Origin of the sequence: Streptomyces sp. CC208A, assembly GCF_030010625.1 — a bacterium.
Classification (GTDB): Bacteria; Actinomycetota; Actinomycetes; order Streptomycetales; family Streptomycetaceae; genus Streptomyces.
Window position 1 is genome coordinate 1 of sequence record NZ_JASCXN010000018.1, and the last position, 114,234, is coordinate 114,234.

The 114,234-nt window shown below is 72.6% G+C and carries 105 protein-coding genes (1 of these 105 only partly in view); 55 read left to right on the plus strand and 50 right to left on the minus strand.

Going from position 1 to position 114,234, the window contains the following annotated elements:
* Nucleotides 1-227: 227 nt before the first annotated feature.
* Nucleotides 228-449: an acyl-CoA carboxylase subunit epsilon gene (locus tag QK442_RS19930; RefSeq protein WP_282695337.1), complete on the minus strand. Its 222-nt coding sequence runs from the start codon at nt 447-449 to the stop codon at nt 228-230.
* A gap of 224 nt (nt 450-673) precedes the next feature.
* Here QK442_RS19930 and QK442_RS19935 point away from each other — a divergent pair, with 224 nt between their 5' ends.
* Together QK442_RS19935 and QK442_RS19940 are read left to right on the plus strand one after the other, a co-directional pair.
* Nucleotides 674-1,318, plus strand: coding sequence for a glyoxalase (locus QK442_RS19935; protein ID WP_282695338.1), 645 nt, complete (start codon nt 674-676; stop codon nt 1,316-1,318).
* Nucleotides 1,319-1,546: 228 nt separating this feature from the next.
* Entirely contained in the window at nt 1,547-2,413 is an 867-nt protein-coding gene (locus QK442_RS19940) for an AraC family transcriptional regulator (protein ID WP_282695339.1), read from the plus strand.
* 43 nt (nt 2,414-2,456) lie between these two features.
* On the opposite strand, the gene QK442_RS19945 is transcribed toward QK442_RS19940, so the two are convergent.
* From QK442_RS19945 to QK442_RS19955, 3 genes are all read right to left on the minus strand, one after another.
* Nucleotides 2,457-3,731, minus strand: a complete 1,275-nt coding sequence (locus QK442_RS19945) for a ParB N-terminal domain-containing protein (RefSeq protein WP_282695340.1) — start codon at nt 3,729-3,731, stop codon at nt 2,457-2,459.
* A gap of 173 nt (nt 3,732-3,904) precedes the next feature.
* Entirely contained in the window at nt 3,905-4,741 is an 837-nt protein-coding gene (locus QK442_RS19950) for an ABC transporter permease (protein WP_282695341.1), read from the minus strand.
* Complete coding sequence (locus tag QK442_RS19955) at nt 4,738-5,661, minus strand: ATP-binding cassette domain-containing protein (RefSeq protein WP_282695342.1); 924 nt, start codon at nt 5,659-5,661, stop codon at nt 4,738-4,740. Before QK442_RS19955 ends, QK442_RS19950 begins: the two co-directional genes overlap by 4 nt.
* A 228-nt stretch (nt 5,662-5,889) precedes the next feature.
* Here QK442_RS19955 and QK442_RS19960 point away from each other — a divergent pair, with 228 nt between their 5' ends.
* Both QK442_RS19960 and QK442_RS19965 read left to right on the plus strand, forming a co-directional pair.
* A complete protein-coding gene (locus tag QK442_RS19960; RefSeq protein ID WP_282695343.1) occupies nt 5,890-6,663 on the plus strand; it encodes a gamma-glutamyl-gamma-aminobutyrate hydrolase family protein in 774 nt (257 codons plus the stop codon).
* 58 nt (nt 6,664-6,721) lie between these two features.
* Nucleotides 6,722-7,228 carry a carboxymuconolactone decarboxylase family protein gene (locus QK442_RS19965; RefSeq protein WP_282695344.1) on the plus strand — a complete coding sequence of 169 codons (507 nt, stop codon included), beginning with the start codon at nt 6,722-6,724 and terminating at the stop codon, nt 7,226-7,228.
* A 132-nt stretch (nt 7,229-7,360) separates the two neighbouring features.
* Here QK442_RS19965 and QK442_RS19970 read toward each other — a convergent pair whose 3' ends face one another.
* The 4 genes from QK442_RS19970 to QK442_RS19985 all read right to left on the minus strand — a co-directional run bounded on the left by QK442_RS19970 (nt 7,361) and on the right by QK442_RS19985 (nt 12,805).
* The gene (locus tag QK442_RS19970; protein WP_282695345.1) at nt 7,361-8,743 is read right to left on the minus strand and encodes an NDP-hexose 2,3-dehydratase family protein; all 1,383 of its coding nucleotides are present in this window, start codon (nt 8,741-8,743) and stop codon (nt 7,361-7,363) included.
* Entirely contained in the window at nt 8,740-9,720 is a 981-nt protein-coding gene (gene rfbB, locus QK442_RS19975) for a dTDP-glucose 4,6-dehydratase (RefSeq protein WP_282695346.1), read from the minus strand. The genes QK442_RS19970 and rfbB overlap by 4 nt, the downstream gene beginning before the upstream one ends.
* Before the next feature lie 115 nt (nt 9,721-9,835).
* Nucleotides 9,836-12,223: an excinuclease ABC subunit UvrA gene (locus QK442_RS19980; RefSeq protein WP_282695347.1), complete on the minus strand. Its 2,388-nt coding sequence runs from the start codon at nt 12,221-12,223 to the stop codon at nt 9,836-9,838.
* Nucleotides 12,224-12,448: 225 nt separating this feature from the next.
* On the minus strand, nt 12,449-12,805 hold the full coding sequence (locus QK442_RS19985) for a VOC family protein (RefSeq protein ID WP_282695348.1): 357 nt from the start codon (nt 12,803-12,805) through the stop codon (nt 12,449-12,451).
* A 171-nt stretch (nt 12,806-12,976) separates the two neighbouring features.
* Between QK442_RS19985 and QK442_RS19990 the strand changes: the two genes are divergently transcribed.
* Nucleotides 12,977-14,521 (plus strand): alpha/beta fold hydrolase, encoded by a 1,545-nt coding sequence (locus QK442_RS19990; RefSeq protein WP_282695349.1) that lies wholly within the window; start codon nt 12,977-12,979, stop codon nt 14,519-14,521.
* A 78-nt stretch (nt 14,522-14,599) separates the two neighbouring features.
* Here QK442_RS19990 and QK442_RS19995 read toward each other — a convergent pair whose 3' ends face one another.
* Together QK442_RS19995 and QK442_RS20000 are read right to left on the minus strand one after the other, a co-directional pair.
* Nucleotides 14,600-15,946 carry a nucleotide disphospho-sugar-binding domain-containing protein gene (locus QK442_RS19995; protein WP_282695350.1) on the minus strand — a complete coding sequence of 449 codons (1,347 nt, stop codon included), beginning with the start codon at nt 15,944-15,946 and terminating at the stop codon, nt 14,600-14,602.
* A 68-nt stretch (nt 15,947-16,014) separates the two neighbouring features.
* A complete protein-coding gene (locus tag QK442_RS20000) occupies nt 16,015-17,214 on the minus strand; it encodes an MFS transporter (protein WP_282695351.1) in 1,200 nt (399 codons plus the stop codon).
* 78 nt (nt 17,215-17,292) lie between these two features.
* On the opposite strand from QK442_RS20000, the gene QK442_RS20005 reads away from it, so the two are divergent.
* Entirely contained in the window at nt 17,293-18,582 is a 1,290-nt protein-coding gene (locus QK442_RS20005) for an ATP-grasp domain-containing protein (protein WP_282695352.1), read from the plus strand.
* Nucleotides 18,583-18,617: 35 nt separating this feature from the next.
* On the opposite strand, the gene QK442_RS20010 is transcribed toward QK442_RS20005, so the two are convergent.
* On the minus strand, nt 18,618-19,415 hold the full coding sequence (locus tag QK442_RS20010) for a phytanoyl-CoA dioxygenase family protein (protein ID WP_282695353.1): 798 nt from the start codon (nt 19,413-19,415) through the stop codon (nt 18,618-18,620).
* A gap of 377 nt (nt 19,416-19,792) precedes the next feature.
* Between QK442_RS20010 and QK442_RS20015 the strand changes: the two genes are divergently transcribed.
* The 9 genes from QK442_RS20015 to QK442_RS20055 all read left to right on the plus strand — a co-directional run bounded on the left by QK442_RS20015 (nt 19,793) and on the right by QK442_RS20055 (nt 31,361).
* Complete coding sequence (locus QK442_RS20015) at nt 19,793-21,115, plus strand: SUMF1/EgtB/PvdO family nonheme iron enzyme (RefSeq protein ID WP_282695354.1); 1,323 nt, start codon at nt 19,793-19,795, stop codon at nt 21,113-21,115.
* Nucleotides 21,115-22,521, plus strand: coding sequence for an MBL fold metallo-hydrolase (locus QK442_RS20020; RefSeq protein ID WP_282695355.1), 1,407 nt, complete (start codon nt 21,115-21,117; stop codon nt 22,519-22,521). Before QK442_RS20015 ends, QK442_RS20020 begins: the two co-directional genes overlap by 1 nt.
* The gene (locus tag QK442_RS20025; protein ID WP_282695356.1) at nt 22,518-23,531 is read left to right on the plus strand and encodes an alpha/beta hydrolase-fold protein; all 1,014 of its coding nucleotides are present in this window, start codon (nt 22,518-22,520) and stop codon (nt 23,529-23,531) included. The genes QK442_RS20020 and QK442_RS20025 overlap by 4 nt, the downstream gene beginning before the upstream one ends.
* A complete protein-coding gene (locus QK442_RS20030) occupies nt 23,519-25,360 on the plus strand; it encodes an asparagine synthetase B (RefSeq protein ID WP_282695357.1) in 1,842 nt (613 codons plus the stop codon). Before QK442_RS20025 ends, QK442_RS20030 begins: the two co-directional genes overlap by 13 nt.
* Nucleotides 25,299-26,402: a hypothetical protein gene (locus QK442_RS20035; RefSeq protein WP_282695358.1), complete on the plus strand. Its 1,104-nt coding sequence runs from the start codon at nt 25,299-25,301 to the stop codon at nt 26,400-26,402. Before QK442_RS20030 ends, QK442_RS20035 begins: the two co-directional genes overlap by 62 nt.
* Nucleotides 26,399-27,826: an aldehyde dehydrogenase family protein gene (locus tag QK442_RS20040; protein ID WP_282695359.1), complete on the plus strand. Its 1,428-nt coding sequence runs from the start codon at nt 26,399-26,401 to the stop codon at nt 27,824-27,826. Before QK442_RS20035 ends, QK442_RS20040 begins: the two co-directional genes overlap by 4 nt.
* A gap of 5 nt (nt 27,827-27,831) precedes the next feature.
* Complete coding sequence (locus QK442_RS20045; protein WP_282695360.1) at nt 27,832-28,980, plus strand: GntG family PLP-dependent aldolase; 1,149 nt, start codon at nt 27,832-27,834, stop codon at nt 28,978-28,980.
* Nucleotides 28,977-29,438: a pyridoxamine 5'-phosphate oxidase family protein gene (locus QK442_RS20050; RefSeq protein ID WP_282695361.1), complete on the plus strand. Its 462-nt coding sequence runs from the start codon at nt 28,977-28,979 to the stop codon at nt 29,436-29,438. Before QK442_RS20045 ends, QK442_RS20050 begins: the two co-directional genes overlap by 4 nt.
* A gap of 171 nt (nt 29,439-29,609) precedes the next feature.
* Nucleotides 29,610-31,361, plus strand: a complete 1,752-nt coding sequence (locus QK442_RS20055) for an FAD-dependent monooxygenase (RefSeq protein ID WP_282695362.1) — start codon at nt 29,610-29,612, stop codon at nt 31,359-31,361.
* Nucleotides 31,362-31,496: 135 nt separating this feature from the next.
* Here QK442_RS20055 and hemG read toward each other — a convergent pair whose 3' ends face one another.
* The 3 genes from hemG to QK442_RS20070 all read right to left on the minus strand — a co-directional run bounded on the left by hemG (nt 31,497) and on the right by QK442_RS20070 (nt 36,080).
* On the minus strand, nt 31,497-32,981 hold the full coding sequence (gene hemG, locus QK442_RS20060) for a protoporphyrinogen oxidase (RefSeq protein ID WP_282695363.1): 1,485 nt from the start codon (nt 32,979-32,981) through the stop codon (nt 31,497-31,499).
* A 128-nt stretch (nt 32,982-33,109) separates the two neighbouring features.
* Complete coding sequence (locus QK442_RS20065; RefSeq protein WP_282695364.1) at nt 33,110-34,570, minus strand: FAD-dependent monooxygenase; 1,461 nt, start codon at nt 34,568-34,570, stop codon at nt 33,110-33,112.
* A 43-nt stretch (nt 34,571-34,613) separates the two neighbouring features.
* A complete protein-coding gene (locus QK442_RS20070; RefSeq protein ID WP_282695365.1) occupies nt 34,614-36,080 on the minus strand; it encodes an FAD-dependent monooxygenase in 1,467 nt (488 codons plus the stop codon).
* 178 nt (nt 36,081-36,258) lie between these two features.
* Between QK442_RS20070 and QK442_RS20075 the strand changes: the two genes are divergently transcribed.
* From QK442_RS20075 to QK442_RS20085, 3 genes are all read left to right on the plus strand, one after another.
* Entirely contained in the window at nt 36,259-37,029 is a 771-nt protein-coding gene (locus QK442_RS20075) for an SDR family oxidoreductase (protein ID WP_282695366.1), read from the plus strand.
* A 37-nt stretch (nt 37,030-37,066) separates the two neighbouring features.
* On the plus strand, nt 37,067-37,342 hold the full coding sequence (locus QK442_RS20080; RefSeq protein ID WP_282695367.1) for a phosphopantetheine-binding protein: 276 nt from the start codon (nt 37,067-37,069) through the stop codon (nt 37,340-37,342).
* A gap of 90 nt (nt 37,343-37,432) precedes the next feature.
* Nucleotides 37,433-38,311 (plus strand): NmrA/HSCARG family protein, encoded by an 879-nt coding sequence (locus QK442_RS20085; RefSeq protein WP_282695368.1) that lies wholly within the window; start codon nt 37,433-37,435, stop codon nt 38,309-38,311.
* An 8-nt stretch (nt 38,312-38,319) separates the two neighbouring features.
* On the opposite strand, the gene QK442_RS20090 is transcribed toward QK442_RS20085, so the two are convergent.
* Nucleotides 38,320-38,937, minus strand: coding sequence for a DsbA family protein (locus QK442_RS20090; protein WP_282695369.1), 618 nt, complete (start codon nt 38,935-38,937; stop codon nt 38,320-38,322).
* 38 nt (nt 38,938-38,975) lie between these two features.
* On the minus strand, nt 38,976-39,761 hold the full coding sequence (gene fabG / locus QK442_RS20095) for a 3-oxoacyl-ACP reductase FabG (RefSeq protein WP_282695370.1): 786 nt from the start codon (nt 39,759-39,761) through the stop codon (nt 38,976-38,978).
* 218 nt (nt 39,762-39,979) lie between these two features.
* Between fabG and QK442_RS20100 the strand changes: the two genes are divergently transcribed.
* The 6 genes from QK442_RS20100 (at nt 39,980) to QK442_RS20125 (ending at nt 47,070) form a co-directional block, all read left to right on the plus strand.
* Nucleotides 39,980-41,011 carry a methyltransferase gene (locus tag QK442_RS20100; protein WP_282695371.1) on the plus strand — a complete coding sequence of 344 codons (1,032 nt, stop codon included), beginning with the start codon at nt 39,980-39,982 and terminating at the stop codon, nt 41,009-41,011.
* 92 nt (nt 41,012-41,103) lie between these two features.
* Nucleotides 41,104-42,585 carry an FAD-dependent monooxygenase gene (locus QK442_RS20105; RefSeq protein WP_282695372.1) on the plus strand — a complete coding sequence of 494 codons (1,482 nt, stop codon included), beginning with the start codon at nt 41,104-41,106 and terminating at the stop codon, nt 42,583-42,585.
* Nucleotides 42,586-42,628: 43 nt separating this feature from the next.
* Nucleotides 42,629-43,585 carry an aromatase/cyclase gene (locus QK442_RS20110; RefSeq protein ID WP_282695373.1) on the plus strand — a complete coding sequence of 319 codons (957 nt, stop codon included), beginning with the start codon at nt 42,629-42,631 and terminating at the stop codon, nt 43,583-43,585.
* Nucleotides 43,582-44,772: an FAD-dependent monooxygenase gene (locus QK442_RS20115; RefSeq protein ID WP_282695374.1), complete on the plus strand. Its 1,191-nt coding sequence runs from the start codon at nt 43,582-43,584 to the stop codon at nt 44,770-44,772. The genes QK442_RS20110 and QK442_RS20115 overlap by 4 nt, the downstream gene beginning before the upstream one ends.
* The gene (locus QK442_RS20120; RefSeq protein ID WP_282695375.1) at nt 44,759-46,237 is read left to right on the plus strand and encodes an FAD-dependent monooxygenase; all 1,479 of its coding nucleotides are present in this window, start codon (nt 44,759-44,761) and stop codon (nt 46,235-46,237) included. Before QK442_RS20115 ends, QK442_RS20120 begins: the two co-directional genes overlap by 14 nt.
* A gap of 74 nt (nt 46,238-46,311) precedes the next feature.
* Nucleotides 46,312-47,070 (plus strand): antibiotic biosynthesis monooxygenase, encoded by a 759-nt coding sequence (locus QK442_RS20125; protein WP_282695376.1) that lies wholly within the window; start codon nt 46,312-46,314, stop codon nt 47,068-47,070.
* A gap of 73 nt (nt 47,071-47,143) precedes the next feature.
* Here QK442_RS20125 and QK442_RS20130 read toward each other — a convergent pair whose 3' ends face one another.
* The 5 genes from QK442_RS20130 to QK442_RS20150 form a co-directional block, all read right to left on the minus strand.
* Nucleotides 47,144-49,030, minus strand: a complete 1,887-nt coding sequence (locus QK442_RS20130) for a hypothetical protein (RefSeq protein WP_282695377.1) — start codon at nt 49,028-49,030, stop codon at nt 47,144-47,146.
* Entirely contained in the window at nt 49,027-49,353 is a 327-nt protein-coding gene (locus tag QK442_RS20135) for a 4Fe-4S dicluster-binding protein (RefSeq protein ID WP_282695378.1), read from the minus strand. The genes QK442_RS20130 and QK442_RS20135 overlap by 4 nt, the downstream gene beginning before the upstream one ends.
* A gap of 68 nt (nt 49,354-49,421) precedes the next feature.
* Nucleotides 49,422-50,927, minus strand: coding sequence for a glutamine synthetase family protein (locus QK442_RS20140; RefSeq protein WP_282695379.1), 1,506 nt, complete (start codon nt 50,925-50,927; stop codon nt 49,422-49,424).
* Nucleotides 50,928-50,929: 2 nt separating this feature from the next.
* Nucleotides 50,930-51,115 carry a hypothetical protein gene (locus tag QK442_RS20145; RefSeq protein ID WP_282695380.1) on the minus strand — a complete coding sequence of 62 codons (186 nt, stop codon included), beginning with the start codon at nt 51,113-51,115 and terminating at the stop codon, nt 50,930-50,932.
* Nucleotides 51,112-52,416, minus strand: a complete 1,305-nt coding sequence (locus tag QK442_RS20150; RefSeq protein WP_282695381.1) for an amidase family protein — start codon at nt 52,414-52,416, stop codon at nt 51,112-51,114. Before QK442_RS20150 ends, QK442_RS20145 begins: the two co-directional genes overlap by 4 nt.
* Before the next feature lie 293 nt (nt 52,417-52,709).
* Between QK442_RS20150 and QK442_RS20155 the strand changes: the two genes are divergently transcribed.
* Genes QK442_RS20155 through rfbC form a run of 3 tightly spaced genes read left to right on the plus strand, consistent with a single transcriptional unit; the run spans nt 52,710 to nt 54,444 of the window.
* Nucleotides 52,710-53,144, plus strand: coding sequence for a carboxymuconolactone decarboxylase family protein (locus QK442_RS20155; protein ID WP_282695382.1), 435 nt, complete (start codon nt 52,710-52,712; stop codon nt 53,142-53,144).
* 17 nt (nt 53,145-53,161) lie between these two features.
* A complete protein-coding gene (locus QK442_RS20160) occupies nt 53,162-53,818 on the plus strand; it encodes a sulfotransferase family protein (RefSeq protein WP_282695383.1) in 657 nt (218 codons plus the stop codon).
* Nucleotides 53,819-53,838: 20 nt separating this feature from the next.
* A complete protein-coding gene (rfbC, locus tag QK442_RS20165; protein WP_282695384.1) occupies nt 53,839-54,444 on the plus strand; it encodes a dTDP-4-dehydrorhamnose 3,5-epimerase in 606 nt (201 codons plus the stop codon).
* 86 nt (nt 54,445-54,530) lie between these two features.
* Here the strand turns inward: rfbC and QK442_RS20170 are convergent, their stop codons facing one another.
* Nucleotides 54,531-55,529: a Gfo/Idh/MocA family oxidoreductase gene (locus tag QK442_RS20170; RefSeq protein WP_282695385.1), complete on the minus strand. Its 999-nt coding sequence runs from the start codon at nt 55,527-55,529 to the stop codon at nt 54,531-54,533.
* A 200-nt stretch (nt 55,530-55,729) separates the two neighbouring features.
* Between QK442_RS20170 and rfbA the strand changes: the two genes are divergently transcribed.
* Nucleotides 55,730-56,599, plus strand: a complete 870-nt coding sequence (gene rfbA, locus QK442_RS20175; RefSeq protein ID WP_282695386.1) for a glucose-1-phosphate thymidylyltransferase RfbA — start codon at nt 55,730-55,732, stop codon at nt 56,597-56,599.
* A 68-nt stretch (nt 56,600-56,667) separates the two neighbouring features.
* Nucleotides 56,668-57,744: a nucleotide disphospho-sugar-binding domain-containing protein gene (locus QK442_RS20180; protein ID WP_282695387.1), complete on the plus strand. Its 1,077-nt coding sequence runs from the start codon at nt 56,668-56,670 to the stop codon at nt 57,742-57,744.
* Between the two features lie 181 nt (nt 57,745-57,925).
* Here the strand turns inward: QK442_RS20180 and QK442_RS20185 are convergent, their stop codons facing one another.
* Nucleotides 57,926-59,107 (minus strand): nucleotide disphospho-sugar-binding domain-containing protein, encoded by a 1,182-nt coding sequence (locus tag QK442_RS20185; RefSeq protein ID WP_282695388.1) that lies wholly within the window; start codon nt 59,105-59,107, stop codon nt 57,926-57,928.
* A 241-nt stretch (nt 59,108-59,348) separates the two neighbouring features.
* Here QK442_RS20185 and QK442_RS20190 point away from each other — a divergent pair, with 241 nt between their 5' ends.
* From QK442_RS20190 to QK442_RS20200, 3 genes are all read left to right on the plus strand, one after another.
* Nucleotides 59,349-59,612, plus strand: a complete 264-nt coding sequence (locus tag QK442_RS20190) for a hypothetical protein (protein WP_282695389.1) — start codon at nt 59,349-59,351, stop codon at nt 59,610-59,612.
* A gap of 67 nt (nt 59,613-59,679) precedes the next feature.
* Entirely contained in the window at nt 59,680-60,951 is a 1,272-nt protein-coding gene (gene purB, locus QK442_RS20195; RefSeq protein WP_282695390.1) for an adenylosuccinate lyase, read from the plus strand.
* Nucleotides 60,935-61,336, plus strand: a complete 402-nt coding sequence (locus QK442_RS20200) for a GNAT family N-acetyltransferase (protein WP_282695391.1) — start codon at nt 60,935-60,937, stop codon at nt 61,334-61,336. Before purB ends, QK442_RS20200 begins: the two co-directional genes overlap by 17 nt.
* A gap of 69 nt (nt 61,337-61,405) precedes the next feature.
* Here the strand turns inward: QK442_RS20200 and QK442_RS20205 are convergent, their stop codons facing one another.
* From QK442_RS20205 to QK442_RS20280, 16 genes are all read right to left on the minus strand, one after another.
* Nucleotides 61,406-63,343, minus strand: coding sequence for a multicopper oxidase domain-containing protein (locus tag QK442_RS20205; protein ID WP_282695392.1), 1,938 nt, complete (start codon nt 63,341-63,343; stop codon nt 61,406-61,408).
* Nucleotides 63,344-63,464: 121 nt separating this feature from the next.
* Nucleotides 63,465-65,246, minus strand: a complete 1,782-nt coding sequence (locus QK442_RS20210) for an ABC transporter ATP-binding protein (RefSeq protein ID WP_282695393.1) — start codon at nt 65,244-65,246, stop codon at nt 63,465-63,467.
* Nucleotides 65,247-65,266: 20 nt separating this feature from the next.
* A complete protein-coding gene (locus QK442_RS20215) occupies nt 65,267-66,490 on the minus strand; it encodes a ketosynthase chain-length factor (protein WP_282695394.1) in 1,224 nt (407 codons plus the stop codon).
* Nucleotides 66,487-67,758 carry a beta-ketoacyl-[acyl-carrier-protein] synthase family protein gene (locus tag QK442_RS20220; protein WP_282695395.1) on the minus strand — a complete coding sequence of 424 codons (1,272 nt, stop codon included), beginning with the start codon at nt 67,756-67,758 and terminating at the stop codon, nt 66,487-66,489. Before QK442_RS20220 ends, QK442_RS20215 begins: the two co-directional genes overlap by 4 nt.
* The gene (locus QK442_RS20225) at nt 67,755-68,081 is read right to left on the minus strand and encodes a TcmI family type II polyketide cyclase (RefSeq protein WP_282695396.1); all 327 of its coding nucleotides are present in this window, start codon (nt 68,079-68,081) and stop codon (nt 67,755-67,757) included. The genes QK442_RS20220 and QK442_RS20225 overlap by 4 nt, the downstream gene beginning before the upstream one ends.
* Nucleotides 68,082-68,503: 422 nt before the next feature.
* Nucleotides 68,504-69,394: an ABC transporter permease gene (locus QK442_RS20230; protein WP_282695397.1), complete on the minus strand. Its 891-nt coding sequence runs from the start codon at nt 69,392-69,394 to the stop codon at nt 68,504-68,506.
* Entirely contained in the window at nt 69,378-70,178 is an 801-nt protein-coding gene (locus tag QK442_RS20235; RefSeq protein ID WP_282695459.1) for an ABC transporter ATP-binding protein, read from the minus strand. The genes QK442_RS20230 and QK442_RS20235 overlap by 17 nt, the downstream gene beginning before the upstream one ends.
* A gap of 103 nt (nt 70,179-70,281) precedes the next feature.
* A complete protein-coding gene (locus tag QK442_RS20240; RefSeq protein ID WP_282695460.1) occupies nt 70,282-71,370 on the minus strand; it encodes an ABC transporter substrate-binding protein in 1,089 nt (362 codons plus the stop codon).
* Between the two features lie 62 nt (nt 71,371-71,432).
* On the minus strand, nt 71,433-72,854 hold the full coding sequence (locus QK442_RS20245) for a GTP-binding protein (protein ID WP_282695398.1): 1,422 nt from the start codon (nt 72,852-72,854) through the stop codon (nt 71,433-71,435).
* 2 nt (nt 72,855-72,856) lie between these two features.
* Nucleotides 72,857-73,801, minus strand: a complete 945-nt coding sequence (gene cysD / locus QK442_RS20250; protein ID WP_282695399.1) for a sulfate adenylyltransferase subunit CysD — start codon at nt 73,799-73,801, stop codon at nt 72,857-72,859.
* Complete coding sequence (gene cysC, locus QK442_RS20255) at nt 73,798-74,406, minus strand: adenylyl-sulfate kinase (protein ID WP_282695400.1); 609 nt, start codon at nt 74,404-74,406, stop codon at nt 73,798-73,800. The genes cysD and cysC overlap by 4 nt, the downstream gene beginning before the upstream one ends.
* Nucleotides 74,407-74,453: 47 nt before the next feature.
* Nucleotides 74,454-75,230 carry an alpha/beta fold hydrolase gene (locus tag QK442_RS20260; protein WP_282695401.1) on the minus strand — a complete coding sequence of 259 codons (777 nt, stop codon included), beginning with the start codon at nt 75,228-75,230 and terminating at the stop codon, nt 74,454-74,456.
* 111 nt (nt 75,231-75,341) lie between these two features.
* The gene (locus tag QK442_RS20265) at nt 75,342-75,962 is read right to left on the minus strand and encodes a response regulator transcription factor (RefSeq protein ID WP_282695402.1); all 621 of its coding nucleotides are present in this window, start codon (nt 75,960-75,962) and stop codon (nt 75,342-75,344) included.
* A 72-nt stretch (nt 75,963-76,034) separates the two neighbouring features.
* On the minus strand, nt 76,035-78,107 hold the full coding sequence (locus tag QK442_RS20270; protein ID WP_282695403.1) for a histidine kinase: 2,073 nt from the start codon (nt 78,105-78,107) through the stop codon (nt 76,035-76,037).
* Between the two features lie 180 nt (nt 78,108-78,287).
* The gene (locus tag QK442_RS20275) at nt 78,288-80,507 is read right to left on the minus strand and encodes a TOMM precursor leader peptide-binding protein (RefSeq protein ID WP_282695404.1); all 2,220 of its coding nucleotides are present in this window, start codon (nt 80,505-80,507) and stop codon (nt 78,288-78,290) included.
* A gap of 16 nt (nt 80,508-80,523) precedes the next feature.
* Complete coding sequence (locus QK442_RS20280) at nt 80,524-80,646, minus strand: hypothetical protein (RefSeq protein WP_282695405.1); 123 nt, start codon at nt 80,644-80,646, stop codon at nt 80,524-80,526.
* A 212-nt stretch (nt 80,647-80,858) separates the two neighbouring features.
* On the opposite strand from QK442_RS20280, the gene QK442_RS20285 reads away from it, so the two are divergent.
* The 6 genes from QK442_RS20285 to pcaB all read left to right on the plus strand — a co-directional run bounded on the left by QK442_RS20285 (nt 80,859) and on the right by pcaB (nt 89,424).
* Complete coding sequence (locus QK442_RS20285) at nt 80,859-81,743, plus strand: AfsR/SARP family transcriptional regulator (protein WP_282695406.1); 885 nt, start codon at nt 80,859-80,861, stop codon at nt 81,741-81,743.
* 124 nt (nt 81,744-81,867) lie between these two features.
* Nucleotides 81,868-82,665, plus strand: coding sequence for a thioesterase domain-containing protein (locus tag QK442_RS20290; protein ID WP_282695407.1), 798 nt, complete (start codon nt 81,868-81,870; stop codon nt 82,663-82,665).
* Nucleotides 82,666-83,003: 338 nt separating this feature from the next.
* The gene (locus QK442_RS20295; protein ID WP_282695408.1) at nt 83,004-84,761 is read left to right on the plus strand and encodes an acyl-CoA dehydrogenase; all 1,758 of its coding nucleotides are present in this window, start codon (nt 83,004-83,006) and stop codon (nt 84,759-84,761) included.
* A gap of 59 nt (nt 84,762-84,820) precedes the next feature.
* Nucleotides 84,821-85,630 (plus strand): 4'-phosphopantetheinyl transferase superfamily protein, encoded by an 810-nt coding sequence (locus tag QK442_RS20300; RefSeq protein ID WP_282695409.1) that lies wholly within the window; start codon nt 84,821-84,823, stop codon nt 85,628-85,630.
* A gap of 408 nt (nt 85,631-86,038) precedes the next feature.
* Nucleotides 86,039-88,012: an FAD/NAD(P)-binding protein gene (locus QK442_RS20305; RefSeq protein ID WP_282695461.1), complete on the plus strand. Its 1,974-nt coding sequence runs from the start codon at nt 86,039-86,041 to the stop codon at nt 88,010-88,012.
* Nucleotides 88,009-89,424 (plus strand): 3-carboxy-cis,cis-muconate cycloisomerase, encoded by a 1,416-nt coding sequence (gene pcaB / locus QK442_RS20310; protein WP_282695410.1) that lies wholly within the window; start codon nt 88,009-88,011, stop codon nt 89,422-89,424. The genes QK442_RS20305 and pcaB overlap by 4 nt, the downstream gene beginning before the upstream one ends.
* Before the next feature lie 42 nt (nt 89,425-89,466).
* On the opposite strand, the gene QK442_RS20315 is transcribed toward pcaB, so the two are convergent.
* Nucleotides 89,467-90,438, minus strand: a complete 972-nt coding sequence (locus tag QK442_RS20315) for a hypothetical protein (protein WP_282695411.1) — start codon at nt 90,436-90,438, stop codon at nt 89,467-89,469.
* Between the two features lie 341 nt (nt 90,439-90,779).
* On the opposite strand from QK442_RS20315, the gene QK442_RS20320 reads away from it, so the two are divergent.
* Entirely contained in the window at nt 90,780-91,643 is an 864-nt protein-coding gene (locus QK442_RS20320) for a helix-turn-helix transcriptional regulator (protein ID WP_282695412.1), read from the plus strand.
* Nucleotides 91,640-91,885 (plus strand): DUF397 domain-containing protein, encoded by a 246-nt coding sequence (locus tag QK442_RS20325; protein WP_282695413.1) that lies wholly within the window; start codon nt 91,640-91,642, stop codon nt 91,883-91,885. The genes QK442_RS20320 and QK442_RS20325 overlap by 4 nt, the downstream gene beginning before the upstream one ends.
* A gap of 71 nt (nt 91,886-91,956) precedes the next feature.
* On the opposite strand, the gene QK442_RS20330 is transcribed toward QK442_RS20325, so the two are convergent.
* Nucleotides 91,957-92,577 (minus strand): helix-turn-helix domain-containing protein, encoded by a 621-nt coding sequence (locus QK442_RS20330; protein WP_282695414.1) that lies wholly within the window; start codon nt 92,575-92,577, stop codon nt 91,957-91,959.
* A 36-nt stretch (nt 92,578-92,613) separates the two neighbouring features.
* On the opposite strand from QK442_RS20330, the gene QK442_RS20335 reads away from it, so the two are divergent.
* A complete protein-coding gene (locus QK442_RS20335; protein WP_282695415.1) occupies nt 92,614-92,949 on the plus strand; it encodes a rhodanese-like domain-containing protein in 336 nt (111 codons plus the stop codon).
* A gap of 138 nt (nt 92,950-93,087) precedes the next feature.
* Complete coding sequence (locus tag QK442_RS20340; RefSeq protein WP_282695416.1) at nt 93,088-94,458, plus strand: FAD-binding oxidoreductase; 1,371 nt, start codon at nt 93,088-93,090, stop codon at nt 94,456-94,458.
* Nucleotides 94,459-94,626: 168 nt separating this feature from the next.
* Here the strand turns inward: QK442_RS20340 and QK442_RS20345 are convergent, their stop codons facing one another.
* Nucleotides 94,627-95,634 (minus strand): helix-turn-helix transcriptional regulator, encoded by a 1,008-nt coding sequence (locus tag QK442_RS20345; protein WP_282695417.1) that lies wholly within the window; start codon nt 95,632-95,634, stop codon nt 94,627-94,629.
* Nucleotides 95,635-95,845: 211 nt separating this feature from the next.
* Between QK442_RS20345 and QK442_RS20350 the strand changes: the two genes are divergently transcribed.
* From QK442_RS20350 to QK442_RS20370, 5 genes are all read left to right on the plus strand, one after another.
* Complete coding sequence (locus QK442_RS20350; RefSeq protein ID WP_282695418.1) at nt 95,846-96,136, plus strand: hypothetical protein; 291 nt, start codon at nt 95,846-95,848, stop codon at nt 96,134-96,136.
* A gap of 164 nt (nt 96,137-96,300) precedes the next feature.
* Complete coding sequence (locus tag QK442_RS20355; RefSeq protein WP_282695419.1) at nt 96,301-96,474, plus strand: hypothetical protein; 174 nt, start codon at nt 96,301-96,303, stop codon at nt 96,472-96,474.
* An 80-nt stretch (nt 96,475-96,554) separates the two neighbouring features.
* Complete coding sequence (locus QK442_RS20360) at nt 96,555-96,992, plus strand: transposase (RefSeq protein ID WP_282695420.1); 438 nt, start codon at nt 96,555-96,557, stop codon at nt 96,990-96,992.
* Nucleotides 96,993-97,138: 146 nt separating this feature from the next.
* Nucleotides 97,139-98,758 (plus strand): phospholipase A2, encoded by a 1,620-nt coding sequence (locus tag QK442_RS20365; RefSeq protein WP_282695421.1) that lies wholly within the window; start codon nt 97,139-97,141, stop codon nt 98,756-98,758.
* Between the two features lie 167 nt (nt 98,759-98,925).
* Nucleotides 98,926-101,703 carry a S8 family serine peptidase gene (locus QK442_RS20370; protein WP_349239665.1) on the plus strand — a complete coding sequence of 926 codons (2,778 nt, stop codon included), beginning with the start codon at nt 98,926-98,928 and terminating at the stop codon, nt 101,701-101,703.
* 95 nt (nt 101,704-101,798) lie between these two features.
* Here the strand turns inward: QK442_RS20370 and QK442_RS20375 are convergent, their stop codons facing one another.
* The gene (locus QK442_RS20375; RefSeq protein ID WP_282695422.1) at nt 101,799-102,071 is read right to left on the minus strand and encodes a hypothetical protein; all 273 of its coding nucleotides are present in this window, start codon (nt 102,069-102,071) and stop codon (nt 101,799-101,801) included.
* Between QK442_RS20375 and QK442_RS20380 the strand changes: the two genes are divergently transcribed.
* The 4 genes from QK442_RS20380 to QK442_RS20395 all read left to right on the plus strand — a co-directional run bounded on the left by QK442_RS20380 (nt 102,039) and on the right by QK442_RS20395 (nt 105,629).
* Nucleotides 102,039-102,482 carry a BBE domain-containing protein gene (locus QK442_RS20380; protein WP_282695423.1) on the plus strand — a complete coding sequence of 148 codons (444 nt, stop codon included), beginning with the start codon at nt 102,039-102,041 and terminating at the stop codon, nt 102,480-102,482. The genes QK442_RS20375 and QK442_RS20380 overlap by 33 nt on opposite strands.
* Nucleotides 102,483-102,625: 143 nt before the next feature.
* Nucleotides 102,626-104,269: a LuxR family transcriptional regulator gene (locus QK442_RS20385; protein ID WP_282695424.1), complete on the plus strand. Its 1,644-nt coding sequence runs from the start codon at nt 102,626-102,628 to the stop codon at nt 104,267-104,269.
* 154 nt (nt 104,270-104,423) lie between these two features.
* Nucleotides 104,424-105,311, plus strand: a complete 888-nt coding sequence (locus QK442_RS20390) for an alpha/beta fold hydrolase (protein ID WP_282695425.1) — start codon at nt 104,424-104,426, stop codon at nt 105,309-105,311.
* 39 nt (nt 105,312-105,350) lie between these two features.
* Nucleotides 105,351-105,629: a hypothetical protein gene (locus tag QK442_RS20395; RefSeq protein ID WP_282695426.1), complete on the plus strand. Its 279-nt coding sequence runs from the start codon at nt 105,351-105,353 to the stop codon at nt 105,627-105,629.
* An 82-nt stretch (nt 105,630-105,711) separates the two neighbouring features.
* Here the strand turns inward: QK442_RS20395 and QK442_RS20400 are convergent, their stop codons facing one another.
* A complete protein-coding gene (locus QK442_RS20400; protein ID WP_282695427.1) occupies nt 105,712-106,923 on the minus strand; it encodes a serine hydrolase domain-containing protein in 1,212 nt (403 codons plus the stop codon).
* Between the two features lie 256 nt (nt 106,924-107,179).
* Between QK442_RS20400 and QK442_RS20405 the strand changes: the two genes are divergently transcribed.
* Both QK442_RS20405 and QK442_RS20410 read left to right on the plus strand, forming a co-directional pair.
* Nucleotides 107,180-107,659, plus strand: a complete 480-nt coding sequence (locus tag QK442_RS20405) for a cation:proton antiporter regulatory subunit (RefSeq protein ID WP_282695428.1) — start codon at nt 107,180-107,182, stop codon at nt 107,657-107,659.
* A gap of 5 nt (nt 107,660-107,664) precedes the next feature.
* A complete protein-coding gene (locus QK442_RS20410) occupies nt 107,665-108,849 on the plus strand; it encodes a cation:proton antiporter (protein ID WP_282695429.1) in 1,185 nt (394 codons plus the stop codon).
* Between the two features lie 42 nt (nt 108,850-108,891).
* Here QK442_RS20410 and QK442_RS20415 read toward each other — a convergent pair whose 3' ends face one another.
* Together QK442_RS20415 and QK442_RS20420 are read right to left on the minus strand one after the other, a co-directional pair.
* Nucleotides 108,892-110,127: a cation:proton antiporter gene (locus tag QK442_RS20415; RefSeq protein ID WP_282695430.1), complete on the minus strand. Its 1,236-nt coding sequence runs from the start codon at nt 110,125-110,127 to the stop codon at nt 108,892-108,894.
* 4 nt (nt 110,128-110,131) lie between these two features.
* On the minus strand, nt 110,132-110,602 hold the full coding sequence (locus QK442_RS20420; protein WP_282695431.1) for a TrkA C-terminal domain-containing protein: 471 nt from the start codon (nt 110,600-110,602) through the stop codon (nt 110,132-110,134).
* 162 nt (nt 110,603-110,764) lie between these two features.
* Between QK442_RS20420 and QK442_RS20425 the strand changes: the two genes are divergently transcribed.
* Both QK442_RS20425 and QK442_RS20430 read left to right on the plus strand, forming a co-directional pair.
* A complete protein-coding gene (locus QK442_RS20425) occupies nt 110,765-111,049 on the plus strand; it encodes a hypothetical protein (protein ID WP_282695432.1) in 285 nt (94 codons plus the stop codon).
* A 2-nt stretch (nt 111,050-111,051) separates the two neighbouring features.
* A complete protein-coding gene (locus tag QK442_RS20430) occupies nt 111,052-111,579 on the plus strand; it encodes an ArsR family transcriptional regulator (protein ID WP_282695433.1) in 528 nt (175 codons plus the stop codon).
* A 245-nt stretch (nt 111,580-111,824) separates the two neighbouring features.
* Here the strand turns inward: QK442_RS20430 and QK442_RS20435 are convergent, their stop codons facing one another.
* The 4 genes from QK442_RS20435 to QK442_RS20450 form a co-directional block, all read right to left on the minus strand.
* Nucleotides 111,825-112,163, minus strand: coding sequence for a MerR family transcriptional regulator (locus QK442_RS20435; protein WP_282695434.1), 339 nt, complete (start codon nt 112,161-112,163; stop codon nt 111,825-111,827).
* A gap of 241 nt (nt 112,164-112,404) precedes the next feature.
* Nucleotides 112,405-112,716, minus strand: coding sequence for an SCO5918 family protein (locus QK442_RS20440; protein ID WP_282695435.1), 312 nt, complete (start codon nt 112,714-112,716; stop codon nt 112,405-112,407).
* Nucleotides 112,704-113,009 (minus strand): CBS domain-containing protein, encoded by a 306-nt coding sequence (locus QK442_RS20445; protein WP_349239666.1) that lies wholly within the window; start codon nt 113,007-113,009, stop codon nt 112,704-112,706. The genes QK442_RS20440 and QK442_RS20445 overlap by 13 nt, the downstream gene beginning before the upstream one ends.
* Before the next feature lie 59 nt (nt 113,010-113,068).
* Nucleotides 113,069-114,234, minus strand: the 3' portion of a protein-coding gene (locus tag QK442_RS20450; RefSeq protein ID WP_282695436.1) for a DEAD/DEAH box helicase. The gene runs 259 nt beyond the window's last position; the window shows 1,166 of its 1,425 coding nt (coding positions 260-1,425); its start codon lies beyond the right edge, outside the window; the stop codon is at nt 113,069-113,071.

Genomic DNA, 114,234 nt, shown 5'->3' on the forward strand with positions numbered 1-114,234 from the left:
ACTCGGACCGGCCAGCGCCTGCGCACGGACCGCGTGCAGCTCGGCCACAGGCCCGTGAGCACCCGTCGCCTCCACAGAGACCCGGGGAATGTTGTCCACCACTGTCACGACGCGTCCCTCTCTTTCAAGGTGCGGCCCGATCAGGCGCCCCGCGCGCGGACCGCTTGTGCGGTCTGTCGCGGGGGCACGGCGCGCACACGAATCAGCCGGGGTGAAACAGCCGGCTCCTAGCGCCAGCTGTACGGAGAGCGGTAGACCGCGTCGGTCCGCCCCGCTTCCCACAGGGGGATCTCGGGTGACTGCGCGTCGCCGTTCTCGCCGTTCTCGCCGTTCTCGCCGTTTCGCCCCGCCAGCAGTGAGCACAGCACGACGGCGACCGCGGCCAGCTCCTCGTCGCTGGCCCGCCCGTGCTCCACCCGGAACGTGGGCGCGGTGTCGGAATCGCCCATCCGCCCTCCTTCATGCCTTGCTCCACCGTCGGTCACCTGTCTGGAGGAACGGTCCGGTCCTGCTGGAGAACCGCCCGGGGCCGCCATGAGGGGCTCAGGAGGCGCCGGCCGGAGGACGCCGTCCGCGACGCGGGTGCGGCGGTCACGGTGGAGGAGACGCCCGCGCGAGAGCCGGTCAGGAATCGAGAAGCCCCGGCCATCGCCCGGCCCCTAGCGTGAGGGACATGGCAACCACCACTTCCACCGCAGCCCACACGACCCTCACCTCCGTCACCCTCGAGGTGGCCGACCTTGAGGCCGCCCACCGCTTCTACAGCGCCTTCGGCGTGGACGCGTACCTGCGTCTGCGGGCGTCCGAGGCGCACTCGACCGGGTTCCGCGGCTTCACCCTGGCGCTCACGGTGTCCGGGCCCGCCACCGTCGACGGCTTCGTCACCGCCGCCGTGGACGCCGGCGCCACGGTCCTGAAGCCCGCCGTGAAGTCCCTGTGGGGCTACGGCGGCGTCGTCCAGGCCCCGGACGGGACGATCTGGAAGATCGCGACCTCGGCGAAGAAGGACACCGGCCCCGCCACCCGCGAAATCGACGAGGTCGTCCTGCTGCTCGGCGTCGAGGACGTGAAGGCCACCAAGCAGTTCTACGTCGAGCGGGGCCTGACCGTGGCCAAGAGCTTCGGCGGCAAGTACGCCGAGTTCGCCCTCGGCCAGTCCAGCCCCGTCAAGCTGGCGCTGTACAAGCGCCGCGGGCTGGCCAAGGACCTCGGCGTCCCCGCCGACGGCACCGGCTCGCACCGCATCGTCCTCGGCGGCGCCACCGCCGCCTTCACCGACCCGGACGGCTTCGCCTGGGAAGCCCCCACGCCGTCCTGACCTCCGGCCCGTACCTCCGCACCGTCCTGGCTCACCTCGTGCGCGAGCGGAAACCCGCGACGGGAATGCGGACCTGTTACGGGAATCGCTCCTCCCGCCGTCTCTCCTTTCCCGGCCCGAGCATGTTCGGAATGAAAGCGCAAGTGAACATCTCACGAGTGTTCTTCGAGTTTTGCACGATGCCGCCACGCGACCCTGCTGCCTGGATCGAGACGTAGTGAGGTGCGTATGGAAAACGCAGCAGGAAGGGCGATCGAGTACATTCGGAAGCGTTATCGTGAGCCGCTCACCCTCGCGGATATCGCCGAAAGTGCTCTGCTCAGCCGCTTCTATTTCACGCGGCTGTTCAAGGAGGAGACCGGGATCACCCCCGGCAGATTTCTGGCAGCGGTCCGCATTCACGAGGCCAAGCGGCTCATCGAGCACACCTCGATGAGTATCACCGACATCTCCTACGCGGTCGGCTACAACAGCCTGGGGTCGTTCACCAACTCCTTCACGTCCGGCGTCGGGATCTCCCCCAGCGGGTACCGGCGGATGACGCGGGACGGCGGGGACGGACCGCCGGGCCCGGTGCCCGACCCCCGGGCCGGGTACGGCACGGTCGCGGGCACCATCAGCCTCCCGGCCGGCCACGGCAACGCGCGTGTGTTCCTCGGGGCCTTCGCCACACCCGTGGTCCAGCACCCGGCCGTCGCCTCGGTCGTCGTCGACGTGCCGGCCGGCCGGCCGTCCTGCTACTCGCTCCAGAACGTCCCCGACGGGGATTGGCACCTGCTCGCGGTGGCGGTCGCCGACGGCATCGGGCCCGAGGCCCGTACCCGGCGGACCACCCTCGTCGCGGGGCGCGGCCCGACGACCGTGCCCGTCACCGCCGACGGCATCGTGAGCGCCGCCGTCCGGCTGCGGCCCGTACGGGCCACCGATCCGCCGGTCCTGCTGGCGCTGCCCGAACTCGTCCCGCCGGCCGAGGTCGTGTCCCATCCCGGCTGCGCCTCCGTCCATCCGGAAGGCGAGCCGGTGGCCGGGGGGCGCCGGGCCGCGGGCGGCCTCACGGTGGTGCCCGCGGCGCCGGAGCCGGCCCCCGTGGCCTGAGGCCGCCCGGGCCCCGCCCGGCGGCCGGCTCCGACCGAGCGGGTCACGGCGCCATGTCCTGCTTGGTCTTGAGCTGCTCGGCGAGCAGGTGCCACTCGCGGCCGATGCGCTCGGCGATCGGGGCGATGACGCCGACCCAGTGCGCCGGAACGGCGTCGACCAGGTCGCGCCACTCCTCGCTCGGGTCGGTGGCGTGCGCCTGCATCCAGCGGAGGAACTCCCGGCCGCCCGCCGTGTAGCGGATGGCCGGGTCGCTGGCCATCTTCGCCGCCACCGTCGCCCACGCGGGCGGCGTCTCGGTGTGGTTCCTGCGCTGCGGTGCGGCGTCCGCGCCGGTCGCCATCCGCAGCGGGGCCCGGGACGCGGCGCCCGCCGCCGGAGCCGTACGCGCCGGCCCCTCGGGGTGGCCCACGGGCGGTACGGACCACACGGACGGCACGGCCCGGGGCGACCGGAGCGGCCGGACGGACGACGACGGCAGCACCGGGTGCGTGGGCCTGCCGGGCTCCGCCGGGTGGCCGGGGCGGCCGAACGGGCCCTGCTGATCGGCGAGTTCCTGAGGTACGGTCGTGGCGTTCCGCTCCCGTGCGGCGGCCGACTGGCGGCCGTCCCGCTCCGGTCCCTCGCCGCGCCGCAGCCGCGCGCTCACGTCGTGGACGGTGCCGAGCGACACGTCGGTCTCACGGGCGACCTGCCGCAGCGGCGCGTTCGGGTGCGCGGCGATGTACTCGGCGGCCCGCCGCCGGCCCTCGCCCGCGTCCACCGGACGCCTGCGGCCGTCCCGGCCGATGCGTTTGCCGTCGAGTGGCGTCGCCTCCCCCGTGCGGCCGCGCAGTGAGGCGATCGTCTTCGCGCTCAGACCGGTGATGCCCGCGATGGCGCGGTCGGACCAGTCGGGATGTGAGCTCAGGACGCGCTGGGCGCCGGCCACGCGGTCCGCTTTCGACAGCGGCAGACCGTGCGAGCCGTTCACCTTCATGGCGATGACGAGCGCCTCGGAGTTCGAGCAGTCGAGGAGGCGCGCCTTGATGGTGGTGTCGCCCCGGAGCCGCGCGGCCTCAAGCCGGTGCAGACCGTCGATGACGAGGTAGCCGTCCATCTTGACGAGAATGGGGGGGAGTTCCGCCGTACCCGCCGCGTCGACGAGCGACTGGATATGGGCGGCGTCCGTACCGCTCTGACGCAGGGACACCCCCGCCGACAGGGCGCTGAGGGGAACGTCGTGCGCGGGCAGTTTTTCGAAGTTCTTCAGATCGAGTTCACCGCGCCCCGACGAGTCGACGATCTCCGCTCTGGCGGAATTGAACGCGCTTGTCATCAAGACGGCTTGGGCACTGCTGTGAGCCATACTGTTCCCTCCCTCTCTGCTGCCGCTGTTCAGAGATTCGCAGAGCGGTCTTCAGCCGTAGTCGAGGAGAGGTGGACGCTTCCTGGAAACACGACACCGCGGGTGCCCGCCGGATCGGCGGGCACCCGCGGTGGGCGGGGAGATCAGGCGTCCCTGCGGCGCAGCAGCACCGCGGCGACGGCCAGCAGTGCGGCGGTCCACAGGGCGAGGACCCCGATTCCCTGCCAGGGCCCCAGCACGTCGCCGACGCGCGCCTGCTGCTGGGTCATCATGAAGCCGGCCTGAGTGGGCAGGTAGGCGTGGACGTACGTGCCGACCTTGCCGGGCAGCAGCGCCGCCATCGGCGTGAGCACCAGGACGAAACCGATGACACCGGTGATGCTCGCGGCCGTGTGCCGGATGATCGCCCCGACGGCGAGTGCGAACAGACCGAGCAGGGCCAGGTAGAGGCCGGTGCCCGCGACGGCCCGCAGGACGCCCGGGTCGCCGAGCGCGACCGGCGCCTTCTCCTCCAGGAGCGGCGCGCCGACGAGGAACGAGCCGAACGCGGTCACCTCGCCGACGACGAGGACCAGGAGACCGAAGACGGCGCCCTTGGCCGCGAGGACCGGGACGCGCTTCGGGACGGCGAGCAGGCTCGCGCGGATCATGCCCGTGGAGTACTCCGAGGCGATGACCATCACGCCGAGCACGCAGACCGCGAGCTGGCTGAGCAGGATGCCGCTGCCCAGGATGGTGCCGGTCGGGTCGAGCCGCATCTCGGCCTGCTGGGCCGGATCGGTCTTGTCCCAGTTCGCGACGCCCATCTGCATGAAAAGCGCGGTGAAGATCAGGGACACCACGACCAGGATGGCCAGCGACCAGACCGTGGAGCGCACCGAGCGGATCTTCGTCCACTCCGAGAGCATCAGCCGTCCGAAGCTCGGCCTGTGCTGCGTGCCGGCGGCGGAGGCCGAGACGGGGGCGGTCAGGGTGGTCACTTCGCACCTCCGGTGGCGGGCACGGCGGCGTCGTACTCGACGGCGTCCTTGGTCAGTTCCATGAAGGCGTCCTCCAGCGAGCCACGGCTGGTCGAGAGTTCGTGCAGGACCAGGCCGTCGGCGGCGGCGAGTTCGGCGATGCGGGGGGCCTCGAGACCGACGACGTTCAGGTCGCCCTCGACCTCGGTGACGGTGGCGCCCTCCGCCGTGAGCAGCGCGGAGAGCTTCTCCCGCTCGGGGGTCTTCACCAGGACCGACTGCTCGGTGCTGCGCTCGATGAACTCCTCGGTGGAGCAGTCGGCGACCAGCTGACCGCGGCCGATGACGATGAGGTGGTCGGCGGTGACGGCCATCTCGTTCATGAGGTGGCTGGAGACGAAGACGGCACGGCCCTCGGCCGCCAGCGACTTCATCAGGTTGCGGATCCAGAGGATGCCCTCCGGGTCCAGGCCGTTGACCGGCTCGTCCAGGATCAGCGCCGACGGGTTGCCGAGCAGCGCGGCGGCGATGCCGAGCCGCTGGCCCATGCCGAGGGAGAAGCCGCCCGCGCGCTTGCGCGCCACCGACCCCAGGCCGACCTGCTCGATGACCTCCTCGACCCGGCGCTTGCCGAAGCCCTGGGTCTGGGCGAGGCAGAGCAGGTGGTCGTAGGCGCTGCGGCCGGTGTGCACGGCCCGCGCCTCCAGGAGGGCGCCGACCACGCGCATCGGCTGCGCGAGGTCGCGGTAGGGCACACCGTTGATGGTGGCCTCACCCGAGTCGGGCCGGTCCAGGCCGAGGAGCAGCCGCATCGTGGTGGACTTGCCCGCGCCGTTGGGGCCCAGGAAGCCGGTGACCCGCCCGGGCTCGACCGTGAACGACAGGTCGTTCACGGCGGTCCTGTCGCCGTAGCGTTTCGTGATGTTCTTCGCCTCGATCATGGTCACCTCAGGTGAAGGGGCTGCGAGAGAAATCGGGAGACAAAAGGATCCCGACCCTGTGGTACCAGGACCAGCATTCCGTTCAGTAGTGCTCAGCCCCGGTCCGGGGTTGAACGCGGGCCATGGGTTCGCCCGCATGGATATTTTTTGGCGACAGGCCCGTCCCCGGGGACGTCTGTTTCGTCTGCTTCCTTTCCTCAGTTGAACCCGGAAACCCCAAGGGTGGTCATGAATTCAACCCCGAATGGCCCGGCGGAGGCGCCCCGGCGGCCCGTCATCGGGATCGTCGCGCGGACCGCGCCGGTCACGCTCCAGGGCTCCGATCTGGTCGTCAGCCTCGCACTTCAGGCTCATGTCGCCTACCTCGCCGAAGCAGGCTGCACCCCGCTGCTCCTGCCGCTGCTGCCCGGCGTCGAGGAGCTCGTCGGCCGGGTCGACGGCCTCCTCGTCCCGGGCGGGCCGGACATCGACCCGGCGCTGTACGGTGAGGCCGCGCACCCGGTCACCCGGGCCATGACCCCGGATGCCGACCGTGTCGAACTGGCCCTGGTCAGGGCGGCACTCGACGCCGAGCTGCCCGTCCTGGCCATCTGCCGCGGCATGCAACTGCTCAACGTGCTGCACGGAGGCTCGCTCCAGCAGCACCTTCCGGACGTCACCGGCCACGACGGACACCGTCCGGGCACGCCGTCCTTCACCCTCGGCCGCCACCCGCTCACGCTCCTGGCCGGCAGCCGTATCGCCGGCGTCCTCGACGAGGACGCGCCGGAGTCGGCCTGCCACCACCACCAGGCGGTGGGGCGGCTCGGCGACGGTCTCACCGTCACCGCGTGGGCGGCGGACGGGACCGTCGAGGCGGTCGAGGTGACGGGCCACCCCTTCGCCGTCGGGGTGCAATGGGAAGCCGGATACACGGCCGACCGGCGACTGCACCGCGCATTCGCCGAAGCCGCCGGTGCCACGCAGAAAATCGGCGTGCCGTCGGGAATTTCACACACTTGAGAAGTGGAAGCCCCTGGGGGCAAGCTTTTTTCCATCCCCATCAGAAGGAGAATCACAGATGTCGCCGCGGATGCCTAACCCGTCGCTGGTGGTCCCCGATGTCCTGCCCCCCATGCGGGCCCTGGTCAAGGCCATCAACAGTGTCGGTGTGCCGTTGCAGACGCTCGTTCTCATCCACCTGCGGGTGAGCCAGATCAACGGCCGTACGGTCCAGCTTCCCGTGAAGAAGCGCGAGTTCGAGGATGCCGGCGAGGAGGACTTCCGCCTGCCGCTGGTGGAGACCTGGAGGGAGCAGACCTGCTTCACCGACGCCGAGCGTTCGGTGCTCGCGCTGGCCGAGGCCGCCACACGGATCAACGACGTGAAGGACCCGGTCTCGGACGAGGTCTGGAACGAGGCCGCCAAGCACTGGGACGAGAAGCAGCTCGGTGCCGTGGTGCTCCACATCGGCCTGGTGAACCTCTGGAACCGCGTCAACGTCGCCACGAAGCAGGAGCCGGTCGACTGGCGTGTGAACCCCAAGACGTGGACCCCGATGACCACGCGGCTCGCCGCGAGCAAGTAATGGCCCGATCGGCCCGCAGCAGCACGAAGGCCCTGCCCGGTGGAGAACACCGTCGGACAGGGCCTTCGTGCTGTCGCGGGCCGTGGCGCGGCCGCCGGGGCCCCGGAGCGGAGCTCCGGGGCCCTTCTCGGGTCAGAACGCCCCCGTGCCCGCGGTGGTGAGGACCGCGAGCAGCGTACGCGCCTGCACGTTGACGTAACGGCTGTGTCCGGCGAGCCAGTTGAGCTGGCCCAGGGTCACCCAGTGGAAGCCGGGCGGCGCCTCGGCCGGCGTCGTCGCCTCGTCGGTCTCGACGATCAGATAGCGGCTCTCGGCGTTGAGGAACCGGCCGCCCTCCTCCGAATGGACCGTCGAGTAACGGATCCGTTCGGGAGCGACGTCCAGCATCAGGTCGAGGAACGGCGGCCGCTGCCCGGCCGGCAGATGCGCGTAGTTCGACGGAACGTACTGCACGGTCGGCGCGAGCTCCACGGCGTCGAGGAATCCGCCCTCCACGCGGGCGTGCACGAGGACGTGCGGGACGCCGTCGAACACGCGGTACGCGAAGGCGACCAGGCCGGGACCGACCGGCTCGATGATCGGCTGGGTCCAGCCGCGGACCTCACGGCCGGCGCCCTCCACGGAGACCGCCACGACCCGGAAGAACCGTTCGTCCTCGCGGCGGATGGAGTGGGTGTCCCGCCGCCAGCCGGAGATCTCCCGCAGCGGCATACGGCGGGCGCGGACGTCCTGGCGGGCCCGCTCGCCGGTGAACCAGGTGAGCAGCTCGCCGTCGGAGGACAGCGCGCCGTCCTCCTCGGGGGCCATGGGGGCACTCGCGAGGACGGTGCGCGCGTCCATGTTCACCACGTTGTCCAGGGCGAGGAGCTCCACGATCTGGCCGAGGGTCAGCCAGGCGAAGTCGTCGTGGACGGGGACGGAAGTACCGGCGTCGACCTCGACGATCATGTTCCGGTTGCGCTTCCGGTAGAACCAGGCGCCGTGCTCGGACTGGAGGACGTCGGTGAGCACCCGGTCCCGGTCGGGCTCCAGGAAGTGCTCCAGGTACTTCACGGCCGCGCCGCCGTGGGCCTTGGTGTAGTTGCTGCGGGTGGCCTGCACGGTGGGGGAGAGCTGCACCAGGTTGGGGTTGCCGGGCTCCATCTTGGCCTGCATGAGGAAGTGGAGGACCCCGTCGAACTCCTTGGCCAGGATGCCGAGGATGCCGATCTCCGGCTGGACGATGATCGGCTGCTGCCATGAGCCGTCCGGTCGGGTGACGTCCAGGCCCTCGACGGTGAAGAACGCCCCGCTGCTGTGCCGCAGGTTGCCGGTGTCCGGTGCGAAGGACCAGTTGTCGAGCCCGGCGAAGGGGATCCGCCGGATCTCGGTGCCGCAGGTGACCCGGTGGAAGTCGAGCCACTCCAGGACCTCGGCGGTCGTGCGGTGGGCGCCCCGCGTCGTCGCGGCCGAGCGGGCGAGCCGTTCGGTGGTTCCGGCGCGCGAGCGCGGGACGAGCCGGGTCCGGGTGCTCATGCCCGGCCCCCGCTCGCCTTGACCGGCTTCCACCACTGCGGGTTGTCCCGGTACCAGGCGACGGTCTCCGCGAGGCCGCGGTCGAAGGAGGTGAGGGGCCGGTGGCCGAGCTCTTCCTCGATCTTGGACTGGTCGAGGGCGTAGCGGCGGTCGTGCCCCTTGCGGTCGGTGACGTGGTCGATCATGTCGGGGCTCACGCCGCAGAGTTCGACGAGCCGGTGGGCGAGCGTCAGGTTCGGCACGGCCGATCCGGAGCCTATGTTGTACGCCTCGCCGGCCCGGCCGTCGGTCAGGACGCGCTGCACGGCACGGCAGTGGTCGTCGACGTGCAGCCACTCGCGGATCTGCTGCCCGTCCCCGTACACGGGGATGCGGCGGCCTTCGAGAAGGTTGGTGACCGCGAGCGGAATGAACTTCTCGGGGTGCTGGTACGGCCCGTAGTTGTTGGAGCAGCGGGTGACCGAGACGTTCAGCCGGTGGGTGCGGAAATAGGCGAGCGCGATGAGGTCGGAGGACGCCTTGGAGGCCGCGTACGGGGAGTTGGGGAGGAGCGGGGACTCCTCGGTCCAGAAACCCTCGTCGATGGAGCCGTACACCTCGTCCGTGGATATGTGCACGACCCGCCCGACACCGACCGCGAGGGCGGCCTCCATGACGGCCTGGGTGCCCTCCACGTTCGTGCGGACGAAGGCGGCACCGCTCTCGATGGAGCGGTCGACATGGCTCTCGGCCGCGAAGTGGACCACCGCGTCCTGGCCTTCGAGCACGCTGTGGAGCAGGTCGCGGTCGAGGATGTCGCCCCGGACGAAGGTGAGCCGCGGATGGGTGGCGGGGAGGTTCTCCCGGTTGCCGGCGTAGGTGAGCGCGTCGAGGACGGTGACGTGCGCGTCCTCGTATCCCGGGTATCCCCCGTCGAGCATGGTCCGTACGTAGTGGGAGCCGATGAAGCCGGCGCCGCCGGTGACGAGGATTCTCATGAGATCACGTCGCAGTCGGAGTTCCACGGTCGAAACATGTTCCTGTGCCCTTTGCGGTGAGGGGATGGGGTGCCGTGCGATGCACGCTAGGAAACTGCCCGAACAGGGGCATCTTTCAGATTGCCGGTTCAACCGCTGAACACCCGACATAGGCCGCCAGGTGTTCACCGGTCAGCGTGGGGCGGCCGGCGACGAGCTCGGCCGGGGTGCCCTCGAAGACGATCCGGCCGCCGTCCTGGCCGGCGCCGGGGCCGACGTCGACGATCCAGTCGGCGTGTGCCATCACGGCCTGGTGGTGCTCGACGACGATGACGGACTTGCCGGCGTCCACGAGCCGGTCGAGGAGCTGGAGCAGTCGTTCCACGTCGGCGAGGTGGAGTCCGGAGGTCGGCTCGTCCAGGACGATCACCCCGCCCTTCTCGCCCAGGTGCGTGGCGAGCTTCAGCCGCTGCCGCTCACCGCCGGAGAGGGTGGTGAGCGGCCGGCCGATGGAGAGATGGCCGAGGCCGACGTCGGAGAGGCGCTGGAGGACGCGGTGGGCGGCGGGGACGCGGGTGTCGCCCGCGCCGAAGAACTCCAGGGCCTCGTGGACCGGCATCGCGAGGACCTCGCTGATGTCGAGGCCGCCGAAGAGGTGCTCCAGGACGGAGCCGTCGAAGCGCCGCCCCTCGCAGTCCTCACAGGTGATGGCGGTGCCGGCCGTCATCGCGAGATCGGTGTGCAGGACGCCGATGCCGTTGCAGGTGGGGCAGGCCCCCTCGGAGTTGGCGCTGAAAAGCCCCGGCCGTACGCCGTTGGCCTTCGCGAAGGCCGTACGGATCGGGTCGAGGAGACCGGTGTACGTGGCGGGGTTGCTGCGCCGGGAGCCCTTGATCGGCGACTGGTCGACGGCCACCACGCCGTCCCGGCGCGCCACCGAGCCGTGGACGAGAGAGCTCTTGCCGGAGCCGGCGACGCCGGTGACGACGCAGAGCACGCCGAGCGGCAGGTCGACGTCGACGTCCCGGAGGTTGTGGGTGGCGGCGCCGCGGATCTCCAGGTACCCCTTCGGCTTCCGTACGGTCTCCTTCGGGCGGACCCGGTCGTCGAGTCGGCGGCTGGTCGGGGTGCCGCTCGCGCGGAGCCCGTCGAGGGTGCCCGTGTACAGCACCTGGCCGCCGTCGGCGCCGGCGCCGGGGCCGAGGTCGACGACGTGGTCGGCGATGGCGATGACCTCCGGCTTGTGCTCGACGACGAGGACGGTGTTGCCCTTGTCGCGCAGCCGGAGCAGCAGTTCGTTCATGCCGGCGATGTCGTGCGGGTGCAGGCCGGTGGTCGGCTCGTCGAAGACGTACGTGGTGTCGGTGAGCGCGGAGCCGAGGTGGCGGATCATTTTCACGCGCTGGCCCTCGCCGCCCGACAGGGTGCCGACGGGCCGCTCCAGGGAGAGGTAGCCGAGTCCGATCTCCACGAACGACTCCAGGGTGTGGAGCAGGGAGGCGAGCAGTGGCGCGACCGAGGGCTCGTCGAGGCCGCGCACCCAGGCGGCGAGGTCCCTGATCTCCATCGCACAGGCGTCGGCCATCGAGATCCCGTGGATCTTCGAGGACCTGGCCTCGGCGGAGAGCCGGGTGCCCGCGCAGTCGGGACAGGTGGTGAAGGCGACGGCCCGGTCGACGAAGGCCCGGATGTGCGGCTGGAGCGATTCCCGGTCCTTGGACAGCATCGACTTCCGGATCTTCGGCAGGAGGCCCTCGTAGGTGAGGTTGACCCCGTCGACCTTCACCTTGCGGGGCTCGCCGTGGAGGAACTCGCGCATCTCCCGCTCGGAGAAGTCACGGATGGGCTTGCGCGGGTCGAGGACGCCGGACTCGGCGTAGACGCGGGTGGTCCAGAAGCTGTCCTGCTTCCAGCCGGGGATCGTGAACGCGCCGTCGCCGATCGCGCGCGTGTCGTCGTACAGCTGGGCGAGGTCGATGTCGGAGACGGTGCCGCGGCCTTCGCAGCGGGGGCACATCCCGCCGTGGTAGACGGCCTTGCGGACGACGATCCGTCTGCCGCCGGCCTTGTCGACGTTCATGGCACCGCTCGCCGTGCGGCGCGGGACGTTGAAGGCGAAGGCGCTGGGCGGGCCGACGTGAGGGGTGCCGAGCCGGCTGAAGAGCACGCGCAGCATGGCGTTGGCGTCGGTGACGGTGCCGACGGTGGAGCGGGGGTCGGAGCCCAGGCGCCGCTGGTCGACGACGATCGCGGTGGTCAGCCCTTCGAGGACGTCGACCTCGGGGCGGGGAGGCGTCGGCATGAAGCCCTGGACGAAGGCGCTGTACGTCTCGTCGACCAGCCGCCGCGACTCGGCGGCGATCGTGCCGAACACCAGGGAGCTCTTGCCGGAGCCGGAGACGCCGGTGAAGACCGTCAGCTGGTGCTTGGGGATCTCGACGTCGACGTCCTTGAGGTTGTTGACGCGCGCGCCGTGCACCCGGATCCGGTCGTGGCGGCGGACGGAGGCGGAATCCTGGCTCATGGGTCTCCCTCGCTGAGGACGGGCCGCGGTCGCCCGGCCCGTCCGGCGAGGGTGCCGTGGCGCGCTCGACGCCCGCTCGCATACGGCTCGAGCCCCGCTCGGGGAAAAAGCCGAGTGGGGCCCGAGTGGGATTCAAGCCGGATGCGAGAGGGACTGGAGGAGGGCGAGAGCCGGATTCGAGCGAGAATGGAGAAGGAATCGAAAAGGAATTGAGAAGGTCTCGCCTCAGCTGTCCTGGAGCAGCCCGAGAACGTTGCCGTCGGCGTCCGTGACGGTCGCGACGAGGCGGCCGCCGCCGACGTCGGCGACCGGGTTCTGGACGGTGGCACCCGCCGCGGTCACCTCCGCGAGCTTCGCCTCGATGTCCGGCACGTGCCAGTACGCGACCGGTGCGGACATGCCCTGCGTACCGGCGCCCGGCACCAGGCCGATGTGCTGACCTGCGATGTCGTAGCCGATGTAGAAGTCGGAGACGGTCTGCGGCTCGGTGCCGAGCAGGGCGGTGTACACGCCCTTGGCCGCCGTGAGGTCCTTGACGGGGTGCAGGACGGTCTTGATTCCCTGTACGGAAGAGTCGGCCATGATTACTCATTACTCCTGGGGTCGGGTTCTCCTGTTCGCATGCTAAGGAGATCCACTGTTGCGGCGCTTCTCCGATCGTGCTCGGTTCCAGTGGGATTCCAGCCAGCGTTGACCTGAAATAGAGGTCCCGTTGTCAGGCTGCGAGCGCGTTGTATTCAGAAGGGGAATCACGTGAAGAAGCTCGCATTGGTCACCACAGTGATCGTGACCGGTCTGGTGAGCCCGGCCCTCACCCCGGTCGCGGCGGCGGAGACCGCCGTCACGCCGACCGCCGGCACCATCGCATGGGCTCCGTGTCCGGAGACCGACCCGGTCCTCGGTCCCATGCTCAAGGGCCTGGACTGCGGCACGGTCGAGGTGCCGCTCGACTACGGCGACCCCGCCGGACAGAAGATCAAGCTCGCGCTGACCCGTGCCAAGCACACCGTCGCCGAGGCCGATTACAAGGGCGTCGTCATTCTCAACCGCGGCCAGTGGCCCGGAGGCATCGGCCGTGACCTGCCCACGCGTTACGCGAAGGGCACCACCGGCCTCGCCGCCGACGTCGGCGCCGCCTACGACTGGATCGGCTTCGACCCGCGTGGTGTGGGCGCCAGCGAGCCGGCCATCGTCTGCGACCCCTCCTACATCAACCCGGGCCAGGCCCAGCCGGACCCGGTCCCTGCCTCGTCGGCCGCCGAGCAGGCCTGGGCGGACCGCGCCAAGGCGTACGCCGAGAGCTGCGGCCAGCAGTACGGTGACGTGCTCAAGCACATGACCACCAAGGACGCCGCGCGCGACCTGGACCAGATGCGCATCGCCCTCGGCCAGGAGAAGATCACCTTCTTCGGCACCGACTGGGGCACCTACCTCGGCTCGGTCTACGCCACCCTGTACCCGAACCGGATCCAGCGGCTGCTCCTGGACAGCGTCGCCAGCCCGAGCGGCGTCGGCTTCCTGAACCAGTTCGGCAAGAACTTCACGTCGGAGCAGAACGCCGACCTGTTCTTCGCCTGGGTCGCCAAGTACGACAGCGTCTACCACCTGGGCACGACCGCCGCCCAGGTCGAAGCCAAGTACTACGAGGGCCAGGACAAGCTCCGTGCCGCGCCCGTCGACGGCAAGATAGGCCCGGCCGAGTGGGCCGACGTCTTCGAGCCGGTCGTCTACCGGCACTGGATCTGGCTGAACCGCGCGAAGATCCTCTCCGACTTCGTCGTCAACGACGACCCGACGTCGCTGAAGGCGAACTACTCGGACCCCGGCTTCCCGCACCAGAACCGCCACACCATGACCAACGCGGTCAACTGCACCGACGGACCCTGGCCGAAGGGCTGGGAGGCCCACAGCGCGGCCTACTCGTCCCAGTACGCCATCGGCCTCAAGTTCCTGACCTGGTCCAACGCCTGGTACACCGCGCCCTGCGCCTTCTGGCCCGTGCCGTCCCAGACGCCCGTCCAGGTCGGTAACAGCACGGTGGAAGTCCTCATCGTCCAGCCGCAGTTCGACGCCGCGCACGGCCTCATCGGCGCCTACCAGACGCGCTCGCTCTTCCCGAACTCCCGCCTCATCCTGGAGGTGGGCGGCCACAGTGTCGGCGCGGCCCTCTCCGCGAACAACAACACCTGTCTGAACAACCACGTCAGCAACTTCCTGAGGGACGGCACCCGGCCGCCCGCCAAGTGGGGCACCGACGCGACCTGCGCGGCGGCTCCGGACCCGGTGCCCACCGCCTGACCGGAACCCGGCCCAGGCGTCCGGCGGCCGACGGGGGCGGTGCCCCCGTCGGCCGCCGGGGTCGCCGTGCGGTGGCTCTCAGCGGCCGGCGGACGCGCCGGCCCGGTGGGCCGCCGCCCGATGAGCCAGGACCAGGTCCTCCAGCGTGCGCACCAGCTCGCTCGGCGTCGGCGTCGCGAGGACCTCCCGCTGCAGCCGCTGTGCGTTGGCCCGGAACGTCTCGTCCTCCAGAAGCCGCAGCAGCGCCTCGCGTACCGCGGGACCGTCGGCGTCCGAGGGCTTCATGGAGAGCCCCGCGCCCGTCCGCTCCAGGCACCGGAGCTTCAGCGGCGCGTCGAACGCCCGGCTGACGAGCAGTTGCGGCACCCCGGACCGCAGCGTGCAGCCGAACGACCAGGTCCCGCCGTGGTGCACCATCGCCGAGCAGCTCGGCAGCACCTCCGAGAGCGGTACGGACTCCACGAGACGGGTGTTGGCCGGGACACGGCTCAACTCCTCCTGGGACTTCCGGGGCAGCGTGAGCACCAGCTCGATGTCCAGGTCACCCACGGAGTCGAGGATCTCCTGGATCCGTTCGACCGGCAGCAGCTGGCGCACCGGACCGTCGTTGACGCTGTCGCCGAAGGTCATCAGGACACGGGGCGCGCGAGGCGGTTCCGTGACCCAGCGGGGCACGACGGTGGGTCCGTTGTAGGGGACGAACTGCATGGGGATCGTCGTCGGCCGCGGATCGGGCCGGAACGCGGAGGGGAGCGGGTCGATCGTGAACTGGCCGTTCACCAGGTCCTCGGAGAACTCGCCGCCGTACTTCTCCACCCACTCCGTCAGCCACTCCTGAAGACGGTCGGTCCGGTCGTGCTCCGGCTGCCGCGCCTTGGCGTGCAGGAAGTCCTCCCGCATCCGGGTGTAGACGTCGACCGAGTACAGCACCCGGGCGTGGACCGCGCCCACGGCGGCGGCGGCGATCGCGCCGGCGAAGGCCTTCGCACCCCACAGCACCAGGTCGGGCTTCCACTCCAGGGCCAGCTCGACCACGTCCTCCATCATGGAGTCGTTCGACCTGCGGGCCTGCGGCAGCACCAGGTCGTCGAAGACCCGTGTGACCTGCTCCCAGCCCAACCGCTCGCGGTCGGGCCGTACGTCGAAGAGCGGGTCGAGGCCCCCCGCCCCGGCGGGTCCGCGACCCGGCACCGGCGGGGCGGCCCTGCGTTCCCGCTGCTGGCGCCGGTCGCCGGCCTCCTGCTCCTGCGCGGTCTCGCCGGGCCCCGCGCCCACCCCGGTGAGACCTGCGCCGGTCACCGCGTCGAGGAGGTTGGGCCACCCGGCCACCCGTACCTCGTGCCCGGCGGTCTGCAGGGACCAGGCGAGCGGCACCAGGTTGAAGAGATGGGTCTTCCACGGGAACGGGACGACGAGAACGCGCACGACGGATTCCTTCGGTCAGGGGAAGCGGGGCGAGCGGACGTCCCGCGTGTCGGTCCCTGCCATCCTGATCACGCGTCGGGTACGGCACTTCTCCGAGTTTGCCGGCCGGCGCCGGTTGCGGCGGTGACCGCGAGCGTGGTGACGACGACCGCGAGGACGGCCGGCACGGGACCCGCCAGATCGCTCAGCGCGCCCATGACCAGGATCGACACGGCCACGCCCGAGGGCAGCAGCGTCGCCCGCAGCGTCACCACCGAGGACAGTTCCTCGTCCGATGCGGCCGCGAGGAGCCGGTTGTTGTAGTGCACGAAGGCAAGCTCGAAGAGCACGAGGAAGACCGCGTACAGCGCCAGCGTCGGGACGGTGCTCGCCGCCAGCACCGCCGCGAGCAGGGGCGCCATCGGCAGCACCAGCCATACGGTCGAGGGCGCGTGGCCCAGATACCGCTGGGCCGGCAGGGCGGCGAGCGAACCGCCGAAGACCGCGACGGCCGAGACCGCGACGAACACACCGACGAGCCGGGTGTCGCCGTCGAGGAGACGCAACGGGATCACGGTGACGGCCACGGTGTGGAAGCCCTGCCAGAACGCCACCAGAAGGAAGCGGACGAACAGGCGGCGGACCACCGGGTCCTCCACCCGCAGCCGCGCCCCGGCCTCGGACTTCGCCGGTGACGCGGCGCTCTCCCCGGCCGCCCTTGCCACGGACGGCAGCGCCCAGGCGAGGAGCGCGGAGAGCGCGAGCGTCGCCGCGTTCAGCGCGATCAGTTCGCGTGGCGAGAGCACCGAGGAGGCCGGTCCGGCGAGCGCGGCGCCCACGCTGACCCCGGTCAACTTGCCGATCTCGGCGTAGGTGTTGGCCCGGTCGAGCCGCTCCTTCGGTACCGTGCCGCGCAGCACCACCGAGGTGGCCGAGCGGGTCACCGTCTCGAAGAAGCCGCGGGCGACGACCAGGCAGGTGGCGACCGCGAGCAGCGCGCCGCCGGGCACGGCCAGGGCCGCCGCCGTGAGCAGCAGGCTCGCCGCCTCGGCGACGCGGACGAGCCGCTCCGGGGCGTGGCCGGCGAGCAGCCGGTTGAGCGGCGCGGCGAGCAGCAGCGCCGGTAGCCAGGGGGCGCTCAGGACGACGCCGGCGAGCAGTCCCGAGCCGGTGACGGAGCCGATGTGGGTGGACAGGCTCACAAGGAGCAGAAAACTCCCTGATGTGTTGACGAACAGCAGGGAGGGAATGCACAGAGGTGAGCGTGCATATGTGCGCAAAAATGTCATCAGAAGTCCTCCAGAGGCTGGAGGATGCCAGAGGCGAAAGGATTTCTACGAGCGGGTCGGATGTCTATCGTTGAACATATGACAACAGCCGTCCAGGATCTTCCTGGTAACCCCTGCATCGTGATGGTCGACGCCTATGCGGGCGTCCGTTCGCTCGTTCTCGAATTCCTTCGGCAAGGATGTTCCGTCGTCCGTGTCCAGAGCACGCGCGAGACCCCGTACGTCTACCGGTCGGCTCCTTATGTCCCCGAGGATTTCGTCGCCGACATCACCCACGAAGGCGATGTCGCCGCCACCGCGAAGGCGGTCGCGGAGTTCGCCCCGGTCGCCGTCGTCTCCGGAGGCGAGATCGGCGTCGAACTCGCCGACCTGCTCGCCGACCACCTCGGACTGCCCGGCAACGGCACCGCCCTCAGCGCGGCCCGCCGCGACAAGCACCTCATGGTCGAGACGATCCGCGCCGCCGGACTGCGGGCCGCCCGCCAGCTGTTCGCCACCGATGCCGAGGAGCTCGCCGCCTGGCACCGCGAGCTCGGCGGCCGGGTCGTCGTGAAGCCGCCGCGCGGCGCCGGCAGCCAGGGCGTCACCTTCTGCGACACCCCCGAGGAGTCGGTCGCCGCCTTCCGCCTCCTCGCCGACGCCGACGACGTCTTCTCCCAGCCCAACAACGGGGCCGTCGCCCAGGAATACCTCGCCGGCACCGAGTACATGGTCAACACCGTCAGCCGCGACGGCCGCCACCACGTGTGCGACGTCTGGCGCACCGACCGCGCCAGTCGCAACGGCGTCGTCGACCTCTGCGACGCGCTCTCCCTCATCGACTCCGGCAGCCGGGTCGTCGCCCCCCTCGCCGACTACGCCTTCCGCGTCCTCGACGCCCTCGGCATCCGGCACGGCCCCGCCCACCTGGAGATCCGGATGACTCCGACCGGGCCCTGCCTGGTGGAGGTCGGCGCCCGGATCGCGGGCGGCGGCATCCCCGCCGCCGCGGGCCTCGGCATCGGCGAGTCCCAGCTGGAGTGGACCGTCGACGCCTTCCTGCGGCCCGAGCGCTTCCACGAGCGGGCCGGCACCCCGTACGGGATCCGCCGGTACGCCGCCATCTACGGCATGGTCTCGCCCGTCGAGGGTGTGCTCCGCGCGTACCGGGGGATCGAGGAGATCGAGCGTCTGGAGAGCCTCCACACCCTGACGCCCCTGGTCCGGCCGGGCCAGGGGATCCGGCGGACCGTCGACGATCTCACGTACCCGGTCATCGTGACGCTGCTGCACGAGCTCGACGAGGTCGTGCGGCGCGACCTCAACACCATCCGGCACCTCGACGGCACCGGGTTCTACGCCCTCGACGGGGCCGCGACCGGCTCCTGAGGAGCGTTCGACCGCCGCCCCGCCGCAGTCGAACGTCACACCGGGGCGGCGGCCGGCTCCATCCGTGTCCAGGCCGGGCGCGGCACCCGGTACACGAAGCTGACGGCCGTACGCGGCTCCGAGGCCGTCGTGTTGGGCGCCGAGCGGTGCAGCACCATGCCGTCGAACATCACGGCCGAGCCCGGCTCCAGCGGCATCGCGACCGGATCGGCCGTACGCGGCAGGTGCTCGTCCGCCACGTGCGGCTCCACCGCGCGCCGCAGCGGCGCCTCGCCCGGCAGCCGCTCCCGGTCCCCGGTGTGCGGGAACAGCCCGAGGACGTGCGAGCCAGGAAGGAACTCCAGGCAGCCGTTGTACGGGGTGGCCCGCTCCAGGGCGATCCAGACCGTCACGATGCCGTGCTCCCCGGCGGCGAACCCGGGCGGCGCGAACGCCATGTCCTGGTGCCAGGGCTTCGCCGAGCCCACCGCCGGCGGCTTCGCCCACAGGAACGAGTTGACCAGCGTGCCCGTCGTGCCCGACGCCGCCCGCACCGGTCCCTCGGCCAGGCCGAGGGACCGCTGCACGGCTTCGAACGCCGGCTCGTGCACATGGATGCGGTCCACCGACCGCAGCACGCCGGGCAGCGCGCCCGACCCCTGCTGCCAGGCCGCCCAGCCGCCGATGCCCGGCGCCTCCAGGACGAAGTCCCCGCTGGAGGCCGTGCGGTCGCGGGCCGCTTCCTCGAGACGGCCCACCGCGCTCCGCAGCTCGGCCAGCTCCGCGCCGCCGACGAGCCCGGGCAGCCGTACGACCCCGTTCTCCCGCATCTCGCGGCCATAGGTGTCCGCCATTCTTCCTCCCTTTCTCCGGTTCGGATGGCCGCGAACCTACCCGGACGATTCGGGCGGTGTTCATGTTCAACCGCTGATATTCCGTGGCTGTTGTCGCCCGCTTCGGCGTCCGCGTAAGGTCCTCGGCCATGAGGTCGACCGGACCCATGAATTCTCGACAGGAAGGAGTGACCCATGAGCGACCGTGATTTCATCGAGACCCGTGACGCGCAGCAGGAGACCAGCAAGTGGTAATTCGCTGACGCAGCGAATTGCGCATGCATGACGCGTACCGCGCCGCCCGTACGGAACTCGGTTCCGTACGGGCGGCACGTCGTCAGAGAGAGGTTGAAGTGGTAGGAAATCGCGTTTCGCAGGTCATTGACATTCCCGCCGACATGCTGGTGATCGACGACTCCACCGACGACCGCTACTGGGCGTCGGTCGAACGCGTCGTCGCCCTGGCCGGCGAGAAGGGCCGTACCACCGACGGCATCCCGCTCCTCGCGAGCATCGCCGTCTCGCACCCCGAGTGGCCCGTCCGCGCCGGCGCCGTCCGGCTCCTCGCCACACACCACTCGGGCGACGAGGCCGCCGACACCGCCGTGGCCGCCGCCACCCACGACACCGTCGACTGGGTCGCGTTCACCGCGCTCAAGGTCATCACCGAGCACCGCATCGACGCCGCCGTCCCGGACCTCATCCGGATCTCCGGCTGGCCCAGCAACTTCACCCGCCCCGACTGGGCCCGCAAGCCCGTCGGCTGCGGCGCCGCACTCACCAAGCGCGCCCTCATCGCCGTCTTCGGCACCAAGGACCCCGTCGAGCTGCGCCGCCTGGAGGACGAGTACTTCTCCGAGATGCGGTCCAGGATCGCCGCCGCCCGCAAGCGTGCCCGCCGTCACGAGGACGTCGTCCTCGTCCCCGCCGGCCCCGCGATCATCGGCGCCGACGAGCAGCCCGACGCCTTCCGCATGGCCCAGGACGACACCGTCCTGCGCGCCGTCGACGTGCCCGCGTTCCTCATCGACCGGACCACCGTCACCAACGCCCGCTACCGCGAGTTCCTCGAAGAGGTCGGCGACTCCGGCGAGTTCGACCACCCCGACCAGCCGCTGGAGCGCTCGCACCGCCCCGCCCACTGGCACGATCCGCGTTTCAACGCCCCGGACATGCCCGTCGTCGGCATCGACTGGTACGACGCGTACGCCTTCGCCGCCTGGGCCGGCGGCATGCTTCCCAGCGAGGTCCAGTGGGAGAAGGCCGCCCGAGGCGTCGACGGCCGCCGCTTCCCCTGGGGCGACGACTGGGACCCCGAGCGCGTCAACTACGTGGAGCTGTCCTTCGGTCAGGCCGTCGCCGACCTGGACTCCCTCGAAGCGCTCCTCGTCACCGTCGAGCAGGGCGAGAACCCGGCCCACCCCGTGCTCGCCGCCGACGCGCTGCCCGAGGGCGCCAGCCCCTACGGTGTCCTCCAGATGTCCGGCAACGTCTGGGAGCTCACCCGCACCAACTTCTACACCGGCGAGGACATGGACCCCTTCTTCAAGGGCCGCCACCCGCTGGACTTCATGAACCGCAAGGAAGCCTTCCACGTGCTGCGCGGCGGCACGTTCACCTCCCCGCCGGCCTGCCTCACCACCTTCTACCGGGGCAAGGACCTCATCACCGACCGGCACATGGAGGTCGGCTTCCGCTGCGTGTACGAGGCGGACGACTGATGCGCCTCACCTCCCTCGGCCACGCCGCCGTCCTCGTCGAGACGGGCCAGGAGCGGATCCTCTTCGACCCGTGGCTGACCCAGCGCCTCGACCGCTTCTGGGAGCACCACCCGCCCCTGGAGGACGACCTCGTCCGCAGGGTCCTCGACGAGGGCGTCGACTGCGTGGTCCTCAGCCACCATCACTTCGACCACCACCACTACCCCTCCCTCGGCCTCCTCGTGGACGGCGCCGACGTCGACTTCGACGACAGCCCCCGCCAGAGCACCGGCGTCACCTGCTTCTACCCGGCCGGCCCCGTGCCGCCCACGCTGACCGCCTCCGGCCTCGGCCACCAGGCGATCTCCTGGACCCTGCGCCGCCTCGGCTTCGAGCGGCTGTGCCCGGTGCGGCCCGGTGACACCGTCACCCTCGGCGGGGCGACCCTGCGGACCTTCCCGTCCGCCGTCTCCTTCCCCGAGATGAGCGTGCTCGTCGAGACCGCGGACGCGGCCGTCATGATCTGCGGTGACGCGCTCCTGCACGAGGCGACCGTCGAGGCCTTCCGGCGCGAGGACGCGCCGAGACTCGACCTCGCGCTCGTCCCCACGCACAGCATCTCGCCGCCCGGCGTCCTCACCGAGCGCCGCCCGCTCACCGACCCGGAGGGTGTCCGCGCCCGCGCCGTCGCCAACTTCGACCGGTACGTGGACTCCCTGCCGGCCGCCCTGACCGTGCCGTCCTCCTTCGGCTGGCGCGTCAGCGGCGACACCGACCGCGACTACGACTGGTGCAACCGCACCATGTTCCCGTTCACCCCGGCCGAGGCCCTCGCACGCCTCACCGAGCGGGGCCGGGCCGGCCTCCTGTGGGGCCCCGGCCAGGTCCTGGAGGTCGGCGGAGGGAAGGCCGGCCTCGTCGACGGGCCGACCGCCCCCGACGCGTACGACTTCGACGAGGTCTACGCCGCCGTCCGGCTCGACCCGGAGACGCCGGTCCCGGCCTTCGACCCCTCCCTCGACCGCTACGGCAGGCAGACCCGGTCCGCCGAGGAGCTGCTCCGCGAACTCCTCGACCTGCTCGTCGCCACCGACTACTGGTACCGGGCACTCGACGACGGCGCCGGACGGCACGTCGTCTCCCTGTACGAGGACAGCGGCGACGAGACCTCCTACCTCCTCGACCCGGTCGCCGGCCGGGTGACGAAGCTCGGCGCGGGCCCCGCCCGCTCCCACGTCACCCACGCCGAGGGCTGGACCGAGATGGCCGCGAGCACCCTGGAGGCCATGCTCGGCGCCGACCTCCTCTTCGGCAGCTCCTTCGGCCTGTGGGCGAGCGACGGCGTCCTGCTGTCCGCCGTCTTCCACCACCCCTCGTACTACACCCGCCACGTCGAGCGGGAGCTCCGGGAGGCGAGCCGGTCGTGAGCGACTTCCCCGAGACCGTGGTCTTCGAGCACGAGAGCGACTGCCTGCGCGGCAACCCGCTGGGCGACCCGCACACACGCCGGGTCGAGGTGCACCTGCCGCCCGGGTACGACGGCGTCCGCCCGTTCCCCGTCGTCTACTGGCTGCCCGGCTTCGGCGCCCACCCCAGCCTCGCCGGCAGGGCCCTCGCCTTCGGAACCACCGTCGCCGACCGGCTCCGCACGGCCATGGGCGACGGCCGGGTGCCGCCCGCCCTGCTCGTCGTCCCCGACGGCACCACCTCCTACGGCGGCTCCCAGTACATCGACTCCGCCTCCTCCGGCCGTTACGCCGGATACCTCGCCGAGATCGTCGCGGCGGTCGACCGGCGGTTCGCCACCCGCCCCGAGCCGCGCTGGCGCGCGATCGGCGGCAAGTCCAGCGGCGGTTACGGCGCGCTGATCGCCGGCATGACCTCCGACCTCTTCGGCTCGGTCGTCGCCTGCTCGCCCGACGCCGGCTTCGAGCACAGCTACCTGCCGCTCCTGCCGCGCACCCTCGACACCGTCCGGGCCGCCGGCGGTGTGGACGCGCTGCTCGCCCGCCGCGCCACCGGCCCCGTCGACGTGCCGTTCATGGTCGCCATGAGCATCATCGCCATGGGCATGTGCTACGCCGAGGACGCCCGGACCAGCCCGTCCGACGCGCTGCCCTGCGACCCCGGGACCGGTGTCTTCCGCGACGAGGTCTGGCAGCGCTGGCTCGCCCACGACCCCGTACGCATGCTGGACGAGCACGCCGAGGCGCTCACCCGCCTCGACCACCTCCACCTCAGCGTCGGCGAACGCGACGAGTACGGCATGCACTGGGGCGCCCGTGCCCTGCACGCCGCCCTCGACGCCCACGGCGTCCCGCACCACTACAGGGAGCACGAGGGCGGCCACCACGGCATCGAGCACGTCTTCACCGACGCCCTCGCCGGCCTGTGGCGCGTCTGGTCCGAGAGGACGGTCGGCACATGTGCGGTATAGCGGGCTTCGTCAGCCTCGACGGCCGGCGCGACGCCGCCTGGCTCGACGCCCTGGGCCGCACCATGACCGAGGCGATGGCCCACCGCGGCGAGAGCTCCTGCGCCCCGTACGTCTCCGAGTGCGGCACGGTCATGCTGTGCGCCACCCGACTCGCGATCCGCGACCGCTCCCACGCGGGCGACCAGCCCATGGCCGACCCCACCGGACGGATCGTCCTCGTCCACAACGGCGAGGTGTACGGCTCGCGTTCGCCGGCACCGCCGCTCTGGCCGCGCCGCACCACCTGCGACACCGAGTTCGTCCTCCAGCAGGTGTGCCGCGAGGACGAGCCCGGCCAGGCGCTGCGGCCCCTCGACGGCATGTTCGCGCTCGCCTGGCACGACACCACCACCGGCCGGGTCGTCCTCGCCCGTGACCACTTCGGCGTCAAGCCGCTCTTCTACGCCCACGTCGACGGCGGCCTGATCTTCGCCTCCGAACAGGGCGTGCTGCTCCGCACCGGCCTCGTCGAGGCCGAGGTGGAGCCCGAGGAGTTCGTGCTGCGCTCCTGGATCCGGATGGACGCGGCCGACGACCACACCTGGCTGCGCGGGGTCCGGTCGCTCCAGCCCGCCGAGTACCTGGTCGTCGACCGGCCGCGGCTGCGTACCCACCGCTACTGGAAACCGTCCCCCGTCGACGATCCCATCGAGGCCGACGAGATCAGGGCGGCCTTCGACCGGGCGATCGAACAGCGCTCCGTCTCCGACGTACCGCGCGCGGCCGTTCTCAGCGGCGGCGTCGACAGCACCGCGATCGTCGCCGGCCTCACCGCGCGGGGCATCCCGCTCGACGGCTATGTGCTCCGCTACCAGGACGGCATCGGCGGCTCCGGCGACGACGTCACGTACGCCACCGGCGTCGCCGAACACCTCGGCGTCCCGCTGACGGTCTGCGACCTCGACCGGAACACGGCCGCCGGACTCGTTCCCCTCCTGCCCACCCGGCTGATGCGCCCGCTGCTGCACGGTGCCGAACTCGCCATGCACCACCTGTACGGCACGATCGCCGCCGACAGGAACGTGGTCGTCTACTCCGGGCACGGCGCCGACGAGCTCTGGGGCTACCAGGACGGCCGCTACTTCCCCGTCGTCGACCCGTACGCGCCCACCTACATCCATGGCCGGCACTACCTCACCCACCGGCTGCACGCCGACGAACGGCCGGTGTGGGCCCGGCTCGTCACCTGGATGGCCCAGGAACTCGGCGTCGACATGAACGAGGTCGCCGACCGGGTCTGGGCACGCACGATGGACGAGTACCGGGCCATCAAGACGGCGTCCCCGCTCAAGCGCGGCCGGCACCACCTCATGCGGCGCTTCCTCGTGTACGTCAACGACATGGTCGACGTCACCTCGGCGACCTACACCCTGGAGGACCGGCCCGTCTTCCAGGACGTCGCCCTCGCCGAGCTGGCCTTCCGCTGCCCCGAGCACCTGAAGGACTCCAACAGGCCCGGCACCCACAAGGGCCTCCTGAAGGACGCCCTCGGCGACCTGCTGCCGGAGCCCGTGCGGCACCGCCGCAAGCAGGGCTTCCCCAGCCCCGCCGACCCGGGCTACGTCCGTCGGCTGACCGAACTCGCCGAGGACCTGGGCAGCCCCTTCGGACTGCCGTCCCTCCCGGCCGGAATCCGGGCCGAACTCGGCGTCGGCGAATGGATGTTCCTGGCCTCCACCTCCGCCTGGCTCGGCCACCTCGCGGAGTTCAGAACCGAATCGAGGAGTCATGGTGAGCAGTTCCGTCCCGCACTGGCGCCCGCGGGTCCTGGCGAGCGCGTCCGGCCTTGACCCGGTCCCCCCGGCCATCGAGGAGGAGCGGGCCCAGGAGTGGTGCCCCTTCGTGCTGTGGCGGCCCACCGCCCTGCCCGAGGGCTGCGACACCTCCGTCGGGACCCTCCGCCGCGAGGCGCCCCCCGGCCGCGTCGCGGCCGAGGGCCGCAGCCCCTGGAGCGACGCCAACCCCGCCGGGTACCGCACCGAGATCTCCGGTGGCGGGCGGCGGCTGCGCCTGAAGCAGTTCCTGTACGACTGGGCCTTCCCCGCCGCCGACCACCCCTGCCTGTGGGGCGGCGAGACCCGGCCGTACGAGATCGGCGACGGCCGGGTGGCCTGGCTCGGCACCGACTACATGGAGCACCGGGCCGGCAGTGCCCGCCTCGCCGGTACGACTGTCGAACTCTCCGTGCTGGAAGGCGAGTTCACCGACGAAGAGCTGGTCGCCCTCTACTCCGGACTGCGCCCCGCCGTACCCGGGGCGGTGCCGCGCGTCCTCGCCACGCCGTTCTCGGAGCTGAGCTACTGGGCCCGGCACCCGGCCGAGATGGTCTCCGTGCCCACCGGCCCGTACCACTTCCACCGGCGCGGCAAGGAGCACGAGGGCGACTGGATCCCCTCGGAACGGGTCACCGCCTTCCTCACCGAGCAGGGCCTCCCCGTCACGGTCGGCTCCTTCCGCGCGAACAGCGCCGCCACCTTCGGCGACGGCGACACCGTCCGCGAGCTGGAGGTCGTCTACACCACGCCGACCGGCGAAGAGCTGCGCCTCACCGCCCAGAAGACCGGCGGCGGTCGTCTGGAGTTCCCGCCGAGGCGTGACAAGCACCCGGCTGTGGAAGAACTCCACACCCTCGCCGACGGCCGCCCGCTCCACCTCGCCCACCTCAGCGCCGAGTACGGCGCCTGCGACGCCTTCTGGCAGCACCCCGACGGCTACGACCTCCGCCTCCTCGGCAGCGCCCACGCGGGTATGGGCCGCGATCCCTTCCTCGCCCTCGCCGCCGCCCTCGACGCGGAGCTGCGCCTGGCGGGCCACGCGGAGGTGCTGGGATGACGGAGGTCCTGGACGCGCCGCCCGAGGCGGGCAGGGCCGTGCTCGACCCCGCCACCGGGCGGGAGATCGTGCGCGTCGCCGACACCGACGCGCACGGCGTCGACCAGGCCGTACGGCGTGCCGAGGCCGCGTTCCTCGGCGGCTGGGGAGAGACCGCGCCGGGGGAGCGGTCCGCCCTCCTGCGGAGGCTCGCGGACCTCATCCGGGACGACCTGGAGGAACTCGCCGCCCTGGAGCGGAGCACCGCGGGAAAGCCCACCGCCCGCGCCCTCGGCGAGGTCGGCTTCGCCGCCCGGGTCGCCGACTGGTTCGCCGCCGTCGCCCGCCACCCGGTGGGGGAGACCCACCCGGCCGGACCCGGCATGCGCACCTACACCGACCGGGTGCCCGTCGGCGTCGTCGCCGCCGTCGCTCCCAACAACTACCCTCTGCTGCTCGCCGTCTGGAAGATCGCCGCCGCCCTCGCGTACGGCAACACGGTCGTCGTGAAGCCCGCACCCGAGACGCCGCTCTCGCTGCGCCGACTCGTCGACCGCGCCGCCGACGGGCTGCTGCCCGAGGGCGTCCTCACCGCCGTGTACGGCGGCGCCGACACCGGCCGGGCACTCTGCGACCACCCGGCCGTCGGCGCGGTCACCTTCACCGGCTCCACGACCGCGGGCCGCGAGGTCGCGCGCCGCTGCGCCGACGGCCTCAAGCCGGTCTCCCTCGAACTCGGCGGCAAGAGCCCCGTCGTCGTCTTCCGCGACGCCGACCTCGACGCCGCCGCGCGCGCCGTCGTCACCGCCTTCACCGGCAACACCGGCCAGATGTGCGTGGCCGGCACCCGGCTGATCGTCGACCGGGCCGTACACGCCGAGTTCGTCGCCCGCGTCGCCGCCCTCGCCGCGGAGCTGCGTGTCGGCCGCCCCGAGGACCCGGCCACCGACCTCGGCCCGCTGATCAGCCGGGCCGCCGTCGACCGCACGGCCACGGTCGTGGCGGAGGCCGCGGCGCGCGGGGCGCGGGTCGTCCTGCCGCCCGGTGCCGTCTCCGTACGCCACGACCTCGACGGCGGGTTCTACGTCCACCCGGTCGTCCTGGACGGGGTGCCGGCCGACTCCCGGGCCTGGCGCGAGGAGATCTTCGCGCCCGTCCTGTCCGCCGTCGCCTTCGAGACCGAGGCCGAGGCCCTGGCGCTCGCCCACGACTCCGCGTACGGCCTGTCGGCCTCCGTCTGGACCTCCGACTCCGGGCGGGTCGAACGGTTCGCACGAGCCCTGCGCGCCGGCATGGTGTGGATCAACACCTGGGGCGACACCGAGGAGACGGTCAGCGTCGGCGGCCTCGGCCAGTCCGGATACGGGCGTGAACTGGGCCTCCACGCGGTGGAGGGATACACCAGGCCGCGCGCCGTCTGGGTCGCTCACCGGCCGGGGCGGTAGCCGTGGTGACCGGCGCCCCCGTACCCGTACCGGATCCCCGACTGGACTTCCGCAGCGACACCCGGACCGTCCCGGACGAGCGGATGCGCGCGGCGAGTGCCCTGGCCGAGGTCGGTGACGACGTGTACGGCGACGACCCGACGGTCGCCGAGCTCGAAGCCCGTACCGCTGAACTCCTCGGCACCAAAGCCGCGTTGTTCGTGCCCACCGGCACCATGGCCAATCTCCTGGCGCCCCTCGCGGCCTTCCCCGACCCGGCCGGGATCCGGGTGGTCGTCGGGGCCGACAGTCACATGGGGTTCCTGGAGGCCGACGGGCTGCGGCGGTTCGGCGGCCTCACCCTCGTCACGGTCGAGCAGGACGAGGACGGACTCCTCGACCCCGACCGCCTGGAGGCGCTGCTCGCCGCCGGAGCCGGCCGTCCCACCGTGGTCTGCCTGGAGAACACGAGCATGATGCGCTCCGGCAACGCCCTGGACGAGGCCGCGACCCGCTCCGTGGCCGACCTCGCCCACCGGTACGGCGCCCACTTCCACCTCGACGGGGCCCGGCTCGCCCACGCGGCCGTCGCCTTCGGCGTCCCGCCCGCGGTGCTCGCCGCACCCGCCGACAGCGTCGCCTTCTCGGTGTCCAAGGCCCTCGGCGCACCCGTCGGCGCACTTCTCGGCGGCGGTCGCGCGTACGTCGAGCGCGCCCGCCGGCTGCGCACCGGGCTCGGCGGCTCCCTGCACCAGGCCGGGACGGTCGCGGCGCCCGCGCTCGTCGCCCTCGGGCGGCTGCCGGAGCTGGCCGCCGACCACGCGACGGCCGCCGCGCTCGCCGCCGGCCTCCGGGCCGTACCCGGCGTCGAGGTGCTGAGCCCCGCGCACCCGACGAACATGGTGATGGCACGGATCCCGGGGCTCGGCCCGGACGCCTGCGCGGCGGGCCTCGCCGCACACGGCGTGCGCGTCCTGCCCCTCCCGAACGGACACGTGCGTTTCGTGACGCACCGCGCACACGGCATGATCGGTGTGCGTGAGGCCGTGGGGGCGTCGGCGGCCGTGGCGGCCGCCGTGCCCTCGTACCGGCGGGACCCCCAGGACCGAAAGACCCCCAGGAGCGAAGAACTCCCCGGCCGGGGAGGCTCCCTGACAGTGATGGAGGAAGCATGACGGACGTGGCGGCACCCCGGACGCTGGAGGAGCGGCTCAAGGACACCCGTACGCGCCTGGAGAACGACGTCGACCTGTGGCTGTCGACGGCGGGCGCGGACGGTGGCGGGGTCCACCTCGTTCCGCTCTCGTTCCTGTGGGACGGCTCCACGATCCTCGTGTCGACCCCGCGCGCCTCGGTCACCGGGCGCAACATGCTCGCCGACGGCCGGGTGCGGATCGGCATCGGCCCGACCCGCGACGTGGTCATCGTCGACGGCGTGGCGGAGCCGGTCGACACGGAGGAGCTCGGCAAGGAGACGGGCGACGCCTTCGCGGCGAAGACCGGCTTCGACCCGCGCGAACTGAAGGATCCGTACCAGTACTTCCGCATTCGCCCGCGGCGCGTGCAGGCCTGGCGCGAGGCGAACGAGCTGGCAGGACGCGGCCTCATGCGCGACGGTGCCTGGCTCGGCTGAGGCCCTGCCCGGCCGCGGCGTCCCCGCGCCCCCGAGGACTCCGTCCCCGCCGGCCGTGTCACCCTCCTGACCGGCCGCGCGGAGGCGGAGTCCAGCTGTTCTTGACCGGAGCTGCAGAGTGCCTTGCCAGGCTGCGTGGGCAAGGCATCCGTCATTTCTGGAAGGGCGAACATGGAAGCAATCGAGGTTCCGGTCTTGATCGTCGGTGGTGGCGGATGCGGTCTGTCCGCCTCCGTCTTCCTCTCCGACCAGGGCGTCGATCATCTGCTGGTGGAGCGCCACTCGGACACGTCGAGGATTCCGAAGGCCCACTATCTCAACCAGCGCACGATGGAGATCTTCCGTCAGCACGGGATAGCGGACGACGTCCTCGCCGAGGCCGCGCCGCTGGAGCTGTTCGGCAAGGTGCGCTGGATGACCACGCTCGCGGGCGACGGGCCGATGGACCGCCGGCTCATCCACGAGATGGACGCCTTCGGCGGCGGTGAGCTGACGGAGACGTACGCGGCGGCCGGCCCGGTCCTGCCGGCCAAGCTGCCGCAGATGTGGCTGGAGCCGATCCTCAAGCGCCACGCGGAGGAGCGCAATCCGGGACGCGTCCTCTTCGGCCACGAGGTCACCACCTTCTCCGACGAGGGCGACCACGTCCTCGCCGAGCTGCGGAACGTCGAGAGCGGCGAGACCACCACGGTCAAGGCCAAGTACCTCATCGGCGCCGACGGCGGGAAGTTCGTCGGCCCGAAGGTCGGCATCCGCATGGAGGGCCCGCCCGGTCTGGTCAACACCACGACCGCGTACTTCTCCGCCGACCTGTCCGAGTGGTGGGAGGAGGGCACGCTCATCACCCACTTCCTCAGCCCGGAGGACCCGGACCTCTCCAGCAACCTCATCGAGATGGGGCCGAGCTGGGGCAAGAAGTGCGAGCAGTGGGGCCTTCACTTCGCCCCGGGTCCGCCCGGACGCTGGGACGCCGAGACCGTCGTCCCGCGCATCCGTGAGCTGCTCCGCATCCCGGACCTGGAGATCACCGTCCACAAGGTCACCGACTGGATCGTGGACGCGATCCTCGCCGACCGCTACCGCGTGGGCCGGGTCCTCATCGCCGGCGACGCCGCCCACAAGCAGCCGCCGGCCGTCGGCCTCGGCCTCAACACCGGTATCCAGGACGCGCACAACCTCGCCTGGAAGCTGGCGGCCGTCCTCAGCGGCCAGGCGCCGGAGAGCTTCATCGACACGTACGAGGCCGAGCGCCGGCCGATCGGCCGCCAGAACGTCGACTGGGCCGTCTCCGCCGCCCAGCACCACCAGACGGTCATCGACGCCATCGGTGCCGGCCACAACATCCCGGCGGGCCTGCGCGGCCGGCGTCTGGCGGCGTACTTCGACCAGTCCTGGCTCGGCGACACCACCCGGGCGCGCGCTCTGGAGATCTTCCACACCCACCGCGGCGGCTGCCAGTCGCTCGACATGGAGATCGGCTTCGGTTACGAGGAGGGCGCGCTCGTCCCCGACGGCAGCGAGCCGCCGGTCCGCGTCCCGATGCGCAACGAGCACACGCCCACCTCCCGCCCCGGCCACCGGCTGCCGCACGCCTGGCTCGCCAAGGACGGCGAGCGTCTCTCCACCCTCGACCTCACCGGCACCGGCGGCTTCACGCTGATCGTCGGCGCCGAGGGCGACGCGTGGGCCGAGGCGGCGGCCCGGGCGGCCGAGAAGTTCTCGGTGCCCGTCACCACGGTCCGGGTCGGCGTGGACGGCGCGTACGAGGACGTGGACGGCGGCTGGGCGGCCGTCCGCGGGATCGGCGAGGCCGGCGCGCTCCTGGTCCGTCCCGACCAGCACGTGGCCTGGCGCGGCACGGACGGTGCCGAGGACGCGGAGCGGGTCCTGGCGGAGGTGTTCGCGACCGTCCTGGACCGCTGACGCCCGGCCCGTACGCGTGACGAGAGTGTCCGCACCCCGAGGGGTGCGGACACTCTCGTCACGCGTACGTTTCTCCGGGCACGGGGAACGGGCATGGGAAAGCCCGGAACGAGAGCTCGTTCCGGGCGGACCTCCTCAGACGGCCGCCGTGACCGGCCGGGCCGCTTCGCCCTTCTTCGCCAGCCAGGACAGCACCTCGTCGGCGGCCTTGCGCGCGGTGGCCATGCAGACGCCCACGCCCACGCCGTCGTACAGCGCGCCGCACACCGCGAGACCCGGCTGGGCCGCCACGGACTCCCGGATGCGGCTCACCCGGTCCAGGTGGCCCACGGTGTACTGCGGCAGGGCGTCCTGCCAGCGGCTCACCCGGGACTCGACGGGGACGCCGGTCACGCCGGTCGCCTCGGCGAGCTCCGCCGCCGCCACCGCGACGAGCGAGGCGTCGTCCCGGCCCAGGACCCATTCCTCGCCGAGGCGGCCCAGGAAGCAGCGGACGATCTCCACCTCGCCGGCCAGATGAGGCCACTTCACCGTGGTGAAGGTGACCTCCTTGACCAGCTTCCCCTCCACGGCCGGCACCCGGTACGCCGAGTAGCCGCGGCCGGAGAGTCCGCCGCCGGGGAAGGCCGACTTCGGGTACGCGAGGGTGACCACGGCCACGCTCGCGTACCGCACCTCGCTCAGGGCCTCGACGGCCGCGCCGGCCGTCGGGACGCCGGCGAGCAGGCTGCGCGCCGGTCCCGCCGGGGTGGCGAGGACGACCGCGTCGGCCTCGATCAGCTCCGGCGCCTCGGCCGGGCCGACCGTGATCCGCCAGCCGTCGGCGGAGCGCGCCAGCGCGTGGGCCGGGGCGTCGGTACGGAAGACGGTGCCGGGGGCCGCGGCGAGCGTCTCCCGCACGACGGCCTCGGGCAGCGAGCCGAAGCCGCCCTCGAGGGTCGCCACGCTCACCGGCGGCGGCTTCTCGCCCGGGGCGAGGACCGGCACCAGGGCGCTCGCCGCGTCCGCGAGGGAGGCCTGGTGCCGGGACGCCTTCGCCAGCGGAGTCAGCGTCGCCTCGAAGGAGAGGTCTTCGGCGCGGCCGGAGAACACGCCCGCGAGGAAGGGCTCGACGAGGCGGTCCACGACCTCCTTGCCGAAGCGGCCCCCGACGTAGTCGGCGACCGACACGTCCCCGTCCCGGTCGAAGGAGGGCAGGAACAGGTCCTGCCGGGCGCGCTCGACCCCCTCCTCGGACAGGACGCCGGACCGGGCCAGGTCCTCCATGTCACAGGGCACGCCCATGAACTGACGGTCCGGCTGATGCCGGATCTCGCCCCTGGTCCAGATCGCGGAGGCGGTCACCCCGGCCGACATGATCCGCTCGCCGAGCCCGGCGTCCTTGATCAGACCGGTGGTCTTGCGGCGGTTGGCGTACAGCGACTCCGCGCCCTCGTCGACGGCGACACCCGCCACCTCGGAGACCTTCAGCTTGCCGCCGAGCCGGTCCGACCCCTCCAGGACCGTGACCCGCACCGGCTCGTTCCGCAGATGGAACGCCGTCGAGAGGCCCGCGATGCCACCCCCGACGACGACCACGTGCGGCATGCCGGTCGCCTGATCCCGTTCGCTGCCAGCCATTCCACCAGCTCCTTCATGGTTACGGTGTCGTAAGCCGCCCCGGGCGCCGCGATCGGCGCCGGGGCAGATGTGTCGGCAGTCTCGACGGGGCTCCCCGAACCCCGGTCGAGACCGGCTGGACCGTCGCCCTACCGCCGCTGGGCGGTGCCGAACCAGCGGGCGAGGGTGTCGGTGAGTTCGTCGACGGTGCCGGGGGAGGTCCAGGCGACGTAGCCGTCGGGGCGGACGAGGACGGTGTCGAGGGCGGGTTGGGGGGTCTGGGTCCAGGTGCCGGTGACGAGGTCGAGGCGGTCGTGGAGTCCTTCGGCGAGGCGGGCGTGGTTCGGGTCGGTGGTGATGAGGAGGCCGTGTCCGGTGCGCAGGAGGTCGGCGACGCGGGTGGTGGTGCCGTCGGTGAGGGTGAGTTCGCGTTCGGGGGGCATCCGCAGGCCGAGCAGGGGGTGCTCGCCCTTGCCGAGCGCGTAGCGGACACCGAGGTTGCTCAGCATTCCCGCCAGGTGCTCGGCGGCGCTCTCGTGGCGCACCAGCTCTCCCACGATCTCGCGCACCGGGTCCATGTCCTCGCCGGTGAGCCGCAGTTCGATCGCGGCTCGCGCGTTCCGTGCCAGCTGCTCGCCGACCGGGCGCCGTTCGGCGTCATAGGTGTCGAGCAGCCCCTCGGGCGCCCAGCCCCTGACCGTGGCGGCCAGCTTCCAGCCGAGGTTGACGGCGTCCTGCACGCCCACGCTCAGGCCCTGGGCCATCGCCGGCGGCTGGACGTGCGCGGAGTCGCCGGCCAGGAGCACCCGGCCGCGCCGGTAGGCGGCGGCGGAACGCGAGGCGTCGGTGAAGCAGCTGAGCCAGCGGCACTCCCCGTGGTGCAGGGACTCGCCGGTGAGCCGCTGCCAGGCGTCGGCCAGATCGGTGTACGTGAGGGAGGCGCGGTCGCGCGGCGCCGTGCCGGCCTCGTGGACGACGAGGCGGGTGACGCCGTTCTCCAGGTCCATCGCCATGATCATGCTGCCGCCCGGCAGGTTCTCGCCGATGCGCCGCTTGCGGGTCTCGACGCCGGTGACGTCGGCGGTGAGGAAGCCGCGCCGGCCCTCGGTGCCGGGAAAGTCGATCCCGGCCAGCTTGCGGACCAGGCTGCGCCCGCCGTCGCAGCCGACGAGGTACGCGGCGGTCTCCTCGGCCGGGCCGTCGGGGCCGGTCACGCGGACGCGTACGGCCTCGTCGGTCTCCTCGAAGGCGGTCACCTCGTGGCCGCGCCGGATCTCCACGCCGAGCCCGGTCACCCACTCCCCCAGCACCCGCTCGGTGCGGAACTGCGGCACGCCCCGGAGCCCGTAGTGGTCCTCGGCCAGCGGGGCGAAGTCGATCGGCACCCCGCCGAAGTGCGCGTCGGCGGGCTCGGTCGGGCCGAGGCCGCTGAGGAGTCCGCGCTGGTCGAGGCATTCGGCGGCGCGCTTGGTGATGCTGGCGCCGCGCGACTCGCGCACGGGGGCCGGCAGGCGTTCGTAGACGACGACGTCCGCGCCGCCGAGCGCGAGTTCGCCCGCCAGCATCAGGCCGACCGGGCCCGCTCCGACGACGATGACATCCCTGGGCATGCGTGTGCTCCTTGTCGGTTCCTTGGTTCCGCGGGGGTGCCGGTCACCGCTGGGCGGTGCCGAACCAGCGGGCGAGGGTGTCGGTGAGTTCGTCGACGGTGCCGGGGGAGGTCCAGGCGACGTAGCCGTCGGGGCGGACGAGGACGGTGTCGAGGGCGGGTTCGGGGGTCTGGGTCCAGGTGCCGGTGACGAGGTCGAGGCGGTCGTGGAGTCCTTCGGCGAGGCGGGCGTGGTTCGGGTCGGTGGTGATGAGGAGGCCGTGTCCGGTGCGCAGGAGGTCGGCGACGCGGGTGGTGGTGCCGTCGGTGAGGGTGAGTTCGCGTTCGGGGGGCATCCGCAGGCCGAGCAGGGGGTGCTCGCCCTTGCCGAGCGCGTAGCGGACACCGAGACCGCTGACGATTCCCGCGGCGTGCTCCGCCGCTTCCTTCCGGGCCAGCAGTTCGCCCATGACCTCGCGCACCGGGTCCATCTCCTCGCCGCTGAGGTAGATCTTCCCCGCGGCACGGGCGTTGCGGATCAACTCCCGTCCTGCCGGGCGCCGTTCCGCGTCGTAGGTGTCGAGCAGCCCCTCGGGCGCCCAGCCCCTGACCGTGGCGGCCAGCTTCCAGCCGAGGTTCGCCGCGTCCTGGAGGCCGGCGCTCAGGCCCCAGGCCGCCAGCGGGGGGATCTCGTGGGCGGCGTCGCCCGCCAGGAGGACGCGGCCGCGCCGGAACTCCTCGGCCAGGGCGGCGGAGTTGCCGGTGGCCCACAGCCACTGCGGCTCGGCGTCGTGGATGGACTCGCCGGTCAGCCGCTGCCAGGCGTCCGCGACCTCGGTGAAGGTCAGCGTCTCCGTGTCCGGGTTCGCGGGCAGCGCGAGGTCGTGGACGACGACCCGGAAACGGCCTTCGCCGACCGGGGTGCACACGACCATGGAGCCGCCGGGGAGACGCTCGCCGATCGGACGCGGGCGCAGGGCGACCCCGGTGATCTCGGCGGTGTACATGCCGCGGGTGGCCGCCCAGCCGGGGGCCGCGATGCCGGCGAGCCGCCGGACGGTGCTGCCCACGCCGTCACAGCCGACGACGTACGCGGCGGACTCCTCTCCCGGACCCTCGGGGCTGTCGTACGAGACGACGACGGCGTCCTCGGTCTCCCGGAGCCCGGTCACCTCGCGGCCGCGCACCACCGGCACGCCGAGGTCGGCCAGCCAGTCGGCGAGCGCCTCCTCGGTCCGTGCCTGGGAGAGGCCGAGGACTCCGCTGTGGTCCTCGTCGAGCATGCCGAGGTCGAAACGGACCCCGCCGAAGTGGCCCATCGGGCCCCAGCGGAAGGCGCCGATCCGGTCGAGCACCCCGCGCTGGCCGAGCGATTCGGCGGCGCGGCGGTTGAACCCGAGGGCGCGGGACTCCCCGGAGGGGGCGGGCTCTCTGTCGTAGACGGCCACGTCCACCCCGCCGAGGCGGAGTTCTCCGGCCAGCATCAGGCCGACCGGTCCGGCCCCGACGACGATGACGTCAATATTTTTCATGTGAGGTGAAGCTACTCAGCGGACTGTCCGGTCGCAATGAAAGGAAAAGCGCGCGCGAGGGGAGGGCGTTCGACTGCGGAATGCACCTGCTTGAACGTCGATTCTGAACGGTTGAACGCTGGGGCCGATGGCAATGTCGGAGGTGCTCCCGTGTTTTGCCTCTTACTACCTTCACCGCATGAGTAATTCGGTCCCCGAGAAAAGGGAGAGGGGCAGGGACGTGCCGGTCGAGAAGATCGCCTTCGTCACGGGCGCCAACAAGGGCATCGGCTTCGCCGTCGCACGGCAGCTCGGTGAGCGGGGGGCCGTCGTGCTCGTCGGCGCCCGCGACGAGGCCCTCGGCAAGCAGGCCGCTGACGCCCTCGTCGCCGACGGTGTCACCGCGGAGGCGGTGGTCGTCGACGTGACCGACCCGGCCTCCGTGGCCGAGGCCGCCGCCACGATCGAGCGGCGCCACGGACGTCTGGACATCCTGGTGAACAACGCCGGCATCGCCGGCCGCTTCACCGGTACGGCCCCCGAGGCGACCGCCGCCGACCTCCGTGAGGTCTACGAGACCAACGTCTTCGGCGTGGTCACCGTCACCGGGGCGATGCTGCCGCTGCTGCGCCGCTCCCCGGCCGGCCGGATCGTCAACCTGTCGAGCCACGTCGGCTCGCTGACGCTCAACGCGGACCCGGACTCGCCGCTGGCCGGCCTCGACATGATCGCCTACCAGTCCTCGAAGACAGCGCTCAACGCCGTCACCGTCGCCTACGCCAAGGCGCTGCGCGACACGGCGATCAAGGTCAACGCCGCCCTCCCGGGAGTGGTGGCCACCGACATCAACCACCACCGCGGCCACCGGACGCCCGCCGAGGGCGCCGGGATCGCGGTCCGGCTCGCCCTCCTGGACGAGACCGGCCCGTCGGGCGCCTGCCTGGCGGACGAAGGCCCCGTTCCGTGGTAGCGCGGAACGCACCCACACCATCCACACGGAAAGAGGCATGACCGTGCAGCAGATCACGATCGACGACCTCCAGACCATCATGTTCCAGTGCGCCGGCGAGGCCGAGGACACGCTCTCGCTCGTGGAGGCGCCGGACCGTTCCTTCGAGGACCTGGGCTACGACTCGCTGGCGCTCCTGGAGACGTACAGCCAGCTGGAGCGGGACTTCGGCATCGAGCTGTGCGAGGACGAGCTCGGCGACATAGTCACCGCGCGGCAGCTGGTCGACTTCGTCAACTCGCTGCTCCAGCTGAAGGTGATGTCGGCGGCCTGACCCCGCACCACCCGTACGGCCCTTACTGCGTGCAGGACCCGATGTCGCGCCGGACGAGGAACCGGCGGACCACAGACATGGAGACGGACAGTGGCGGTTGAAGAGACGATCCTGGTGCTGGGTGGCACCGGCCGGCAGGGCGGGGCGGTGGCCCGCGAGCTGCTCCGCCGCGGGCACGCGGTGCGCGCGCTCGTCCGCGACCCGGCCAAGGACGAGGCCAGGGCCCTCGCGGAGGCGGGTGCCGTGCTCGTCCGCGGCGACCTCGACGACGAGGCCTCGCTGGCGGCGGCGATGGACGGCGTCCACGGGGTGTTCAGCGTCCAGACCTTCCGCGGCCCCGGCGGCTGCGAGGCGGAGGAGCGCCAGGGCAGGGCGGTGGCCGACGCGGCCGTACGGGCCGGGGTGAGGCACTTCGTCTACAGCTCGGTCGGCGGAGCGGACCGGGACACCCGGGTCCCGCACTTCGAGAGCAAGCTGCGGATCGAGGAGTACCTGAGGTCGCTCGACCTGCCGCTGACGGTGCTGCGGCCGGTCATGTTCCACGACATCCTGCTGGACATCGCTCCGCGCCGGGTCCAGGACGAACTGGTCCTCGCCATGTGGCTGGACCCGGAGACCTCCGTGCAGCTCATCGCGACGAGCGACATCGGCGTCTTCGCCGCGGACGCCTTCGAGGACCCGGAGGGGTGGCTCGGCAGGACGGTGGAGATCGCCGGCGACGACCTGACCGGCCCGCAGATGGCCGCGGCCTTCGAGGCGGTCTCCGGAATCCCGACCCGCTTCCAGCAGCTCCCCATCGAACCGCTGCGCGCGGCCCGTGAGGACCTCGCCAACATGTTCGACTGGTTCGAGCGGGACGGTTACCGGGCCGACCTGCCGGCACTGCGCGGCCGGCACCCCGACCTGGTCTCCCTGGAGAGCTGGCTGGCCGAGAACTGGACGGCTCCGACGGCCGGGGCGCACCACTGACCGGGCCCTCAGGTGAAGCGCGGATCGCGCGTGCGGGTCCGCTTGAGCTCGAAGAAACCGTCGGTCCCGGCCACGGCGAGGACGCCGTCCCAGAGCCGTACCGCGTCCTCGCCCCGTGGGACGGGAGTCACCACGGGGCCGAAGAACGCCACGTCGCCGACGGCGAGGACAGGAGTGCCGACATCGGTGCCGACCCGGCCGATGCCCTCGTCGTGCGAGGCGCGCACCGCGCCGTCGAACGCCTCGGACCCGGCCGCCTCGGCCAGGCCGGGATCGAGGCCCGCGGCGGCCAGCGCCGCCGCGTAGGTGACCCGCTCCTTGGGCGCCTTGTCCAGGTGGAAGCGGGTGCCGAGCTCGGTGTAGAGCCGGCCGAGAACCTCGGAGCCGTACCGCTCCTCGGCGGCGGCGCAGACCCGTACGGGCTCCATGCGCAGCGCCAGGTCGCGATGCCAGCGCTCGTCCAGGTCGGTCCGTCCCTCGTTGAGGACCGTCAGGCTCATGACGCGCCAGCGCACGTCGAGGGGCCGGTGCGCCGCGACCTCCAGGACCCAGCGGGAGGTCAGCCAGGCCCAGGGGCAGGTCGGGTCGAACCAGAAGTCCACCGGCGTCGGGGGGGTGTGCGGCACGTCGGCCTCCTTGGTGTCTCTGCCGTCTCGGGGGGGGGTCAGAAGTTGCCGAGGCCGCCGCAGACGTTGAGCGCCTGTGAGGTGATGGAGGCGGCGGTGTCCGAGGCCAGGTAGCCGACGAGACCGGCGACCTCCTCCGGCGTGGAGTAGCGGCCGAGCGGGATCTTGGCCTGGAACTTCTCCAGGATGGTGTCCTCGGAGGTGTCGTACGCGGCGGCGTAGCCCTGGCGGACGCGCTGGGCCATCGGCGTCTCGACGTACCCCGGGCAGACGGCGTTGACGGTGATGCCGGTGGGGGCGAGCTCGTTGCCGAGGGCCTTGGTGAAGCCGACGACGCCGTGCTTGGAGGCCGAGTACGGGGCGCCGAGGACGACGCCCTGCTTGCCGGCGGTGGAGGCGATGTTGATGATCCGGCCGCTCTGCTTCTCGCGCATGCCGCCGGTGGTGAGGACGGCGCGGGTCACCAGGAAGACGCTGGTGAGGTTGGTGTTGATCACGTCGTACCAGAGCTCGTCGGAGATCTCCGCGGTCACGCCGCCGCCGCTGCGGCCCGCGTTGTTGACCAGGATGTCGATCGTGCCGTAGCGCGCGACGGCCGCCTCGACGAGACGTGTGACGTCCTCCGGCCTGCTGACGTCGGCGGCCGTGCCGTCGACGTCGTAGCCCTCCGCGCGCAGCTTGCCGACCGTCTCGGTGACGTTCTCGACGTTCCGCGAGCAGATGAAGACGCGGTGGCCCTGGCGCGCGAAGTTCTCGGCGACGGCCAGGCCGATGCCGCTCGTGCCGCCGGTGACCAGCGCTACCTGCTGTCCCTTGTCCGCCATGACGCCTGCTCCTTCTCGGGGTGTATGTGGTGCCGGGACAACCTGGCAAGGGAGGCAGGATTCCCGGTCGAGACGAGGTGGAGGTGGTGGCGTTCAACCGCCCGAATTCTTCGGTTGAACGTTCAAGTCAACACATTCAAAAAACCATGGTTGCGGGCCCGAGAAGTGCCGACCTATCGTCCAGGAATCCGCGAAAAAGGCACTTTGAAAGGAAAGCCATGCCCGCTACGCCCGAGGTTCGTGACCAGTCGGATTCCTACGCGCTGCTCAATCTCATCCAGGGTGCGGTCATCACCCAGGCCCTTTCCGTCGCGGCCAGGCTCGGTGTCGCGGACGTCCTCGCCGACGGCCCGCTCGCGGTCGAGGAGATCGGCAAGCGCGTCGGCGCCGACGCCAAGTCGGTCCGCCGCCTGCTGCGCGCCCTCGCCGGCCACGGCGTCTTCGCGGTCCGCGAGGACGGCTCCTTCGAGAACACCGCCCTCTCCGACAAGCTTCGCGAGGACGCCCCGGACACCATGCGCGGCTTCGCCGTGCTCATGAGCCACCCCTTCCTGCACGAGGAGTGGGGCCACCTCTTCACGACCGTCGAGACCGGCGAGCCGAACCTGCCCAAGCTGCGCGGCATGGGTGCCCTGGACTTCTTCCACGCCAACCCCGAGTACGCGCAGGTCTTCTTCCACGCCTTCGGCGGCCTCTCCGAGTCCGAGACCGCCCCGCTCGTGGAGGCGTACGACTTCTCGCAGTTCGACACCGTCGTCGACGTCGTCGCCGGCCGCGGCAACCTGCTCGCGGGCATCCTCCAGAAGGCGCCGAACGTCAAGGGCGTCCTGTACGACTCCGAGGTCGCGACCGTCGACTCCCAGGCGTACTTCGAGGCCGCCGGCGTCGCGGACCGCTTCACCATCGAGCACGGCGGCTACCTCGACAAGCTGCCCTCGGGCGGCGACGCGTACCTCTTCAAGCACATCATCCACGACTTCTCCGAGGAAGACGCGATCACGGCGCTGAAGAACGCCCGTGAGGCGATGGGCCCCGACGGCAAGCTGCTCGTCATGGAGTACGTCCTCCCGGAGGGCAACGACCACCACCTCGGCCAGGCCATCGACCTCTGGCTGATGCTGATGCTGGGCGCCCAGGAGCGCACGCTCGACGAGTACCGCGAGCTGTTCGCGAAGGCCGGCTTCACCCTCACCCGCGCCGTCCCCACCTCCGCGCCGATCTCCATCATCGAGGCCGTCCCCACCGTCTGAGGCCGATCCGGCCGAGCCGGTCCGTCCGGACGTGACGCCGGCTCCCCCCCCCTCTCTCCCCCCGCAGAATTCGAGGCTCAGGACAGGAAGTCATGAATACCGATGTCATAGTTATCGGGGCAGGGCCCGCGGGGCTGACGCTCGCGGCCGAGCTCCGCCTCGGCGGCGCCGACGTCGTCGTCTTCGAGCAGCGGACCGAGCGGAGCTGGGAGTCGCGCGGTATCGGCTTCACCGCCCGCGCCACCGAGATGTTCGAGCAGCGCGGCCTCCTCGAACGCCTGAAGAACACCGAGATCACCCGCCAGGGCCACTTCGGCGGCATCCCGATCGACTACGGGATCCTGGAGGGCTCGCACTTCGGTGTGCGCGGCGCGCCCCAGTACAAGATCGAGGAGATGCTGGAGGACCGGGCCGTCGAGCTCGGTGCCGTCCTGCGCCGCGGCTACGAGTTCACCGGTCTGGCCGAGAACGCCGACGGCGTGACCGTGACCGTGAACGGCCCCGAGGGGGCCGAGGAGCACTCCGCCCGCTACCTGGTGGGCTGCGACGGCGGCAGGAGCGCCGTCCGGCGCCTGGCGGGCTTCGAGTTCGCCGGCTCCGACGCCACCCGCGAGATGTACCTCGCGGACGTCAGGGGCGTCGACATCAAGCCCCGCATGATCGGCGAACTCTTCCCCAACGGCATGGTCATGGCCGCGCCGCTGGAGGAGGGCTACACCCGGATCATCGTCTGCGAGAACGGCACCCCGCCGGACCGCGCCGAGGTCACCTTCGCGCAGGTCGCGGACGCCTGGCAGCGGCTGACCGGCGACTCCATCCACCACGGCGAGGCGCGCTGGGTGAGCAGCTTCACCGACGCCACCCGTCAGGCCACCGAGTACCGGCGCGGCCGGGTGCTGCTCGCCGGCGACGCCGCGCACATCCACCTGCCGGCCGGCGGCCAGGGCCTCAGCGTCGGTGTGCAGGACGCCTACAACCTCGGCTGGAAGCTGGCGGCGACGGTCGGGGGCCGCGCTCCGGAGGGACTGCTCGACACGTACCACTCCGAGCGGCACCCGGTGGGCGCCCGCGTCCTGCGGGGCACGCTCGCCCAGGGGATGCTCAACCTCACCGGCAGCTCGGTGCAGCCGCTGCGGACCGTCATGGCCGAGCTCTTCGCGATCCCGGCGGCGGCCCGGCACATCGCCGGCATGGTCAGCGGCTTCGACATCGTGTACGAGGTCGGCGACGGCGCCGAGGGGGCCGGCCACCCGCTGCTCGGCGGCCGGATGGCCGACCGCGAGCTGGAGCTCGCCGACGGCGGCACCGACCGGATCGCCCGGCTGCTGCATCCGGCCCGTGGCGTCCTGATCACGGCGGACGCGACCGGCGCCACGGCCGCGACGGCCGCCGGCTGGTCCGACCGGGTCGACGTGGTCCGTGTCAGGACCTTCCCCGCCGGACCGGAGGAGGGCGGGGCCGCGACGGAGTCGGTGCTCATCCGCCCGGACGGCTACATCGCCTGGACCGCTCCGGCCGGAGGCGGCCTTGAGGCCGCGCTGCGGCGCTGGTTCGGCGAGGCCACGGCTGCCTGAGGCAGGCCACGGGCCGCCCCGCTACTTCTGAGGAGACACACACGTGACCGAGCACGAGATCCACCGTACCGAGCACACGATCGACGTCGACGCCCCCGCCGAACTGGTGTACGCACTGGTCGCCGACGTCACCCGTTGGCCCGAGACCTTCCCGCCCACCGTCCACGCCGAGGTCGTCGAGCGCACGGGCGGATCCGAGCTGATCCGGCTCTGGGCGACCGCCAACGGCACCGCCAAGACCTGGACCTCCCGGCGCGAACACGACGCCGCGAAGCTGACGGTGACGTTCCGTCAGGAACGCTCGCAGCACCCCGTAGGCGGCATGGGCGGCGCCTGGGTGGTCGAGCCCCTCACCGAGACCACCTCCCGGGTCCGCCTCCTGCACGACTTCCACGCCGCCACCGACGACCCCGCCGACCTGGAGTGGATCCGCCAGGCCGTCGACCGCAACAGCGGCTCCGAACTCCAGGCACTCAAGGCGAGCGCCGAGGCCACCGGCACCGACCGGCTCATCACCTTCGAGGACACCGTCCACGTCGACGGCCGGGGCAAGGACGTCTACGACTTCCTCAACGAGGCCCAGCTCTGGCAGGAGCGCCTGCCGCACGTCGGCCGCGTCCAGCTGGACGAGGACGAGCCCGGCCTCCAGATCCTGGAGATGGACACCCGGGCCAAGGACGGCAGCACCCACACGACCCGCTCCGTCCGTGTCTGCACCCCGGCCACGACGATCGTCTACAAGCAGGTCGTCCTGCCCGCCCTCATGACCCTGCACACCGGCCGCTGGCTCATCGAGGAGCGTGACGGCGGCGTCGCCGTCACCTCCCGCCACACCGTGCGCATCAACACCGAGAACATCACCAAGGTCCTCGGCGCCGACGCCACCGTCGAGACCGCCGCCGCGTTCGTCCAGAGCGCGCTCAGCACCAACAGCCTCGCCACCCTCGGCCTCGCCAAGGCCCACGCCGAGGCCCTCGCCGGCGGAGGCGCGGAGTCATGACCCCGACCCGGGCGGACGTGCCGGTCGTCATCGTCGGCGCGGGCCCCGTCGGGCTCCTGCTCGCCTGCGAACTGGGACGGGCCCGGGTCCCGGTGGTCCAGGTGGAGAAGCTGGCCCGGCCGATGACCGAGTCGCGCGCCAGCCAGCTCTCCACGCGGACCGCCGAGCTGCTCCACGAGCGCGGCTTCGAGGACCTCCTCGCCGAGGCCACGCACGAACCCCGTACACACTTCGGCGGCCTCGGCTTCGCGCTGACCCCGGTGGACAGCCCGTACGCCGGGAACTGGAAGGTCCCCCAGTACCGCACCGAGGCCGCCCTCGGCGCCCGCGCCGCGGAACTGGGCGTCGAGACCCTCCGCTCCCACGAACTGACGGGACTCACCGAGCGGCCGGACCACGTCCTCTGCCGGACCCAGGGCCCCGAAGGGCCGCTGGAGTTCCGCGCGGCATACGTGGTCGGCTGCGACGGAGCCCACAGCACCGTCCGCCGGCTCGCCCGCATCCCGGTGACCGCCACCCCGGCCACCAGGGAACTGCTGCGCGCCGACGTCCGAGGGCTCACCGTCCGCGAGCGGCGCTTCGAGCGGCTCGCCGACGGCTTCGCCGTGGCCAACACCCGCGACGGAGTCACCCGGATCATGGTCCACGCCTTCGGCGGGCCCGTGCCCGCCCGCACCGGCCCGCCCCGCTTCACCGAAGTCGTCGACGCCTGGCGGCACGTCACCGGAGAGGACATCTCCGGCGGCGCCCCGCTCTGGCTCGACGCCTTCGACAACGCCAGGGGACAGGCCACCGAGTACCGGCGTGGCCGGGTCCTGCTGGCCGGCGACGCCGCCCACTGGCATCTGCCGGTCGGCGGCCAGGCCCTCAACACCGGACTTCAGGACGCGGTCGACCTGGGCCCGAAACTCGCCGAGACCGTACGCGGCACGGCCGCGCCCGGACTCCTCGACAGCTACCACGAGGTGCGGCACCCCGCCGCCGCCCGGGTCCTCGACCACGTCGCGGCCCAGGAACGCCTGATGCTCGGCGGCCCGGAGACCGAACCGCTGCGCGCGGTCCTCTCCGAGCTGATCGGCCTCCCCGGGGTCCGCGCCCATCTGACCTCGGTGGCGAGCAACCTCGACGACCGGCTCCCGGCACACACGACACCCATGGAAGGCAGGAACGACAGTGCAGGACTTTGACACCGACGTGATCATCGTGGGGGCCGGCCCCACCGGACTCATGCTCGCCGGCGAACTCCGCCTCGCCGGCGTCGAGGCCCTCGTCCTCGAACGGCTCGCCCAGCCGATGCGCCAGTCGCGCGCCCTCGGCTTCTCCGCCCGCACCATGGAGGAGTTCGGCCAGCGCGGTCTCCTGGAGTCCTTCGGCGAGATGGGCGTCATCCCGGTCGGCCACTTCGGCGGCATGCCGCTCGACTACACCATCCTGCCCGGCGGCAACTTCGGCGTACGCGGCGTCCCGCAGGCCTTCACCGAGGCCAACCTCACCAAGTGGGCCACCGGCCTCGGCGCCGAGATCCGCCGCGGCTGGGAGGTCACCGGTCTCGCCGACGACTCCGAGGGCGTCGAGGTCACCGCCGACACCCCCGAGGGCCCGCGCACCCTCCGCGCCCGCTACCTGGTCGGCGCCGACGGCTCCCGCAGCATCGTCCGCAAGCTGTCCGGCATCGACTTCCCCGGCACCGAGGCCACCATCGAGATGCTGATGGCCGACGTCACCGACGTCCAGGTGCGGCTGCGCCCCACCGGCGAGCTGGGCGACACCGGCATGGTCGTCGTCCTCCCGGTCGGCCCCAACACCACGCGCGTCGTCTGCTACGAGCGAGGCGCGGGCGTCCGCCCGACCTCCGAGCCGCCGACCTTCCAGGAGGTCGCCGACTCCTTCAAGCGGGTCACCGGGGACGACATCTCCGGCGGCAACGCCGTCTGGCTCAGCTACTTCACCGACTCCAGCCGGCAGGCCGCCGCCTACCGCAAGGGCCGCGTCTTCCTCGCCGGCGACTCGGCGCACATCCACATGCCGATCGGCGCCCAGGGCATCAGCGCCGGCCTCGGCGACGCCGTCAACCTCGGCTGGAAGCTCGCCGCCACCCTCAAGGGCCACGCCCCCGAGGGCCTGCTCGACACGTACGACACCGAGCGCCGCCCGGTCGCCGCCCGCATCATCGCCAACACGCTCGCCCAGCGCAGCCTGTACCTCGGCGGCCCCGAGATGGACCCGATGCGCGCCGTCTTCGCCGAACTCCTCGCCCACGAGGACGTCCGCAAGCACCTCGTCGGCCTCGTCACCGGCTTCGACATCACGTACGACGCCGGGGCCGGTGAGCACCCGCTGCTCGGCCGCCGTCTTCCGGACTTCGCCTTCACGGGCGAGGACGGCGAGACGACCGCCTACAAGACCCTGCACGCCGGGCGCCCGGTCCTGCTCGACCTGACCGGTGACTCCGCCCTCGCCGAGGCCGCCGCGCCGTGGGCCGACCGCGTCGACGTCGTCACCGCCGCGGTCCGCCCCGAGGGGCCGCTCGCCGAGGTGGACGCGGTCCTCGTCCGCCCCGACGGCTACACCGCCTGGATCGCCGACCAGGCCGGCGCCGAGGGCCTCGTGGACGCGCTGAACCGCTGGTTCGGCGCCGCCTCCCAGAACTGAGCGACAGCCGGCGCCCCGCCCTCCCGGCGGGGCGCCGCCCCCTCTTCCGTAGACCCCGTTCCCAAGGAGCAGCAATGCCGATCATCAGCCCCGAGGCCGGCCACCTGACCGTCCTCAACCTCTTCAAGACCGACTCCCGCGACCGCGTCGACACCCTCGTCGACGAGATGAAGAAGATCGTGGACGTCGCCGCCTACCCGGGCTGGATCTCCAGCACCGTCCACCGCGGCCGGCAGAACCCGGGCACCGCCAACTTCATCCAGTGGCGCGGCATGGACGACCTGGAGTCCCGTTACAACGACTCCGAGTTCAAGCACCACACGGTGCCGGTCTTCCGCGAGATCACCACCTACGTCCGCCTGATGCAGACCGAGGTCGAGCTGAGCCAGCGCCACCCCGAGTACGGCGACGTCACCGAGATCTCGCCCGAGCGCGACGACTACACGGTCATCGAGATCCTCGGTGTGAAGCCGAACCAGCAGGGCGCCCTGGTCGACACCCTGGGTGCCGCCCACGAGTGGCTGGTGGACGTCCCCGGCTACCGCTCGCAGAGCATCATGCGCGGCATCCGCTCCCGCAACCTGGACGGCGGCGAGGGCACCCTGGCCACCGTCGGCACGGACAACGACTTCGTCGTCGTCTACTCGCAGTGGGACGGCAAGGTCTTCTACGACTCCTTCCGCAACCAGCCCGAGGCCCAGTGGATCCGGGCCCGTGACGCCTACCAGGAGAAGCGGTACGCCCTGACCACCAGCGTCGACTGGAACGGCTACCAGGCGGTCCACACCCGCTCCGCCGAGCAGCCGGCGGCCGAGGCCGCCGCCGCGGTCTGATCCCCGGACCCACCCCCCACAGACGTAGGGCCCCTGGCGGAAGCCAGGGGCCCTACGTGGTGCTTGCGCCGCCTCACCCGGCGATCGTGGCCCAGTGCCACCGCGAGTCGAAGGCGGTGACCTCGATGTCCGTGCCCTCGGCGACCAGCGCCGCCGCCAGGCTGGTGGCCCCCGCGACGAAGGCGGACGCGCGGTCGGCGGCCAGCAGGTCCTGCTCGTCGAAGGGAAGCCCCTCGCAGCGCAGCAGCCGGAGGTCCATGAAGCCGTTGAAGCGCCGGCCGAGGACCTCCACCGCCTGCGGGCTGCGGACGGTGAACCGCACCCGGGCCGCGAGGTGCCCGTTGTGATGCTGGTCGGAGTAGTACGCGATGTCCGGGATCGCCGGCGGGACGAAGTGGTCGCGCGCCGCGATCTCGGGCACCTTCGGCAGGTTGCCGACCAGGAAGTGCCAGGAGTTGTACTGCATCCGGGAGGAGATCGCCCAGGCGGTGTCGGCCAGCCGGGAAGCCGAACCGCCGAAGAGCCGCTCCGCCTCCTCCGAGGGCACCACACAGCAGAAGAAGTGCGGGATCTCCCACGCGGCGATCGTCGGGTACGCCTCCGCGCGCAGCGCCTCGATCAGCGCCGGGAGCGACCGCATGCCGCGGCTCATCGCGAAGTCCGCGTCGAAGACGACCGTGGCGGCCGCCACCGTCTCGTACACCAGCGACTCCAGGCCGGAGCCGAAGTCGCCGTGCGGTTCCGCCAGCCAGCCGGGGGAGCCCTCCAGGGCCGCGGACAGCTCCGCGAACGTGGCGCCGGAGACCGGCAGACGCTCGCTCAGCCGGGCGCACAACGCGGCCTCCAGCCGCGCCGCGTCGTCCTTCACGGGGCCCGAGACCCGCTCGATCTTGTGCATCAGCGGCCCGTGGATCTCCCGGTAGAGCTTGACCGAGGAGCCCATCAGCTCACGGCGGCGGGCGGCCAGCGCGTCGGCCAGTTCGCCGAGGGCGAGGACGCTGTGCGCGGCCGGGGCCGGCACCGGGGGCAGCTCGGGCGCCGCGGCGTTGTACGCGGTGCGCGCGCGCTCCAGGAGGAGCGCCACGTGGTCGAGCGTCAGCTGGGTCCCGTTGGCCTCCTCGATCCGGGCGTACCCGGCCGAGCGGACGAGCAGCGTCAGGCAGACGACGAACAGGACGTCGCTGTCCGCCCACAGCTCCAGCGGGATCGTGCGCAGGCTGCTCAGCACGCAGTCGGGATGTCCCGGACGCAGTGTCTTGCCGGTGAGGTTGTTCTGGTCGCGGAAGTTCGTGTACCGCCGCTCGCCGGCGTACAGGACGAACGGCGCCGTCCGCAGCGCAGCCTCCGTCAGCTGCTCCAGGACCTCGCGCCGGCCCTCGGCGCCGGCCGCGAGCAGCCAGTTGCGGCAGTCGCGCACGGAGGCGTACCAGCGGTCGGTGGCGAGGGCCAGCTCGACCTGGTAGTCGGCGAGATCCTCGGCGGACCACGGCACCCGCAGGACGCCGTCGACCAGTTCGGCCCCGCCGCTCAGCGGGCCCTCCGACGGGACCCGGAACAGGATGCGGCCGCTGCGGTCGAGGCCGATCTCGCCGAGGAACGCGGTGTCCGCGCCCTCGGGCCGGTCGGCGGCCCTGCCGTCCTTCCGCCAGTTCCGGCCGGCGAGCACCTTGAGCGCGGCCTCCGCCTTCACGGGCAGCGCCCGCAGCTGGATGTCGGCCGGGACGTGCCCGCCGAGCGTGAGGAGGGTGTCGACGGCGGTGCCGAGGTCGGGGGCGTCGACCGCCTGTCGCCAGGTCCTGCGGAGCAGTTCCGGGAACCCGGCGTCCTTCTCGCCCGGCTGCTCGGGCCTCTCCGCGACCCCGGCGGCGCTGCCGAGTCTGCTCGGGCGGCGGCTCCGGCGGGCCTTGGCCATCGCGGCCCGCCGGTCGAGCGTCCGGTCCGGCTCGGTGGGGATGGTCATGCGGTTCCTCCGGCGGTCAGTTCGATGTGGTCCCACATGCGGGCCTCGGTGGCGGTCCAGTCCTCGTCGACGTAGATGCAGTCGACGGGGCAGACCATCACGCACTTCGGGCAGCCGGAGCAGAGTTCGGGCACGATCACGACGTTGAGCCCGTCGTCGAAGATCGCCCCGAACTCGGGCGGGCAGCTGCGCAGGCACGTGTCGCACGTGATGCACTCCGACGTCTCGATGCGACGCGGGGGCTTCTTCCAGTTCTCGTCGCGGGAGCGCTCGGCGATCCGCTCGGCGCGAGCGGTGTCGGCTCCGGACGGAGTCTCTTTCACCTTCGGCACGGTGTGCTCACCCTCTTCCTCTCTGGGGGGACACCCGGGTGGGGGTGCGGAACGGCGGTTCAGAAGGCACCGAAGTACTCGCGGTGCTCCCATTCGGTGACGACGCCGGCGAGGGCCTCGGGCGGGGCGGTGGCGGACCAGGCGTCGAACCGGTCGGCCTCGCTCTCCTTCAGCTTGGCCAGGCATGCCTTGAGCGGGGCGCCGAGCAGCCGCTCGGTGCTCTCGCCGGCGCGGAAGGCGTCGAGCGCCTCGCGCAGTGTCCGCGGCAGCTGGGGGCGCGGGGCGGGGACGGCCGGGGGCCCGGCGAGCATCCCTTCGAGGCCCGCGTGCAGCTGGGCGGCGATGAGGAGGTACGGGTTGGCGCAGGGCTCCCCGATGCGGTTCTCGACGTGGGTGGCGCTGCCGCCGCTGAGCACCCGGACCATGGCGCTGCGGTTCTCGAACTGCCAGTCGACGGTGGTGGGCGCGAGCGTGAACTCGGGCGCGAGCCGCCGGTATCCGTTGACGGTCGGCACGGAGAGCAGGCAGAACTCCCGGGCGCGGGAGAGCAGTCCCTCGATGTACGCCCGGCCGTCGGCGGAGACGGCGTCCTGGAGACCGTCGCCCTCGGCGAAGAGGTTCCGCCCCGTCTTGGCGCTGCTGACGGACTGGTGGAGGTGCCAGCCGCTGGCGTCGAAGCTCTCCAGGCGCGGCAGCGTCATGAAGGACGCGTGGTGGCCGAGGCGCCGGCACTCCTGCTTGAGCTGGGTGCGGAACAGCAGCATCGCGTCGGCGGCGTCGAGGGCCCGCAGGGGGTTGAAGGTGGTCTCCAGCTGCCCGGGGCCCGACTCGTGCTCGAAGGAGCGCAGCGGCAGGCCGAGGCGCATCAGCATCGCGGCGAGGGGGTCGGCTATGTCGGCGACGGAGTCGTAGGCGGAGTCGAGGTTGAACTGGTAGCCGGGGTTGACGGCCACCACCCGGGGGGCCGGTCCCTGGGCGCCGAAGCCGTTGCCCTCGTTGCCGACGGGACCGCCGGCCAGCCGGGTCAGGTACCACTCGACCTCCAGGCCGATGACCGGCGACAGGTCGTGGCGGGCGTACTCGGCGAGGACCCGGCGCAGCACGTCGCGCGAGGAGAGGGGGTGCGGGGTGCCGTCGCGGAGGTACTCGTCGCCGAGCACCCAGGCGGTGCGTGCGCCGTTGTCCCGGGGCAGCACCTGGAACGTACGGGGGTCGGGGACGAGCACGAAGTCGCCCGCGCCCAGGAGTTCGCCGACACCGACGCCGGCGTCCGCGAGGAAGTCGACGGCGACGGCGTGGCCGGTGTCGAAGAGGAACGGCCCGGCGCTGAAGTCCATGCCGTTGCGGAGCACCGAGCGGAACACGTCGGCCGGGACCGTCTTGGAGCGGGCGAGCCCGTGCGGGTCGCAGAAGGCGACCCGCACGAGGTCGACCTCGGCCAGCTGGAGCTCGACCTGCTCGGCCGCCGCGATCTGGCGTTCGTCCCAGAGCCCGAACTCGGCTACGAAGGAGGGGCGTCCGACGCCGCTGTCCTCGCCGAGTGTGGCCCACGACCTGGAGACCATGTTCACTTTCCTTCCGCGGAGAGATGGGGGTGCGCCGGAGCGGGGCCGAGGGCCGTCGCGAGGAGTCCGGCGGCCGGGAGCGCGAAGTCGTCGTCGGCCCGGCCGCCCCTGCGCCCGGCGGCGCAGGAGGGGCGTCCGGTGCCGCTCTCCTCGCCGTTCGGGGGGCACGGCACGGGGACATTGGTCATTTCTCTTCCGCCGGGCGGCCGGGGGGCGCCAGGGCGAGGCCGAGGGCCGACTCGACGAGATCGGCGGTCCGGAGCACGAGGCCGTCGTCACCGACGCGGCCCACGAGCTGGAGCCCGACCGGCAGGCCGGCCGGCGTGAGGCCGACGGGCAGCGACAGGGCGGGCTGACCGGTGAGGTTGAAGGGGTACGTGGCGGGCGACCAGGACAGCCAGCGCAGCTCGGCCGGGTCGGCCGCCCAGGGCGGGGCGATCGCCTCGGCCGCGAACGGCTCGATCGGTACGGTCGCCATCACCAGGAGGTCGTAGGAGTCCATCACCGCGGCGAGCCGGACCCGCAGCGCGAGCCGGGTGTCCTCGGCGCGGGCCACCGCGGCGGCGCCGAGCGAGCGCCCGTACCGCACGACCGCGAGCCTGCCCTGGTCGCACCGGGCCTCGTCCTCGGGAGCGGTGCCGTGCGCGTCGGCGGCGGCCAGGATGTCCACGAGCGCGTCGTACGGATCGGGAAACGGCACCTCGACCCGCTCGACCCGGTGGCCGAGCGCGGCGAGGACCGGCAGCACGCCTTCCGTGACATCACGCACCGGAGCCGACGTACCGGGGAACTCGATCCAGCCGATCCGCAGCGGCCCCGCCGCCCGCCCGGGTACCGAGGGCACCCCGGCCGAGTCCGGGTCGCGGCCGTCGGGACCGGCGAGGACCTTCATGAGCTCGGCGACGTCCGCCACGCTCCGCGCCAGCGGCCCCACATGGGACAGCCGTTCCGGGCACGGCGGGACGTACGGAACGTGCCCGTACGAGGGTTTGAAGCCGACCACACCGCAGAAGGCGGCGGGGATGCGGACCGAGCCGGCGCCGTCGGTGCCGAGCGAGGCGGTGCACAGACCCGCCGCCACGGCCGCCGCCGCCCCGCCGCTGGAGCCGCCCGCGGTCCGGTCGCGCGCCCAGGGATTGCGGGTGGGGGAGGAGACCCGGCTGACCGTGCTCGCGCTCCACCCGTACTCGGACGTGGTCGTCTTGCCCACGACGATCGCGCCCGCCGCGCGCAGCCGCGCCACGGACGGCGCGTCGGCCGGCTCGCGGCGGTTCGGCAGCAGCGAGCCGCGCCGGGTCCCGAGGGACTCGGTCTGGATGAGGTCCTTCACCGACACGGTGACACCGAGCAGCGGCCGGCCGCGGAAGGCGGCCGGACCGAGGACGGCGAGCAGCCGGTCGGCCGCCTCGGCCTCGCGCAGCGCGCGCTCCTCGGCGACCTCGACGTACGCACCGATCTCCGGGTCCGTCGCACGGATCGCACCGAGCACGTCGAGGACGTGACCGGTGACCGTGGAATGACCTTCGAGAAGAGATTTCCGTGTGGTGTGAATGCCGTGGCAGACCGGCTGCCTACTCTTCGTCGTTGTGGACTCTGACACGAGACCCATACAAGTCATCGCCCGAATTACGCGCAACTCACCTATCGGGAGCGGGCGTTACATCTGCTTCCCATCCGCAGTTGAACGTGATTTCTTGCGAATGTGACAGCGGCCGGAGCAGCATGTTTCCCAGATAATTCCCACATACATATCGCACAGGAGAAGACCCGATGACTCCACGGATGGACAACCCTTCCCTGGTCGTTCCCGGTGCCCTGCAGCCCCTGCTGGACCTGTCCGAGGTCATCGGCAAGGTCGGCATCCCGCAAGCGACCCTCGACCTGATCCGCCTGCGCGTGAGCGAGATCAACGGCCGCGACTGGACCCTCGTGGACCGGGCCGGCCTGGCGAACGGCGCCGACGACCGCCTTCCGCTCGTCGCCACCTGGCGCACCGAGACCGTCTTCTCGGACGCCGAGCGCTCCGCCCTCGCCATGGCCGAGGCCGTCACCCTCCTGGCGGACCCGGAGCACATGGCCTCCGACGAGGTGTGGGAGGAGTGCGCCAAGTACTTCACCGAGGAGCAGCTCGGCGCCCTCCTCATGCATGTCGGCCTGGTCAACATGTGGAACCGGGTCAACGTCGCCTCCAACCAGGCCCCCGCGGTCTGGCGCTGACGAAGGGATGCGCGTCCGTGAAGCTCATCAACGCCGGTCTGGGCAGGACCGGCACGACCTCGCTGAAGGTGGCCCTGGACCGGCTGGGACTCGGGCCCTCCTTCCACATGTTCGACATCGTGGGCGACGACGAGCGCCTGGAGCAGTGGGAGAGGATCGTCTGCGACGGGGAGGACCCCGACTGGCGGGCGGTGTTCGCCGGATACTCCTCCGCGGTCGACGGTCCCTGCACGGTCTACTACCGGCAGCTCGCTGAGGCCTTCCCCGAGGCCAAGGTCATCGTCACCGTCCGGGACGCCGAGGGCTGGTACCGGAGCACGTACGACACGCTCTACCAGTTCGTCCTGCGCAGCAAGGAGCACCCGCCGGAGCCCGGCTCCCGCCAGGAGCGGCTGCTCCGCGTCGTCAGCACCATGGTCTGGGACGGCGTCTTCGAGGGCCGCTTCGAGGACAAGGACCACGCCGTCGCGGCGTACCACCGGCACAACGAGGACGTCGTGCGCGCCCTCGGCGCCGACAAGGTCCTCGTCTACGACGTACGGCAGGGCTGGGAGCCGCTGTGCGCCTTCCTCGGAGTCGACGTCCCCGACGAGGAGTTCCCGCACGCCAACGACTCCGCCGCCATGCGGCAGCGGATCGCCCAGGCGGCCGGCGCCCCGGTCGCGGCGGGCTGAGCCGACGAGGAGCTGATCCTGTGCTGATCACGGAAATGACGGTCCCGGGCGCCTACCGCGTCGAGCCGGAACCGCTGAGCGACCGTCGTGGATATTTCTTCGAGTCGGTGCGTGCCAGTGCGATCCTGGCCGAGAGCGGCTGGGACTTCTCTGTCCGCCAGGTCAATTACTCGGTGTCCAGGAAGAACACCCTGCGGGGAATTCACGGCACCAAGGTCCCGCCCGGTCAGGCGAAGTTCGTGACCTGTGTACGGGGCAGCGCGCTCGACATCGCGGTCGACCTCCGGGTCGGTTCCCCGACGTTCGGGCAGTACGACGTCACGTACCAGAGCCCGGAGACGGGCACGGCCGTGTACCTGCCCGACGGCATCGGCCATGCCTTCCTGGCCCTGACCGACGACACCTGCATGAGCTACCTCTGCTCGCAGGAGTACGTGCCCGGCACGATGATCGACGTCGACGCGCTCGATCCGGAGATCGGCCTGCCGTGGGAGCTGACGGAGCCGCCGATCCGCTCGGACAAGGACGCGGTGGCCCCCACCCTCGCGGAGGCGGCCGCGATGGGCCTCCTGCCCACGTACGAGCAGTGTCTGCCGCGTCCCTTCGGAGTCCTGCAGAACGGCTGACCTCCGCGGGTGCGCGCACATGGGAACGGCAGCCGGTGCCCTCGGGCACCGGCTGCCGTTCTTCGCGTCTCGGCACGAGGCCGTCCTCACCCGGCGTGGGCGCGGATCCGGGCCATCAGATCGGCCTGCCGCACCAGTTCGCGGTGGTGCGCCGGACGGGCCGAGGCGTCCTGGACCGCCGCGTGGAAGGCGCTGAAGACACCGAGGAACTGGTCCGAGGCCGGCGCGACGATCCGGGTCTCCCGGTCCCGCTGCTCAAGACGCAGCACGGGACGGGCGTCGCGTGAGGGCGTGAAGGCCCATTCGAGGGTCAGCCGCCCCTCGCTGCCCCAGAGGTCGTACGTCGAGCGGTAGCCGTGCGAGAGGCCGAAGGAGCAGTTCGCGGTCACACCGGAGCCGTCGCGCAGCAGAGCCGCACCGGACACGTCCACGCCCAGCTTCGCGTCGGACTCCAGGGCCGCGCCCAGGACCTCGATCTCCTCGCCCAGGTACTCCTGGGCCGCGCGCACCGGATAGCAGCCGACCTCCCACAGGGCGCCGCCGCCGAGCTCGGCCTGGTACTTGATGCCGTTCGGGTCGGTGGGCGGAATGCCGAACACACCGTTGAAGGAGCGGAGTTCGCCGATCGCGCCCTCGGCGATCAGGTCCTGGGCCAGGTCGTGCTGGGGGTGCCGGAGGAACGCGAAGTTCTCCATGATGAGCAGCCCGCGCTCCTCGGCGAGCCCGGTGAGGCTCCGGGCGGTCCCGGCGCTCGGTACCGCCGGCTTCTCGATGAGGACGTGCTTGCCGGCCTCCAGCGCCCGGCGCGCCCACTCCGCGTGCTCGCTGTTCGGCAGCGGTACGTACACGGCGTCGACGCCCGGCGCCTCAAGGAGGGCCTCGTACCCCTCGACGGCCGCGCAGCCCGTGTCGGCGGCGACGGACTCGGCCTTCGCCAGAGAACGGCTCGCGACCGCCACGAGATCGAACGGAGACCTCCGAATCGCGGGGATCGCCCGGCGCACGGCGATGTCGGCGCACCCGATGATGCCGATACCGGCCCTCCGCTCGGATTCCTGGTCGGGTGTCAGATCTTCGATGTTCACAAGTCCACCTAAAGGGCAAGAGGAATTCGCATGCCTGAATCGGGATGAGGTCAGAGTGGATAAGTGGCACTTTGTTTGTCAACACCCGCGGATATCATGGCAGGTGCGCCCTCGAACACGACTTCCGGCCGTTCGATCTCCCGCTATAAAGTGCGGGCATCCGCTCAGATCGACATGAAATACACGGAGGAGGTGCGGCGGTGAAGGGCATCGTCCTGGCCGGCGGTAATGGTACGAGGCTCCATCCGATCACCCTGGGCGTGTCGAAACAGATGCTCCCGGTCTACGACAAGCCGATGATTTATTACCCGTTGTCGGCGCTGATGCTGGCCGGGATACGCGACATCGAGATCATCACCACCCCCGAGGACCACGAGATGTTCCGCCGGCTCCTCGGCGACGGCTCCTGGCTCGGCATCAACCTGACCTACGCGGAGCAGGACAAGCCCCGTGGTCTCGCCGACGCCTTCCTGGTCTCCGCCGACCACATCGGCGACGACTCCGTGGCCCTCGTCCTCGGCGACAACATCTTCCACGGCTACGAGTTCGGCCCCATGCTCCAGCGCGCCGGCCAGGACATCGAGGGCTGTGTCCTCTTCGGCTACCCGGTCCGCGACCCCGAACGCTACGGCGTCGGCACGCTCGACGACCAGGGCCGCCTGATCGCCCTGGAGGAGAAGCCCGCCAAGCCGAAGACCAACATGGCCATCACCGGGCTCTACCTCTACGACAACAAGGTCGTCGACTACGCCCGGGAGCTGAAGCCCTCCGAGCGGGGCGAGCTGGAGATCACCGACCTCAACCGGATCTACCTGGAGCGCGGCGAGGCCCGGCTCATCCCCCTCGGCCGCGGTTTCGTCTGGCTCGACACCGGGACCCACGACGCCCTCATGGAGGCCGGTGACTACGTCCAGGTCCTGGAACACCGCCAGGGCGTGCGCATCGCCTGTCTGGAGGAGATCGCCTGGCGCATGGGCTTCATCGACCGTGACGCCTGCTACCGCCTCGGCAGCCGCCTCGCGAACTCGGCCTACGGCCAATACATCATGGAGATGGCCCAGGCCGGCTGAGTCCGCACCCCGCGCCGCACGGCGCGGAACCAAGCAATACGCCCCCTCACCGGAAGAAGCCCCTCGTCATGAAGATCCTGTTCACCGTCGGCGGGAGCCAGGCGGCCGTCTTCGGCGTCGCCCCGCTCGCCGCCGCCGCCCGGAACGCCGGGCACCAGATCATGCTCGCCGCCGACGAGCCGCTCATGGCCGCGGCGGCCTCCGTCGGACTCCCCGCGGTCTGCATCACCCCCGAGCGCATGCGCTACGGCCAGGAGTCGCTGACGGCCACGGCCCGCCTCGACGCCCTCCTGGAGCTCACCGAGGCATGGACCCCGGACCTCGTCGTCGGCGGCCTCTCCCACGTGCCGCGCGTCCTCGCCGCCCGCCTCGGGGTTCCGTACGTCCGGCACATCTGGCACATCGCGCCGATGGCCCGCCGTGACCGCGCCGCCGTCGCCGAACTCCAGCCGGAGCTGGAGCGCCTGGGCCTGACCGGGCTTCCCGAGCCCGATCTCTTCATCGACCTCTGCCCGCCGCCGATCCGCCCCGAGGGCGCCCCCGCCGCCCGCGCGATGCGCTGGGTCCCGCGGGTCAGCCAGCGGCGCGTCGAGCCCTGGATGTACACCCGCCCCGAGGGCCGCCCCCGCGTCCTCATCACCGCCGGCACCCGCAACCTCATGCTCGACACCCCCGGCAGCTCGCTGCGGAAGCTGGTCGGCGAACTCACCGGCTCGGGCGCCGAGGTGCTCATCGCCGCGCTCCCCGAGGCCGCCGAGAAGTACGGCGCGGAGCTCGGCGACGTACGCATCGGCTGGATCCCGCTCGACGTGGTCGCCCCCACCTGCGACCTGGCCGTCCACCACGGCGGCGCCACCACCGCGATGACGCTGGTGAACGCGGGCGTGCCGCAGCTGATCATCCCCGACAACGGCTACGGCAAGGCCGTCGCCGAGGCCGTCGTCTCCGCCGGGGCGGCCGTCATGGTCGACAAGCACCGCCCGGAGGAGGGCCGGGACCCCGACGAGGTGATCGCCGCCGGCTGCCGGGAGATCCTCGCCGACCCCGCGTACGCGGCGCGGACCCGGGCGCTGGCCGCCGAGGCCGCCGCGCTGCCGACGCCCGGTGAGGTCCTCCGCGAGCTGGAGGCCCTCGTCGCGTCCTGACCCCGTCCCCGAAGGCCGGCCGGTGCCCCACCGGCCGGCCTTCGGCTTTCCCCGTGACCGGTGACCCGCGCGTGCCCCCGTGCCCCGCCCCCGTACGGCACACGCCCTCCCGATCACGCGCAGCGCCCCGAGACCGACGGTCTCGGGGCGCTGCGCGTGATCGGGAGGGGCATCAGCGGTACTAGCGCTGGAGCAGGGCCTCCAGCTTGGGGACGATGTCCTGCGGCGTCGGGAGCGTGGAGATCTCCTTGGCCAGGAACTGCGTCCGCTCGGTGTAGCTCGGCTCCTCCAGGAGCTCACGGCAGGCGGCGGCGATGGTCTCGCCGGGCGCCTTGTCCGGGGCCTCGGCCACCGGCCACAGGGTCTTGCCGGCGCCGAAGTCGCTGATGGCCTTGGCGATGGCCTCGCGGTGGTAGTTCGGCGGGAACTCCGGCGGGTTCTCCGGGATGATCAGCTGCGGCACGCCGTTGGCCATCAGCGTCGTGGCCGTGGTCGCGCCACCGTGGTGGACGGCCAGGTCGCAGGTGGCCGCGGCCACGTCCATGGGGATCCAGCCGACGCGGGCGTCGCCCAGGTCCGCGCCGAAGCGTTCGGCCGCACCCGGGGACGCGGCGATCAGGACCTCGGCGTTCTGCTTGTTCAGCTCGCTGACCAGCAGCGGCATGGACCAGCCCGGGTCGCGGAACATCAGGCTGCGGAAGCCCGAGGTGATCAGGACACGGCGACGGCCCTCCGGGCGGGTGTACATCCACCGCTCCAGACGACGCTGCGGGTTGCTGGGGATCCACCGCAGCGACTGCGCGTCCGGGTCGTGCGCCGGGCGCAGCGACGGAGGGGTGGAGTCGAGGAGCAGGTCGGGCTTGAGCAGCCCGTCCACGCCCAGGCGCTCCATCTCGGGGCGGAGCTCGGCCTCGGCGCCCGGGTCGATGCCCGTGAGCGGAATGCCCAGGTACTCGACGTGGCGGACGTACGGGACCTTGAGGTGGGCGGCGAGCAGCATCGCCGCGTAGCTCTGCGAGCTTCCCACCACCACGTCCGGGGTCCAGTCCTTGGCGAGTTCGAGCAGGGACTCGACGCCGGCGAGGCCCATCCGGGCGAAGCCGCGGCCCTGGCCGAACATCTCCTCGTCCCCGAGCTCACGGGGGAACCGCAGGCCCCGGCCCGGGTTCGTGATCCGCATGAAGTGGCGGATCGGGTCGACCGTGAAGCAGAACGTGGGAATTCCGATGGCTTCAGCCGTCTCCACCCACGGCTCGTGGGCGGCCAGCATGACCTGGTGCCCCGCGTTCCGTGCGGCCGTCGCCAGTGGGGCGGCGGCGTAGTAGGTGGCCTGGCTGCCTGTGGTGACGAACAGGATTTTCATGGCACTCCGGATGCTTTTCGTGAGTCACGGCCTGGCGTATGTGGGAACAGCTTCGATATTCCACAGAGTGCAGTTTTTCTGTCAAACACCTTGAATTCGCGGGGGCGTGTTCGAATGAGGATCACGCGCAGTTGAACGCGCTGAACATCGCGCCCGGTTCACCGGCCCTTCCTTCGTGGCAACATGTCGTGCGGCGAAATCAGCCCCCGCACACACCGGACGTCGAAAGACGGTGACTCTTATGAACAACCTCATCTACAACGCCCGTATGGCTCTTCGGGACATCATGGAAGTCAACATCTTCACGCAGGGCAACGAGAAGGTGCACCTGACCGTCTTCCCCGACCTCGTCTGGGAGGGCACCGCGGAGACGCAGACCGACAAGGTCGTCCAGGAGGTGCTCCGCCGTCTGCACGACATGGACATGGACATCGCCGGCGGCGAGGACGGCATCCGCACCCTGCTGGACGGCCGTTCCGTGGAGATCGTCCGCAAGGCCGCCTGAGAACCGCCGCCGTGCCGTCGCGCCCGGCGGGGCGCCGGCGATCCGTCCCCGAGGAGGTAGGACGCCCGTGATAGCCCGTTACTCACTGCCCGAGATGGCGGAACTCTGGTCCGACCAGGCCCGCTACACCACCTGGGCCGAGGTGGAGGTCCTGGCCTCCGAGGCACAGGTACTGCTCGGCAGGGTCCCCGAGGCCTCCCTCGCGGACATCCGGAGCGCCCGGGTCCCGGCGGCGGCGCGCGTCGCGGAGCTGGAGCGCGAGCGCGACCATGAGATCCTCGCCTTCCTCGCGGCCTTCTGCGAGGACATGCCGGAGGACTCCGCACGCTGGGTGCACCTCGGCATGACGAGCTACGACCTCGTGGACACCGCTCTGGGGCACACCCTCGCCCGCGCCTGCGACCTGCTGACCGGCGCCGCGCGCCGGCTGCGCACGGTGCTGGTCGAGAAGGCCGTCGCGCACTGGGACACGGCGTGCATCGGCCGCACCCACGGCATGCACGCCGAACCCACCACCTTCGGCCACAAGCTGGCCGGGTTCGCCTTCGCGATCGACCGCTCGGTGCGGAGGCTGGAGGAGGCCCGCGCGCAGGTCGCCGTCGGCACGATCTCCGGCTCCGTCGGGACCTACGCGCTGATCGACCCCTTCGTCGAGAAGCATGTCTGCGAGACCCTCGGCCTCGGCGTGGAGCCGGCGCCGAGCCAGGTCGTGGCCCGTGACCGGCACGCCCAGCTCGTGCAGGCGATCGCCACGCTCGGCGCCTGCGTCGAGCAGATCGCCGTCGAGATCCGGCTGCTTTCCCGCAGCGAGGTCCGCGAGGTCGAGGAGCCCCGCACGGCCGCGTACCAGGGATCGAGCGCCATGCCGCACAAGCGGAACCCGACGACCAGCGAGCGGCTCACCGGCCTCGCCCGGCTGCTGCGCGGCTACGCGGGAACGATGCTGGAGAACGTGGCGCTCTGGCACGAGCGCGACCTGTCCCACTCCTCCGTGGAACGGGTCGTCCTGCCGGACGCCTTCACGGTCGCCCACTACCAGGTGGTCTCGGCCACCGAGCTCGTCCGGGACCTCGACGTGCACCCCGACCGGATGCGCGCCGCGATCGACCACACCGGCGGGCTCGCCTACAGCTCGGCGGTCCTCGCCGACCTGCTGGAGAGCGGGCACGAGCGCGAGCGGGCGTACCGGCTGATCCAGGACGCCGCGAACGGGGAGGACTTCTTCACCCTGCTCGGGCGCGAGGGCGTACGGACCGATCCGCTGGGGCCCGAGCGCTTCCTGGTACACCATGACGTCATCTACAAGCGATTGGAGCGCCTTCGTGAGCTGGATCATTGAGCGGGAGAACGGTCCCGACCTCGACCTGGACGAGGTACTGAGGGTCTACCGCGAGTCCGGCCTCGGCGAGCGCCGGCCCATCGAGGAGACCGAGCGCATGGCCGCGATGGTCCGCAACGCCAACCTGGTCGTCACGGCCAGGGTCGACGGCGAACTCGTCGGCATCGCCCGCAGCGTCTCGGACTTCGCGTACGTCACGTACCTCTCCGACATCGCCGTGGTCCGCGCCCACCAGCGCTCTGGCATCGGCCGCGAGCTGATCGACGCCACCCGCAAGGAGGCGCCGCAGGCCAAGATCGTGCTGCTGTCGGCGCCGGCCGCGACCGAGTACTACCCGCACATCGGCTTCGCCGCCCACAACTCCGCCTGGGTGCTGAACCCCTGAGCGGAATCCGCGAGTGCCCGTCCCGTCCTTCCCCCGGCGGGGCGGGCACTCCGTGTTCCCGCCGTCCGGTCAGTGATGGCCGCCGACGTGCAGGTGCGCGGCCGGGCTCACCACCAGCGGACGCATCATGTGCTGCTCGTGCTCCAGCATGTGGCAGTGGTGGACGCCCCGGCCGACGACCGGGAACCTGACGGCGACGCTGACCAGTTCGCCCGGGGTGCCGCCGGGGCCGGGGACGATCCGCCCGGCGGTCCCCACCCGGATGACGTCCTTCTCGCCCGTCTCGTGTGCGTCGAGCGGGGCCGTCGCCCTGAACGTCACCGGCCGGCTCGTGCCCCGGGCCACCCGGTCGAAGCCGGTCACGTCGTAGTGCTCGCGCGAGAGCACCTGGAAGTGGCCCAGATGCATGTGCATGGGGTGCGGGACACCGGTGAGGTTGAGGTAGTTCCAGATCTCCACGCTGCCTTGCGCGATGGTGAACGCGCGCCCGTCGTCGTACGCGTACGACGACGCGCGCAGCGTCCGCAGTCTCCCCTGGGCGTCCTGGACCTGCACGACGCCGGTCGTCGGAAAGGTGAGGCCGGCCGGGTCGATCTCCTCGGCCTCCCACATCTCGGGGACGCCCGAGGAGCCGGGCCCGGTGACGAGGATCCAGCGGGGCGCGTGCCCGTGCGGCAGATCCGCGTGCCCGACCCGTCGGAAGGAGTCCGAGAGGACGGCCGGCGGGGCGTAGGAGGTGTCCGGCCGGCGGTCGGCGACGCGGAACTGCATCACGTCGGGTTCGAGGAGGTCGTTCCTCCGGTCCGAGGCGCCGGGGGCGATCCCCTCGAAGGTGTTGACCAGCTTCAGGGTCCGGCCGCGGAAGGCGGTGAAGTCGACCAGGACGTCGGCCCGTTCGCCGGGGGAGAGGTTCAGGGCGCCGTCGACCGGGACCGGCCGGTCGAGCAGCCCCTGGTCGGTGCCGATCACCCGCAGCGCGCCCGGCACGGGCACCCCGTCCGCGAGCAGCATCAGCCGGTACATGCGGGAGTTGGCGGCGTTGACGATCCGGAAGCGGTACCAGCGCGGCCGCACCTCCAGGTACGGCCAGACCACCCCGTTGACCAGGGTGTAGGGGGCGGCGTGCGCACGCATCAGCCGCTGCGGGCCGATCATCTCCACCTTGTGCACCGAACGGCCGACCAGCGCGCCGGAGGCGTCCGTGTCGAAGTTCCGGTCGCTGAGGACGAGCGGCACGTCCTGACGGCCCCCGGGCAGACCGAGCGCCGCCTCCTCCGCGGTGCGCGAGACGAAGAGGCCGGCGAGCCCGGCGTAGACGCTGAAGCGGCTCACGTGGTGGGTGTGGTCGTGGTACCAGAGCGTCGTCGAGGCCTGGTCGTTCGGGTACGCGCTGAGCTGGACGTCCCCGGGGCCGATCAGGTTCTCCATCCACCCGTCGTTGCCGCCGCCGGTGAGCATGCCGTGCAGGTGCACCGCGACCCAGGGCGGCAGATCGGCGACGCCCGCGACCTCCTGGCAGCCTTCCGTACCGGGGTAGTTGGAGACCGGGTCGGGAGAGGGACGGGGCTGGTCGAAGTCGACGGCCTTGACGGGCAGGTTCCCGGTCAGCCGGTTCTCCCAGGTGATCCGGAGCGGCCGGCCGGCGGTCGCGGCGATCGTCGGACCCGGGTACACGCCCTCGTACGTCCACATCGGCACCGGCGGCAGCTCCGAGTGCAGCGTGACGTCGGCGGTGACCATGCGCACGGTCAGCTCGTCGTGGTCGCCCCGGTCGCGGGGCCGGAGCACGGGCGGTATCCGCAGCGGGTCCTTGAACTTGGTGAGCTTCAGTTCGGGCGCCGAGGGCTCGGGGCCGCCGGGCACGGGCGGGGTGGCCGAGGCGGGCGACACGGGGAAGAGCGGGAGGGCCGCGGCGGCGAGCCCGAGGCCGGTGGCCGTACCGGCACGGAGAAGGGAGCGGCGGTCGATCCCCGTCACGGGCGGGGTTCTGTCGTCTGAGGGTTCCATGTCGGCCGACCGTAGGGTCGCCCGCTCATGGGACGGTCGACTTCCGCTGCACCGGAACGGAGGCGGCGGCACCGCCGGCGGGAGCACCGGCGGTGCCGCCCCACGGGAGCGGGGGAGCGGATCAGGCGGTGGCCAGCTCCCGCGAGTCCCGGTTCACGAGCGTCGCGTAGTGCCCGCCCAGGGCGAGCAGTTCCTCGTGCGTGCCCCGCTCCGCGACCCGGCCCCGCTTCAGGACCACGATCTCGTCCGCGTTCCGGATCGTCGAGAGCCGGTGGGCCACCGTGATCGTCGTCCGGCCCTCGCTCGCCGCGTCGATGGCCGCCTGCACGGCCTTCTCCGTCCGCGTGTCCAGCGCGCTCGTGGCCTCGTCGAGGACCAGGACCGGTGGGTCCCGCAGGATCGCGCGGGCGATCGCGAGGCGCTGCTTCTCCCCGCCCGAGAACCGGTAGCCGCGCTCGCCGACCACCGTGTCGTACCCGTCGGGCAGCGACATCAGATAGTCGTGGATGTGCGCGATCCGCGCCGCAGCCACCAGTTCCTCGTCGGTCGCGTCCGGCTTCGCGAAGCGCAGGTTCTCGGCGACCGTGGCGTGGAACAGGTACGTCTCCTGGGAGACCACGCCCACCGCCGCCGTCAGTGTCCCGAAGGACAGGTCCCGCACGTCGATCCCGTCGATCGTCACGACACCCGACGTCGGGTCGTACAGACGCGGGATCAGGTAGCTCAGCGTCGTCTTGCCCGAACCGGTCTCCCCGACGATCGCCAGACTCCGCCCGGCCGGCACCGTCACGTCCACCCCGTCCAGCGTGGGCCGCTCCGCTCCCGCGTAGGTGAAGCCCACCCCGCTCAGGCGCACCTCGCCGCGCACCTTCCCGGGCTCCACCGGGTGCTCCGGCTCGGCGACGTCCACCGGCAGGTCCAGGTACTCGAAGATGCGGGCGAACAGCTCCAGCGAGCTCTGGACGTCGATCCCGACCGTCAGGAGCCGCTGCGCCGGACGGAACAGGGCCTGCTGGAGGGTGGTGAAGGCGACGAGCGAGCCGATCGAGACGGCCATCTGCCCGCCGCTCGCCGTCAGCCCCGCCACCCAGTAGATGACCGCCGGCATCGACGCCATGACGATCCAGATCGTCGACTGGTACCAGAGCCCCGCCGTGCTCGCCCGCACCTCGATCGTGGTCAGCCTGCGCGACTGCTCCGCGAACGTGTCCGTGAGCGAACGCGCCCGGCCCATCGTGTGGCCCAGCATGATCCCGCTGACCGACAGCGACTCCTGCACGGTGGCCGACAGTTCGGCGAACTGCTTCTGCCGGTCCCGGGTGATGACCCGGCGCTCGTCCCCGACGTGCCGGCTCACCCACACGAACCCCGGCAGCATCAGCAGCGAGGCCAGTGTCAGCCGCCAGTCGATCAACAGCATCGCCGTCGTCGTCGCGAGGACGATCGTCAGGTCCGCCACCAGGGCGGTCGCGGTCGTCGTCACGGTGACCTGCATCCCGCCGATGTCATGGGCGATGCGCGACTGCACCTCCCCCGTCCGCGTCCGGGTGAAGAACGCCAGCGACATGCGCTGGAGGTGCGCGTAGACGGCCGTCCGCAGATCGTGCATGACCGCCTGGCCGACCTTCGCCGACACATGGGTCTGCCACACGTTGAACGAACTCGTCGCGACCGACACCACGACCATGCCGAGCGCGAGCGCCGACAGCAGCCCCGTCCGCCCCTGTGGCAGCGCCGTGTCCATGATCTCCCGGATCAGGAACGGGTTCACGAGGGAGACCAGGGACGAGCCCGTCACCAGGAGCGCCACGGACACCAGGCTCCTCCGGTACGGGCGGAACAGCCCGATGATGCGGCGCTTCTGTACGGGGGGACGCTCGTCCGCCGACCCGGTGATGCCCACTCCGGCCTCCTCTCCCTCGGTCAGTTCCAGTCGACGGAGCGCAGGACGACGGCGGAGTTGAAGCCGCCGTGGCCACGGGCGAGGACGAGCGCCGTCGACACCGGGGTGTCCCGGGCCGCGGTGACCAGGTCGAGGTCGTAGTCGGGCGAGAGCGTGACGTTCGCCGTCGGCGGGATCACCCCGTCGCGCATGGCGAGCAGTGCGGTCGCGACGTCCAGCGGTGCCGCACCCGAACCCAGCCGCCCCGTCATCGTCTTCGGCGCGGTGACCGGGACGCCCCGCGGCCCGAAGACCCCGGTGAGCGCCGTCGCCTCGATCCGGTCGAGCTCCGGCACACCGGACGCGTCGGCGAAGACCACGTCGATGTCGCCGGCCCCCAGGCCCGCGTCCTCGAGCGCGATCTCGATCGCCTTCCGCAGCGTCGGCTCACGGCCGCTGTCCGGAGCCGGGTCGAAGGTCGAGCCGTAGCCGCAGATCTCCCCGTACACCTCGGTCGCCCCACGGCGGCGGGCCGCCTCGGCGTCCTCCAGGACCAGCAGCGCGCCGCCCTCGCCGGGCACGTACCCGGAGGCGTCCGCGTCGAAGGGCAGATAGGCGCGGTCGGGCCGCTCCTCCGTGCTCATCCTCCCGCTGGTCAGCTGGGCGACCCAGCCCCACGGGCAGATCGCCGCGTCGACGCCGCCCGACAGGATCAGATCGCTGCCCTTGCGGACCAGACGGCGCGCGTGCGCCAGCGCGTCCAGACCGCCGGCCTGGTCGCTGACGACCACACCGCTGGGGCCGCGCAGCCCGTGCCGGATGGAGATCTGGCCGGTGTTCACCGCGTAGAACCAGGCGAAGGACTGGTACGCGGAGACGTGCTGACCGCCCTTGCTCCACAGGTTCCGCAGCTGGTCCTGGCCGAACTCGAAGCCGCCCGAGGTACTGGCGGTCATCACGCCCATGCCGTACCCGTCGGCCCCCTCCGTGCTCACCCCGGCGTCCGTCAGAGCGTGCTCGGCGCCGACGAGCGCGAGCTGCGTCATGCGGTCCGTCTGCGGCACGAGCCGGCTCGGCAGGTGCTCCTTGACGACGAAGCCGTCGATCTCACCGGCGAGCTTCGAGGGGTACCGCTCCGGGTCGAAGCGCTCGATGCGGCCGATGCCGCTCTTCGAGGCGCGCGTCGCCTCCCAGTACTCCGTCACGCCGAAACCGTTGGGCGACACGACACCGATGCCGGTCACCACGACCTTGGTGGAGTTCATGCCGTCGTCCTGTCCGGTCGGGCGAGAACCATCGCGCTCTGGAAGCCGCCGAATCCGCTGCCGACCGTCAGCACCGTGTCGGTGCGCCAGTCACGCGCGGTCAGCGGCACGTAGTCGAGATCGCACTCGGGGTCGGGCGTGTGCAGGTTCGCGGTAGGGGGCACCACGTTGTTCTCCATGGCGAGGACGGAGGCGGCGATCTCGATCGAGCCGATCGCGCCGAGCGAGTGGCCGACCATCGACTTGATCGAGCTCACGGGGGTCCGGTAGGCGTGCTCGCCGAGGCTGCGCTTGAAGGCGCTGGTCTCGTGCCGGTCGTTCTGCTTGGTGCCCGAGCCGTGGGCGTTGACGTAGTCCACGGCCTCCGGGGCGAGCCTCGCCTCGTCCAGCGCGGAGCGGATGGCCTCGGCCATCTCCCGGCCGTCGGGGCGCAGCCCGGTCATGTGGAAGGCGTTGCAGCGGCTGGCGTAGCCGGCGACCTCGGCGTAGATGTGGGCGCCGCGCCGGCGGGCCGACTCCAGCTCCTCCAGGACGAACATCGCCGCGCCCTCGCCGAGGACGAATCCGTTACGGGTCAGGTCGAAGGGCCGGGAGGCGTGCTCGGCGTCGTCGTTGCGCGAGGTCGTGGCCTTGATCGCGTCGAAGCAGGCCACCGAGATCGGCGAGATCGGCGCGTCCGAGGCACCGGTGACCATCACGTCGGCGGAGCCGTCACGGATCAGTTCGGCCGCGTATCCGACCGAGTCGATGCCGGACGTACAGCCGGTGGAGACCACCGTCGAGGGGCCCTCGGCGCCGACCGCCCAGGCCACCTCGGCCGCGAACGAGCTGGGCACGAAGTAGTTGTAGAGGTGCGGGACGGCGTACGTGTGGTCGACCAGTTCCAGCCGGCCGCCGTCGCTGACGACCCGGTACTCCTCGTCGAGCCCCATCGTCGCGCCGACGGCGCTGCCGACCGCCACACCGATCCGGTGCGGCGCGTGCGCGCCCACGTCGAGACCGCTGTCCGCCATCGCCTCACGCGCCGTGACCAGCGCGAACTGCGCCGCCCTGTCGGTGCGCCGGATCTCCTGCGGGCTGAGCCCGTGCTCCTCCGGGTCGAAGTCGATCTCGGCCGCGACCCGGGAGCGGAACGGCGCGGGATCGAAGAAGGTGATCCCCCGCGTCGCCGTCCGGCCCTCGCTCAGCAGGCTCCAGAAGTTCTTGGCCCCGATCCCGCCCGGAGCCGCCACGCCGACTCCGGTGACGACCACACGCCTGCCGGTCACTGAGACTCCCAGTGGTAGAAACGCTTCGCCATCGCGTCCGCGGGGGAGCGCCAGGTCGCCGGGTCGTAGGCCTCGATGAAGGGCTTCAGGTCCTGGCTGATCCGCACGAAACGGGGGTCGGTCTTCGCCTTCTCGATCAGCTCTCCGCCGTCCTCGCCGTCGAAGTCCTGGAGGTGGAAGTACAGACCGTTGAACATGAAGAGCTGACGTCGCCGCGTCCCCATGCGGTGCGGCATCTCGGTCTCGTCGAAAGCGCCGAAGAGCCGCGCCACCTCGTCACTCGAGCGGGAGTCCATTCGGGCCACTATCAGATTGCTGTGCATTCGACCGCCTCCTTGGGGATGTGCTGCGCCCTTATCGCAGTTGCTTGACCAGTGCCGACCATGCGGCGAGCTCCTCTTCCGACAACGACGGCGGACAGGGCTGGCCGGTGGGGGAAGGTGGAGGCCAGCAGTCCTGCCACTCCAGAGGCGGATACATTCCGTTCCACGCAAAGCCCATCCACATCAGGCCCTTGCTGAAGTCCTGCCATATGAATCGCATGGCGGACCTGAGCTTTGAGCCCATGTCAGTCTCCATTCGCCGGGAACCACCCGGTGCCCACCTTGGGCGACCTCTCTCGAGACGAAGTCGGAAGACCGTCGAACTCCGGTGGAGCGTCGGCGACCCGGCCGGACGCGGGGGCACGGGAAAGGGGCGGCTCCCGGTGGTGCCGGAGCCGCCCCCGCGGGGGGTGACGGTACGGTCAGCGCGAGGCGACGAGCAGCCCCCGGGACCGCAGTACCCGGCGCTCCAGCGGGGCGAAGCACAGCAGGTCGACGGCGACCCCGACGACGAGCATCAGGACGATCCCGACGAGTACGCCGGCCATGTCGGAGAACTCCCGCTGGTTCTCCAGATAGCGCCCGAGCCCGAGCCCGAGTTCGGGCGAGGAGGCGATCAGCTCGGCGGCCATCAGGGAGCGCCAGGAGAACGCCCAGCCCTGCTTGAGCCCGGCCAGGTAGCCGGGCAGGGCGGCCGGCAGCAGGACGTACCGGGCGCCGCGCGCCCCGGTCGCGCCGAGCGTCCGGCCGGCCCGCAGGAAGAGCGGTGGGACCTGGTCGATCCCGGATATCAGCCCGTTGGAGATCGACGGCACCGCGCCGAGCAGGATCACCGCGTACATCGCCGAGTCGTCGATGCCGAGCCAGATCACGGCGGCCGGCACCCAGGCGACCGACGGCAGCGACTGGAGCCCGGCGAGGACGGGGCCGACGGCGGCCCGTACGGGGTGGACCCGGGCGACGAGCAGACCGAGGGGAGTGCCGATCGCGAGGGCGAGCAGGAAGCCCGAGATCCCGCGCCACAGGCTGGTCCAGATGATCGAGAACAGGGTGCCCTCGTACCAGAGGTCGGTGAGGGCGACCCACACGTCGGCCGGGGCCGGCAGTTTGTCGGGGGTCGTCAGGCGCAGGCTGTGGGCGAGCTGCCAGACGCCGAGCACCAGGGCGACGCCGAGGAGCGGCGGCAGCGCCTTCCGCCGCAGCACCCGGCCGAGCGGGGCGCGCTCCGCGGGCACGGTCTCCAGCGCGTCGAGCCCGGCCCCGACCCCGGCGGACTCGTCGGCGCGCGGGCGGGTGTCAGTGCTGGACGACATGGCGGCGGATCTCCCCACGCAGGTGCTCGGTGATCTCGGAGGACAGCGCCGCGACCCCGGCGGACTCGGGGCGGCGCGGCTGCGGAAGGTCGACGCTCCACTCGCGGGCGATCCGGCCGGGCCGCGACGACAGGAGCACGACGCGCCCGCCGAGCCGGACGGCCTCGCTCACGTTGTGCGTGACGAACAGGACGGTGAGCCCGTGCTCGGCCCAGATCCGGGTCAGTTCGTCGTGCAGGACGTCCCGGGTGATGGCGTCAAGGGCGGCGAACGGCTCGTCCATCAGGAGGACGCGCGCGCCCTGGGCGAGGGCGCGGGCCAGGGCGACGCGCTGGCGCATGCCGCCGGACAGCTCGTGCACCCGCTTGCCGTGGGCGCCGCCGAGCCGGACCAGGCCGAGGAGCCGCTCGGCCTCGGCCCGGCGCCGCTCGCGCGGGACCCCGGCCAGCCGCAGTGCCAGCTCGACGTTGCCGCCGGCGGTCAGCCACGGGAACAGCGCGTGGTCCTGGAACATCAGGGCCGGCCGGGGGCCGGGCACCTCGACGGCCCCGGAATCGGGCGCGTCGAGCCCCGCCACCAGGTTCAGCAGCGTGGACTTGCCGCAGCCCGAGGCGCCGAGCAGGGTGACGAACTCGCCCGGGGCGACGTCCAGGTCGATGCCGTCGAGCACGGGCACGCCCGTGCCGGGGCGCCCGAAGGTCTTGGAGACCCGCGTGAGCCGCACGGCGGGGGGCGGTGCCGGGGCGGCGGCCCCGACACGGCGAGTGTCCTTCTGGGGGGTCAGTGCCGTGGTCACGGGCACCTCCTGAGGGAGTGGTCGGGGAGGACGGACGGAGCGCGGCCGCGCGCGTGTCCGGGGTGCGGCGCGGCGGGGTGGCCGTACGGCGTCAGGAGGCGGGGCCGAGTCCCGCGTCCGGCACGGGGGGCCGCCCGGCCGCCGCGAGCACCCGGTTCAGCGGGCGCAGGTCGTAGACACCGCCGAGGTCGGTCTCCTTCAGGAGACCCGCGGCGACCGCGTGGTCGGCCTGGGCGCGCAGGGTGGCGGCCAGCGGGTCGTCGAGGAAGTCGATGCCGCGCCAGGCCCGGTCGAGGACGGCGGGTTCGAGCCGCCCTCCGGTGAGCCGTTCGGTGTACGCGGCGGCGTCGGCCCGCGCCTGCTCCGGAGCCGCGGCGATGGCCGCGTTGGCGGCCACCGAGCCGCGCAGCACGGCTTCGACGACGTCCGGGTGCGCGGCCAGGAAGGGCTGCGCGACGACGAGGTGGGTGATGACGAACGCCCCGCCGGGCCAGCGGGACCGCTCGTCGAGCAGGACCTTCGCGCCGAGCGCGGTCAGCTGGGCGGCGGCCGGTTCGGGCACCCAGGCGCCGTCGACGGAGCCCGAACGGTAGGAGCCGGGGAGGACCTTGCTGTCGGTGCGGACGACGGAGACCTCGCCGGCGCCGGTGGCGGGGTCCACCTCGTACCCCTGCTCCGCGAGATAGGTGAGGAGGGCGACGTCCTGGGTGTTGCCGAGCTGCGGGGACGCGATCCGGCTGCCCCGGAGGTCGGCGGCGGTCCTGATCCGCGCCGGGTTCACCACGAGCCGGACGCCGCCGGAGGCCGCGCCGCCGACGATCCGCAGGGACGTGCCGCCCGACCGCGCCCAGCTGTTGATCGTGGGGGACGGGCCGATCCAGGCGAGGTCGAGGGCTCCGGCGTTGAGGGCCTCGATCGCGCTGGGGCCGGCGCCGAAGACCCGTGTCCTGAGCCGGGTGCCGCCCAGCTCCTTCTGGAACAGGCCCCGGTGCAGTCCGACGAGCGCGGTGCCGTGCGTCAGGTTCGCGAAGTGGCCGACGCGCACGGTGTCGGCGGAGAGCCGCGGGCCCGTGCCCGCGGTGAGGGCCGCCGGGTCGGCACCGGCCCGGTCGGCGCGCCGGGAGCCGTAGCCGCAGGAGGCGACGAGCCCGGTGGCGGCCAGCGCCGCCCCGCCCCGCAGAGCCGCCCGCCGGGTCGGCCCGCCGGGCGCGCGCGGGGTCTCCGGCTGCGGGCGCGGCACCGTCAGACCCACGGCTCGTCGTTCGCCGCCGGCCCGGCGGTGCGGGCGGACCCGGTGCGTGCGGCCCCGAAGGGCTCGCCCGCCATGCCGGCCGCGAGCGTCGTGCCGTCGGCGGGGTCGATCAGCAGGAAGGATCCGGTCCCGCGGTTGTCGGCGTAGGCGTCGAGGGCCAGCGGCTCCGCCGTGCGCAGCACCGCCCGGCCGATGTCGTTGACGCGCAGCTCCTGCGCGTGCGGCTGCTGTTCGAGGGTGCCGATGTCGATCCGGTACGTCAGTTCCCGGACGACGGCGCGCACGGTGCGGGTGGTGTGCTTGAGCAGCACCTTGGCGCCGACGCGCAGCGCACGCTCGTCGAGGTGGCAGATTCCGGCCTCCACGTCCCGCGTCGGCACGGGCGCCGGGGCGGTGGCGATCAGGTCGCCGCGGGAGACGTCGATGTCGTCGGCGAGCCGTACGGTGACCGACCGGGGGGCCCAGGCGAGGTCGACCGGTTCCCCGAAGGCGTCGATCCCGGCGACGGTGGTGGTGCGGCCGGAGGGCAGCACGGTCACCGGGTCCCCGACGGCCAGCACGCCGGAGGCCAACTGGCCCGCGTAGCCCCGGTAGTCGGGGTGTTCGGCGGTCTGCGGCCGGATCACGTACTGGACGGGGAAGCGGACCGGCTCGCCGTTCGGGGCGCCGCCGACCGGGACGGTCTCCAGGTGGTCGAGCAGCGTCGGGCCGCCGTACCAGTCCATGTGCGCGGAGGGCTCGACGACGTTGTCGCCGGCGAGCGCGGAGAGCGGGATCGCCACGACGTCCCGGACGCCGAGTTCGGTGGCGTACGCCGTGAACTCCTCGGTGATGGAGGCGAAGACGGACTCCGCGTAGCCGACCAGGTCCATCTTGTTCACGGCCAGCACCAGGTGCGGGACCCGGAGCAGGGCGGCGACGGCGAGATGGCGGCGGGTCTGCTCGACGACGCCGTTGCGGGCGTCGACGAGGACGACCGCGAGCTCGGCCGTCGAGGCGCCGGTGACCATGTTCCGGGTGTACTGCACGTGCCCCGGGGTGTCGGCGAGGACGAACCGCCGGCGCGGGGTCGCGAAGTAGCGGTACGCCACGTCGATGGTGATGCCCTGCTCCCGCTCGGCGCGCAGCCCGTCCGTGAGGAGGGCGAGGTCAGGGGTGTCCTGGCCGCGCGAGCGGGAGGCGTGCTCGACGGCCTCCAGCTGGTCGGCGAGGACCGACTTGGAGTCGTGCAGGAGCCGGCCCACCAGGGTGGACTTGCCGTCGTCGACGGAGCCGGCGGTGGCCAGGCGCAGCAGCGAGGTGGCGGAGCCGGGCCCGGGTGCCGTGTGCCCGGGTGCCGCGCCGCGCTCCCGGGCCCCGTGCTCCGGGGCCGCGTCGTGCCGCGTGACGGTGGCTTCCTGTGCGGTGGTCATGGCTAGAAGTACCCCTCACGCTTGCGGTCTTCCATGGCGGCCTCGGACAGCTTGTCGTCGGCGCGGGTGGCCCCGCGCTCGGTGAGCCGGGAGGCGGCGATCTCGGCGATGATGTCCGCGTCGTCGGCGGCGGCGGAGTCGACCGCGCCGGTGCAGGACATGTCACCGACCGTGCGGTAGCGGACGAGCCGCCTCTCCACGGTCTCGGACTCCTTCGGGCCGCCCCAGTCCCCGGCCGTCAGCCACATGCCGTCGCGCGCGAACACCTCGCGTTCGTGGGCGTAGTAGATCTCCGGGAGCTCGATGCTCTCGCGCTGGATGTACTGCCAGACGTCGAGCTCGGTCCAGTTGGAGAGCGGGAACACCCGGACGTGCTCCCCGGGGGAGTGCCGGCCGTTGTAGAGCGCCCACAGCTCGGGGCGCTGCCGGCGGGGGTCCCAGGCACCGAACTCGTCGCGCAGCGAGAAGACGCGTTCCTTCGCGCGGGCCTTCTCCTCGTCGCGGCGGCCGCCGCCGAAGACCGCGTCGAAGCGTCGGGTCTCTATGGTGTCGAGCAGCGGCACCGTCTGGAGCGGGTTGCGTGTGCCGTCCGGGCGCTCGCGCAGCCGTCCCGCGTCGATGTAGTCCTGTACGGAGGCGATGTGCAGCCGCAGTCCGTGCCGGGCCACGACCCGGTCGCGGTGGGCGATGACCTCGGGGAAGTTGTGCCCGGTGTCGACGTGCAGCAGGGCGAAGGGCACCGGCGCCGGTGCGAAGGCCTTCAGCGCCAGGTGCAGCATGACGATCGAGTCCTTGCCGCCGGAGAAGAGGATCACCGGCCGCTCGAACTCGCCCGCGACCTCGCGGAAGATGTGGACGGACTCCGCTTCCAGGGCGTCCAGGTGCGACAGCGCGTAGGGGTTCTCCGGGGCCTCGACCGGGCCGCGGGCCGTGGTCGGCGTGCTCATCGGAGGCCCCTCTCGGTGAGGAAGGCGTGCAGCTCGGCCGCGCACTCGGCCACGGACCGGCCCTGGGTCCTGACGCGCAGTTCGGGGTCGGCCGGGATCTCGTACGGGTCGTCCACACCGGTCAGGCCGCTGATCTCCCCGGCCGCCTGCCGCGCGTACAGGCCCTTCACGTCGCGTGCCGAGCAGACCTCGACGGGCGTGGCCACGTGGACCTCCAGGAACGCCGTGCCGCGCCCGGCGTGGTGCTCCCGCACGGCGGCCCGGGAGGCGGCGTACGGGGCGATGACCGGTGCGAGGACGATGACGCCGTGTGCGGCGAGCCGTTCCGCCACGAAACCGATCCGGGTCACGTTGGTGTGCCGGTCCTCCCGGCCGAACCCGAGCCCTGCCGACAGATGGGTACGGACCTCGTCACCGTCGAGCACCTCGACCGGCCGTCCCTCGGCGCGCAGCCGCTCGGCGAGGGCGCGGGCGAGCGTGGTCTTTCCCGCGCTGGGCAGGCCGGTCAGCCACACGGTGGCGCCGCGCGGGCGGGGGAGGGCCGCCGCGGTGCGGCCCCCGGGGGCCGGGGCTGCCGCGGCGGCGAGGGGGGGAGCAGTGGTCACGGTGACGCTCTCCTGCACGTGAGTCGGCTTCGGTGGGGTCGGTCCGCTCAGGCGGTGGCGAACTCGGCGAGGGTGCGGCCGAGGACGTCCATGTCGATCCGGTGCCAGGAGCCCGGCAGTTCGAGACCCCGCCCGTTCGGGAGGGCGTCGGCGGTGGCCCGCGCGGCGGCGCGCAGCCATTCGCTGGTCCCGTCGCTGTTGAGGACCAGGGTCTCCGTCTCGTACGCGGCGAGCCGCTCGACGGGCACCTCGTAGTCGCCGCAGATGGCGATGTCGTACAGGAGGGTGTGGGCGTTCGTCTCGTTCATCGCCCAGATCGGGCCGCGGCGCCACTCGGCGACGTTGTCGGGCGTGAGGCCCAGGAAGGAGCCGAGGAAGTACTCGACGGCCTCGTGGCGCCGGTCCTCGGAGAGCAGCACGCGCGTCGTCTTCGCGACGTTCCACGGGGGCTTCGGGAAGCCGTCGACCCGGTAGAACGGCTCGTGCAGCGCCAGCCTGGTGATCGGCAGGCCGGCGAGCGCCGCCTCGAGCGCCAGATTGGCGCCCGAGGAACCGGCGAACACCACGGCCTCGCCGCCGGCGGCCTCGATCACCGCGGCGAGGTCCTCGATCTCGCGCTCGACGGCGTACTCGGGCGCGTCGCCGCTCTCGCCGCGCCCGCGCCGGTCGTACGCGTACGTGGCGCAGTGCGGCGTCAGCTCGGGGACGAGGGCGTCGAAGATCGTGTGATCGCGGAACGAGCCGTTCAGCAGCACGATCGGCGGGCCGTCCCCCGACTTCTCGTAGGCGATCGTCGTGCCGTCCCGGGAAACGACCTTGCGCATCACGCACTCCTCATGCCGCACGGAGGTGCTCTCACCGCACCGAGTGTCGGCATCCTGGAACGCGCCGGTGGACGGCTGGTCGAGGACCGGTCGCACGCGCTCCCGCGCAGGTCAGGAGAGCCAGCCGGCCTCGGTGGCGATCCGGACGGCATCGATCCGATTGCGCGCGTTGAGCTTCATCACCGTGGCCGTCAGGTAGTTGCGCACGGTGCCGGGAGACAGGTGCAGCCTCGCCGCGATCTCCTGCGGCTCGTCTCCCCGCGCGGCCATGCGCAGCACCTCGGTCTCGCGTTCGGACAGCGGGTTCTCACCGATGTCCCAGGCGCTCATGACTAACTGCGGGTTGATCACGCGCCGACCCGCCGCGACCTCCCGGATCGCCCGCGCGAGACTTTCGGCCGGGGAGTCCTTCAGGAGGAATCCCGACACCTTCGCGGACATCGCGCGACGCAGCAGACCGGGGCGTCCGATCCCGGTCATGATCAGCGTGCGGCACTCCGGCAGCTTGGCGTGCAGGGTCTCGGCCGCGGTGAGACCGTCCGTCCCCGGCAGGTCGACGTCCATGACCGCCACGTCGGGCCGGCAGTCCAGGGCGGTCGGGACGATCAGGTCCCCCCTGTCCAGCACGGCGACGACTTCCAGGTCCGGTTCCAGTTCGAGCAGCGCGACCAGCGCCCCCCGCACCATGTGCATGTCCTCGGCCAGGAGAATTCTGAGTCGCTGGTTCCCCACTTGTTCCCCCCTTTTTTTTTGGCTTCTGCCGACGAGAAAAGGGCGTCCACTGCCCCGAACGACCATGCGTTGTCAGATCGCGCTGTCCTCCTGATGCAGTGTGACGAGTCGGCCTTCCGCGAGGGAAGTACCGAGGGCTGGGTCGTGGGGCCGCCGATGCTCCGGCGTCTCCTGCGGGCCGGGACAGGCACGGTATCCGCGCGCGACGAGCCGTACGTCCGCGAGAGCCCGGCGGGAGAGGTCGAGCACGGTGGTCAGCTCGTTCCGGGCGGCCTCCGGGGCGCCGGGCAGCAGCCGGTGGACGAGCGCGCATTTCATGGTGATCGAGGAGAGGCTGGAGCCGAGCACCTCGTGGAGCTCGCGTTCCACGAGCAGCCGCTCCCGGTCGACGGCCAGTCGGGCGAGCGCGCCACGGGCCTCGTGGAGGGCGATCACCAGTCGGTACAGCGCCGTGAAGCCGTAGAGGACGAGTCCCGCGACGAGTGAGGAATCAGTCAGGTAGACGACGTCGTACAGAGGGGCTCCGGCCGCGACCGCCAGGGGCGCGATGACGCCGACGGCCGCTCCGTACAGCCAGAGCCGCGGGGTGCCGACGGTGGTGATGAGGAGCGAGCCGGCGAGGAATCCGGCCATCGAGCCCCAGGGGGCGCCGAGCCAGAGGAGCGGCGCGTACGTGGCGAGGGCCTGGAGCGTGAGGGTGAGCGCGAGGGTCCGGGCCGGCCAGGTGCGCGGGCGGCGCAGCGAGTGGAGGAACTGGAGCGCGACGACGACGGCGAGGCAGCCGAGGAAGCCGAGCAGTTCGAGGCCGGATCTTGCGCCGGCGGCGGCGTTGATGACGACGACGAGGGTGTAGCCGACGAGGACGGCGACGAGCATGCCGCGGGCCATCCGGACCGCCCAGTGCGGGGCGGCGGGCCCGTGTCCCTCGGAGCCGGCCCCGTCCGTACGGTCCGCGGCGGCGGCCCCGTCGGTGCCCGTGTCGGCCGCCGGGCCCTTCGCCGACTCCACCGGCGCGTGGGCGAGGAGCTCGAACCAGCCGTCGTCCGTGGGACGTCCGGTGAGGTCGCCGCCGACGCCGTTCATCCGGGCCGTCAGGCTGCCGAGGCCGCTGCCGCCTCCGCCGATGGTGTCCCGGCCGCTCTCCCCCACGCCGTCGTTGCGGACCCGCAGCGTCACCGTCCCGCCCTCGCGGACGGCGGTGATCGCGCAGTGCTCGGCCTTGCTGTGCCGGAGCGCGTTGGTGACGGCCTCGCGCAGCACGATGGCGAGGGCGGTGTCCAGTTCCTTCGGCAGCGGGCCGCAGTCCAGCTCGGTGACGGTCTCGATCCCGGCGTCGGCGAGGACGGAGCGGGCGGATTCGGCCTCGGCGACGAGCGACATGTCGCGGTAGCCGGTGGCGACCAGGGTCATGTCGGTCAGGGCCTCGCCGGCGATGCCGAGCACCCCGGCGACCTCGGAGCGGGCGCGGTCGGGAGCCGACACGACGAGCCGGTGGCTGAGTTCGGTCTTGAGGGTGATCGCCGAGAGGCTGTAGCCGAGGAGGTCGTGGAGGTCGCCCGCGACCCGCAGCCGTTCCCGGACGACGGCCATCCCGGCGAGTTCGCCGCGGGTCTCGTGGAGTTCGGAGACCAGCTCGGAGAGCGAGCTGACCCCGTAGACGATGAGGCTGAAGAGGAGCGTGACGCCGAGGCTGTAGAGCGCGATGCCCGCCCCCGCCATCGTGACGACGATCGGCACGATGGCGCCGGTGGCGAGCGCGAAGAGCGGCCAGCGGAGCGGGCCGGTCACGAGGAGGAGAATCGATCCTCCGAGCAGGCCGGTCATCGCGCCCCAGGGCATGCCGAGCCAGACGAGCGGCAGGTAGGTGACCACGGCCTGCGCGCAGAGCGTGAGGACGCGGACGCGTACGGGCCAGGTGCGCGGGCGCCGGGTCGAGCAGGCGAACTGGAGCGGGAGCAGCGCCGCCAGACTGACCGCGAGCAGCGCGAGCCGCGCGGCTCCCGGCTCCTCCCCGAGGACGTTCAGGACGGTCACGAGCGTGTGACCGCCGAGCACGCCCAGGGTGACGAGCAGGGCCATGCGCGGGGTCCGGGGGTGGGGACCGGGTTCGTCGCCCCACCCCTCCACCTGAGGCCTGTCGGGCATCAGAGCGTGCCTCCTACGCCGTACCTGTGGTGTCCGAGAAGCACAGGCGAGTGCCCAGACATCCCCTGAATACCCCGGGTGATCTTACAGACGAGGCATCACACTGTCATGGGCGCAACCGTTATTTCTCGGACACGCAGGCCGGAGAGAGGTCTCCACCGAACCGTGTTCATAAGGGAGTTACAGAAAGAGGGGTATCGGGTTCAGGTCCTCGTAGCGCGTCGGCGCGGAAAGCCTCCCGAGCCGCACCGGCACCTCGAACAGCCGCCCCGGCGCGAACCTCGCCCAGAAGTGCCGCAGCCCCGGCACGATCACCTTCACCACCGGCAACCCCAGATCGGGCCGCGTCTGGTCCAGGACCAGCACCTCCAGACCGTGGGTGCGGGCCAGACCGACCAGGTGCTCCAGATCGTCCCGGAGGTCGGCGCGCGGCACGTACCCGTACGACTCCGGTGTCCGTACCGGCAGTTCCGGGTCGGGCAGCAGATACGGCTGGTCCGCGACCGTCGCCCCGCGCAGCCAGTCGAGCAGGTGGTCCGGAAGACCCGGTGCGTACCCCCGCGTCCCCGACGGCAGCGAGGGCAGCATCTGCCCCAGCTCCGTGACCGCCCGGCTCAGCGCGACCGCCGGATCGAGGTGGGCCCCGAAGCCCAGCATGATGTCCTCCGCGGGCCCCCCGGTCCGGCGCGACACCGCCGCCATCACCGGGATCCCCAGGTCGGCCGTGAGGTCCAGGACCCAGATCGAACGGCCCAGCTCCCGGAAGCGCTCGGGCAGCGCCGCCACCCACGGATCGCCGAACGCCGCCAGGTCCACCGCGGCGTGCCGGGTGCGGTTGTACCACCACAGCGCCACCGCGTCGCGCTCCACCAGCTCCAGGAAGCCCTGGAGGATCGCGTCCTCCAGGGAACCGCCCGCGGCGTTGCCGTTCGAGTCGGCCACGACCGAGGCCACCGGGGGACCGCCGAAGTACACCTGCGCCGAGAGCAGCAGCCGGTGCTCCTCACCGGTGAGCGACCACACCGGCGTCCACTCGGCCTCCGCGTCCTCGTCGAACCGCTCCGGAACGTACTCGAAGGGGACGCCCGAGGCGTTCCACCGCTCGCGGTCCGCGTACTGCCGCTCGTCGAACAGCATGCAGTCACCCGGGTGCACGGCCCGGTCCGCCAGCTCGCGATAGCTCCCGCGCACGGTCTCCTCGTCGCCGAGCCGCGTCGCGCTGTACCGCTCGACCGCCTCGCACAGCGCGCTGACCCGCGCCTCCACGTCCGTCCGCCCCTTGCCGCCGCTCTGCATCCGCAGCCCCGCGCGGAGCGCGGACAGGTCGCCCTCCGGCAGCGCCAGGTTCGGCCCCGACCGGTAGCAGTGCAGGAACGAAGGGCTCCGCGGGTCCCGCACGACCCGCTCCGTGATCCCGGTGACCGGATCGGCCAGCCACCCGAACCGCTCCCACATCCGCTCCGCCGAGAGCGCCCGGTGCCCGTTCCCCCCGGCCACGCCCTTCGGCCGGGACACCGGCACCACCGGCCTCCGCGCCCGCTCCGACACCATCCCCGCGTCCCCGCAGTCCGGGCACTGCGGCCGCGCCGCCACCGGATGGTGACCGGCCACGAGCGTCAGCGTGTCCAGCGTCCACAGCCTGTTCTGGCGCTCCTCGCGCAGCCCCGCCAGCCACTTCGCCGCCTCCAGGGCCGCCGTCTGGAGCCCCAGTTCCCGTGTGGTCGCCAGGGAGGTCTCCGGCGCCCGCACGGGGGCCGCGAGCCCCAGCGCACGCCGCACGTGCGACTCGCCGCGCCGACGGGAACGGAGCCGTACCGCCAGACAGGACCAGCAGGCGCCCGCCGTACCCGGCTGGAACACCGGGCCGACCCAGAGCTGCGCCCCGTACGGCTTCGCCGGCAGCCAGGGCCGGCCGTCCGCGAGCCGCGCCGCGTTGAACTCGGCCAGTGCCGGATCCAGGTAGTCGTCGCACACGACCAGCGTGAAGGGCGCGTCCGGGCCGCAGACCAGCCCCGCCGTGCGGCAGGCGCGCTCGGCCGCCGCCGCGTCGGCATCGCCGAGCGCCACGACGGACACCTCGGCGTCCGTCGGACCGTCGACCCCCGCCAGATCCCAGTACGCGCCGGCGGTGGCGTCCTGGGGGCCCGTGCGGAAACCGACCAGACCCGCGGCGGTGAGCCGGTCGAGCATGCCGTCCAGCTGCTCCGGGGGGAACTCCGTGGCCGTGCGCAGTTCGGGCAGGGTCAGCGACCCGTCGAGCAGCGGGGCCACCTTCTGGATGGCGGTGCCGCAGAGGGCGGTCGTCCCCCGGGGCGAGACGAGGTAGACCGCCTCGCCCGGGACGATCTCGGCCCGCAGGTGGCGCCGGAACCCGATCGGTCGTGTGTCGTCCACACGCATGGCGCGGGCCCGCGCTCTACTGGGCCGCGACCGCGACCGGAGTCAGGACGGCGCACCATCCGGTGATGTCGCCGGTGGCACCGGTGGTGTCGTCCAGGTTCTCGATGATCAGGTCGTCGGAGCCAGGGGTGATCTGCATGACTTCATCGCCTCTCTCGTCCGGTCCGCGGCCGTCGGTGCCGCGGTCGACCTCACTTTCCAGCCTCGGCCGTGCGGGCCGCCATGCACCGGTTCACGTTCGCCGCGTGAATTCTTCACAGGGGAGAGATGCACGGCTCAGTGGGCAAGTCCCGCTCCTCTAGGCATGCTCGGAAAACGAGATCGATAGGTGCGATGCCTGGAGGAACGGAAATGTCCGAAGGCCCCAAGAGGTACGATCCCGACAACGCCGGGCAGCAGCCCGGGCAGCTGAACATCGGACTGCTCGGCCCCCTGTCCCTGCACCTCGACGGGGCGCCGGTGACGGCCAGCGCGCCCAAGCAGCGCCAGGTCCTCGCCCTGCTCGCGCTCAACGCGGGCCGGATCGTCACGGTGCCGGCGCTGATCGAGGAGCTGTGGGGGGACCGCCCCCCGCGCAGTCACGCCACCACCCTGCAGACGTACATCCTCCAGCTGCGCAACGCGCTGGCGGCCGCCGACGCCGAGCGCCCCGGCGTACGACAGATAGTGAGCACCCGTCACAACGGCTACCTCCTGGAGGAGGACGCCTGCACGACGGACGTCTCCGTCTTCGAGGAACGGGTGCGGGCCGGGTACACCGCCTCCGAGGCCGGTGACCACCGCCGCGTCTCCGAGGAGCTCCGCCAGGCGCTCCAGCTCTGGCGCGGTCCCGCGCTCGTCGACATCCGCAAGGGCGGCGTCCTGGAGATCGAGGCCGTCTCCCTGGAGGAGAGCCGGCTCGGCGCCCTGGAGCGGCGCATCGAGGCCGACCTGGCCCTCGGCCGCCACGCCGACCTGCTCGGCGAACTGACCCGGGTGGTCGCGCGGAACACGATGAACGAGAACCTCTGCGCGTACCTGATGATCGCCCTCTACCGGTCCGGCCGCGTCGGCCGCTCCCTGGAGGCCTTCCACCGGCTCAGGTCCGTCCTCAACCACGAGTTGGGCGTCGAGCCCTGCCCGCGCCTCCAGAACCTCCAGTCGGCGATCCTCTCCGGCGACCCGGCCCTGGACGTCTGGTCCGTGTCCTGGTCCTCCGAGGAGTTCGCCGCGCACCGTCTCGCGCGGGCCTCCTGAGACCGCTCGGGCGGCCCCGGCGCGATTCGAGTCCCGCTCCAGACACGGTGGCGAGACTGCGGGACCGCGGCCGGTGCGCCGCACGGCTCACGTGTCGGCACAGCTTCCAGGAGGAGGGCGACGGATGGCTTCCCTGACGGCGGTCGACGGGGCGGTGGGGCGGCGGGTACGGCTCCACTGCCTCGCTCACGCGGGCGCGGGCGCGTCCAGCTACCGCCGCTGGCCCGCGGCGGTCGGTCCCACGGTGGAGGTGGCGGCCCTGCCGCTGCCCGGCCGGGACCGCCGACGGCGCGAACCGCGCGTCACCGACCGCCCCGGGCTCCTCGGCGACCTGCTCGGGCCGCTCCTGGAGACGGCGCGCTCCGGCCCGTACGCGCTGTACGGGCACAGCCTGGGCGCGCTGGTCGCCTACACGCTGACCCGGGCACTGGCCGACGAGGGGGCGCCCCCGCCCCTCTTCCTCGCGGTGGGCGCCTGCCTGCCGCCGCACGCCACGACCGCCCTGATGAGCGCGGCGGACGCCCCCGTCGAACAGTTGCTCCCGCTCCTCGGCGACCTCGGCTCGCTGCCGAAGGGGACCACCGACCCCGGGGGGCTGTGGCACCGCTCCGTCCTGCCCGTGCTCCGTGACGACCTGCGGCTGGCCAAGGCCCTGCGGCAGGCGGCCCTGGACCCCGCCACCGGCGGCCCCGTGAACGTCCCCCTGCTCGTCTTCGCCGGCAGCGACGACCCGCTGGCCGTCCCGGCCGCGCTCCAGGAGTGGCGGCGGTGGACCACCGGGCCCGTCACCGCGCGCACCCTGACCGGTGACCACTTCTTCGTGGGGGACGAAGCGCTGCCCGCCCTGGTCGGCGAGGCATGCCGGGAGCACCTGTCCCGTACGCCGGCCGCCGGGACCCGTACCGCCGCCGGCGCGCGGTGAGCCGGGGCCGCCGGGTCGAGGCGCGCTCCGGCGGGGTTCGAGCCGGGCACGAGCCGTTCAGGACAGGGTCGTCGGCACGACCGCCGACCGAGGCGGACCCCGGTACCGCCCGCCGACGGCCCGACGCGTGGCGGACGGACGTGCCGGCGTGAGGGACGCCGGCACGGCGGACCACCGTCCCCGTACACGGTGGTCCGGGCCGGCCGCGTCACCGAACGAGAAGGGTGTGGAAGATGCCGGATCGGCCGGACCTGTCTGTCCGTACCGCGGTACGCCCCCCAGCACGTCCTCGGCCCGGTCCGCTCCCTGTGGACGCGGCCGGGACCACCCGGACCCCCGTGCCGGACCCCCACGCCCCGGCACGGGACACCTCCTCCGCGCCGCGGGCCGCCGGACCGCCGCGGGACACCGAGCCCCCGCGGGCCGCGCGGCTGGAAGCGGCGCTCGGGGATCCGTTCGACCCCGACAACCCGCACGGGCACCTGGCGCTGCTGCGCGCCGACGAGGCCCGCGAGGTGCCCGAGGCCACCGAGGCGCTGCTCGCGGAGGCCGGGCTGGCCGCCGAGTTCGTCCCCCACGACCTCGGCGGCCGGCTCACCGGCCTGGAGGAGCTGGCCCGCGTCCTGCGCCCGCTGTTCCGCCGCGACCTCGCACTCGGCTACGGCTTCGGCATCACCTCGCTGTTCGCCGCCTCGTCGGTGTGGACCGCCGGGAGCGAGGACCAGCGGCGCTCCCTGGCCCGTGTCCTGCTCGGCGGCGGCCGTGTCACGATCGTGCACCGCGAGGTCGCCCACGCCAACGCCATCCTGCGCGACGAGATGCGTGCCGAGCCGCGCCCCGGCGGCGGCTGGCTGGTCGGCGGGCGCAAGGACGTCGTCATCAACGCCCACCGCGCGGACGCCTTCGTCATGTACGCCCGTACGTCGGACGGGGACGGCCCCCGCAGCCACTCCGTGCTGGTCCTCGGCCCCGACGCGCCGACCGCCGGCGAGGTGCGCCGCCTCGGCCGGGTGACGATGCCCGGCATGCGCGGGGCGCACTTCTCCGGCCTCGAACTCGACGGCGTGGCCCTGCCGGACGACGCCCTGGTCGGCGCCGCCGGCGACGGGGTGTCGCTGGCGCTGCGCAGCTTCCAGACCAGCCACTGCCTGATCCCCGGCACCGTGCTCGCGGGCGTGGACAGCGTGCTGCGGCTCGCGGTGCGGGCGGCCACCGAGAACCGGCCCGACGGCCGGCCCTCGCGCCGCGGGCGGAAGGTGCTCGCCGGGGTCTTCGCCGACCTGCTGGCCTGCGACGCCATGGCGGTGACCGGTCTGCGGGCGATGAGCCTGATGCCCGAGCAGTCGTACCTCCTGGGCGCGGCCGTGAAGTACACGATGCCCGACCTGCTGCGCGAGGACCTGGAGGAACTGGCCACCGTGCTCGGCGGTCGCGGCTACGACCGCGGACCCCTGTACGGGGGCTTCCAGAAGCTCACGCGCGATCTGCCGGTGGCCGGACTGGGGCACGCGGGCACCGCCGTCTGCCAGGCGGTGATCGTGCCGCAGCTGCCGGCGCTGGCCCGTACGGCCTGGTTCCGTACCGCGGAGCCGCCGGCCGCGCTCTTCACGCCCGGGGCGCCGCTGCCCCTCTTCGACCACCGGCGGCTGGCCCACTCCAGTACGGACGACCTGCTGACGGCCACCCTCGTCGGGGTCGCGGGCCGGCTGGAGGGACACACCGGGCACGGCTCCCCGCACGCCGCGCTGGCCGCGCTCGCCCGGGCCTTCGTCGAGGAGCTGCGGACGCTGCGCGTCCGCTGCGCCACGCTCAGCGGGGTCTTCGACCCGCAGGCCTGCGCCCTGGCCGACCGCTACGCGCTGGTGCTCTCGGCCGCCGCGGTGCTGGGGCTCTGGGAGGCGCGGGCCGCGCACGGCGACGCGTTCCTCGGGGACCCGGCGTGGGCGGTGCTCGCACTCAGCCGCATCGGCCGCCGGCTCGGCGTCCGCGTGGTGGACCCGCCGGACGGGACCGTCGAGGCGGTGCTGGAGGAGGCGCTCGACCGGTGCCGGCAGGGGCGCAGCCTCGACCTGTACGGGACGCGGCTGGCGGGCTGACGGGCCTTCGGACGCAGGACGTGCCGGGGCGGCCGGCACGACGGTGCAGGGAGGTGACGATGAATCAGGTGACGTGCGCCGTGCCGGTGCACGTGCCGCGGCCGGACGGGCCGTGGCACCGGGTACGGGAGGACCTGGCGGAACTCGGCAACGCGGTGGCCTACACGACGCGGACCGAATGGCTGCCGAACGTCCTGACCACCGCCCGGCTGCGCGAACTGCTGGGCACGGACTGGGACCGGTACCGCCGTACCCCCGACCCCGCCGTCCGCTACCGCTTCGCCGCCGCCCGGCTGCTCGTCAAGTACACGGCCGGGGCGGCCCTCGGGACCGATCCGGAGCACCTGGACCTGTCCTACCGGCTCGGCGGACGCCCGTACCTGCGCGGCTTCGACCAGATCGAGCTGAGCCTGTCGCACACCGGGGACCTGATGGCCGTGGGGCTGAGCCGCACCGGCCGGATCGGGGTGGACGTGGAGCCGTCGGACCGCACCGTCCGCCTCGACCTGCTGAAGGAGCAGATCCTGACCGCCACCGAGGCGGCGGAGCTCGCGGAGCTGCCGGAGGCCCGGCGGGTGCCGCACGCGGTGCGGCTGTGGACGCTGAAGGAGGCGTACACCAAGGCGCTGGGACAGGGGTTGCGGCTCGGCTTCAAGGAGTTCGGCTTCGGGCGGGACCTGGAGCTGCACGCTCCGGACGGCAGCGCCGCCACACACGGCGAGTGGGGCTTCGCCACGCACGAGGTGCTGGGCCGGTACCTGGTGAGCATCGCCTGCCACGACGCCGGCCTGTGCACCGCGGACGACACGTCCGCCGGGACCATGCTCGACCAGGGGTTCCTGTCGGCGATGAGAACGAACGGGGGGTGACCTGGGGCGCCGTCCCCCCCCCCGGCGCCGCGGCCGGCCCCGCCGTGGCCCCGGCCGGGCGGAAGGCGCCCGGCCGGACCGGGACCGCTTTTCCACCCGGGCCCGAGCCTCGGCCGAGCGCCGGGACAGACCGTTGCGACACACCACCACGGCCCCTGGGGAGCGGGCCGGACCGGCACACCGGCGACGCCGGCGAGGCCCGGCCGTCCCCTGTCTCCTGAGCGGAGTGTCCTTGTGAGCAGCGGACGCGTGACCTCACCCACCTCTGAGGCGGCAGGCTTCCGGCCCGGGAGTCGCGGTCCGGCCCGGACCGGCCCCGCACAGGGCGCGAAAAGGCTGCCGCGGGCCAGGGAAGCGGCCCCCTCCCCGGCCGAGGCCGAGGCCGAGCGGGGAACCGCCGGGAAGCGGATGGAGGTGTGCCTGGTGGGCGCCGGGCCGCGCGGTCTCTCCGTACTGGAACGGCTCTGCGCGCAGGAGCGGAAGTCCCCCCGCTGGGACCGCCTCACCGTGCACGTCGTGGAGCCGGATCCGCCGGGCGCCGGCCGCGTCTGGCGGCCCTCGCAGTCCCGGCACCTGCTGATGAACACCGTGGCCTCACAGGTCACCGTCTACACGGACGCCAGCGTCACGATCGAAGGACCGCTGGAGGAGGGCCCGAGCCTCTACGAGTGGGCCAGGGCGCTGGACGCCGGCGCCCCGTACGACGACGAGACCCTCGCCGAGGCCCGTGACCTGGGCCCGGACGCGTACCCCACCCGCTCCCTGTACGGCCACTACCTGACCTGGGCGTTCGGGCAGGTCGTCGCGAACGCGGCCGCGCACGTCGACATCCGCGTGCACGCCTCGCGCGCCGTCGCCCTCGACGACGCCGACCCCGGCACCGGCCCCGACGGGGCGCAGACCGTGCTCCTGGAGGACGGCACCCGGCTGACCGGCCTCGGCGCCGTGGTGCTCGCGCAGGGCCACGTACCGGTCCGGCCGACCGGCACGGAGCGGGCCCACGCCGAGTACGCGGCCCGGCACGGGCTGACCTACATCGCGCCGGGCAACCCGGCGGACGTGGACCTGTCGGGCGTGGCCCCGGGCGAGACCGTGCTGCTGCGCGGGCTCGGTCTGAACTTCTTCGACTACATGGCGCTGTTCACGCACGCCCGCGGCGGGGTGTTCGAGCGCGTCGACGGCCGCCTCGTGTACCGGCCCTCCGGCCGCGAGCCGCGGCTGTACGCCGGATCCCGGCGCGGCGTGCCGTACCAGGCGCGGGGCGACAACGAGAAGGGCGCGCACGGCCGTTACCACCCGCGGCTGCTGACCACCGGGTTCGTGGCGGAGCTGCGCGCGCGGGTGAGCGGCGGCGAGCCGATCCGCTTCGGCGCCGAGCTGTGGCCGCTCGTCTCCAAGGAGGTGCGCGCCGTCTACTACGAGACGCTGCTGGCGCGGCGCGCGGAGCCGGACGAGGTGGCCGCGTTCTCGGCCGCGTTCCTGCGGGCGGAGGAGGGCGAGGCCGAGGAGCGGCTGCTGGCCGCGGCCGGTGTCGACGAGGGCGAGCGGTGGGACTGGGACGGTGTCGTCCGTCCGTTCGGTGAGCGCGTCTTCCCCGACCTGGCCGCCTTCCGCGCCTGGCTGCGCGACTACCTGGACGAGGACGTGCGCAGAGCCCGTGAGGGCAACGTCAGCGGGCCGTTCAAGGCCGCTCTGGACGTGCTGCGGGACCTGCGCAACGAGCTGCGTCTGGCCATCGACCACGGCGGTCTGGACGCCGGCTCCCACCGTGACGAGCTGGACGGGTGGTACACGCCGCTCAACGCCTACCTGTCCATCGGCCCGCCGGCCTCCCGCATCGAGGAGATGGCCGCGCTGATCGACGCGGGGGTCCTCGACGTGACCGGTCCGGGGCTGCGGGTGGCCGTCGACGAGCACGACCCGGAGGGCCCGGCCTTCGTCGGTACCTCCGAGGGCGTCGCCGGTCTGCGGGTGCGGGCCACGGTCCTGGTCGAGGCCCGGCTGCCGGAGATCGACGTCCGGCGTACCGCCGATCCGCTGATGGAAGGGCTGCTGCGCACCGGGCAGGGGCGGCCCCACCGCGTCGCGGGGGCGGACGGCTCCTCGTACGAGACCGGCGGCCTGGCCGTGTCCGAGCGGCCGTACCGTCTCCTCGACGCCCGGGGGGTGCCGCATCCGAGGCGGTTCGCGTACGGGGTGCCCACGGAGTCCGTGCACTGGGTGACCGCGGCCGGCATCCGGCCGGGTGTGGGCTCGGTGACGCTGGAGGACTCCGACGCCGTCGCGGCGGCGGTGCTGGCGCTGGCGGAGCCGTCGGCAGGTGCGGTCAGGACGACGGCTCCGCCGGCCCCGGCCCGCTCGGCCAGGGAGGTGGCCGCATGAGCCCCGCCCCCCTGTACCGCCCCGCCGGGACCGACACCGGCCTGCTGTCCCCGGTCCGGGCCGGCACCCCCGTCGAGGCCGCCGTCGACGACGCGGCCTGGGTGCGGGCGATGCTCGACGCGGAGGCCGCGCTGGCCCGCGCCCAGGCACGGTGCGGCACCGTCCCGGCCGCCGCGGCCGCCGCGATCACCGCCGCCGCCCGGGCCGCGGACTTCGACGTACGGGAACTGGCGCTGGCCTCGCGGGAGACCGCGAACCCGGTGGTGGGCCTGGTCAAGGCGCTCACCGCCCGCGTCGCGGCCCACTCGCCGGAGGCGGCCGAGTACGTGCACCGCGGTTCCACGAGCCAGGACGTCTTCGACACCGGCGCGATGCTGGTGGCCACCCGCGCCCTGCGCCTGGTCATCGCGGACCTCAGGACCGTGGCCGACACCCTGGGGGTCCTGGCCGCCGACCACCGGGACACGGTGATGGCGGGCCGTACCCTCGCCCTGCACGCCGTGCCCACCACCTTCGGACTGAAGGCGGCGGGCTGGCGCCAGCTGGTCCTGGAGTCCGCCGAGCGCCTGGAGCGCCTTGAGCGGGGCGGGCTGCCGGTGTCCCTGGGCGGCGCGGCCGGCACCCTGGCGGGCTACCTCCAGTACGCGGGCGACGGGGCCGACCCGGCGGCCGTCCTGGCCGAGCTGGTGGCCGCCTTCGCGGACGAGACGGGGCTGGGCGCACCGGTCCTGCCGTGGCACGCGCTGCGCACGCCCGTCGCCGACCTCGGCGCGGCCCTCGCGCACACCGCGGGGGCGCTGGGGAAGATCGCCGTCGACGTGCTCGTCCTCACACGTACCGAGACCGGGGAGGTGGCCGAGCCGGCGGTGGCCGGGCGGGGCGCCTCCTCGGCGATGCCGCACAAGCGCAACCCCGTGCTTTCGACGCTGATCCGCTCGGCCGCCCTCCAGGTCCCGGCCCTCGCCGCCGTCCTCGCGCAGTGCCTGCCGCACGAGGACGAGCGGTCGGCCGGCGTCTGGCACGCCGAGTGGCAGCCGCTGCGCGAGGCGCTGCGGCTGACCGGCGGGGCCGCGCACACCATGGTGGAGCTGGTCCGCGGACTGACGGTGCACCCCGAGCGGATGGCGGCCAACCTGCGGGCCACCGGCGGGCGGATCGTCTCCGAGCGGGTCTCCGCCCTGCTCGCCCCGAGGCTGGGCAGGACAGCCGCCAAGGAGCTGCTGACCCGCGCGTCGGCGGAGGCCGCCGGGACCGGTCGGCCACTGGCCGCGGTGCTGGCCGGACTCGACGAGGTACGGGAGGCCCTGTCGCCCGAGGAACTCGCGCCGCTGCTCGACCCGGCCCACTACACGGGCATGGCCGGCCCCTTGGTCGACCGGGCACTGGCGGCCTCGGGGCAGTCCCCGGCATGACCGTGACCCCGGCCGGACCGTCGGCCGGGGCACCCGCCGCCGTCACGGGAGGAGCGCGAGGATCAGCCGTCCCGGGATCAGATAGAGGGTGGCGGCCGCGCTCACGACGAAGACCGGCAGCGAGACCAGGACGGTGAGGGGCAGCCGCAGGACGGCCCAGGGACCGAGGACCTTGCCCCCGCCCTTGCCCTTGCCCTCGCCCGCGCCCTCGCGGCCGCGCAGGTACCAGACGCGCCGGTACGGCAGGGGTCTCACGGTGGGGCCGCTCACCTTCCGCACGTGCTCGTACCGCCGCCCGGCGACGTCGGTGACGACGTGGACGTCCTGGTGGCCCGACGAGTTCTCCTCCGAGCGGTCGAAGGCCGCGCGGGTCCGGTGGCCCCGGCGGACCAGCGCCCACAGATCGGCCGCCGACGAGAAGAGGTAGAAGCCCGACATGCCCGCGAAGCCCACCGGGATGTAGCCCGCGGCGAGGTAGGCGACCGCCCACATCACGTCGCCGAGGGCGAACAGGACGACCGGGTACCCGAGGAGCACGGCCACCATTCCCGGCACCGCCAGCCTGCCCCAGTCGAAACGGTCGCGCGGCGACGGCGACGCCGCCAGGGCCGGCGGGCGCCGCCCGGGGTGCCCGCTGGCGATCGGCAGCGAGCCCTCGCGCAGGCGCACCTCGTCCGCCGCGCACACCGGGACGAGGCGCCGCGTGCCACCGGCGGGCGTCCACGGCACCTCGGCGGCCGACGGCCCGTGCCGGGGGTCGAAGAAGCAGAGCGGAAGCCGCGCGGGCAGCGGCCGGCGCCTCAGACGGGCCTCCAGGCAGGCCATGGCGTACCGGCCGTCGTCCAGCTGCCGGAGGACGTCCTCGCGGTCGTCGTGGTTCAGGGCCCGGCCGGCCGCCTCGTACGCGTCGAGGGCGCGCGCCCAGTCCGCCACCACCTCGGGCGGCGTCCCGGGGCCTTCCGGCCGGAAGGGGTGGGCGGCGAGCAGCTCACCGAAGGCCGTCACCTCGGCCACGAGTCCCGGATCCTGCTCCGCCCTCTGCCTCCTGCGGTTCCGCACGCTTCCTCCCCCGGTCCCGTCGCGTGGCCGTGGCCCCCGCCCCATGCTCCCCGCGCACCCGACGGCCCACCATGCCGCCGACCGGCAGGATGGCCCCGCGCTCGTTTCCGGGAAGCGGACCGGGCGTGCGCCCGGGGCGTGGGTGGCGGGCGGAGCGCGTACTCCGGCGCGTACTCGCTTGGAGGGGTGGAGATTTCCGGCTTCCCGACACCGAGGCCGGGCCCCGGCCGTACGCTGACCAGCAGCGACGCTTCGACGCTGAGTAACTGTACGGGTACGCCAAGAAGGCGGTACGGATGACGGTGAAGGAAGGCGGGCGGCCGGAAAAGCCCGTCGAGATCGAGGGTACGGCGCACTTGTTCAGGGCGCTGGGGAAGATCATCAAGACACTGCGCACCAACGCGGGCCTGAGCCAGACGGAGTTGGCCGCGCAGCTGCACTGCAGCGAGGACCTGATCTCCGCGATCGAGAGAGGGGTACGCAGCCCACAACCGGACTTCCTGGTGCGGGCCGACCCGGTCATCAAGGCCAGGGGCATCCTGGTGGCCGCGGCGGAGGACGTACGGGAGGCGCTGTCGCGGGCGCGGGTACGGCACCCGGACTGGTTCCGGAGCTTCGCGGCGGCGGAGGCGGAGGCGGTGGCGCTGCACTACTACTCGCCGCAGGTCGTCTCAGGCATCCTCCAGACACACGCGTACGCGGAGGCCGTCTTCCGGCACCGCCGCCCGCTCTACGACGAGGAGCAGATCGAGAAGCGGCTGGCCGACCGGCTTTCTCGTCAGGACATCTTCGAGAAGCGGCCCGCCCCGACCATCAGCTTCGTCATCGAAGAAGCGGTGCTCCAGCGCCCGATGGGCGGCCGGGATGCCTTCCGGGAGCAGGTCAAGCGCCTCATCGAGGTCGCCGGCCTCCGGAACGTCCACCTCCAGGTCATGCCGAGCGAGCGGACCGAACACCCAGCATTGGAAGGCGAGTTCATCCTCCTCACGCTGAAAGGACAGCGGGAGGTCGCGTACATCGAAAGCTACGGCCACGCCCGCCTGTTCACCGGCCTCGAAGAGGTGCGCACCTACACCGAGCGGTATGGAATCATGCGCGCACAGGCACTCACGCCACTGGAGTCCCTGGAGTACCTCAAGCAACTGCTGGGAGAGCTATGAGCACCGCAGATCTGGCCTGGTTCAAGAGCAGCTACAGCGGCGGCGAGGGTGGTGCCTGCATCGAGGTCGCCTACGACTGGCGCAAGTCCAGTTACAGCGGCGGCTCGGGCGGCGAGTGCGTCGAGGTGGCCGCCCACCCCACCACCGTCCACGTCCGTGACTCCAAGGTCCCCCACGGTCCCCAGCTCGCCGTCTCCCCCGCCTCCTGGGCCGCGTTCGTCGAGGACGCCTCCCGGGTGTGAGCACGAGGGAACCGCCCGGCCGCGCACAGCGGCCGGGCGGTTTTTTCATGCCCTTCGCGCCCCGAGGGCCGTCACATCGCCCGTCGGGCGAGGCGGAGGAGGCCGGTACGCAGCCGCTGTTCGCCGAGTTCGGGGAGGAGCGCGGCGACGTGGTCGGCGGCGAGGGCGGCGAGGAGGGCGTGGGCGGTCTGCTCGGGGTCGGGGTCGGGCGTGGCCGCGAGCAGGATCGTCACGTGACGGTGCCAGAAGCGGTAGGCGCCGATGCGGTACCGGGCGCCGGGGGAGGCCGTCTCCGACATCCGGACCAGGGCCAGGTGTTCCAGGAGGTAGTCCAAGTAGGCGTCGACGAACGCGGCGAGGCGTTCGTCGGCGGGGGCGCCGGGGCCGAGGGGGGCCGGGCCGCGCAGGATCGCCTCCTGGAGGACGCGTTCGCGGGCGTCGAGGAGGGCGACGGCGAGGCCGGCCTTGTCGCCGAAGCGGCGGAAGAGGGTGCCCTTGCCGACGCCGGCGGCTGCGGCCACCTGGTCCATCGACACGGCCTCGACGCCGTGCTCGGCGAAGAGCCGGGCGGCGGCCTCCAGTACGGCGGCCCGGTTGCGGGCCGCGTCCGCGCGCTCCTTGGGGGGCGGCGTACGCAGGAGCTCCAAGGGGATTGCGGAACCGGACTGCGGTCCGTTAACGTCGTGAGTCACAACAGGACTGTAGTCCGATTCTCTTGGAGGGGACACATGACCGCTCTCATCACACGGGACGAGCTGGCGGCGGCGATCGAAGCCGGCACGGTGACGGTCGTCGACACGCTCGGCGGCGCGTACTACGCCCAGCAGCACCTGCCCGGCGCCCTGCCCCTGGCCCCGGCCGACGTCGACGCCCAGGCGGCCGCCCTGCTGCCCGACCGCGAGGCCGCGATCGTCACGTACTGCTCCAACCCGGCGTGCTCCAACAGCGGCCAGGTCGCCGACCGGCTCACCGCCCTCGGCTACACCAGCGTCCGCAAGTACCGCGAGGGCATCCAGGACTGGGTGGAGGCCGGTCTGCCCACGGAATCCGCCGTGTCCGCCTGACGGCGAGGGCCGAGTCGAGGCCAGAGTCGAGGCCCGAGTTGAGGGCCGACCCCATCGGCGTAACCTGAAATCGCGGCCTGGATCAGGCCAGGCCAGGGGGCGGGCACCTGCGCAGTGGGGGCGCGAGGAGCGACGGCCATGGCCAAGGCGACGATCGAGCGGTTGCGGGAACAGGTGCGCGGAGAGGTCGTCACCCCCGACAGCGAGGGGTACGACGAGGCCCGCACGGTCTACAACGCCATGATCGACCGGCGCCCCGCCGCCGTCGTGCGGTGCGCCAACGCCGGTGACGTGAGGGCGACGGTCGGCTACGCACGGGACAACGGGCTCGATCTGGCCGTGCGCGGCGGCTCGCACAGCGTGCCCGGCTTCGGCACCTGCGACGACGGCGTGGTCGCCGACCTCTCCGGCATGCGGGGGGTCAGGGTCGACCCCGGGCGGCGGACGGCGCGCGCGGAGGGCGGCGCCACCTGGGGCGACTTCAACGCGGCCACGCACGCCTTCGGCCTGGCCACCACCGGCGGGATCATCTCCACGACGGGCGTCGGAGGCCTCACCCTCGGCGGCGGCATCGGATACCTGGCGCGGGGCCTCGGACTGAGCTGCGACAACCTGGTCTCGGCGGACGTGGTGACGGCGGACGGGAGGTTCCTCGTCGCGAGCGAGGAGGAGAACGGCGACCTGTTCTGGGCCCTGCGCGGGGGCGGCGGCAACTTCGGCGCGGTGACCTCGCTGGAGTTCCGGCTGAGCCCGGTGAAGGACATCTACGGAGGGCCCATCCTCTTCGAGCTGGAGGAGGCCGGCACCGTCCTGCGCGCCTTCCGCGAGATCATCGCTGACGCGCCGGAGGAACTCGGCGGGTTCCCCGCCTTCCAGATCGCCCCGCCGCTGCCGTTCATCCCGGCGGACCGGCACGGCGACACCTTCGTCCTGATCGTGGCCTGCTGGGCCGGGCCGCCGGAGGAGGGAGAGCGGGCGGTCCAGCGCTTCCGCGACATCGCCCCGGTGGTCGCGGAGCACGTGGGCCCCATGCCGTACCCGGCGCTCAACAGCGCCTTCGACGCCCTGGTGCCGCCCGGCCTCCAGCACTACTGGAAGGCCAACTTCGTCACCGAACTCACCGACGACGCGATCGCCGCCCACCTCGAACACGCCCCGGGGCTGCCCGCCGTCAACTCGACCGTGCACATCTACCCCATCGACGGCGCCTGCCACCGCACGGCACCGGACGCCACGGCCTTCGCCTACCGCGACGCGAACTTCGCCACCGTCATCGCCGGAATGTGGCCGGACCCGACCGCCAACGAGGCCAACACGGCCTGGGTACGCGCCTACTACGAGGCGACCGCACCGCACTCGGAGGAAGGCGGCTACATCAACTTCATGGCCGGCGACGACCAGGACCGCATCAGGGCCAACTACCGGGACAACTACGACCGCCTGGTCGAGGTCAAGAGGGCCTACGACCCGGACAACCTCTTCCACGTGAACCAGAACATCAGGCCGTAGCCGATCTCGCCGCGCCCCGGCGACGTCTCTCCGGGGCGCGGCTGCCCTCACCGGTTCGCCCCACCACCCGAGACACTTCCTTGACCCGCGGGGACGTCACCGCCCTATCGTCGGGGGCCTGTGGCGGAGGGAAGGTGAAGGACCATGCGCGGCGGAGCCGGTGGCGCGTCAGAGCGGCGGCTGCGAGAGGTAGCCGCTCTGGACGGCTCGCATCCCCGCCTGGAAGCGGCTTTTGGCGCCCAGGCGGGTGAGGAGGCCGGTGATCACGCGGCCCACCGTCCGGGTGGAGACGCCCAGGCTGTGGGCGATGGACTCGTCGGTGCGTCCCTCGGCCATCAGCCGCAGTACGGCGAGCTGTTGGCGGGTGAGGGCGTCGGGTTCGCAGGCCGCGGAGGCGGTCGGGCCGAGCGGGGTCGCCGTCTCCCACATGTGCTCGAAGAGCGTCACCAGCAGGGAGGTCAGACCGGGGCTGGTGACGAGGGCCGCCGCGGCCGCCGTGTTCCTGGCGTCCACGGCCACCAGCGCGCTGTGCCGGTCCACGATCGTGAGGCGGTTGGGCAGCACGGGTCTGGTACGGACGTGGGCCCCCACGCCTTCCAGCCAGTTGGCGTACTCCCAGGCCCGGTTGTCGTGGCGGATGCTGTCCAGGTAGATGGTCCGCATGACGATGCCCTGCTCGACGTTCCGCAGGTTCAGCGGACGGGCCGCCTCGATGCTCGCCTCGGACATCGACGAGTCGGGCGCGAGGCACAGCACCTCGGAGCGGGTCCCGGCGGACAGCAGCTCGATCTGGTCGCGGATCGCGTCGATGCCCTCCAGGTAGCGGACTCCGGACTTGCCGGAGTCGTGCGGTGAGGAGTCGGCTATCTCGGCCATCAGCTCGACGACGGCGGCCCTGGTGGCCTCCATGCGCTGCTGCTGGGCGGCGAGTTCGGCCTGCTGCCGGGCGTGGAGGAGCTGGAGGGCCAGTCGCGGGTCGATGGGCCGGCCGTGCTCGGGATCGGTGTCGCCGCCCCGCAGCAGGGCCATCTCGCTCAGCAGGGCCAGCGACCGGCGGACCTCGTCCGCGGACAGGCCGAGCCGCTGCGCCAGTTCCTGAACTCCGTCCTGCGGGTTGGCCAGTTTGCACCGGTAGACCGATGCGGTCACCTCGTCGAGTTCCAGCCGTTCGAGCATGGCCGCCCACTCCCCCCTGAATGTTTCACGCCATCGCGGGTCACCGGACCCGCGTACGAGCGTCAGGCTAGTCGGGCCGCCCCGCCCGTGACGGGCCCGTGATCATGAAAGTGGGCGGAGTTTTCTGGCTGATCCGACGAAAACGGGGCACGGGGAGAAACGTGCGCGTCCCGTTTCCGGGCAGAACACGGCAATGAATCGGGAGGATTCCATGTACCTGGTGCACCTGCGCCTGAGGGCCCCGGCCGGGGCCCCCGAGCTGCCGGAGGGCCTTGAGGACGCCCTCCGCGCCGCCGAACCGGCAGTCGAACTCGTCATCCGGCACGAGCGCCCCGACGCCGCCCCCGTCCTCGGTTTTTACCTGCGCGCACCCGACCTCGACACCGCCGAACGGCTGGCCGCGACGGCCTGGTACCTCGCCGTCCGCGACCGGCCCGCCGTCCACGCGTGGACCCTCCTCAAGGCCGAGGTGCCGCTGCTGCTCATCGACGAACCGGCCTGATCCGGCGCTCCCCGATACCGCCGATCACCCCGCCGGAGCCCGCCCTGTCGTATCCCCGACATGTCGCCTCCAGGACAGCCTGAACCTCTTCTCACCCCTCTCACCTGCGACAACACTGGTTCCTGTCAGCAAGCAACGTCGCAACTTCTCGGGGGAATCCGGTCATGCTCAGCCGTCTCAAGGCCACCACGCTCGTCGCCGTCACCGCCACCGCGCTCGTCGCGGGAGCGTTCACCGCCGCCGGTGTCCTCGCACCCGCCGGGGCCGACAGCGTGACGTACCAGGCCGACTGGCGCTGGGACTCCGCTCCGGTCGACATCGAGGGAGCGGACAGCTGACCGCCGGCCCGCTCGTCGGGAGCCGGCAGCGGCCACGGACCGGTCCGAGGCCCTCCCACCCGGCCCACCCGGCCCGGCCGGTGGGACCCGATCGAGCCACCGTCTTCCTCCTGGCGCCGGGAACCGGCCGCTTCTCGTGGCTCGCGCCGATGGCGCTCTGGCCGCTCGCACGTCACCTGCTCCCCGCCGACGCGATCCGTCTCCAGGGCGGCGGCACCCGCCGGGCGGACGAGGAGGCCGTGTTCGCCGCCGTCCTCTACGTCCTGGTGAGCGGCGAGTCCTGGCGCGCGCTGCCGAAGAGCTTCCCGGTCTCCTGGCAGAACGCCCACCGGCGGTTCGGCCAGTGGTGCGAGGAGGGCCTGTGGGTCCGGATGGCGGAGACCGCCCGGACCGCGCCCCAAGTCCCCCCGTCCGTACGGGAATGGGCCGATCGCATCGCCGAGACGGCCCGGTCCCGCCGCGCGGAGCCGCCGTCCCCGTACCCCGTGAACCCGTACCCCGTGAACCCGGACGTCTGAACCCGGACGCCTGAAAGCGGACGCCCCCTCACCGGTCGGCGCCGCCCCCCCTGCTCTGTCATGCCCTGATCACGCCCGCGCGCCCCGGCGCGTGGCCGTGTCACCCCGTGCTTCGTCCTTCCCTGCTCCCCTCCGAAAGGTCCGTCATGCGCAGATCCGCGCTCCCCATCGTGGCCGCCGTGTCCATGGCCCTGCTGCTCCCGCAGCAGTTCTCGGCCTCCGCCTCCGCCGAGGAGGTGCCCAGCGCGCCCCTCGCCGCGGGCGAGATCCAGAACATCGGCCCCGGCGTGTACCAGTCCGAGACCGACAGCTACCAGGTCTTCGAGAACGACGTCGCGGTCGGTCTCATGGGCCGTACGCACACCGTCACCGGCCAGGCGCAGGGGATCTCACAGGCCCAGGACGCACCTGGCAACCGCTCCGACCTCGGAGTCTTCGGTCCCAGCTGGGAAGCCGAGTTCGTCGGTGGCCAGCTGAACCGCACGCTGGTCCAGGACTCGGGGTCGATCACCACCAGCGACCTGGACAGCGGCGCGTCCACCCGCTACGAGCTGACCGAGTCCATGGACGGTCCGGGCGGCGGCAGCATCAACACCTACACGGCGTCCGACGGCTCGACCCTGGTCGAGAACGTGGTGTGGGACGACCTCGCCGGTGAGATGAGGTCGAGCATCACCGAGACGCTGAACGTCGACCTGGCCACCGCGGTCGAGGGCGACGACGTCCCCGTCGACGCGGACGGCAACCCCATCCCGGCGGCCGACCTCAAGCCCACCTACACCTGGAAGCAGGTGTCCGGCACCGGTGACACCTGGCGCGTCACGAGCGTCGGCAACAAGGCGTACAAGCCCACCGCGATCTCCTACGACGCCCAGGGCCGCGTCGCCACCGTCAGCGAGCCCTCCCGCGGCGAGGCCCCCGCGCAGTCCCTCGCCGTGACCTACGCCACCGCGACCACCGCGACGGGCGCGACCCTCGGCGACGTGGCCGGCCAGGTCAAGGACATCACGGTCACCAGCGGCCAGACCGTCCAGACGCTGGCCCGCTACAGCTACGACGCCTCCGGTCTGCTCCGCGAGGTCACCAACCCCGCCGAGGGCAGCGAGCTCAGCTCCTACACCTACGACGGCGACGACCGCCTCTCGACCCTGACGAGCGGCGCCGGCGGCGACTGGGAGCTGACGTTCAGCGGCGACGCCGCCGCCCCGCAGGCAGTCGAGACCAGCGGTGTCCTCCCGGACGCCGGCTCCATCGCGCCCGGCCAGGAACAGCCCGACGGGGTCAGCCCGCCCGCCGAGAACTTCGTCGACGGGGAGATCACCGACCCGCAGGCCAACCCGCGCTCCTGCTCCTCCCCGATGGCGTGGATCCGGTGGTGGGGCAACTGCAGCACCGCGGTCGCCCATTACGGCTGGAGGTGGCCGTCCTGGAAGAAGACGCCCACCGGCTACTGGGTCCGCGGTGTCTTCTACGACCACTGCACCGACTCGTACGACAGGCCCCTCGGCTTCGACTTCCGCGCCGCGTGCGACGCGCACGACTACGCCTACGGAACCATCGGCAACGCCTACAAGGGTTACAGCTACTACCTGGACCGCAACAAGGGCATCGCCAGCGACGTCGCGTTCTACAACCTGATGCGCTACAACACCTGCCCGGCCTATGCCTGGTGGAAGCGGGACACCTGCAACAAGCTGGCCTACACCTACTACACCGGCGTGCTCTACGGCGGAAGCCCGAAGAACGGCGCCTACGCCACGCGATGAGTCGCCGATCCGGCGCTCAGACGATCAGGCGATCAACCCCCAGCAGTTCCGGGTGAGTTGACGGAACCGAGCGGGCCGGGCCGCTGACGAACCGGCGGCCCCGCCCCGCTCCGCACCTCCTCCCCGCCCCGTACCTCACCTCCCACACTTCTCGATGGAGCCCCCCTGTGAAGCGACCCGTTTGGTCCATGGTGGCCGCCTCGGCGGCGGCGGCCGTGCTCACCGCGATCCCCGTGGGCCCGGGCCCGCTGTCGGACATGAGCCCCGCCTTCGCCTCCGAGAACGGCCCGGTCGACCCGCCGCTGTTCGACGAGACCCAGGACGGCGGCACCGTCCGCGTCAACGTCCTCACGGACGGCCGCGACGACCTCTCGTCCGCCGCCGAGGCGGGGGAGGTCCTGGTCTCCTACGAGACGATGCCGCTGGTCACCCTGCGCGTGGACCGCGCCGGTCTGGACGAGCTGAGCGCCATGCCCGGTGTCGTCAGCGTCACCGAGGACATACCGGTGCCGCCCACCCTGGACGAGTCCACCGCCAAGATCGGCAGTGACGTGGCCGCGGCCGCCGGGAAGACCGGCGCGGGCAGCACCCTCGCGATCCTCGACACCGGCGTCGCCACCGGGCACCCGTTCCTGGCCGGCCGGGTCACGGCCGAGGCGTGCTTCTCCGTCAACGACGCGAACTACGGCGCCACCAGCCTCTGCCCGAACGGCGCCGAGCAGCAGGAGGGCACCGGCAGCGCGGACGCCGACAGCGGCCCGTGCGCCACCGTGGGCTCCGGCTGCTCGCACGGCACCCACGTGGCCGGCATCGCCGCCGGCAACGGGACGGGAGTGCCCGGCGCACCGGCGCGCGGCGTCGCCCCCGGCGCGAACGTCATCGCGATGCAGGTGTTCTCCAAGTTCACCTCCGACAGCTACTGCGGCCCCGGCGGCAGCCCCTGCGTGCTCAGCTTCACCAGCTCGCAGATCAAGGCGCTGGAGAAGGTCTCGGCCATGAAGAAGGCCGGCGCCGACATCATCGCCGCCAACATGTCGCTGGGCGGCGGGCGTTGGACCACGGCCTGCGGCTCCGACCCGCGCAGGCCCGTCATCGACCGGCTCTACGCCGAGGGCGTCGCCACCGTCGTCGCGGCCGGCAACAACGGCTACCCGAACGCGGTCAACGCGCCCGGCTGCGTCTCCTCCGCGCTCACGGTCGGCTCCACCACCGACGACGACCAGCTCTCCACCTTCTCCAACCGGGGCCCGCTGCTCGACCTGCTCGCGCCCGGCACCACCATCGTCTCCTCCGTGCCCGGCGGCGGCTTCGCCTCCAAGAACGGCACCTCGATGGCGGCCCCGCACGTGGCCGGCGCCCTCGCCGTCCTGCGCCAGGCCCACCCCAACAGGAGCATCGCGGAGCTGGAGGACCTGCTGAAGAACACCGGCACGTCCATCACGTACGACGGCGCGGTCACCCCCCGGCTCAGGATCGACCTGCCGACCCAGCCGCAGCGGGCCACGGTCACCGACTTCAACTGCGACGGCTTCGAGGACACCGCCGTCGGCGACCCGAAGGCCACCGTCGCGGGCAAGGCCGGAGCCGGTCTGGTCCGCGTGGTCTACGGCGGGGGCAAGGGCACCGCCACCTTCCACCAGGACCTCGCGATCGTCCCCGGCGCCGCCGAGGAGGGCGACGGCTTCGGCGAGACCCTGGCGACCTTCGACCAGGACATGGACGGCTGCATGGACCTCGTCGTGGGCACCCCCGGCGAGGGCGTGGGCACCGAGGCCCAGGCCGGCGTCGTCAGCGTGCTCCACGGCGCCCCCGGCGGCCTGGGGACCGGCAAGGCCCCCCTCAACCTGATCCAGGGCACGGGCGACGGCGCGATCAAGGCGTCGAAGCCCGACGCCGGTGACCGCTTCGGCCACTCCCTCGCCGTCGGCCACACCGCGCAGGACGAGCCGTACCTGGCGATCGGCGTGCCCGGCGAGGACCGCGACGCCCTCGCGGACGCGGGCGTCGTCTACTACCTGCGGGGGGCCGCCCCCAGCGTGCTCGTCGACCAGGGCAAGCCCGGCATGGCCGGTGACGTCGAGGCCGGCGACCGGTTCGGCTCGACCCTCGCCGCCTCCCCGAACCACCTCGTGATCGGCACCCCGAACGAGGGCGTCGGCACCGAGGCCGACGCGGGCGCCGTGCAGGTGCTCTCCCACGCGCCGACCGCCGAGGGCCTGCCCACCCCCGTCCGGGGCTTCAACCAGAGCGACCCGATCGTCAGCGGCCTCGCCGAGGCCGGTGACCTGTTCGGCGCCTCCCTCGCCGCCGTCGCCGTCGTGCCGTCCGCCGGGGCCCAGGCGACCGACACCGTCCTCGCCGTCGGCTCGCCCGGCGAGGGCCTGACGGCCGGTACGACCCCGGTCGACCGGGCCGGTGCCGTCCACACGTTCCGTATCAGCGCGGACGGCGCCGTCACCCGCACCGCCTCGGTCAACGCCGAGACGGCGGGCGTGGCCGGCACGGCCGAGACCGGTGACCGCTTCGGCGCGGCCCTGGCGCTCGCCAACCTCGCCCCCGACGCCCCCGCCGCGCCCGAGACCCTCGTGCTCGCGGTCGGCATCCCGGGCAAGGACGTCGGCGGCGTCGCGGACGCCGGAGCGGTGCAGACCTTCGACCCGCTCGGTGTCCCCGGCGACACCGACCAGTGGATCCAGGCGGGCGACGCCTCCGGTCTCGGCGGCACCCCCACGGCCGGTCACGCCGTCGGCGCGCACCTCTCCGCCTCGGACGCGGCCCTGCGCGTCGGCGTCCCGAACACCGCCCCGTACGGCGCCGCGTACGCCCTCCCGTGGGGCAACGTCACCGCCGGCCGCACCGGCCCCACCGGTCCGGTCACCACCCACCAGCCGGGCCAGAACGGCATCTTCGCCGCCGGCGCCGCCTTCGGCTGGTCCATCGCCTGACGCCGGTACATCGCCTGACCGACCCCTGAGCGGAACCGCTCGCTCCACGGCGGCCCGGGAGGACCCTCCTCCCGGGCCGCCGTCCCGTTCACGGCCTACCCGGCAGCGCGCCGGGCGAGAGCGACGTTCGCGGTGACGGAGAAGGCGAGGCCGTTGGCGAGGCACGGGGTCAGTCCCTGGGAGACCTCCGAGGAGATCCGGTCCCGGTCGGGCGGGGCGATGGCCGGGAGGGGCGCGGAGCCGAGGAAGGCCTCCACCCACTCGCGGGCCGGGGCGCAGCGGACGGTGCGGGTGGTGCGGGTGACGGTGGCGTCCTGGAAACCGGCCTCCAGACCATGCTCGACACCGGCGTCCCGGCGGGCTGGCACTACTACTGGAAGTCGACCGGTCTGCGCGAGCTCGCCGACCCCGTGATCGACACCCTGGTCGAGCGGGCCGCCTGGGCCCAGTCGACGCGCAGCCACGCCCTCCTCTTCCACCTCGGCGGCGCGATCGCCGACCAGGACCCCGCCGCCACCGCCTTCACCCGGCGCGACGTGCCCCACGAGCTCGACGTCAACGCGGTCTGGCCGCCCCACCAGCCCATCGGCCCCGCGGAGCGCGCCTGGGCCAGGGACTTCGTCACCGCCCTCGTCCCGTACCGGAGCGGCGTCCACGTGAACTTCCTCGACCACGACGACCACGACCGGCGGGCGGAGGCGTTCGACGCGGAGACCGCCGCCCGCCTCGCGCGGGTGCGGCACCGGTACGACCCGGAGGGGGTGCTGCGGCCGGACTGATCGCGCGGGCGCGCGAGGCGGCGGCGTACGAGCGTGGGCATGCGAGGCGGCGGCGTACGAATGGAACGCCTTCCGCCCCTCTCCTAAAATTGAGGTGCGCGTCTCGGGAGGTGTCATGGAACAGACCGGGGAAGGCGTCCCCCGTGGCCGTGACCGGCGATCTTGAGCGTGGCCGGGCGGCCTTCGCCGGACGGCGGTGGGCCGAGGCCCACAAGGCGCTCGAACGCGCGGACCGGCTGACCCCGCTGGGGCCCGAGGATCTCGAACTCCTCGCCATGGCCGCCCATCTGACCGGCCGTCACGAGGAGATGGTGGGCGTGGCGGAGCGGGCGTACGGCGCGTACCTGGAGGCCGGGCGGCCGCTGCGGGCGGTGCGCTGCGCCTTCTGGGCGGGGGCCGATCTGGCGTACAGGGGGGAGACGGGCCGCGCCGGCGGATGGTTCGGGCGGGCGCGGCGGCTGGTCGACGCGGAGGAGGACGCCTGCGCCGAGGAGGGCTATCTGCTCATCCCGGTCATCGAGGCGCAGCGGGCCGGCGGCGACCACGCCGGCGCCCGCGCCACGGCGGCCAGGGCCGCCGCGATCGCGGAACGGTTCGGGGACGCGGACCTCCTCGCCCTCGCCCTGAACGAGCAGGGGCACTCCCTGGTCAGGGAGGGCCGGGTCGAGGAAGGGCTCGGACTCCTCGACGAGGCCATGGTGGCCGCCGTCTCGGGCGACCTCTCCCCCATCGTCACCGGCGTCGTCTACTGCGAGGTGATCGACGTCTGCGGCGCGGTGTACGAGCTCCGCCGCGTCCAGGAGTGGACGGAGGCGCTGACGTCCTGGTGCGAGCGGCAGCCCGACCTGGTGGCCTTCAGCGGCCGGTGCCACCTGAACCGTGCCGCGATCATGCAGCTGCACGGCGCGTGGCCGGACGCGCTGGTGGAGGCGGAACGGGCGGGCGAGCTGTTCCGGCAGGAGGCGCACCCGGCCGGGGCCGCCCAGGCCCTCTGCCAACAGGCGGAGATCCACCGCCTGCGAGGGGCGCTCGGGGCGGCCGAGGAGGCGTACCGGGACGCCGGCCGGGTCGGCGGGGACCCGCAGCCGGGCCTCGCCCTGCTGCGCCTGGCCCAGGGGGACGGGGCCGCCGCGGCCGCCGCGATCCGCCGGGTGGCCGACGAGACCACCGAGCCCCTGGACCGGGCGCGGCTGCTGCCCGCCCGCGTCGAGATCGCGCTGGCCGCGGGCGACACGGAGACGGCGCGCGACGCCTGTGACGAGCTCGGGACGATCGCGGAGAAGTACCGGTGCCGCGTCCTGCGGGTGATCGCGGCGACCGCCCGCGGCGCGGTCGAGCTGGCGGCCGGTGACGCACGGTCCGCCCTGATCGCCCTCCGCGAGGCCGAGCGGGGATGGCAGGAGCTGGACGCCCCGTACGAGACCGCGCGGACGCGCACGCACCTCGGCAGGGCGTGCCGGGCGCTGGGCGACGAGGAGACGGCGGCCCTCGAACTGGAGGCGGCCCGCGCGGAGTTCGAGCGGCTCGGGGCGGGGCCGGACGTGGCGCGGGTCGACGCGATCACCTCGGGTGCGCGAGAGACGGCCGGTCCCGTACTGGGGCTGACGGCGCGGGAGCAGGCCGTGCTGCGGCTCGTCGCGGCCGGGAAGCGCAACCGGGAGATCGCCGCCGCTCTCGTCATCAGCGAGCACACCGTCGCCCGGCACCTCCAGAACATCTTCGCCAAGCTGGACGTGGACTCCCGGACGGCGGCGAGCGCCAAGGCGCACGAGCACCACCTGGTCTGACGCCGGTGTGGTCGGACCGGCGCGGTCGGACCGGCGTGGTCGGACCGGCGTGGTCGGAAAGAACCACGCCTCGTCCCCTGGCCGGATTGGTGATTCCGGTCGATGCCGCCCGCCGCCGCCCCGAGGACGCTGGAAGCGGATGGAGGTGGCAGAGATGACCAAGCCCGCCGCCACCGGCGACGAGATCCGCGAACGGCTCCTCGCCGGCTTCCCCGCCACGGAACGACGCATCGACCCGGCCGGCATCCCGACGGCCGTACTGGAAGGAGGCGAAGGACCACCGCTCGTCCTCCTGCACGGCGCGGGTGAGTTCGCCGCGACCTGGATGCGCGTGATGCCGGACCTGATGGAGACGCATCGCGTGATCGCCCCCGACCTGCCCGGCCACGGCGCCTCCGGACCGGGCGAAGGCCCCCTGAAGGCCGACCGCGTCCTCAGCTGGCTCGGCGAGCTGATCGAGCGGACCTGCGCCTCGCGGCCCGTCCTGGCGGGCCACCTGCTCGGCGGCGCGATCGCCGCCCGGTTCGCCTGCGACCACGGGGACCGGCTCGCCCGCCTGGTCCTGGTGGACGCGTACGGCCTCGCCCGCTTCCGCCCCGCTCCGAAGTTCGCCCTCGCGATGGTCCGCTTCGTGGCGCGGCCCACGGAACGCTCCCGGGACCAGCTGATGGACGCCTGCATGGTCGACCTGGGCGCGCTGCGCCGGCAGCTCGGCGAGCAGATGGAGCTGATGGAGGCGTACATGCTCGGCGGCGCCCGCACACGCGACCAGAAGGCCGTTCTGCGCGGCCTCATGCCCGCCTTCGCGATGGCCCCGATCCCGGCGGCCGACCTGGCCCGCATCCCGGTGCCCACGGCCCTGATCTGCGGACGGCACGACCTCCAGGTCGGGCTGAAGGTGGCGGAGGCCGCGAGCGCCCGTCACGGATGGCCGCTGCACGTGATCGAGAACGCCGCCGACGACCCCGCCTTCGAACAGCCCGAAGCCTTCCTGGAAGCGCTGCGGACGGAGATCGGCACCCCTCTCACGCACACCACATGACCCCACGGAACACAGACGCCCGACCATGAGGAGGCAGTGATGACGATCGTCATGCTCCTGGACAACCCCCACGGTTCACAGGAGATCTACGACAGGGCCCGGGAGCGGCTGGGCCTGCGGGACAAGCCCGCCGGCGGCATCTTCCACGCCGCGGGACCGAGCCCCAGCGGCGGCTGGAGGGTCATCGAGCTCTGGGAGTCGGAGGAGGAGGCGAAGCGATTCGTCAAGGAGCGTCTCGCCCCCGCCCTCCAGGCCGTCGGCGCGGAGGGCCCGCCCCCGACACCGCAGTTCTCGCCGGTCCACAACTACATGACCTGACGTGTCATGACGACGCGGCCCCAGGCCCCTGACCTGGGGCCGCGTGGGAGGCAGGGGGCCACTTCCGGGCAGCGCGCCCCCGTCAGCCCCGGCCGAACAGGGGGTGGCCCGGCGCGACCACGGCCGCGATGCGGGACGCCACGGCCTCCGAGGTGTTCGTGGCGGGGGAGGAGGGCCCGATGGTCGTGGCCACGGCGATCGCCACCTTCTTCTCCGGCAGGTACGCCATCGTCTCGCCGTACCCGGAGAACAGCGGGTTCTGGAACACCCAGCCGTCCTTGACGACCATGCCGAGCCCGTAGTGGGAGGCCTCCGTCTGCGCCCGGCACACGGTGGCGGGGCAGGTGGCGGTCGGGCCGCCCTTGCCGACCGTCCCGGGGTCGAGGAGCGTCCGGTACGCCTCCTCCGAGATCAGCTCGCCCGATCCGATGGCCTCCGCCGAGCGTGCCACGTCGCAGATGTCCGAGGTCAGGACGGATCCGGGGTGGATCGTCCAGGACGGGTTCCAGTAGGTGGACTCCTCGTGGAGGCCCCGTTCGTTGCTGAAGGCGTGCAGCACCGGCCCGGGCATCTCCGGGGTGAAGCTGTTGGTGGTCGCGCGCAGGTGGAGGGGGCGCACGATCCGTTCCCGGATCAGCCTGTCGAGGTGGGTGCCGGTGATCTTCTCCAGGGCGGCGCCGAGCAGGTGGAAGTTGGCGTGGGAGTAGTTCCAGTTGGTTCCCGGCGTGTACCAGAGCGGCTGCCGCAGCGAGATGCCGACGACCTCCCGGGACGTCCACGGGCGGAACGGGTCGTCGTGCAGGGCCTTGAGGAAGCCGGGGTCCGGCACGTAGTCGTACAGGCCCGAGGTGGAACTGGCGAGCATCCGCAGCGTGATCCGGTCGCCGTGCTTCAGGCCGGGCAGCCAGCGGGACACGGGCGCGTCGAGATCGGCCCGGCCCTCGTCGACGAGCTGCAGGAGGATCGTGCTCAGGTACCCGATGGCCACGCCGCCCGCGCGGAAGCGCCGGTCGGGGGTGGCGGCGACACCGGCCACCGCCTCGCCGTCGGCCGTGGTGACGACCTCCCGGCCGCCGACCGTCACCTTGGCGAGGACGGCCTTCAGACCGAGCTCCCGGCGGACCTCCCGCACGATGCCGGCGATCTCGCGGGCCTGCCTCCCGGAAGGCTCGTGGGTGGTGGCGCAGGAAGGCCCCGGAGGCGTGGTGCCCGCCGCCGTCGGCGCCATGGCGAGAACCGGGGCGAGGGCGAGCAGGACGACGGTGCCCAGCCATGTCTTTCGATGACCTGTCATGCGATCACCGTGCGCGCCCCTTCGCCGCCGCGCCTTCCGTACGGCACCGCCGCACGGCTGTACGGCGGAAGCATCCGCCCGAACAGGGGAGCGGGACGGGCGCGGGTGATCTCCCGCTCGCACGCGGCCGCGCATGGCCGGACCGGCGCATGACGGGGAGGCCGTGAGGAGCGGCCGGCCTCGTACCGGGTCCCGGGTGTACCCGCCCGGCCCCTCCACGGGTGCCGTGCCCGGAGGGTCACCGGACGATGGGTGGATGGACGTCACCGAGGTGCTGCTGCCCGGCGTGGGCCTGCGTTACGAGTTCACCAACCACCGGGGCGACCGGATCGGTGTGGTGGCCCGGCGTACGGGCGACTTCGAGGTGGTCGTCTACGGGGCGGACGATCCGGACGAGGGCCGGTCGGTGTTCGAGCTCAACGACGAGGAGGCCGACGCGGTCGCGGAGATCCTGGGCGCCCCGCGGATCGCGGAGCGGTTCGCGGACCTCACGAAGGAGGTGCCGGGCCTGGCGTCGGGGCAGGTCGAGGTGCGGGCGGGCAGCGCGTACGACGGCAGGCCGCTGGGCGACACGCGGGCGCGGACCCGGACCGGGGCGTCGGTCGTGGCGGTGGTGCGGGGCGAGGAGGTGATCGCCTCGCCCACCCCGAGGACGGTCCTGCGGGGAGGTGACGTCCTGGTGGTGATCGGTACGCACGAGGGCATCGCGGGCGTGGAACAGATCATCCGGGGCTGAGTGCCGTGGAGACGCCGGTCGCCCTGCTGCTGGAGCTCGGCGTCATCCTGGCCGCCCTGAGCGTGCTCGGGGCGCTGGCACGGCGCCTCACCCTGTCACCGATCCCGCTCTACCTGCTCACGGGCCTGGCCGTGGGGGAAGGCGGTATCGCCCCGGTCCCGGCCGCGGGCGAGTTCGTCGGGACCGGCGCCGCCATCGGGGTCGTCCTGCTGCTCCTGGTCCTCGGCCTGGAGTTCTCGCTGCAGGAGTTCGCGGTCGGGCTGCGGCGGCACGTGCCCTCGGCCGTGCTCGACGTGGTGCTGAACGCCGCCCCGGGCGCGGTGGCCGGATGGCTGCTCGGTCTGGACGGCGTCGGGATCCTCGCCCTGGCCGGCGCCACGTACATCTCCTCCTCGGGCATCGTCGCCCGCCTGCTGTCCGACCTGCACCGGCTCGGCAACCGGGAGACGCCGGCGGTCCTGTCGGTGCTGGTCCTCGAAGACCTCGCCATGGCCTTCTACCTGCCCGTGCTCGCCGTCCTGGCCTCCGGGGGCGTGTGGTGGCAGGCGGTCCTGGGCGTCCTCGTCGCGGTCGGCGCGGTCCTGGCCGCCTTCACCGTCTCGTACCGGTGGGGGCATCACCTCGGGCGCCTCGTCGCGCACCCCGACGCCGAGCAGCTGCTGCTGCGCGTCCTCGGCCTCACCCTGATCGTCGCCGCGCTGGCCGAGTTCGTCCACGCCTCGGCGGCCGTCGGCGCCTTCCTCGTCGGGCTGGCCCTGACGGGGGAGACCGCGACCCGTACCCGGGCCGTGCTCAGCCCCCTGCGGGACCTGTTCGCCGCCGTGTTCTTCCTGGCGATCGGCTTCTCCGTCGACCCCGACGACCTGCTGCCCGTGCTGCCCGCCGCGCTCGCCCTCGCCGCCGTCACCCTCGTCACGAAGGTGGTCGTCGGCCGGTACGCGGCCTCCCGCGACGGGGTGGGCCGACGGGGGCGGTGGCGGGCCGGGACCGCGCTCATCGCCCGGGGCGAGTTCTCCCTCGTCGTCGTCGGCCTCGTCGGGACCACGCACGGCACGCTGGGCCCGCTGGTGACGGCGTACGTCTTCCTCCTCGCCATCGCCGGCCCGCTCCTCACCCGCTTCGCCGGCGCCCTGACCTTCCGGCCCGGGCCGGTGACCGACGTACGGCAGGGCACGCCCCCTCCGCCGTGACCCGCGTGGACGTGGGGATCGGAGGCCGCCTCCCGGCCGCGCTCACGCCCTCCCCGCGGCACTGTTGTCCGCGGGCTCCAGCACCTCCTCCGCCGGTGCCTGGACCAGCGGGGCCTTTCGGCGCCGGCCGGTGAGGCGGGTGGCGATCGGTTCGGTGTAGCGGGCGGTGAGCGGCCCGATGACGACCAGGACGAGGACGTACGCGGTGGCCAGCGGCCCGAGGGCCGGTTCGATGCCCGCGGTGACGGCGAGGCCGGCGATCACGATGGAGAACTCGCCGCGGGCGACGAGCGTGCCCCCGGCCCTCCAGCGGCCCTTGACGGAGATCCCGGCGCGTTTGGCGGCCCAGTAGCCGGTGGCGATCTTCGTGCCGGCGGTGACCACGGCCAGCGCGAGCGCGGGCAGGATCACGGGCGGGATGCTGGCGGGGTCGGTGTGCAGGCCGAAGAAGACGAAGAAGACGGCGGCGAACAGGTCCCGCAGCGGGCTGAGCAGGTTGTGCGCTCCCTCGGCGACCTCTCCGGAGAGGGCGATGCCGACGAGGAAGGCGCCGACGGCGGCGGAGACCTGGAGCTGCTGGGCGATGCCCGCGACCAGCAGGGTCAGGCCGAGGACGACGAGGAGGAGCTTCTCGGGGTCGTCGCTGGAGACGAAGCGGGAGATGACCCGTCCGAAGCGGACCGCGAGGAAGAGCACCAGGCCCGCGACGCCGAGGGCGATGGCGAGGGTGAGGCTTCCGGCGGCCAGGCTCACCCCGGCGAGCAGGGCGGTGATGATCGGCAGGTACACGGCCATGGCGAGGTCTTCGAGGACCAGGATGCTCAGGACGACCGGGGTCTCACGGTTGCCGAGGCGGCCGAGGTCGCCCATCACCTTGGCGATGACGCCGGAGGAGGAGATCCAGGTGACGCCCGCCAGGACGACGGCGGCGACCGGACCCCAGCCGAGGAGCAGGGCCATGGCCGCGCCGGGCAGGGCGTTGAGGGCGAAGTCGACCAGGCCGGCCGGGTACTGGGTCTTGAGGTTGGTGACCAGGTCGCTGGCCGTGTACTCCAGGCCCAGCATCAGCAGCAGCAGGATGACGCCGATCTCGGCGCCGATCGCGACGAACTCCTCGCTCGCGCCCAGGGGCAGCAGACCGCCCTCGCCGAAGGCGAGCCCGGCCAGCAGGTAGAGGGGTATGGGGGAGAACCGGAAGCGTCCGGCGAAGCGGCCGAGGAGCCCCAGGCCGAGGATGATCGCACCGAACTCGATCAGGAAGAGGGCGGAGGAGTGCACGCGATCACTCCCGGCCCAGGATCGAGGCGGCCGCCTCCGCACCCTCACGGGTGCCGATCACGATGAGGACGTCGCCGCCGGCCAGCCGGAACTCGGGCCCCGGGGAGGGCACCGCGCCGGACCGGCGCAGCACCGCGACGATCGACACCCCGGTCTCCGTCCGCATCCGGGTCTCGCCGAGCAGCCGCCCGTTCCAGTACGAGGTCGAGGACAGCTCGACGCGCTCCGCGACCAGGCCGAGGTCCGTGGTCGACAGCAGGTTCGGGCTGTGGTGCGAGGGCATCAGCGCGTCGATCAGCGCCTCCGCCTCGCCGGAGGTCAGCTTCACCGACAGCGCGCACTCGTCGGGGTCGTCCCGGTGGTAGGCGTTGAGTATCCGCCCGCCGTCACGACGCGCGACCACCGAGAGGCGGCGGTGTTCACGCGTGGTGAGGTCGTAGCGGACCCCGATCCCGGGCAGCGGCGTACTGCTCATCCTCGGAGTGGGCACGACGGATCTCCCTGGGAAGTCGACGAGGGCGCGCGAGAGGCCCACGTGTGGCGATGGCTTGACGATGACTTTACTCAGGCGGCGAACAGGGACGACGGGAGCGTTCACGGCACGGTGGAGCGGAGGAGAGGAGAGGGCCGAAGCCGCATGAGCACCGCCTCCCGGCCGTCGCCGCTCCCCGGCCGCCCGGCCGCCCGGCCGCCCGGCCGCCCGGCCGCCCGGCCCGAGGCCGTCCGCGCCGCCCTCGCCCAGGTCGCCCCGCCCCCGCTCGCCGACTTCGACCGCGACGCGCGGCCGGCACGAGAAGAGGCAGGTGGCGCGGAGGCGGCGCGCGACCCCGGGCCATGGCCCGCACCCACGCCACGGCCCGTGGCCCGGCGCCGGGTGCGGGGGAGGTGGGAGAATGGACACGCCCCCACACCCGGGGAGTGACCATGCGGGATCGACTGCGGTTGACGGAGCTGCTGGCCGCCCTGTCGGTGGCCACCGACCTCGGCACGGGGCAGCCGCCGGAGAAGGCGGTACGGTCCTGCCTCCTGGCGACCGGTCTCGCCCGCGCCCTCGACCTGCCCGACCGGCAGGTGCGCGACGTCTACCTGGCCTCCCTGCTGCGCCACCTCGGCTGCACGGCCACCGCGGCCGTCGAGGCCCGCCAGGTCCGCGGCGGCACCGAGCAGTACTACCAGCGCACGGCCCGCCGCATGGTCGTCGCCGAGCCTCAGGCGGCAGGCACCGCCGCGATGCTCGCCGCGGTCGCCCAGGAACTGGACCGCTCCCCCATCGAACCCCACCTGACCCTGCGCCACCTGCGCCTCAGCCCCGCGCAGGCGAGAAAACTCGGCGAGACCCTCACCAGCCTGGTCGACGACGCCGAGGAAGCCGCGGAGGACCAGCCCGTGCACGGTGTGCTGGTGGCGCTGTATCAGCAGGCCGTGCCGGGCGGCACCACCGATCCCGCCTAGCCCGTGTCCTCGAACTCCCGTCGTCTGCCGGGAGGGCAGGCCGCGCGGCGTCCGGTGCGTGCTCCGGGGGAGGGGGGGGAGAGTCCGGCCGCGGTCGCCGGAGCACGGTCCCGGCATCCGAACGCCGATGGGGCACGCGGAGGTACGGCGATCCCCGAGAGGTCCGGACAACGCGGCATGGGGGTACGGCACGGATCCGGCGGCCGGGTTCCTCCTCGGTGGCCGTCGGGGGCGGTGTCCCTCGGTCAGTCGGTCTCGGGGGGACGGGGGCCGTCCGCCGCGCGGCGGTACTCCTCGTTGATGCGCTGGGCTTCCTGGAGCTGGTCCTCAAGGGCGATGATGCGGCAGGCGGCCTCGATGGGGGTGCCCTGGTCGACGAGTTCCCGGGCGCGGGCCGCGATGCGCAACTGGTAGCGGGAGTAACGGCGGTGGCCGCCCTCGGAGCGCAGCGGGGTGATCAGCCGGGCCTCTCCCAGGGCACGGAGGAAGCCGGGCGTCGTACCGATCATCTCGGCGGCCCGGCCCATCGTGTAGGCGGGGTAGTCGTCGTCGTCGAGACGGCCGAGCGGATCGTCTGCTGTCATTCTCACCTCTCCGTCGAACCTTCCGGTGGCCGTGGCGGCGGTCCGGCACGTTCACCGAGGGTAATGCTGCCATCCGTGGCACCGGTGTCGGTGCCCTGACGGCCGGAGGGGTGGGCGCAGGGGGACCGTTCCCGGAGGGGCGGGCCGCCCGCCGGGGCGGCGCAGGACGTGGGGAGGGCCCGACCGGTGTGCACCGGTCGGGCCCTCCCTGTGGGGCGTGCGTGCGCCCGTCCGCCGGTCGTCAGGCCGCGGGGGGCGTGCCCAGGAAGGCCGATGCCTGTGGGACGGGGTGGTGGACGGCGGCCGGGGAGGAGGCGGCCGGGCGGGTGCCGCAGGCGAAGCCGAGCCGGGTCATGGCCCGCAGGACCTCGCCGACACCGAAGTCACGGCGGTCCTGGCGGGTGATGACCGCGCCGACCTGTTTGGCGGGGTAGTCGCGGCGTCCGATGGTCACGAACGCACCGGACACCGGCTCGGGCTTGACGCCCTTCATCGCCTCCAGGACACCGTTCTTCGTCAGCTCGAACGGGAAGCGGGCGATCACACAGCGCATGGGACCTCACAGGGCGAAGGGAGGGGCGGACCGGACCGGTGCGGAGTGTCCGGGTGGTGGAGTTCGCTCAGTCGTACCCGGTCGGTGTACGCGGAACTGGCGCGGAAGCCGGCGAGCTGGTCCCGGGTGACGAGGCCGGTGCGGCGTCCGTCGCCGTCACGGATGACCAGGTGCGAGGTACGGGCTCCGCTCATGACCGCCAGGGCCACTTCGACGGTCATGTCCGCCCAGACGTGCGGTGCGGCCGCGGCCGCGGTGGACGAGGGAGGGGGCTGTGGCTGCGTGGGTGTCACAAGCGGCTCCTGCGGGGAGGCGTGGGTGGTGGTCGGCTCGGGCGACCCGGTGAGGGGTTCTAGGAGGCCAGGGCGGGCGGCGGGGGCGGCGGGGCGGCGTGGCGCGGGGCCGGTGAAGGGCGGTCGTGCCGGGCCGGACCGGCCGTGGCGGGCAGGGGACGGACACCTGTCGGCTCCGCCCCCGGGACGGAGCCGGGGACAGGGACCGCGACACCCGGCGGGGTCCGCGCGCCGGTGATGCGGTTCAGCTCCGCCTCACCGGGGCGGACCCGGGTGATCCGCGGGTGGATGCCCGCTTCGGACAGGAGACGGGCGGTGGCGCGGCGCTGGTTCGGTGTGACCAGGGTGACGACGCTGCCGGGGTTCCCGGCCCTGGCGGTGCGGCCGCTGCGGTGCAGATAGTCCTTGGCGTCGGCGGGCGGGTCGACGTTGACGACGAGGTCGAGTCCGTCGACGTGGATGCCGCGGGCGGCGATGCTCGTGGCGACGAGCACCGGCACCTGTCCGCTTCTGAACCGTGCGAGGGCGCGGGTGCGCTGCGGCTGTGACCTGCCGCCGTGCAGCGCGGCGGCGCGCACCCCGACGGCCAGCAGGTCCCTGGTCAGCAGGTCGACGGCGTGCTTGGTGCCCAGGAACATGATCACGCGTCCCGTGCGGGCGGCGATCTCGGCGGTCGCGGCCCGCTTGTCGTCGGCGTGGACGTGCAGCACGTGGTGTTCCATCGTGGTGACGGCCCCGGCGGCGGGGTCCACGGAGTGCACGACGGGGTCGCACAGGTACCGGCCGACCAGCCGGTCGACGGTGCGGTCCAGGGTGGCGGAGAAGAGCAGCCGCTGACCGTCGGCGGGCACCTGGTCGAGGAGTTCGGCGATCTGGGGTGCGAAGCCCATGTCGGCCATCTGGTCCGCCTCGTCCAGGACGGTGACGGAGACCCGGTCCAGTCGGCAGTCGCCGCGTACGACGAGGTCCATGAGCCGGCCCGGGGTGGCGACGACGATGTCCGTGCCCTTCCGGAGGGCGTAGGTCTGCTTGCTGAGGGGCGTTCCGCCGACGACCGTGGTCAGCCGCGACCCGACGGCCCGGGCGTACGGCGTGAGCGCGTCGGTCACCTGGTGCGCCAACTCGCGGGTGGGGACGAGGACGAGGGCGACGGGCCGCCTGGGCTCGGCCCGCGATCCGGCCGTACGGGCCACCAGGGCGAGACCGAAGGCCAGGGTCTTGCCGG

Coding starts and splice junctions, on each gene's coding strand:
- QK442_RS20400 (WP_282695427.1), bottom strand. CDS start 106,923: ATGACAGGTCATCGAAAGACATGGCTGGGCACCGTCGTCCTGCTCGCC.
- QK442_RS20070 (WP_282695365.1), bottom strand. CDS start 36,080: ATGAAAAATATTGACGTCATCGTCGTCGGGGCCGGACCGGTCGGCCTG.
- QK442_RS20260 (WP_282695401.1), bottom strand. CDS start 75,230: ATGCGCAAGGTCGTTTCCCGGGACGGCACGACGATCGCCTACGAGAAG.
- QK442_RS19935 (WP_282695338.1), top strand. CDS start 674: ATGGCAACCACCACTTCCACCGCAGCCCACACGACCCTCACCTCCGTC.
- QK442_RS20055 (WP_282695362.1), top strand. CDS start 29,610: ATGGAAGCAATCGAGGTTCCGGTCTTGATCGTCGGTGGTGGCGGATGC.
- QK442_RS20290 (WP_282695407.1), top strand. CDS start 81,868: ATGGCTTCCCTGACGGCGGTCGACGGGGCGGTGGGGCGGCGGGTACGG.
- QK442_RS20185 (WP_282695388.1), bottom strand. CDS start 59,107: ATGAAAATCCTGTTCGTCACCACAGGCAGCCAGGCCACCTACTACGCC.
- QK442_RS19945 (WP_282695340.1), bottom strand. CDS start 3,731: ATGACAAGCGCGTTCAATTCCGCCAGAGCGGAGATCGTCGACTCGTCG.
- QK442_RS20035 (WP_282695358.1), top strand. CDS start 25,299: ATGGTGAGCAGTTCCGTCCCGCACTGGCGCCCGCGGGTCCTGGCGAGC.
- QK442_RS20000 (WP_282695351.1), bottom strand. CDS start 17,214: ATGACATTTTTGCGCACATATGCACGCTCACCTCTGTGCATTCCCTCC.
- QK442_RS20215 (WP_282695394.1), bottom strand. CDS start 66,490: ATGAACTCCACCAAGGTCGTGGTGACCGGCATCGGTGTCGTGTCGCCC.
- QK442_RS20155 (WP_282695382.1), top strand. CDS start 52,710: ATGGACAACCCTTCCCTGGTCGTTCCCGGTGCCCTGCAGCCCCTGCTG.
- QK442_RS20050 (WP_282695361.1), top strand. CDS start 28,977: ATGACGGACGTGGCGGCACCCCGGACGCTGGAGGAGCGGCTCAAGGAC.
- QK442_RS20010 (WP_282695353.1), bottom strand. CDS start 19,415: ATGGCGGACACCTATGGCCGCGAGATGCGGGAGAACGGGGTCGTACGG.
- rfbB (WP_282695346.1), bottom strand. CDS start 9,720: ATGAGAATCCTCGTCACCGGCGGCGCCGGCTTCATCGGCTCCCACTAC.
- QK442_RS20340 (WP_282695416.1), top strand. CDS start 93,088: ATGGCCAAGGCGACGATCGAGCGGTTGCGGGAACAGGTGCGCGGAGAG.
- QK442_RS20145 (WP_282695380.1), bottom strand. CDS start 51,115: ATGACCAATGTCCCCGTGCCGTGCCCCCCGAACGGCGAGGAGAGCGGC.
- QK442_RS20275 (WP_282695404.1), bottom strand. CDS start 80,507: ATGCGTGTGGACGACACACGACCGATCGGGTTCCGGCGCCACCTGCGG.
- QK442_RS20335 (WP_282695415.1), top strand. CDS start 92,614: ATGACCGCTCTCATCACACGGGACGAGCTGGCGGCGGCGATCGAAGCC.
- QK442_RS20435 (WP_282695434.1), bottom strand. CDS start 112,163: ATGACAGCAGACGATCCGCTCGGCCGTCTCGACGACGACGACTACCCC.
- QK442_RS20125 (WP_282695376.1), top strand. CDS start 46,312: ATGCCGATCATCAGCCCCGAGGCCGGCCACCTGACCGTCCTCAACCTC.
- QK442_RS20105 (WP_282695372.1), top strand. CDS start 41,104: ATGAATACCGATGTCATAGTTATCGGGGCAGGGCCCGCGGGGCTGACG.
- QK442_RS20350 (WP_282695418.1), top strand. CDS start 95,846: ATGTACCTGGTGCACCTGCGCCTGAGGGCCCCGGCCGGGGCCCCCGAG.
- QK442_RS20440 (WP_282695435.1), bottom strand. CDS start 112,716: ATGCGCTGTGTGATCGCCCGCTTCCCGTTCGAGCTGACGAAGAACGGT.
- QK442_RS20030 (WP_282695357.1), top strand. CDS start 23,519: ATGTGCGGTATAGCGGGCTTCGTCAGCCTCGACGGCCGGCGCGACGCC.
- QK442_RS20225 (WP_282695396.1), bottom strand. CDS start 68,081: ATGCACAGCAATCTGATAGTGGCCCGAATGGACTCCCGCTCGAGTGAC.
- QK442_RS20305 (WP_282695461.1), top strand. CDS start 86,039: ATGGAGGTGTGCCTGGTGGGCGCCGGGCCGCGCGGTCTCTCCGTACTG.
- QK442_RS20345 (WP_282695417.1), bottom strand. CDS start 95,634: ATGCTCGAACGGCTGGAACTCGACGAGGTGACCGCATCGGTCTACCGG.
- QK442_RS20065 (WP_282695364.1), bottom strand. CDS start 34,570: ATGCCCAGGGATGTCATCGTCGTCGGAGCGGGCCCGGTCGGCCTGATG.
- QK442_RS20270 (WP_282695403.1), bottom strand. CDS start 78,107: ATGCCCGACAGGCCTCAGGTGGAGGGGTGGGGCGACGAACCCGGTCCC.
- QK442_RS20320 (WP_282695412.1), top strand. CDS start 90,780: ATGACGGTGAAGGAAGGCGGGCGGCCGGAAAAGCCCGTCGAGATCGAG.
- QK442_RS20300 (WP_282695409.1), top strand. CDS start 84,821: ATGAATCAGGTGACGTGCGCCGTGCCGGTGCACGTGCCGCGGCCGGAC.
- QK442_RS20140 (WP_282695379.1), bottom strand. CDS start 50,927: ATGGTCTCCAGGTCGTGGGCCACACTCGGCGAGGACAGCGGCGTCGGA.
- QK442_RS20365 (WP_282695421.1), top strand. CDS start 97,139: ATGCGCAGATCCGCGCTCCCCATCGTGGCCGCCGTGTCCATGGCCCTG.
- QK442_RS20425 (WP_282695432.1), top strand. CDS start 110,765: ATGAGCACCGCCTCCCGGCCGTCGCCGCTCCCCGGCCGCCCGGCCGCC.
- QK442_RS20380 (WP_282695423.1), top strand. CDS start 102,039: ATGCTCGACACCGGCGTCCCGGCGGGCTGGCACTACTACTGGAAGTCG.
- QK442_RS20355 (WP_282695419.1), top strand. CDS start 96,301: ATGCTCAGCCGTCTCAAGGCCACCACGCTCGTCGCCGTCACCGCCACC.
- QK442_RS20100 (WP_282695371.1), top strand. CDS start 39,980: ATGCCCGCTACGCCCGAGGTTCGTGACCAGTCGGATTCCTACGCGCTG.
- QK442_RS19940 (WP_282695339.1), top strand. CDS start 1,547: ATGGAAAACGCAGCAGGAAGGGCGATCGAGTACATTCGGAAGCGTTAT.
- QK442_RS19980 (WP_282695347.1), bottom strand. CDS start 12,223: ATGAGCCAGGATTCCGCCTCCGTCCGCCGCCACGACCGGATCCGGGTG.
- QK442_RS19965 (WP_282695344.1), top strand. CDS start 6,722: ATGTCGCCGCGGATGCCTAACCCGTCGCTGGTGGTCCCCGATGTCCTG.
- QK442_RS20230 (WP_282695397.1), bottom strand. CDS start 69,394: ATGTCGTCCAGCACTGACACCCGCCCGCGCGCCGACGAGTCCGCCGGG.
- QK442_RS20390 (WP_282695425.1), top strand. CDS start 104,424: ATGACCAAGCCCGCCGCCACCGGCGACGAGATCCGCGAACGGCTCCTC.
- QK442_RS20180 (WP_282695387.1), top strand. CDS start 56,668: ATGAAGATCCTGTTCACCGTCGGCGGGAGCCAGGCGGCCGTCTTCGGC.
- QK442_RS20190 (WP_282695389.1), top strand. CDS start 59,349: ATGAACAACCTCATCTACAACGCCCGTATGGCTCTTCGGGACATCATG.
- QK442_RS19955 (WP_282695342.1), bottom strand. CDS start 5,661: ATGATCGAGGCGAAGAACATCACGAAACGCTACGGCGACAGGACCGCC.
- QK442_RS20020 (WP_282695355.1), top strand. CDS start 21,115: ATGCGCCTCACCTCCCTCGGCCACGCCGCCGTCCTCGTCGAGACGGGC.
- QK442_RS20040 (WP_282695359.1), top strand. CDS start 26,399: ATGACGGAGGTCCTGGACGCGCCGCCCGAGGCGGGCAGGGCCGTGCTC.
- QK442_RS19960 (WP_282695343.1), top strand. CDS start 5,890: ATGAATTCAACCCCGAATGGCCCGGCGGAGGCGCCCCGGCGGCCCGTC.
- QK442_RS19930 (WP_282695337.1), bottom strand. CDS start 449: ATGGGCGATTCCGACACCGCGCCCACGTTCCGGGTGGAGCACGGGCGG.
- QK442_RS20130 (WP_282695377.1), bottom strand. CDS start 49,030: ATGACCATCCCCACCGAGCCGGACCGGACGCTCGACCGGCGGGCCGCG.
- QK442_RS20280 (WP_282695405.1), bottom strand. CDS start 80,646: ATGCAGATCACCCCTGGCTCCGACGACCTGATCATCGAGAACCTGGAC.
- QK442_RS19970 (WP_282695345.1), bottom strand. CDS start 8,743: ATGAGCACCCGGACCCGGCTCGTCCCGCGCTCGCGCGCCGGAACCACC.
- fabG (WP_282695370.1), bottom strand. CDS start 39,761: ATGGCGGACAAGGGACAGCAGGTAGCGCTGGTCACCGGCGGCACGAGC.
- pcaB (WP_282695410.1), top strand. CDS start 88,009: ATGAGCCCCGCCCCCCTGTACCGCCCCGCCGGGACCGACACCGGCCTG.
- QK442_RS20080 (WP_282695367.1), top strand. CDS start 37,067: ATGACCGTGCAGCAGATCACGATCGACGACCTCCAGACCATCATGTTC.
- QK442_RS20205 (WP_282695392.1), bottom strand. CDS start 63,343: ATGGAACCCTCAGACGACAGAACCCCGCCCGTGACGGGGATCGACCGC.
- QK442_RS20245 (WP_282695398.1), bottom strand. CDS start 72,854: ATGACCACCGCACAGGAAGCCACCGTCACGCGGCACGACGCGGCCCCG.
- QK442_RS20005 (WP_282695352.1), top strand. CDS start 17,293: ATGACAACAGCCGTCCAGGATCTTCCTGGTAACCCCTGCATCGTGATG.
- QK442_RS20405 (WP_282695428.1), top strand. CDS start 107,180: ATGGACGTCACCGAGGTGCTGCTGCCCGGCGTGGGCCTGCGTTACGAG.
- hemG (WP_282695363.1), bottom strand. CDS start 32,981: ATGGCTGGCAGCGAACGGGATCAGGCGACCGGCATGCCGCACGTGGTC.
- QK442_RS20395 (WP_282695426.1), top strand. CDS start 105,351: ATGACGATCGTCATGCTCCTGGACAACCCCCACGGTTCACAGGAGATC.
- QK442_RS19985 (WP_282695348.1), bottom strand. CDS start 12,805: ATGGCCGACTCTTCCGTACAGGGAATCAAGACCGTCCTGCACCCCGTC.
- QK442_RS20430 (WP_282695433.1), top strand. CDS start 111,052: ATGCGGGATCGACTGCGGTTGACGGAGCTGCTGGCCGCCCTGTCGGTG.
- QK442_RS20420 (WP_282695431.1), bottom strand. CDS start 110,602: ATGAGCAGTACGCCGCTGCCCGGGATCGGGGTCCGCTACGACCTCACC.
- QK442_RS20015 (WP_282695354.1), top strand. CDS start 19,793: ATGCTGGTGATCGACGACTCCACCGACGACCGCTACTGGGCGTCGGTC.
- QK442_RS20285 (WP_282695406.1), top strand. CDS start 80,859: ATGTCCGAAGGCCCCAAGAGGTACGATCCCGACAACGCCGGGCAGCAG.
- QK442_RS20075 (WP_282695366.1), top strand. CDS start 36,259: ATGAGTAATTCGGTCCCCGAGAAAAGGGAGAGGGGCAGGGACGTGCCG.
- QK442_RS20115 (WP_282695374.1), top strand. CDS start 43,582: ATGACCCCGACCCGGGCGGACGTGCCGGTCGTCATCGTCGGCGCGGGC.
- cysD (WP_282695399.1), bottom strand. CDS start 73,801: ATGAGCACGCCGACCACGGCCCGCGGCCCGGTCGAGGCCCCGGAGAAC.
- QK442_RS20325 (WP_282695413.1), top strand. CDS start 91,640: ATGAGCACCGCAGATCTGGCCTGGTTCAAGAGCAGCTACAGCGGCGGC.